The organism is Caulobacter sp. GW821-FHT10A06 (genome assembly GCF_059415805.1).
Map to the genome: position 1 here is coordinate 109,051 of NZ_JBWKNY010000004.1, position 108,353 is coordinate 217,403.

Genomic DNA, 108,353 nt, shown 5'->3' on the forward strand with positions numbered 1-108,353 from the left:
CTGCACCCAGGACGAAGCCCTGCGCGCCAAGTTCACCGGCACACCGGACAAGGTTATCAACCTCTTCACCTTCGTGGCTGAAGAGGTGCGCGAGATCCTGGCCGGCCTGGGCTTCAAGAGCCTGCAGGAAATCGTCGGCCGCACCGACCTGCTGGCGCAGGTGTCGCGCGGCGGCGAGCACCTGGACGACCTCGACCTGAACCCGCTGCTGGTCCGCGCCGATCCGGGCGCGAACAAGCCGTACAACACGGTCGTCGGCCGCAACGCGGTGCCCGACACGCTGGACGCCCAGATCGTCCGCGACGCGGCGCCGCTGCTGGAGCGTGGCGAGAAGATGCAGCTGACCTACACGGTCCGCAGCACCGCCCGCACCATCGGCACCCGCACGTCCAGCCACATCGTCCGCAAGTTCGGCATGAAGGGCCTGCCCTCGGGCCACCTGACCGTCCAGCTCAAGGGTTCGGCCGGCCAGAGCCTGGGCGCCTTCGCGGTCCAGGGCCTGCGTATCGAGCTGACCGGCGAGGCCAACGACTATGTCGGCAAGGGCTTGTCGGGCGCGACCATCGTGATCAAGCCGGCACGGGGCCTCGCGGCGCCCGAGACCAACGCCCTGCTCGGCAACACCGTGCTGTTCGGCGCCACCTCGGGCCGGCTGTTCGCGGCAGGCCAGGCGGGTGAGCGCTTCGCGGTCCGCAACTCGGGCGCCACCACGGTGGTCGAGGGCTGCGGCGCCAATGGCTGCGAGTACATGACCGGCGGCCAGGTGGTGATCCTGGGCCCGACGGGCGGCAACTTCGGCGCGGGCATGACCGGCGGCATGGCCTTCGTGCTCGACCAGCACGACCGCTTCGAGGACAATATCAACCCCGACAGCATCGTCGTGCAGCGCCTGGCCTCGCCCTATTGGGAAGGCGTGCTGCGCTCGCTGATCGCCGAGCACGCCCGCGAGACGGACTCGGTGTTCGCGGCCACCCTGCTGCGCGACTGGGACCGCGTGCGGGACCAGTTCTGGCAGGTCTGCCCGAAGGAAATGCTCACCCGCCTGGCCCAGCCGCTGGCGGCCGAGCAGGCGGTGCACGAACGGGCCTAGGCCGCGGCCTTCGCCTCCAGCAGCTTGAAGGTTGCACGGGCGCGCGCGACGGGGACCCCGTCCGCGCGCACCGTCGCCTCAGCAAAGCAGATCGACCGGCCCAGCTTGACGAAGTCCGTGTCGAACTCGAGCCATTGGCCGAGCTTGGCCTGGCCGAGATAGTCGAGCGTCAGGGACACGGTGACTAGACCGCCCGCCGCTTGCCGTGCGGCCGCCAAGTTCACGCCCAGCGACAGGCCCATGGCGTTGTCGGCCAAGGCCGCCAGGAAGCCGCCGTGCGGCATGCTCCGCGAATTGCAGTGCGCCTCGCGGATGCGCGTGCCCAGCACCAGCCGGTCCTCGGCCTTGCGGGCGTAGAGCGGCTCCCACGGGTCGGTGACCGGGCTCTTGCGGACATGCGGTTCGAAGCCTTCGGGGATCTCGTCCATCTTCGCCTCGCTTGAATTCAAACAATTGTTTTAATCTAACAGTGTTCACCCTCTTGCGCGAGAGGTCACGAACCTGCGCTATGAGGCGGCATGGCTCGGGATCGTCAGAAGCTGGACGCGGACAAGGTCGTCGAGACGCTCGACAGTCTGTACGCCCGCGTGGCCGCGCGGTTTCCGGCCTCGGGGCTGGCGGCGGTCTGCGGACGGCTGGCCGACACCGCCCACCGGACGGCCGAGCGCGCTCACCGGATCTCGCGGCCCTATCTGTTCCTGCGCCTGCTGGTGGCCCTGATCGTGCTGGCCGGCATCGGGCTGGAGGCCATGCTCGTCTGGCGGCTGGACTGGAGCGCGGTCGTCCGCGCCAAGGAGGGCTTCGGCCTGGCCCAGGGCCTGGAGTCGGCCGCGAACCTCGCCCTGCTCTCCGGCGCGGCCGCCTGGTTCCTGGCCTCGCTGGAGCGGCGCTGGAAGCAGCAGCGGGTCCAGAAGGCCCTGCACGAACTGCGCTCGTTCTGCCACGTCATCGACATGCACCAGCTGACCAAGGACCCGACCGTCCTGCTGGGCCCTAGGACCGCCGTTTCGCCCAAGCGCGAGATGACCAATTTCCAGCTCTCCCGCTACCTGGACTACTGCGCCGAGATGCTGGCCCTGACCGCCAAGCTGGCCGCGCTTTATGCCGGCGAGAGCGACGACCCGGTGATCGTCGCCGCCGTCAACGACATCGAGACCCTGGCCTCGGACCTGGGCCGCAAGATCTGGCAGAAGATCATGATCCTGGGCCAGTTGGACGAAGCGCGGGCGAGCTAAACACGAGCGGCTGCGTTCCATGTCCATGCGCGCCTTCGCCCACCTGCTCGACCGGCTGTCCCTGACCAGCTCGCGCAACGCCAAGCTGACCCTGATCGCCGACCACCTGCGCCAGACGCCGGACCCCGATCGCGGCTACGCTCTGGCGGCCCTGACCGGGGCGCTGTCGTTCAACGCCGCCAAGCCGGCCTTCATCCGCAAGGCGGTCGAGGCGCGGATGGACGCTCAGCTGTTCGCCTGGTCCTACGACTATGTCGGCGATCTCGCCGAGACCGTCGCCCTGGTCTGGCCGGCCAAGCCCGGCGCCAACCGGCCGCCGGAACTGTCCGAAGTGATCGAGGCCCTGCACTCGGTCTCGCGGACCGAGGTGCAGCGGCTGATCGAGGGCTGGCTGGACGCGCTGGACCCCGACGGCCGCTGGGCGCTGCTGAAGCTGATGACCGGCGGGCTGCGGGTCGGCGTGTCCTCGCGCCTGGCCAAGCAGGCCTGCGCCAATTTCGGCGGCGTCGAGATCGGCGAGATCGAGGAGGTCTGGCATGCGATGGAGCCGCCCTATGGCGATCTCTTCGCCTGGCTGGAGGGCCGCTCCGAACGCCCCTCGCCCGACGCGCCGGGCCGTTTCCGGCCGGTGATGCTGGCCCAGCCGATCGACGAAGCGGTCGACTTCGCCAAGCTGGATCCGGCCGCTTACGTGGCCGAATGGAAGTGGGACGGCATCCGCGTCCAGGCGGTGTCGGAGCGTGGCGAGCGGCGGCTCTATACCCGCACCGGCGACGACATCTCGGCGGCCTTCCCCGACGTGGTCGAGGCGTTGGACTTCGAGGGCGCGATCGACGGCGAGCTCTTGGTGCTGCGCGACGGCGCCCTGGCCCCGTTCGGCGACCTGCAGCAGCGGCTGAACCGCAAGACGGTCGACGGCAAGCAGTTGGCGAGCTTCCCGGCCGGCATCCGCGCCTATGACCTGATGATGGACGGCGAGGAGGACGTTCGCGGCCTGCCCTTCGTCGAGCGCCGCGCGCGGCTGGAGGCGTTCGTGGCGCGGCTGACGACGCCCCGCATCGACCTGTCGCCGTTGCAGCCCTTTACGACCTGGGAGGAGCTGGCCGCCCTGCGCCTGGACCCGCCCGAAGGCGACGCCCGTCTTTCCGAGGGTTTGATGCTGAAGCGCCGCGACAGCGTCTATGAACCCGGTCGCCCCAAGGGTCCGTGGTTCAAGTGGAAGCGCGACCCGCACCTGATCGACGCGGTGCTGATGTACGCCCAGCGCGGCCACGGCAAGCGGTCCAGCTTCTATTCCGACTACACCTTCGGCGTCTGGCGCGAGGATGAGGCGGGCGTTCGCCACCTGACTCCGGTCGGCAAGGCCTATTTCGGCTTCACCGACGAGGAGCTGAAACTGATCGACAAGTTCGTCCGCGACCACACGATCGAACGGTTCGGGCCGGTGCGCTCGGTACGCGCCGACCTGGAACACGGCCTGGTGTTCGAGGTCGCCTTCGAGGGCCTACAGCGCTCGACCCGCCACAAGTCCGGCGTGGCCATGCGCTTCCCGCGCATCAACCGCATCCGCTGGGACAAGCCCGCCCGCGAAGCGGACGAGCTTGCGACCCTGGAGGCGATGCTCGACTAGTGCGCGGCCGCCGGCGCCTGAGCCGACGCGCCGGTCTGGAACAGCTTGCCCTTCTCGGTGGCCAGCACCATCAGCAGGCCCGCCAGGCCAAAACCCGTGAAGCCGATGGTCAGCGGAATGGTGGTCCCGTCGTACATCTGGCCGATCAGGAACCCGAACAGCGCCCCGCCGATCGTGGTGATGAAGCCCTGGATCGAGGCGGCGGCCCCGGCCACGTGGCCCAGCGGCTCCATGGCGATGGCCCCGAAGTTGGACATCACCAGACCGAAGCAGAACATCATCCCGGCCTGCATCAGCGAGAAGCTCAGCAGGGTCTCGTGGCCGGTGATGGCGATCAGCGCGTGGACGGCGGCGAAGGCGATGAAGCCGATGAGCGCCCAGTGCGAGACCTTGCGCATGCCCAGCTTGTCGACGATCCGCGCGTTCAGCAGCGACGACACCGCCATCGTCCCGGCGATGCCCGCGAAGATCAGCGGGAAGATGTCGCCGGCGTGCAGCACCTCGGCGAAGACCTGTTGGGCCGAGTTCAGGAACCCGAACAGGCCGGCCAGCACCAGGGTCGCGGCCAGGGTGTAGCCCATGGCGATGCGGTCGGTCAGGGCGGTCTTGAAGGCCGAACTGACGCCCTTGACCGAGATCGGGATGCGGTCTTCCGGATGCTGGGTCTCGGGCAGCTTGATCGCCGCCCAGGCCATGACGACCAGGCCGAAGATCGACAGGATGCCGAAGATCCAGCGCCACGAGGCGACCATCATCACCGCCATGCCCAGCGACGGGGCGATGATCGGGGTGGCCAGGAAGACGATGAAGGCCAGCGACATCACCCGCGCCATCTGGCGGCCGGCATAGCAGTCGCGGACGATCGACACCGACAGCACCCGCGTTGAGGCCGCGCCCAGGCCGGTCAGGAACCGCGCGATCAGCAGGGTCTCGAACGAGGTCGAGAAGGCGCAGAGGGCGGCGAAGAGCGTGTACAGCGTCAGGCCAACCATCAGCACCGGCTTGCGGCCATAACGATCGGCCAGCGAGCCATAGGCCAGCTGGGCGACGCCGAAGCCGAGCAGATAGGCGGTGATCACCCACTGGCGGGCGTTGGGATCGTGCACGCCCAGCGCCTCGCCGATGTGCGGCAGGGCCGGCAGCATCGAGTCGATGGCGAGAGCGTTGGTCGCCATCATCGCCGCGATCAGGGCGACGAACTGGCCAAAGCCCATGCCGGGATGCGGCGACGGCTTGGTGTCGGACATGGGAGTTCTCGCGATCTGGACGCCCCAGACACGAGACGCGTACGCGGGCCATATAGGCGTCATGCGACAACCCGCCAACCTCAGGGTGATCGCTTCTGGGTCGGAAACGCCTATATAGCCGCCCCATGACCCATAGTACCCCGCCCGGCGCGTTGAGCCGGGGCCTGACCCTGGCGATGGCCGCCGCCACCGGCATCGCCGTCGCCAATATCTATTACAGCCAGCCGACCCTGGGCCTGATGCTGCGCGACATGCCTGGCGGCGCGACGGCCCTGATCCCGACCGCGACCCAGGCCGGCTATGCGGCGGGCCTCTTTTTGCTGGTGCCGCTGGGCGATCTGATCGAACGGCGCAAGCTGATCGCCTTCCAGTTCCTGGCCCTGTCGCTGGCGCTGATCGCCACCGCCCTGGCCCCGACGCCGGGCCTGATGATCATTAGCTCGCTGCTGCTGGGCGCCGCCGCGACCGTGGCCCAGCAGATCGTGCCGTTCGCCGCCCACCTGGCCTCGCCCGAGAAGCGCGGCGCGACGGTGGGGACAGTGATGGCCGGCCTGCTGTGCGGGATCCTCCTGAGCCGGACCCTGGCCGGCTTCGTCGCCGCCCACGCTGGCTGGCGCGCGATCTTCTGGCTGGCCGCGCCGGTGGCCCTGGCGGCCGGCGGCTGGATGTACGCCAAGCTGCCCCGCAGCCACCCGCAGGGCGGCCTGTCCTACGTCACCCTGATGATCTCGCTGGGTCGGCTGTGGAGTGAGTTCGGTTCGCTGCGCCTCGCCGTGGCGACCCAGGCCCTGCTGTTCGCGACCTTCACCTCGTTCTGGACGATCCTGGCCCTGCACCTGCAGAGCTACCACCTGGGCTCGGACATCGCCGGCCTGTTCGGGGTGATCGGCGCTGTGGGGATCCTGGCCGCGCCCCTGGCCGGCCGCATCGCCGACCAGCGCGGCCCGCGCCCGATCATCGCGGCCGGCGCGGCCCTAGCGCTCGTGTCGTGGCTGATCCTGGGCTTCTGGCCGGGCGTGCCGGGGCTGGTCGTCGGGGTGATCCTGCTGGACTTCGCGATCCAGAGCGTCCTCGTCTCCAACCAGCACATCGTCTACGCGCTGCGGCCCGAGGCGCGGGCCCGGCTGAACACCGTCTTCATGGGCGGCATGTTCGTGGGCGGCGCGGCTGGCTCGGCCGTCGCGGTGATGCTGTGGAAGTCGATGGGCTGGACCGGCGTCTGCGCGATGGGCGTGACGCTGACGGCCTCGGCGATGGCGTTGCAGGCGGTGAACCTGATCCGTCGCCGCCGTCTGGCAGCGGCCTAGCCGTTAAAGGCGCGGATCGCGTCGATGATCTTCTGCTGGTCGGCCTCGCCCAGATAGGGGTGCATCGGCAGGGCCAGCACGGTCTCGGCCTTGGCCTCGGTGACCGGCAGACCGCCTTCGCCGCGCGGGAAGTGCGCGTAGGGCGCCTGCACGTGCATCGGGACGGGATAGTAGACCGCCGTCGGGATGCCCTGCGTCTTCAGGTGCGCGGCCAGGCCGTCGCGGTTCTCGTGCTCGATCACGTACTGCGCCCAGACCGAGACGCCGCCGTCGATGACGCCCGGGGTCGACAGCACCGCGCCCTTCAGACCCTCGGCGTAGCGGTTGGCCACCACCTGACGCAGGTCGATCTCTTCCTGGAAGATGGCCAGCTTCTCGATCAGGATCGCCGCCTGGATGGTATCAAGGCGCGAGTTCATGCCGATGCGGGTATTCAGATATTTCGGGTCGTGGTCGAAGGTCTTGCCTTCCAGGTCCGGACCGACCGCCTTGCCGTGGACGCGGTAGCTGTCCATCAGGTCCCACAGCGTGGCGTCATTGGTCAGCACCGCCCCGCCGTCGCCGTAGCAGCCCAGCGGCTTGGCCGGGAAGAAGCTGGTGGTGGCCACATCGGCCCAGTGCAGCGGGTGGTGGCCGTTCAGCGTGCAGCCAAAACCCTGGGCGCTGTCGGAGATCAGCTTCAGGCCTTCGCGATCGCAGATGGCCTTGATGGCCGGATAGTCGGCGGGCTGGCCGAACAGGTCGACGGCGATCACCACCTTCGGGGTCAGGCGACCCTCGGCCTTCACGGCGGCGATGGCGGCGTCCAGCTTGGCGGGGTCGAGGTTGTAGGTTTCCGGCAGCACGTCGACGAACACCGGGGTCGCGTCGACCCACGGCACCACTTCCGGCGTCGCGGCGAAGGTGAAGGACGGGCAGAACACCGCGTCGCCCCGACCCACGCCCCAGGCCATCAGCGGCAGGGCGATGGCGTCGGTGCCGTTGGCGCAGGACAGGGCCAGCTTGGCCTGGCCGAATTCCGCCAGCTTGGCTTCGAACTCGCGGACCTGCGGACCCATGACATAGGCGCCGCTGTCCAGCACCTTGGCGATGGCGGCGTCGATCTTGTCGCGGATCCGGCGCTGTTGCGCGGCGAGGTCGATGAAAGGCATGCTCATGGCGCGGCCTTTATGCGCGGTTCATGACGATTTCGAGCCAATTGATGTAACCGACTGTTTCCCGCTTCAAGCGGAACCGTCAGCTCGCCTTGTCGTTGACCGATGAGCGCGGGGGCGCTTATCGAGACCTTTATGCAGACCAAACCCACCCTCGTACCGGCGGATGCGTCCCTGCCGTCGCTCGCCAATGTGAAGGCCGACGAGACCATGCTCGGACACTTCCTGGACTGGCTGGGCAAGCTGGCGGTGAACCTGGTGGTCGCCGCCCTGATCCTGATCCTGACGTTCTGGATCGCCGGCATGGCCGCGCGGTTCATGCGCCGGACGCTGAACCGTGTGCACCGGAACAATCCCGACCCGACCCTGGAGAGCTTCAGCGCCTCCCTGGCCCGCTACGCCATCGTCGCGGTCGGCCTGGTGGCGGTTCTGCAGCAGCTGGGCGTGCAGGCGACCTCGATCATCGCGGTGCTGGGCGCGGCCTCGCTGGCCATCGGCCTGGCCCTGCAAGGCGCCCTGTCGAACGTGGCGGCCGGCGTGATGATCCTGCTGTTTCGCCCCTACAAGGTCGGCGACGTCATCGAGACCTCGACCCGCAACGGCACCGTCAAGTCGCTGGACCTGTTGTTCACCGAGATCGCCACCCCCGACAACGTCAAGGTGATGATCCCCAACAGCAAGGTGTTCGGCGACGTGATCCTGAACTACTCGACCCACCGCACCCGGCGGGCCGACGTGCTGTTCAAGGTGCCGCTGAAGACCGACCTGGTTCTGGTGCTGAAGCGCCTGCGCGAACGGGCCGAAAGCGATCCGCGCATCCGCAAGGACCCGGCGGTGATGATCGAGGTCACCGACCTGTCGGAAGTCTATGCCCAGGCCGCCATCCGCGCCTGGACCTCGGCCGCCGACTTTGGCCCGGTGAAGACCGACCTGATGCTGGTGGCGCACCTGCTGGCCGAGGATCCGGTCCGCGAGGACCTGCCGCCCCCGCGCAAGTCAAAGGCGGTAGATCCCTCGCCCGCCATGCCGGGCGAGGGCGAACACCATCACCTGCTCAGCCTGATAAAGCCGCGTCGAGGTCGGAAATCAGGTCCCGCGTCGACTCGATCCCGACCGAAAGCCGAATAAGGCCGTCGGTGATGCCCAACGCCGCCCGCTGATCCGCCGGGATCGAGGCATGGGTCATGATCGCCGGATGCTCGATCAGGCTCTCGACCCCGCCCAGGCTTTCCGCGAGCGTGAACAGGCGCGTGCGCTCCAGCATCTTGCGGGCCGGGGCCAGGCCGCCCTTCACGTCGGCCGAGATGATGCCGCCGAAGCCGCCGGTCATCTGGCGCTTGGCCAGGTCGTGCTGCGGATGGCTTTCCAGGCCCGGATAGATCACCCGCTCGATGGCCGGGTGCTTCTCCAGCCAGCGCGCGATCTCGAGCGCGCTGTCGCAGGCCCGCTGCATACGCAGGGCTAGGGTCTTCACGCCGCGCAGGGCCAGAAAGCTGTCGAACGGGCCGAGCACGCTGCCGATGGCGTTCTGCAGGAACTTCATCTGGTCGGCCAAGGCGGCGTTGTCGCCAACCACCGCCACGCCCGCGACCACGTCGGAGTGGCCGTTCAGGTACTTGGTGGCCGAGTGCATGACGACGTCGAAGCCCAGCTCCAGCGGCCGCTGGATGTAGGGGCTGGCGAAGGTGTTGTCGGCGACGGTGATCAGGCCGTGCTTCTTGGCCAGGGCCGAGATGGCCGACAGATCCGCCAGGCGCAGCATCGGATTGGTGGGCGTCTCGACCCAGATCATCTTCGTCGCCGGCGTGATCGCCGCCTCGACCGCCGCCAGATCCGCCATGTCGACGAAGCTGAAGGTCAGGCCGGCCGAGCGCTTGCGCACCTTGTCGAACAGCCGGAACGAGCCGCCATAGAGGTCGTCGCTGGCGATCACGTGCGCGCCGCTATCCAGCGTCTCCAGGATCGTCGAGGCCGCCGCCAGGCCCGAGGCGAAGGCGAAGCCCGCCGTCCCGCTTTCCAGATCGGCGATGCAGCGCTCGAAAGCGAAGCGGGTCGGGTTGTGGCTGCGGCTGTACTCGAAGCCCTTGTGCTCGCCGGGGCTGGTCTGGGCGTAGGTCGAGGTCGCGTAGATCGGGACCATCACCGCTCCGGTCGTCGGGTCGGGATACTGTCCGCCGTGGATGGTCCGCGTGGCGAAGTCCAGGCGGTTCTTGCCGGGGATGTCGGTCATGCAGGTCCTCTAGGCGCTCAGGCGCAGGTGATTGATCAGGTCCACGCGGGTGATGACACCCAGAAATTCTTCACCCTCCACCACCAGGGCCACCTCGTCGCGATCGAAGACTTCCGGCAGGTCGTCGATGCTCTGGTGGGCCTGCAGGGTGTTGACCGCCTTGGTCATGGCCGCGCCGACCAGGGTCTTGAAGCGCGGGGCCTCGTCGCCCGCCTCGACCGCGGCCAAGAGGTCGCTCTCGTCAAGGATGCCGACCAGGCGGCCGCGATCAACGACCGGCAGCTGGCTGATGTCGGACGAGCGCATGCGGTTGTAGGCCGTCAGCAGGGTGTCCTCGGGGCCGATGGCGATCACCCCGCCCTCGGCGTAGCGCTTGGCGATCAGGTCGCGCAGGTCGCCGTGCAGCTCGCGACCGTCGAAGCCGTGGGCCGCCAGCCAGAAGTCGTTGAACATCTTGGTCAGGTATTTCGAACCCGTATCGCAGACGAGCGTGACGACCCGCTTGGGCTCGGTTTGCTCGCGGCAATATTTCAACGCCGCCGCCAGCAGGCAGCCCGAGGACGAGCCGGCCAGGATGCCTTCCTTCTTCAGCAGCAGGCGGGCGGTGTCGACGCTCTCGCGGTCGCTGATCGAATAGGCCTTAGACACCAGGTCCATCTGGGCGTTGTCGGGGATGAAGTCCTCGCCGATGCCTTCGACGATCCAGCTGCCCGCCTCGCCGAAGGTCCCGGTCTCGACATAGTCGCGCAGGATCGAGCCGACCGGATCGGCCAGCACCATCTGGGTCTTGGGCGAATTTGCCTTCATGTAGCGGCCGACACCCGTGAGCGTACCGCCCGAGCCGACGCCGACGACGATGGCGTCGATGTCGCCGTCCATCTGGACCAGGATCTCCGGACCCGTCGTGGTCTCGTGAGCGTGGGGATTGGCCGGGTTCTCGAACTGGTTGGCGTACAGCGCGCCGGGGATCGACTGGGCCAGGCTCTGGGCCATGTCCTGGTAGTATTCCGGATGGCCCTTGCCGACATCGCTGCGGGTCAGGCGCACGTCCACGCCCATGGCCCGCAGGTGCAGGATCTTTTCCCGCGCCATCTTGTCGGGGACGATCAGGATCAGCTTGTAGCCCTTCAGCGTCGCCACCTGGGCCAGGCCCAGGCCCGTATTGCCGGCCGTGGCCTCGATGATCGTGCCGCCGGGCTTCAGCCGGCCGTCGGCCTCGGCTGCCTCGATCATGGCGCGGGCGACGCGGTCCTTGATGGAGCCGCCGGGGTTCTGGTTTTCGAGCTTGAGAAAGAGGCGGCAGGGACCGGTGTCGAGGTTCTTGACCTCCATCATCGGCGTGCGGCCGATGAGGTCGAGGGCAGAGCCGGCAATCGAAGGAAGGCCGGATTTAGGGTCGTTCATGGCGTAGCTCCGCCAGAGGGTGAAACGATTTCCTCTAGGTAGGTACGCTTTGGGGAATATTGGAAGAGGTTAGGCCGCGCCCGTCATCACCGACCACTCGGCGGCGAACTTGCGGCTTAGGCAGACGTCCTCGAACACCACCTTGCGCAGCTGGCCCAGCAACTCGGGCGTGTCGTGGACAATAACGAACGGAAAACCGTTGGCCGACAGGAAACCGTGCAGGAATCGCGAAAAGCGATCGGCCTCTTCGGGGCCGGCGAGGCGAACCTCGGTCTCAGCGGTCATCGAAGCCATGAGCGTGGCCCTCTGTGAACGGACCAAGCCTTAACGCATGAACTCGCATTTGCGAACCAGCTTCGCCAATGCGAAATAAACTGTGATCACCTATTCGCGCCTCGGGCGAGCGATCGCCCGCCCGAGAACACGTAATGCCTACAGGATGGACTGGCCGGTCGAGGCCCAGTCCTTCAGGAACTGTTCCAGACCCTTGTCGGTCAGCGGGTGCTTGTAGAGTTCGGCGAACACCGCCGGCGGGATGGTGACGACGTCGGCGCCGATGATCGCGGCTTCCTTGACGTGGGCGGCGTTGCGCACCGAGGCGGCCAGGATTTCGGTCTCGTAGCCGTAGTTGTCGTAGATCGCGCGGATGTCGCGGATCAGGTCCATGCCGTCGAAGCCGTAGTCGTCCAGGCGGCCGATGAACGGCGAGATGTAGGTCGCGCCGGCCTTGGCGGCCAGCAGGGCCTGGGTCGGCGAGAAGCACAGGGTGACGTTGGTCTTGATCTCTTCGTCGGCGAAAGCGGCGCAGGCGATCAGGCCGTCGCGGGTCAGCGGGATCTTGACCACCACGTTCGGGGCGATCTTGGCCAGCTTCTGGCCCTCGGCGATCATGGCGTCGGCCGTGGTGGCGGCCACTTCGGCGCTGATCGGGCCGGGGACGATGTCGCAGATCTCGGCGATGACTTCGAGCATCGGACGGCCCGACTTGGCGATCAGGGTCGGGTTGGTGGTGACGCCGTCGATCAGGCCGGTGCTGGCCAGGTCGGCGATGACCTTGGTGTCGGTGCTGTCGAGGAAGATCTGCATGGTCGCTCGCGCTGGTTTGTTATGTCGGGAGTTGGCGTCGGTTTAGCCCGAGCGGCGGCGTCACGCCAGACTCGTCATACCAGTCTGTCGGCTGTCCGTTCCACGGCGACGCGCCAGGGCTCGGGGGTGAAACCGAACACGCGCTGCAGCTTGCGGGTGTCGAGCGGCGTGCGCGGCGGGCGTGGCGCGGGCTCGGCGAAGGCGGCCTGGGTAGTCGGCTCGATCCTCGCCTTGCTTTGCGGATCACGATCGATCGCCGCCTTGGCGAAGTCGAAGCGGCTAGTCTCGCCGGCATTGGCGAAGTGGAACAGGCCGAAGACCGGATCGCCGGCCGGCGCGGCGGCCCAGCGCGGGGCGGTCGCGACCAGGAAAGCGGCCAGAGCCTCGCCGTCGGTCGGCGTGCCGAACTGATCGGCCACCACCTTCAGCACCTCACGCTCGCGGGCCAGCTTCAGCATGAAGCTCACATAGTTGCGGCCGTAGCGGGAGAAGACCCACGAGATGCGCAGCACCACCGCCTTGGGATAGGCCAGCACCGCCCGCTCGCCGGCAAGCTTGGAGCGGCCATAGACATTGATCGGCTCGGCCAGATCGGTCTCGACATAGGGACGCTCGGTCAGGCCGTCGAACACCGCGTCGGTCGACAGATGCACGAACGGCAAGCCACGCTCGGCGCAGGCGACGGCCATGACGCCTGGCGCCGTGGCGTTGACCGCGAAGGCTTCATCGGGACGCGCCTCGGCGGGGTCGACATGGGTGAAAGCGGCGGTGTTGAGCACCACGTCGCAGTCGGCCGCCAGGATCACGGCGTGGATCGCCTCGGGGTTCTCCAGGTCGCAGTCAGCGCGGGACAGGGCGACGACTTCGATGCCGTCGCGTGCCGCAGCCTGGACCGCCGTGGCGACCTGACCAGTCTTGCCGAACTGCAGGATCCTCATTTCAGCGCGGGAACCCGATCGCCCAGCACCTGGCCGACAAAGGCTCGCAGGTTGCCACCCTTGAACAGGTAGCCCGGCATGCCTGCCCGGTTGCCAGCCTCGACGTCGATATGGCGGTCGCCGATGATCACCGCCTCCTCCGGCGTCAGGTTCCACTCGGCGAGACCGCGCAGGACCATGCCGGGATTGGGCTTGCGGTCGGGATGATCGGCGACGCGATAAGCTTCGACGATGGCCGCCTCGTGGAACGGCGAGTGGTAGAACGCGTCGATCCGCCCGCCCAGCTGCGCCAGTTGCTCCAGCATGGCGTCGTGGAAACGGTCCATCGCCGCCTCGTCGAAATAGCCTCGGCCGATGCCCGACTGGTTGGTGACCACCAGGACCTTCAGCCCCGCCTGGGTCATCGCCGCCACCGCTTCGCGCGCGCCGTCGATCCAGTTCAGCTTGGCCGGATCGGAGACATAGCCGTGATCGACGTTCAGCACGCCGTCCCGGTCCAGGAACACGGCCTTCAGGGGAGGAAGCGCGGCAGCGTCGGTCATGGCCTGAGCACTACCGCGAGTGCTCGCGAAATACCACGGCTCGCGTCTTGGCCTCGTCGCTTAAGCTCCCTAGAAATGCGGCCCATGACCAACGCCTTCGCCGACGCCGCCCGCCTGCGCGACCGCCTCAAGACCTGGGCGACCGAGGCGGCCTATCCGTTGTGGTGGGAAACCGGCGCCGACCACGTGAAGGGCGGCTTCTTCGAGAAGCTGGACCTGGAGGGCGTCCCCGTCGACGGCCCGCGCCGCGGCCGGGTGCTGCCGCGCCAGATCTTTTCCTACGCCATCGCCGGCGACCTGGGCTGGACGGGTCCGTGGCAAGCGGCGGTCGAGCACGGCCTGAGCTTCTACCTGGACCGCTACCGTCGCCCCGACGGCCTATTCCGTACTCTTGTGGGTCCCAACGGCGAGAGCCTGGACGAGACCGCCGACCTCTACGACCAGGCCTTCGCCATGTTCGCCCTGGCGGCGGTCGCCAAGGTGCTGCCGGCCCGCGCCGAGGAGGCCAAGGCCATCGCCACGGCCGTGCGTGAAAAGCTGATCGCCGAGCGCAAGCATCCCGTCGCCGGCTTCCATAACTTCAACCCGCCGACCGCGCCGCTGCAGTCCAACCCGCACATGCACCTGTTCGAGGCCATGCTGGCCTGGAACGAGATCGACGGCGACCCGGCCTGGCGCGCCCTGGCCGACGAGATCGCCGAACTCGCTCTGAGCAAGTTCATCCAGCCCGAAAGCGGCCAGCTGCGCGAGTTCTTCGACCTCGACTGGAACGCCGCGCCGGGTGTCGAGGGCCGGATCTGCGAGCCGGGTCACCAGTTCGAATGGGGCTGGCTGCTGCTGCGCTGGGGCAAGCTGGCCGGACGTCCGGACGCCACGACCGCCGCCCTACGCATGATCGACGCCGCCGAGACCCACGGCACGGACCTGGCGCGCGGCGTGGCGATCAACGCCCTGCTGGACGACTTGTCCATCCACGACAACGGCGCGCGCCTGTGGCCGCAGACCGAACGGATCAAGGCCGCCGTCCTGGCCGCCGAGATCACCGGCGACGCCAAGTACTGGGACATGGCCGCCGCTGGCGCCGAGGGCCTGATGACCTATCTGCGGACACCGGTCTCGGGCCTGTGGCGCGACAAGTACCAGCCCGACGAGACCTTCGTGGACGAGCCGGCCCCGGCCAGCTCGTTCTATCACATCGTGCTGTCGATCCTGGAGATGGACCGGGCGGTCAGCGCGGCTTCGTAAGCAGCAAGGTAGCGGCCCCGATCGCTCGGGCTCTCACCTCGCCTTCCAACGGGATGATCGCGCCGGCGGCATAGACGTCGCCGTCGATCTCCAGCACGCCTTCCAGCAGTTGCACGGTCGAGACCGGCAGGACCACGGTCTCACCAGCGGGGGCGCGACGCAGCTCGACGTCGAAACCGTCGGTGCTGACCAGGGTCTCGGACCCGCCAGGCGAGGCGCTCTTGCGCGAGGCGATCGAGCGGCCCTTGGCCTTCAGGCCATCGACCAGGACCTTCACCGCCTGGCTGTCCTTGCGGTGGCAGACCAGCACCGCGTCGGGCTCGGCGATGACCACGATATCGCTGACACCGATCACGCCCACATAAGGCCCGGTCGAGCGCACCAGCACGTTGGTGGCTTCGTGCAGATCGACGTCGCCGTCCCGAGCGTTGCCGTCGTCGTCGCGCGTCGAGGCTTCCCAGATCGCATCCCAGGCGCCCAGGTCCGACCAGGCGAACGACGCCGGCGCCACGGCGGCCTTGGTCGTCCGCTCCATCACCGCATAGTCCAGACTGATCTTGGCCGCGCCGGCGAAGGCCTCGCGATCCAGGCGGCCGATCCCGGCTTCCAACTCGAGCTTGGCGACGCAGGCCTTGGCGGCCTCGGCCACCGAAGGCTCGAACGCCTCGAATTCGCCCAGCAGCGTGCTGGCCTTGAAGGCGAAGTTGCCGCTGTTCCAGAGATAGCCTTCCAACAGGTAGCGCTCGGCGGTCTCGCGGTCGGGCTTCTCAACGAAGGCGGCGACCTCGCGCACCGAGCCGTCCAGCAGCGGCGCGCCGGGGCGGATATAGCCAAAGCCCGTCGCCGGCACGGTCGGCTGCACGCCGAAGGTGACGATCAGATCGTGCTCGGCGGCCTTGGCGGCGATGACGGCGGCGTCGCCGAACATCGCGGGGTCGGCGACGTGGTGATCGGCGGCCAGCATCAGCACCACGCCGTCGGCGTCCAGGGTCTGGACATAGGCGGCGGCGGCGGCCACGGCCGGAGCGCTGTCGCGGGCCTCGGGCTCGACCAGGATGGTGACCCAGGTCTCGATCTCGGCGGTCTGCTCGGCGACGAAGCCGACCATGGCCTCGCCGGTGACTACGACGATCTCGGCGACACCCGGTAGGTCGCGCACCCGCAGCACCGTCTCCTGGAAGCTGGAACGGTCGCCGACCAGCTTCAGGAACTGCTTGGGCTGGTCGCTGCGCGAGGCGGGCCACAGGCGCGTGCCCGAACCGCCGCAAAGGATAACCGGATAGATCGCGGCCAAGAGTAACCCCAGACTGACAAGCACCCCTGCTTGGGTCCGGGGATATAGCGAAGCGACCGCAAGGCGAAGGCCTTATTAGTTCGGAACGTTCGCCTTCAGCTCGGCCAGCCAGGTATCTGCGGTCGCGTCCGACGGCATCCGCCAGTCGCCGCGCGGCGACAGCGCCCCGCCCGACGAGATCTTGGGCCCGTTCGGCACGGCCGAGCGCTTGAACTGGTTGGCGAAGAAGCGCTTCAGGAACAATTCCAGCCACTTGCGGATCTCGGCCAGGTCATAGGCGCGACGGCCACTGTCGGGCAGGCCGACCGGCCAGCCGCCCTGCTCCGCGTCGTGCCAGGCGCTCCAGGCCAGGAAGGCGATCTTGGACGGCGCCATGCCGTAGCGGGTCATGTAGAAAAGATTGAAGTCCTGCAGGGCGTAGGGGCCGACGAAGCTCTCGGTGGCCTGGGTGACCTCGCCCGGCACCAGCTCCGGCGAGATCTCGGTGGCCAGGATGTCCTCCAGCAGCGCCGTGGTCGCCGCATCGACATCGCCCGAATGGGCCACGAAACGGATCAGGTGCTGGATCAGCGTCTTGGGCGCCCCGCAGTTGGGGTTGTAGTGGCTCATGTGGTCGCCGACGCCATAAGTGCACCAGCCCAGGGCCAGTTCCGACAGGTCGCCAGTGCCGACGACGAGCGCGGCGTTGTGGTTGGCCAGGCGGAACAGGTAGTCGGTGCGTAAGCCCGCCTGCACGTTCTCGAACGTCACGTCATAGACCGGCTCGCCGCGCCCGAACGGGTGGTCCAGGTCCTTCAGCATCTGGGTCGCGGCCGGACGGATGTCGAGCTCGGCGGCGGCAGCCCCGATGGCTCTCATGAGGGCCCAGGCATTGTCCTTGGTGCGATCCGAGGTGGCGAAGCCCGGCAGGGTGTAGGCCAGGATGTTGGTGCGCGGCAGGCCCAGCTGATCGACGGCCTTGGCCGCCACCAGCAACGCCTGGGTCGAGTCGAGGCCGCCCGAGATACCGATGACCAGCTTCTTCAGGCCCGAGGCCTCGAGCCGCCGCGCCAGGCCCTGGACCTGGATGTTGTAGGCCTCGTAGCAGTTCTCGCGCAGCTTGGCGGGATCCGAGGGCGTGAACGGAAAGCGCTCGATCGGGCGGTGCAGAGCCAGGTCGCCGGCCGGCGCCTCGAAAGCGAAAGGCACGACGCGGAACGGGACCTTGGCCGGGTTCAGCGCCATGGCGTCGCCGAAGCTGCCGACGCGCATGCGCTCCTGACGGATCCGCTCGACGTCGATGTCGGCATAGGTCCAGGCCGGCCCCGTCGAGAAGCGCGGGCTCTCGGCCAGCAGGGCGCCCATCTCGTGGATGTCGACATGGCCGTCCCAGGCCAGGTCCGTCGAGCTCTCGCCCGCCCCGGCGGCGGCGTAGACATAGGCGGCGACCATCCGCGAGGACTGGCTGGCGCACAGCATCCGGCGGGTCTCGGACTTGCCGATGGTGATGTTGCTGGCCGACAGGTTCAGCAGGATCTCGGCCCCGGCCAGGGCCTGGGCGGTGCTAGGCGGGGTGGGCGTCCAGACGTCCTCGCAGATCTCGACACCCACGGTGAACGGCGTCGGGGCGTCGGCCCTGAACAACACGTCGGTCCCGAACGGGACGCTTTGGCCGGCCAGGGTCAGGGTCTTGCCCGTAATCCCCGCGCCCGGCGTGAACCAGCGGCGCTCATAGAATTCGCGGTAGTTGGGCAGGAAGCTCTTGGGAACGACGCCCAGAACCTGGCCGCCCTGGATCGCCACCGCCGTATTGTAGAGCCGGCCGCCGTCACGCAGCGGCGCGCCGACCACGATCATCGGCGAGAGTCCCCTGCTGGCCTCGGCCAAAGTCGCGATCGCCGCTTCGACGGCGTCCAACAGCACTTCCTGCTGCAGCAGGTCGTCGATCGTGTAGCCGGTCAGGCCCAGTTCCGGGAACACGATCACCGCCACGCCAGCCTCATGCGCCTCGCGGGCCAGGGCCAGAACGCTTTTAGCGTTCACGGCCGGATCGGCCAGCTTCACCTTGGGAACGGCGGTGGCCACCCGGACGAAGCCATGGCGATAGGGCGAGAAGAACGACGGACTACCCAAGGAATCGGCCTTTCAGGGTTATGCTGAAATTGAGCATAAGTCTGTCTCCAGCTATAGCGCCTGCGGACGATGTTGCATAGCGGTCAAGAAGCGTGTCCGCGCGGGTTGACCCCCGGGGCCTCGCATGCGAGTGCGCCCCTCGCGCAGCCCTGCAAAACATAACAAAGACGGAAGCTCACATGCCCGTTTCGCCCATCAAGATGGCCGACGCGATCCGCGTCCTTTCCATGGACGCCGTGCACAAGGCCAAGTCCGGTCACCAAGGCATGCCGATGGGCATGGCCGACGTGGCGACCGTCCTGTGGGGCAAGTTCCTGAAGTTCGACGCCAGCCAGCCCAACTGGGCCGACCGCGACCGCTTCGTGCTGTCGGCCGGCCACGGCTCGATGCTGCTGTATTCCCTGCTTCACCTGACCGGCTTCAAGGCCGTGACGATGAAGGAGATCGAGAACTTCCGTCAGTGGGGGTCGCTGACCCCCGGCCACCCGGAAGTGCACCACACCCCTGGCGTCGAGACCACGACCGGCCCGCTGGGCCAGGGCCTGGCCACCGCCGTCGGCATGGCCATGGCCGAAGCCCACCTGGCTGGCCGCTTCGGCTCTGACCTCGTCGACCACCGCACCTGGGTGATCGCCGGCGACGGCTGCCTGATGGAAGGCGTCAGCCACGAAGCCATCAGCATCGCCGGTCGCCTGCGCCTGAAGAAGCTGACGGTGCTGTTCGACGACAACAACACCACCATCGACGGCGTCGCCACCATCGCCGAGACCGGCGACCAGGTCGCCCGCTTCAAGGCCGCCGGCTGGGCCGTGAAGGTCGTCGACGGCCACGACCACGGCAAGATCGCCGCCGCCCTGCGCTGGGCCACCAAGCAGGACCGCCCGACCATGATCGCGTGCAAGACGCTGATCTCGAAGGGCGCGGGTCCGAAAGAAGGCGACCCCCACAGCCACGGCTACACCCTGTTCGACAGCGAGATCGCCGCCTCGCGCGTCGCCATGGGCTGGGACGCCGAGCCCTTCACCGTGCCGGGCGACATCGCCACGGCCTGGAAGAGCGTCGGCCGTCGCGGCGCCAAGGTCCGCAAGGCCTGGGAGGCCAAGCTGGCCGCCTCGACCCACGCCAGCGACTTCAAGCGCGCCATGGTCGGCGAGCTTCCCGCGACCGCCTTCGAGGCCGTCGACGCCCACATCGCCAAGGCCCTGGAGACCAAGCCGGTCAACGCCACCCGCGTCCACTCGGGCTCGGCCCTGGACCAGCTGATCCCGGCCATCCCGGAAATGATCGGCGGCTCGGCCGACCTGACCGGCTCGAACAACACCCTGGTCAAGGGCATGGGCGCGTTCGACGCGCCGGAATATACCGGCCGCTACGTCCACTACGGCGTGCGCGAATTCGGCATGGCCGCGGCCATGAACGGCATGGCCCTGCACGGCGGCGTGATCCCCTATTCGGGCACCTTCCTGGCCTTCGCCGACTACAGCCGCGCGGCCATCCGCCTGGGCGCCCTGATGGAAGCCCGCGTCATCCACGTGATGACCCACGACTCCATCGGTCTGGGCGAAGACGGCCCGACCCACCAGCCGGTGGAACAGGTCGCGTCCTTGCGCGCCATCCCCAACCTGCTGGTCTTCCGTCCGGCCGACGCGGTGGAAGCCGCCGAGTGCTGGAAGGTCGCCCTGCAAAGCGCCCGCACCCCGTCGGTCATGACCCTGTCGCGCCAGAAGACCCCGCACGTGCGCACCGCCGGCGGTGATCTGTCGGCCAAGGGCGCCTACGAACTGCTCGCCGCCGAGGGTGGTGAAGCGGCCGTGACGATCTTCGCCTCGGGCACCGAGGTCGGCGTCGCCGTGGCCGCCCGCGACATCCTGCAGGCCAAGGGCAAGCCCACCCGCGTCGTCTCGACCCCCTGCTGGGAACTGTTCGACAAGCAGGACGCCGCCTACCAGGCTTCGGTCATCGGCCAAGCCCCGGTGCGCGTGGCGGTGGAAGCCGGCATCCGCATGGGCTGGGAGCGCTTCATCGGCGAGGACGGCAAGTTCGTCGGCATGAAGAGCTTTGGCGCCTCGGCCCCGTTCGAGCGCCTCTACAAGGAATTCGGCATCACCGCCGAAGCCGTCGCGGAAGCGGCCGGCGCCTAAGACACTGTGATGGCGTGGAGGTCTAGAACTCCACGCCCACCCGCAGGATCGCCACCAGGGCGTGGCCGACGCCGCCGTCGGCGCCCGGGTCCTTCACATATTGCAGGTCGGGCTGGATCGTCACCGGTCCGATCTTGTCCGAATAGGTCACCTCGATCGCGCTTTCGGCGCGTTGCAGGCGCTGGCCCGCGTCGAAGGCGTTGTCGCGGAACTTGCCCGACAGATAGGCTTGGTTGACCCCCATCGAGAAGGCGCTGTCGGGGCGGCTCTCGAAGACATGCTCCACCAGCACGCCGGCCTGCCAGCCGCCCTTAAAGGCGGTGGTGTCGCCGTCCGAGACGCCCAGGCGCGCGAAGGCCGTGGTCTTGCGCACCGCGTCATCGCCCTCGCCGGTCAGCTGGCGTTCCAGCAGGACATAGGCGCCCTGGGCGGTGGCGTGGACCGGATCGCCGGCGGGCGTGACGCTGCGGATGTCGTCCTGCTTGTCGCTGTAGCGCCAGGTCCCGACGGCCACCTTGCCACGCCCTTGCCAGCCGGCTTCGCCGATCACCAGCACGCCATTGTCGAACGAGGTGTGGACACCGCCGGGATCGCCCAGCACGCCGGCATTGGCGTTCAGCACGGCGGCTTGCGCATAGACGTGCTCATTGGGCGTCCAGCGCGCACGCACGGCCAGGGCCGTGGACGGGAAGATCGACGGGCCGTTCGGCCCGGTGGCCGCCAGCTCCGAACCGATGCCGAAGGCCGGGGCCAGCAGCATGCCGGCGCTGTCGTTGGAATAGAACTCGCTGTTGAGGTCATACAGGCCCGCGCGGATCGAACCCTTGTCGCCGAAACCCTGCTCGACCCAGGCCTCGAACAGGCGGGCGCGCTGGCGGCTGACCTCGATATTGTCGACGCCCTGCAGGGTGCCGGCGTCGTCATTGGGCATGGCGCCGCTATTGTTCAGGAACAGGGCGTGGGCGGTCGCGCCCTTCCAGCCGACGGCCTTGTCCAGGTCGAGATCGGCCGAGATCTGGAAATCGTCCAGCACCCGGCCGCGCTTGGCCAAGCCGCCGCTGACCGTGCCGGTCACGTCCGCCGTGTAGCTGCCGCCCAGCTTCAGGGCCGGTTCGGCATAGGCGTCGGCCGCCATCAGCGCCGCGGCGATGAAGAAGGATCCCGCCGCCAGGCGATAGGCGATCCGGTTGGTTTTCGTCTGGCGCATTCTAGCCCCCGCTGGCCCGACATTCGATCGGACGAGGGCGCAACCTCACCCGGGGCGAGGCGCCATCCGGTAAACCTTGGCTGTGGCGAGTCGTCGCAGACCGTGCGCCGAGACGGCGATTTCTGCCCCATGCGGCGAGATGACGCTGACGGACGCGGAAGGGGCATGAACGTGCACGGTCAAGCTCCCGTCCAGAGAAGCGTTCATTTGCACGTGTCGGGAAGGTCCTTGGTGGAGCCGAGGGGAATCGAACCCCTGACCTCCTCATTGCGAACGAGGCGCTCTACCATCTGAGCTACGGCCCCAAGGAGCGGCGGAGATACGGCCCTTGGGCGCGCACGTCAAGCGGGGTTCTCACCGCGCCTTGCCAGCAACCTCCAGGCGCGGCAAGAAGCTGTGGCATCAGACGGAAATCCCATGGCGCCCATCATCAATCTCGTCTTCTTCATCCTCAACGCGCTGCTGGACCTGCTGTGGTGGGCCATCATCATCTCGGCCGTGTTGAGCTGGCTGTTCGCGTTCGACGTGATCAACCGCCGCAACCAGTTCGTCTATAACGTCGCCTCTTTCCTGGATCGCGTCACCGACCCGATCCTGGCCCCTTTCCGCCGGATCATCCCGTCGATCGGCGGCGTCGATATCAGCCCGATCATCGTGCTGCTGCTGCTGCGCGGCTTGCAGATCTTCATCCTGCCGGCGCTTCAGAACACCCTGCTGAACGTTCTTGGCTGAGGTCCTGGCCGTCCGCCTGACGCCCCGTGGCGGCCGCGATGCGGTTGACGGCTGGGCCAGCGACGCGGACGGCCGCCCTTACTTGAAGGTCCGCGTGGCCAGCCCGCCGGTCGACGGCGCGGCCAACGCGGCCCTGCTGGCCTTCCTGGCCAAGAGCCTGAAGATCCCGCGCTCAGCCGTCCGTCTGGCGGCCGGCGACACGGCCCGGCTCAAGCGCCTGGAGCTGGATGGCGTCACCGCCGACGACCTGGCCAAGGCCTTCGGCGCACGTCCCTAAACTTGACCACAAAAGGCAAATCCTTGCTGAAGCCGGCGCGCTGCGCGCTGGCAAAGCACGATCATGCCCAAACCCGATGATGGTCCAACCCATTGACTAGGCGGCATTCTTTGACTTCCATCTAGGCCATCGCGGCTGGCCTGGCCGTGGTGGGGACCGGGGGGTCTCAGGGGGCGAAGGCGTGACCGAGACGACGATGCAGAAGGACGTGGCTCGCGCCGCCGCCTCACGGCGCGCGAACACCTATCTGCGCATCGGCGCCACCGTGGCCATCGCCGTGCTGCTGCAGGTCTATCTGCATCCGGCCTGGGGCTGGGTGTGGGCCGGCGTCTACACGCTGTGCTACGCCTTCGAGAACTGGGTGCGGGGTCCGACGGGGTCCGCGCCGACCTGGCGACGCCTGGCCGCCGTCGTCGCGCCGTTCGTCACCTCGGCGGCCTTCGGCGCCGTGTCGCTGGCGCTGTTCGCCTCGCACATCCGGTTCGCACCGACCCTGGGCGGCATGCTGCTGGCCGGCGCCCTGCTGAACGTGGTGGTCGTCAACGCCGGCAACCGCCTGGCCACCCTGATGGCCGCCGCCCCGCACGCCCTCTACCTGCTGATCGCACCGTTCGTGGCCAAGGCCGCCAATCCCGGGGCCAACCTGGCCGATGTGCTGTGGTTCGGCGCCATCCTGATGATCGTCTCGGTCACCGTCGCCAGCCGCACCCTCAGCGCCGCCCTGAAGGCCGAGGCCGACGCCAAGGCCGAGGCCGAGCGCCGCCGCCACGAGGCCGAGGAGGCCGTCGCCGCCAAGTCCGCCTTCGTGGCCATGATCAGCCACGAGCTGCGCACCCCGATCAGCGCCATCCTGGCCGGCGCGGCCCGCCTGCACAGCGAGGTTCCCGAGGCCGGCCAGAAGATCCACGCCCAGCTGATCGCCGACGCCGGGGGCCTGATGCGCACCCTGCTGAACGATCTGCTGGACCTCTCGCGCCTGGACGCGGGTCGGATGACGGTCGAGCAGTCGGCCTTCAACCTGCGCCAGGCCTTGTCGGACACCCTGCGCCTGTGGCGGCCCGAAATCGCCCGCAAGGGGCTGAAGCTGCGGATCAAGGGCGCGGCCAGCCTGCCCCGCTGGGTGGCCGGCGACGCCATGCGCCTGAAGCAGGTGCTGAACAACCTGCTCAGCAACGCCATCAAGTTCACCGAGCGCGGCGAGATCACGGTCGTCCTGCACGCCCAGCCCTCGCCCGACCAGGTCCTGCTGTCGATCGAGGTGATCGACACCGGTCCTGGCATTCCCGAGGCCGCCCTGCCGCGCCTGTTCACGCCGTTCGACCAGCTGAACGCCGCCATCGTGCGCCAGCATGGCGGCTCGGGCCTGGGCCTGGCGATCAGCCGCGAGCTGGCCCGGCTGATGGGCGGCGACCTGACCGCCGCCAGCGCACCCGGTCACGGCGCCCACTTCACCCTGACCACCGTCTTCGAGACCGCCGAAGCGCCGCGCGCCGAGGACGAGGGCCGCTCGATCACCGGCCTGCGGGTGCTGGTGGTCGACGACCACGTGGTCAACCGCCGAGCCATCGAGCTGGTGCTCCAGCCCTTCGGCGTCGACGCGACCCTGGCCGAGTCCGGCGAGGAGGCCCTGGAACTGCTGAACGCCGAGGTCTTCGACGCGGTGCTGATGGACGTCTACATGCCCGGCATGGATGGCCGCGAGGCCACCCGGATCCTGCGCGCTGGCGCGGGCCCCAACCGCGACACCCCGGTGATCGCCGTCACCGCCTCGGCTACGCCCAAGGACTGGGACGCCTGCATGGCCGCCGGCATGAATGGCCACGTGGCCAAGCCGATCGACCCTGTGGAGCTGTTCGGAGCCTTGGCTCAGGTGCTGGCGGTCGAGGTGTCCGCCTCGGCCGACGCGGCCTGATCCAGCACGGCCTTGAGGCGCGCCGCCAGGGCCGCCTCGTCCTTCATGTCGCATTCCCAGACGACCTCGACCCGCCAGCCGGCCGCCTTCAGCGCGGCTTGCGAGCGCGCGTCGCGGGCGACGTTGCGGGCCACCTTGGCCAGCCAGTAGTCGCGATTGTTCTTGGGCACCCGCGAGCCTCGCGCGCAGTCGTGACCATGCCAGAAGCAGCCATGGACGAAAAAGGCCAGCTTGCGGCCCGGCATGACCACGTCGGGATTGCCCGGCAGGTCCTTGCGATGCAGGCGATAGCGCGCGCCCAGGCTGGTCAGGATCCGGCGCAGGGCCTTCTCGGGCCTGGTGTCCTTGCTCTTCACGGCGGCCATGACGGCCGAGCGCTTGGCCTTGTCGTAGACGTCCGTCGTCACGGCTTGGTCTCCGGCGGGAAACGGCCCAGGCGCAGGGTCCCGGTCAGCAGCAGCACGCCCAGCTGCTTGAGGCCCGGCCAGCGCGACATTGGGGTGAAGAACCAATCCCTCATGCAAGGCCAGAACGCGCCATGCGCTTGAAAGAGCGGCGTCAGGGCCTTGGAGACCAGCTGATAGATGCCGGTGTGCCGCCGACGATCGCCCTGCCAGGCGCGGACGGCGACAGTGACCCCGCGATGGTCGCGGTCCAGGCGCGCGGCCAGCTCGACGGCGTCCACCAGGGCCAGGTTCGCCCCCTGCCCCAGTTGCGGACTGGTGCCGTGAGCGGCGTCGCCGATCAGCACGCAGGCGTCGCGGTTCCAGCGTCCCACCGAGACGTCGCGATAGAGGGCGCGGGAGAAACCCTCCCAGGCTTCGCGGCCCTCAAGCAGCGCGGCGGCCTCGGGCCACAGTGCCCCTAGCCGCTCGCGCCGCCAGGTTTCGAAGTCGCCGGCCAGGAAGGCGTCCAGGTCCTTGACCGGCACGGACCAGAAGAGGCTGACCTGATCTTGGCCGATGGGCAGGACGCCAGTCATCACCTCGGCGCGGTGATAGACCTGCCGCAAGGCGCCGGCGAAACGGCCCTCGGGATCGCTGGCGTTAGTCCAGACCGCGCCCCACGGATAGACCGGGGCTCGCGCGCCGGGCCGGATCGCCGTCCGCAGGGTCGAGGCCGAGCCGTCGCCGACAATGGCCAGTTCGAACGGGCCGAAACTGCGGCCTTGCTGATCGTGAAGGATAGGGTTCGCGGCGTTCTCGATCCGCACGACGCGGGCGTCGGTGACGACCTCGACCCCGGCCGGCGCTAGCTGCTCGTGCAGAGTGTCGAACAGCACCGCGCGATGGATGCCGACGCCGTGCGCGCCGGGCCGCCAGTCGCCGTAGTCCAGGTCCATGACCCGGCGGCCGCGCGTATCCTTGCCTTCCAGCCGGTCGACACGGGCGCCGGCCTCACGGATCGCTTCGTCGAGACCCAGGGCCCGCAAGGCCGCCAGACCCGTCGGCTGCAACAACAGCCCCGAGCCCAATGGACGCGGGGCCGCGAAGGCCTCCAGCAGGGTGACCCGATGCCCTCGGCGCGCCAGGGCCAGCGCGGCGGCCATGCCGCCGACGCCGCACCCGACGACGCCTACACGAAGGGGGCTCAGAGGCCCTCGAACAGCGCCGTGGACAGATAGCGCTCGGCGAAGCTGGGGATGATCACCACGATCAGCTTGCCGGCGTATTCGTCGCGCAGGGCCAGGTCGAAGGCGGCGGTCAGGGCCGCGCCCGAACTGATGCCGACCGGCAGGCCTTCGGTCGCCGCCGCGCGGCGGGCCATGGCGAAGCTGTCGTCATTGCTGACCTGGACGATGTCGTCGATCACCGAGCGATCGAGGATGCCCGGCACGAAACCGGCCCCGATGCCCTGGATCTTGTGCGGACCCGGCGCGCCGCCCGACAGCACCGGCGAAGCCTCGGGCTCGACGGCGACCATCTTCAGGGACGGCTTGCGGGCCTTCAGCACCTGGCCGACGCCGCTGATCGTGCCACCAGTGCCGACGCCCGAGACCACGGCGTCCACGGCGCCGGCCGTGTCGTTCCAGATCTCCTCGGCGGTCGAGACGCGGTGGATCAGCGGGTTGGCGCCGTTCTCGAACTGTTGCGGCATCACCGCGCCCGGCGTGGCGTCGATCAGTTCCTGGGCGCGCGAGACGGCGCCGCGCATGCCCTTCTCAGCCGGGGTCAGCTCCAGCTTGGCGCCCAGCAGCAGCAGCATCTTGCGGCGCTCGACCGACATGCTTTCGGGCATGACCAGGATCAGCTTGTAGCCCTTGGCGGCGGCCACGAAGGCCAGGGCGATGCCGGTATTGCCCGAGGTGGGCTCGATAATCGTCGCGCCGGGCTTCAGGATGCCCTGGGCTTCCAGCGACTCGATCATGGCCACGCCGATGCGGTCCTTGACCGAACCGATCGGGTTGAAGAATTCGAGTTTGGCGACGACCTCGCCCTTGGGCTTCAGCTCGGCCGTCAGGCGCGGCAGGCGGACGATCGGGGTGTCACCGATCGTGTCGATGATCGAGTCGTAGATCTTGCCGCGACCCGCGCGCTTGAAACGCGAAGCGTCGTAGAGGGAGGAAGCGTCGTCCATCAGAGCACCCTGGAGCCTTTAGGTTGCGGGAAGCGGGCGCACCCTAGACCCGCAAACCCCAGCTGTCAGGGGGTCATTCGGCGGCGAGGCTTGCAGTTTTGCTAATCAGCAGGGGCTCCAGCAGGGTTTGGGCCAGCCAGCGGACGGCCGGGACCGCCACGCCGTCGCCGATCACCTGCAGGCCGGCCGTCTGCGAACGCGGCAGCAGATAGCTGTCGGGCAGGCCCATCAGGCGCGCGCCCTCGCGCGGGGTGACCAGGCGCGAGCGGACTTGGCCGTTCTCGATGACCAGCAAGGTCTGACGCGAGGAGCCGCCGCGCGGGGTGCGCAGACATCCCGCTACGCCGTCGAAGCGCACCTCGGCCCGCTGGTCGCCGCCGCGCATCCGGCGGAACACGGCGCCGACCGCGCGCTCGCCCGACTTCACGCGACGCTCGACCGCCTCGCGGTGGCTGTCGGCCATCAGGGCCAGCAGGGCGTCGGTGCGCTCCTGTGGGTTCCAGGTCACGGCGGCGTCGGGCTCGAGCACGACGGAAAGGTCGGTGTTGCGGGCCGGCGGCGAGGGGACGCCCCACCAGATCCAGCGCTCTTTCAAGTCGTCGGGCAGGCGGGCGGCGGCCTCGCGCACGGCGCGGCTGTGGAAGCCGCTGGTCCCTTCCAGGTCGTCGGTCGGCAGGCGGGTGGCGACGACGAACACACGGGGGCGCGACTGCGGGACGAAGGCGCCGGCGTCGATCTCCAGCGCCCCGAAGCGGTAGCCCTCTTCCGAGAGCGCGCCGCACAGGGCGGTGAAGTCGTCGCCGTGGTGCGAGGTCAGCAAACCCACGACGTTCTCGATGACGATCACCGGCGGGGCGCGGCCCTCGGCCGACATCGCCTTCATCAGCGTCCAGAAGCCGAAGAAGGCCGACGACTTGCCGCCGGCCAGGCCCGCGCGGGCGCCGGCCAGGCTGAAGTCCTGGCAGGGGCTGGAGGCCCAGGCCAGGTCGGCGGTCGGGATCTCGTCCGCCTTGAGGGCGAAGACGTCGCCGGCGTGGAAGTGCTCCCCCGCGTCGGCGAAGTTGGCCCGATAGGTGTCGGCCTTCACCGCGTCGAAGTCGTTGGCGAACGCGCAGCTCCAGCCGTCGCCCAGACCGATCCGGGCCATGCCGCCGCCGGCGAAGAACTCAAGGAAGGAGGGAGAAGCGTTCCGATTCATCGCCGCTGAGTCTAGCCTCACCGGACCTGGAGGGGATAGTCAAAGACATGCGTACCGCCGCCCTGATCGCCGCCGCCCTGTTGATAACGGCCTGCGGACAGTCGCCCATGGGCTCGGCCGAGGAAGCCCCGCCGCCGGCCGATGCGCCGATCACCGTCGGCCCGGACTATTCCGGCGACTTCGACGCGGTCGGGACCGAGCCGTTCTGGAACGTGAAGGTGCGCGCCGACGGCATGACCCTGTCCCGCCCCGACCATGCCGACGTCGTCACCGGCAATTCCGGCGTGCGCATCGACGGCGAGCAGGGCGTGTTCGACACCACCGCCGGCGAGACCCGGCTCGTGCTGCGCCTGACGCCGGGCGAGTGCTCGGACGGCATGTCCGACCGCCGCTACGGCTACCTGGCCGAGGTCTGGATCGACGGCGAGACCCTGAAGGGCTGCGCCTCGAAGACCCAGGACCTGGCGGCCCAGCCCAAGCCCTAGTCGCCCTTGGGTCCCAGATAGTCCGCACCATACACCGCTTCGCGGAAGTCGTGGTGCAGGGTGCCGTCGAAGGGGTAGGTCTGGACGAAGAACACCGCCGTCAGATGGTTGACCGGATCGACCCAGAACAGCGTCGTCTCGCGGCCGTCCCAGAAGAATTCGCCGATCGCGCCGCGATTTTCAGCGGCCGTCTTCGGCGCGCTCTTGCGGACCGCGAAGTCGAGACCGAAGCCGACCGTGCCCTTGCTGGGCAGCCAGAGGCGCTGGGTGACGCGGGGGTCCAGGTGGTCGGTGGCCATCAGGCGCGCGGTCGAGGGTTTCAGGACCCGCACCCCGTCCAGCTCGCCCTCGTTCAGCAGCATGCGCGAGAAGCGGAGGTAGTCGTCGATCGGCGCGACGATGCCGGCCCCGCCCATGGTCAGGCGACGGCTGGGGTCGAAATTGAGCCGGCGGGTCTCGGCGTCGGCCTGGCGGGCCAGCTTGCCGTCGGGGCCCTTGTTGTAGGTGGCGGCCAGGCGAGCGAAGGCGGCCTCGGGCTGGGTCCAGGCCGCTTCCTTCATGCCCAGCGGCTCGAGGATGTGGGCCTTCACATAGGCTTCGAACGGCTGGCCGGTGAGTTTCTCGACCAGCAGGGCCTGGACGTCGACGGCGGCGCTGTAGCTCCACTGCTCGCCCGGATCGAACAGCAGCGGCGCCTTGGCGATGCGATGGCCGAACTCGGTCAGGTCGTTGGCCTGGTTCATCGGATCCAGCGCCGTGAACGCCGCATCGGCCGGGGTGGCCGTCCCGCCGTACGAGAAGCCGGCCGTGTGGCGCAGGATGTCGCGGATCAGGATCGGGCGGGCCGCCGGACGAGTCTGGCCCCGGGCGTCCATCACCTTCATGTCGGCGAAGTCGGGCAAGTAGCGCGACAGCGGGTCGTCCAGGCCAAACTTCCCCTGCTCCCACAGCTGCATCAAAGCCACGCCCGTGACCGGCTTGGTCATCGAGAAGATCTGCACCAGGGTGTCGCGGCGCATCGGCTTACCACCCTCGCGGTCGGCCATGCCGGCGGTCCCGAAATAGCGCTCCTGGCCATCCTTCCAGACCACCGCCGAGACGCCGACGGCGCGGCCGCTGTCAACCATGGCCTTCAGGGCCGCGTCGATGCGTTTCTTGTCGATCTTGACCGGGGCGGGGGCCGAGGCGGCGGGCGTCGCACGCGCCAAGGCGGGGGCGGCCGGCACGGCCAACAGCGTCGCCGCGACGGCGGCGAGGATGATCTTCTTGGACACGGGAGGCTCCCCAACGCTTTTCTTATGACAGCGTTGGACTGTCGCCGAGGCTGAGCTTTTTGGCCAGGGCGTCGAGGTCGTAGACGGCTACTTCAGGCCCAGGCGCTGGCCGTCGTAACGCTCGCGCAGCGGCGCCCACCAGGCCTGGTTATCGAGGTACCACTGGATGGTCTTGCGCAGGCCGGTGTCGAAGGTCTCCTGCGCCTTCCAGCCCAGCTCGGTCTCCAGCTTGGTGGCGTCGATGGCGTAGCGGGCGTCGTGGCCCGGACGGTCGGTGACGAAGGTGATCAGATCGCGGCGGCTCTGGCCGGCGATCGGGCGCAGCTCATCCAGCACGTCGCAGATCGCCTCAACGACCTGCAAGTTGGTGCGCTCGTTGCGGCCGCCGACATTGTAGCTCTCGCCCGGGACGCCCCGGGTGGCGATCAGGTGCAGGGCGCGGGCGTGGTCCTCGACATGCAGCCAGTCGCGGACATTGTCGCCCTTGCCGTAGACCGGCAGCGGCTTGCCCTCGAGGGCATTGAGCGTGACCAGCGGGATCAGCTTCTCGGGGAAGTGATACGGGCCGTAGTTGTTCGAGCAGTTCGAGACCACCACCGGCAGACCGTAGGTGTGATGCCAGGCGCGGGCCAGGTGGTCGGACGAGGCCTTTGACGCCGAATAGGGCGAGCGGGGGTCGTAGGGCGTGGTTTCGCTGAACAGGCCTTCGGCGCCCAGGCTGCCAAATACCTCGTCGGTCGAGATGTGGTGGAAGCGGAAGGCGTCCTTCTCGGCGCCTTCCAGCGTGCGCCAGTGCTCCAGCGCCGCCTGCAGCATCACGTACGTGCCGACGATGTTGGTCTGCACAAAGTCGCCAGGACCGGTGATCGAGCGGTCGACATGGCTCTCGGCGGCCAGATGCATGACCACGTTGGGGCGGAAGGCCTTGATCGTCGCCGAGACGACCGCCGCGTCGGCGACATCGCCCTGCACGAACTGGTAATCGGCCTTGCCGTCCAGCATCGCCAGGCTGGCCGGCGAGGCGGCATAGGTCAGCTTGTCGAAATTGAGGATTGCGACGTCGTTCTGGCCGGCCAGATGGCGGCACACGGCCGAGCCGATGAAGCCCGACCCGCCGGTCACCATCACGCGGAGATTCTGCTGCGACATGCGCGGGTTAGCCTCGGGCTGAAACAGAGCCGGGTCCGTATCCAGTTTTTAGTGTACGCGCAACTTAGTCGGTGAAGACCACCGTCTTGCGGCCGTTCAGCAGCACGCGATCTTCCAAGCGGTAACGCAGGGCGCGGGCCAGGACGCGGCGCTCGATGTCACGGCCCTTGCGGACCAGATCCTCGGGCGTGTCGCGGTGGCTGATGCGCTCGACGTCCTGCTCGATGATCGGACCCTCGTCCAGGTCGCCGGTCACGTAGTGGGCCGAGGCGCCGATCAGCTTCACGCCGCGCGCATGGGCCTGGTGATAGGGCTTGGCGCCCTTGAAGCCCGGCAGGAACGAGTGGTGGATGTTGATGCAGCGACCCTGCAGCTTGGCCGACAGACCGTCCGACAGCACCTGCATGTAGCGGGCGAGGACGACGATGTCGGTCTTGGTCTCCTGGATCAGCTTCCAGAGATCGGCTTCCTGCTCGAATTTGGTCTCCTTGGTCACCGGCATGTGGTGGAAGGGCAGGCCCGAGAGGTCGATGTGTTCGTAGGTTTCGGCGGGATGGTTGGAGACCACGCCGGCGATGTCCATCGGCAGTTCGCCGATCCGCCAGCGATAGACCAGGTCGGCCAGGCAGTGGTCGAACTTGCTGGCCAGCAGCAGCACGCGATAGCGCTCGGCGCGGTCGCGCAGGGACCACTTCATCTTCAGCGGCTCGGCCAGGGCGCCGAACTCGCCGCGCACCGCTGACCGGTCGGCGCCGTCGGCATCGAACACCACGCGCATGAAGAACTGACCGGTCTCCTGGTCGTCGAACTGCTGGGCGTCCAGGATGTTGCAGCCGCGCTCGTAGAGGAAGGCGGACACCTTGGCGACGATGCCGCGCTGGTCGGGGCAGGAGAGGGTCAGGATCATGGTCCGCTCCCTCTAGAGAACTGTATCGCCGAAGAAAAGCGGCTGAACGCGTCAGGCGAGGCCGATTTTCCTCTGGCGTACGGAGTTTTCCTAAACCTGCGGCACGGCCATGCCCCGCTGGACGGCCGGACGGGCCTCGACGGCCATCAGCCAGTTCTCGACCGCCGGAACGCCGGGATCGCGACCCGGCTCGGCCTTGGCCAGGGCGCCCAGCACGGCCTTGGTCCAGCTGTAGCTGGCGATGTCGGCGATGGAATAGTGCTCGCCGGCGATCCACGGATGGTCGTTGAGCCGCCGATCGAGCACGCCCATGAGGCGCGAGACCTCCTCGCCGAAACGGTCGATGGCGGCGGGAACCTTCTCCTCTGCGCGCAGAGCGAAATAGCCGTATTGGCCGGCCATCGGTCCCAGGCCGCCGACCTGCCAGAAGGTCCATTCCAGGGCCGCCCAGCGCTCGGGACCGCTCGGGGCCAGCAGCTTGCCGGTCTTTTCGGCCAGATAGACCAGGATCGCGCCGCTTTCGAACACCTTCTGCGGGCCGCCGGGGGCGTCGTGATCGACGATGGCGGGGATCTTGTTGTTGGGCGAGATGGCCAGGAACTTCGGGTCGAACTGCTCGTCCTTGCCGATGTTCACCGGGTTGACCCGATAGGGCAGGCCGACCTCCTCCAGCATGATCGAGGCCTTGCGGCCGTTCGGCGTGGTCCAGGTGTAGAGATCGATCACGAGGCATCTCCCTGCATTCCGGGGTCAACAACGCGCGGGCGGGTAGATGGCGCCGCGCGAACGGGTCTAGGCTCTGATCATGGTTTCCTCTTCCGAAGTCTTGTCTGATCGCGCGATCGACATCCTGGCCAAGCTGGTGGCGTTCGACACCACCTCGCGCCGGTCGAACCTGGAATTGATCCAGTGGGTCGAGCAGTACCTGGCTCACCTGGACGTCCCGAGCCGCCGGGTGCCGAACGCCGACGGGACCAAGTCGAACCTGATGGCCACCATCGGCCCGGCGGTCGAGGGCGGGGTGGTGCTCTCCGGCCATACCGACGTCGTGCCGGTCGACGGCCAGCCGTGGTCCAGCGATCCGTGGGTGCTGACCGAGCGCGACGGGCGGCTCTATGGGCGCGGGACCTGCGACATGAAGGGCTTCCTGGCCTTGGCGCTGGCCGCCGCGCCGGACCTGGCCCAGGCGACCCTGTCACGGCCGGTGCACCTGGCCTTCTCCTACGATGAGGAAGTCGGCTGCCTCGGCGCGCCCGACATGATCGCGGTGATCGCCACCGAGGTCCCCCGCCCCGCCCTCGTCGTGGTCGGCGAACCCACCGACATGGTCGCCGTGCGTGGCCACAAGGGCATCGCCACCTTCACGGTCACGGTCACCGGCCGCGAGGCCCATTCCAGCCTGACCCACCTGGGCGTCTCGGCCAACACCATGGCGATCAAGCTTATGGCGATGCTGGTCGAACTGTCGGAAAAGCTGGAGCGCGAGGCCGATCCGAACTCGCCGTTCATGCCAAAGGGCGCGACCCTGACCGTCGGCATGGTCCATGGCGGCACGGCCGGCAACATCCTGGCCCGTGAGTGCAAGTTCCTGTTCGATCTGCGCACGCCGGGCAAGATGGATCCGATGGCTCTGCTGGCCGATTTCTTCGCCGCCTGCGAGGCCATGGACGCCGAAATCAAGGCCAAGGCCCCCGAAGGCGGCGTCAAGGTCGAGCGTCGCTCGCTGACCCCGGCCTTCGCGCCCGAGGAAGACGGCGTCGCCGAGGCCTTCGCCCGCAAGCTGGCCGGCGACAACGGCCCGGCCCGCGTGGTGCCCTATGCCGCCGAGGCCGGGCAGTTCCAGGGCGCGGGCTTCTCGACCGTGATCTGCGGTCCCGGCTCGATCGACCAGGCCCACCAGCCCGACGAGTTTGTCGAGATCAGCCAGATGCAGCGCGGCGCGGCCTTCATGCGCCGGCTGATCGAGGACCTTTCCAGCGCCGGATGATGAAACGGCGGCCGATGAACGCCGTCGGATCGAACGACATCACCCGCAGGATCGCGCCCGGCGAGGCCTTGCGCTTGGCCTGGATCGTACGGCGGTCGGCCATGACCTGATCCAGGTCCTCGCGCTTCAGCGCCGCCTTGATGCCCCGGATCGCCGGTTCGACGTCGCCGCGCCGCCAGTGCAGCAGCAGCAGGCCCGACGTCACGGCCACGTGCAGCGGCAGGGTCACCGGGAACAGCCAGCCCGGCGTGTTCTTCAGGAAGGTCCAGACCCGGTTGCGCGAACCGTGGAAGATCGCGAAGTCCGATCGCACGCCGGTGCTGGCCGAGCCCACGTGGGCGACCTTGGCCTTCGGGAGAAGCAGGGTCGGATAGTCGTAGAGGCGCAGGCGGTAGCCCAGGTCGACGTCCTCGCAGTAGCAGAAATAACGCTCGTCGAAGCCGCCGACCTCCAGGAACAGGTCGCGGTCGATCAGCATGGCCGCGCCACAGGCCGAGAACACCTCACCCTCGGGTAGGACCGCCGGTTCCTTGCGGCCATACCCGCCTCGGAACGGTATGCCCGCGCTGGTGACATTGTCGCCGGCCCCGTCCAGCAGGCCCGGTCGATCGGCCGACAGCTGCAGGGAGGCGAAGCTCTTCACGGTCGGATGGCGCTCCACACCGGCCATCAGTTCGGCCAGCCACTCGGGCTCGGCATAGGCGTCGGGGTTCAGCAAAACCAGCCAGCGGCCCTTGGCGCGCCGGGCCGCGAAGTTATTGCCGGCCGCGAAGCCCAGGTTGGCCCCAGCCTCGACGAAATCGACCCACGGATGGGCCTTGGCCGCCGCCTGCGGCGCGCCGTCGGTTGAGGCGTTGTCGATCAGGATGGTCTCGAAGTCGCGGAAGGTCTGGGCGGCCAGCCGCTCCAGGCACGGCGCCAGGGTCGGGCCGCTCTGGTAGGAGACGATGATCACGCTCACCGACGGGCTCTTGTTTTCAGTCGTCTCAGCCGGCATCGGTGGCGAAATTCGTTTCTCTAGGTACGCGTCATGAAGATCACGCCGCTGGCGATCCCCGAAGTGCTGCTTATCACGCCCGCGCGCCATGGCGATGAGCGGGGGTGGTTTTCCGAGACCTTCCGCCAGGCGGCGCTGGAGGAGGCTGGATTTAAGGCCGCTTTCGTCCAGGACAACCACGTGCGCTCGACGACGCGCGGCATCCAGCGCGGCCTGCACTACCAAAAGCCGCCCCATGCCCAGGACAAGCTGCTGCGCTGCGTGGTCGGCGCAATCTTCGACGTGGCGGTCGACATCCGCAAAGGCTCGCCGACCTATGGCCAATGGGTCGGGGCCGAGCTGTCGGCCGAAAATCGCCAGCAGCTGCTGGTGCCCAAGGGCTTCGCCCACGGCTACGTCACCCTGACCGACGCCTGCGAAGTGCTCTACAAGGTCACCGACTACTACGCCCCGGCCGCCGAGGGCGCGGTGCGCTGGAGCGATCCGGCGGTCGGCATCGACTGGCCGATCCCGGTCGCCGAGATCACCGCCAACGACCGCGACAACGCCGCCCCGCTGCTGAGCGAGATCGAAACGCCCTTCGTCTACGAGGCCTGAGCATGAGCTTCACCGACTTCTTCTGGACCTCACACGAAGGCCTGCCGCTGCATGCGCGGGACTACACGCCCGTCGGCGATAGCCAGAAGCTGCCGGTGATCTGCATTCACGGCCTGACCCGCAACGCCCGCGACTTCGAGGACCTGGCGCCGCGCATCGCCGCCACGGGCCGTCGTGTCTTGGCCGTCGACGTGCGGGGCCGGGGCCTGTCGGCGCGGGATCCGAACCCGATGAACTACCATCCGGGGACCTATGCCGCCGACATCGTCTCGCTGCTGCAGGCGGCCGGGATCGAGAAGGCGGTATTTGTCGGCACCAGCATGGGCGGGCTGATCACCATGGTGCTGACCTCGATCCTGCCCCAGGCGATCGCGGCGGTCGTGCTCAACGATGTCGGCCCCGAGCTGTCGCCCGTCGGCCTGGCCCGCATCGCCGGCTATACCGGTATGGCCAGCCGGTTCGAGACCTGGGACGCGGCTGTCGCCTACGCCAAGGCGATCAACGAAGCGGCCTTCCCCGCCTACACGGCCGAGGACTGGGACGTCTTCGCCCGCCGCCTGTTCGACGAGCAGGACGGCGCGTACGTCCTGGCCTACGACCCGGACATCGCCGCGCCGATCAAGGCCGCCACGGAAGCCGCCGCCAAATCCCAGGCCGAAGGCGGCGCGGCCCTGGCGCCGCCGGACATGTATCCGCTGTTCCGGGCCCTGGCGAAGGACCGCCCGCTGCTGCTGGTGCGTGGCGGGATCTCCGACCTGATCGACCCCGCCATCGCCGAACGCATGAAGGCCGCCGCGCCCCACATGGCCTATGCCGAGGTCCCCGGCGTCGGCCATGCGCCGATGCTGACGGAGCCTGAGGCCTGGGCCGCGATAGAAAACCTGCTGGAGACCGCGCCCTAAAGGGGTGTGCCCGGACGGCTTGGCCGTGTTAGAGCCCCGGCAGTTCTCGTGCTGGAGCGCCTATGACCCTCGACCTCGCCGCCATCCAAGCCGCCGCCGGCCGCCTGAAGGGTCAGATCGAGCGCACGCCGTGCCGCCACTCCAAGACGCTGTCGAAGATCACCGGCGCCGAAGTCTGGGTGAAGTTCGAGAACCTGCAATTCACCGCCGCCTACAAGGAGCGCGGCGCGCTGAACAAGCTGATGCTGCTTTCGGAGGCCGAGAAGGCCAAGGGCGTCATTGCCGCCAGCGCCGGCAACCACGCCCAGGGCCTGGCCTATCACGGCGCCCGCCTGGGCGTGCCCGTGACCATCGTCATGCCCAAGACCACGCCGTTCGTGAAGGTGCAGCACACCCGCGACTTCGGGGCCAACGTGGTCATCGAGGGCGAGACCTATGACGACGCCAACGCCCATGCCCGCAAGCTGCGCGAAGAGCAGGGCCTGACCTTCGTCCACCCGTTCGACGACTACGACATCATGGCCGGCCAGGGCACGATCGCCCTGGAAATGCTGGAAGACGTGCCGGACCTGGAGGTCCTGCCCGTACCGATCGGCGGCGGCGGCCTGATCAGCGGCGTGGCCACGGCGGCCAAGGCCCTGAAGAACGACATCCACATCATCGGCTGCGAGCCGGCGATGTATCCGTCGTTCACGGCCAAGATGCGCGGCGTCGCGGCCCATTGCGGCGGCCAGACCATCGCCGAAGGCGTGGCGGTCAAGCAGGTCGGCGAGCTGACCTACAGCGTCGTCCGTCCGCTGATCGACGACGTGCTGCTGCTGGAAGAGCCCTATATCGAGCAGGCCGTGGCCCTGTACTGCAATGTCGAGAAGACCATCGCCGAAGGGGCCGGCGCGGCCTCGCTGGCGGCGCTGCTGGCCTATCCGGAACGCTTCCGGGGCAAGAAGTGTGGCCTGATCCTGTGCGGCGGCAATATCGACACCCGCCTCTTGGCCTCGGTGCTGACCCGCGAACTGGTCCGCGCCCAGCGCCTGGTGTCCCTGCGCATCATCGGCGACGACCGTCCGGGCCTGCTGTCGACCGTGGCCAGCGTGATCGGGACCATGGGCGCCAACATCATCGAAGTGAACCACAACCGCCTGGCCCTGGACGTGCCGGCCAAGGGCGCGGAGTTCGACATCACCATCGAGACCCGCGACGCCCAGCACACCCAGGATGTCATGAACGCCCTGCGCGACAAGGGTTACCCGCCGCGGGTGGTCTAGGCCCTACTGCTTCGGCTTGCCCGGCGCGATGCGGTTCACGTCCAGCAGCTCGATACGGAAGATCATCACGCTGTTGGCCGGGATCGGGCCCTTGTCCTGCGCGCCATAGCCCAGGGCCGGCGGCACGTAGAGGATCCACTCGTCGCCCGCCTTCATGCGTTGCAGGGCGATGACCCAGGCCGGCACCAGGCCGTCCAGCGGGAACACCGCCGGCACGCCGCGCTCGTAGCTGCTATCGAAGATCGTGCCGTCGATCAGCTTGCCTTCGTAGTGGACCTTGACCTCGTCGGCCTTGTTCGGGTGCAGGCCGCCCTGCGGGCCTTCGCGCACGACCTTGTATTGCAGGCCCTGCGGCAGGGTGACGACGCCCGGTTCCTTGGCGTTCTTGGCCATGAAGGCGTCGGCGATCGAGAGGTTCTCCTGGGCCTTCTTGCTGGGACCGCACGCGGCCAGGGTCAGGCCGGCGGCGGCCAGGGTGAGAAGCAGGGCGCGACGATGCATGAAGAACCTCGAACAATCAGGCCGTTCAGCTAGCACGAAGAGCCCGGGATTCCATCTCCGGATGAACACCGACGGGCTGATGCATACTTTTCACGGAACAGTGGTGGCTTTCGTCGACAAGCTTTTCTAGAAACAGCGTCCCAATATTCAGACGAGCTGCTCATGAAACCCGTCCGTAAAGCCGTCCTTCCCGTCGCCGGTCTGGGCACCCGCGTGCTGCCGGGCACCAAGACGACCCCGAAGGAGCTGCTGAACGTCGTCGATCGGCCGATCCTGTCGTACATCGTCGAAGAAGGCCGCAAGGCCGGCATCGAGCACTTCGTCTTCGTCACCGGTCGCAGCAAGGGCGCGATCGAGGACTATTTCGACCACCAGGTCGAGCTGGAAGCCCAGCTGGAAGCCAAGGGCAAGCTCGATATCCTCAAGCAACTGCGCGACGAGCTGCCCAAGCCGGGCGAGATGAGCTTCGTGCGCCAGATGGCCCCGCTGGGCCTGGGCCACGCGGTGTGGTGCGCCCGCGACATCATCGGCGACGAGCCGTTCGCGGTCATGCTGCCCGACGTCATCGTCGACGCTGATCCCTCGGCGCTGGGCCAACTGATCGAGGTCTATGACAAGGTCGGCGGCGGCAATGTCATCGGCGTCGAGGAAGTGCCCGCCAGCGAGACCCACAAGTACGGCATCGTCGCCCCGGGCGAAGTGAACGGCCGCCTGGCCACCATGACCGGCATGGTCGAGAAGCCCGCCCAGGGTACGGCCCCCTCGAACTGGTCGATCGCCGGCCGCTATATCCTGCAACCCGAGATCTTCGACCTGCTGGCCGAGCAGGAAAAGGGCGCGGGCAACGAGATCCAGCTGACGGACTCGATGGCCAAGCTGATGAAGGTCCAGGACTTCCACGCCTATGTCTATGAAGGCGTCACCCACGACTGCGGCGACAAGATCGGCCTGCTGAAGGCCAATGTCGCCCTGGCCCTGAAGCGCGCCGACCTGGGCGCCGCGGCCCGCGTGGCCGTGGAAGCGGCTCTGAAGGCCTAACTAGGCCCACTCGGCCAGAACTTCGGGATCGTCCTCGGCGCGCTTCAGCGCCGAGGCGTCTCCGAGCAGTCGCCGCGCGGCCCAGACCGCCGCGCCGCGCACCACCGGCGCGGGGTCGGCGAGCAACGGCTCGACCACCGCCATCAGGCTCGCATCGCCGCTGTTGCCGATCGCGTAGAGCACGTTGCGGACAAAGCGATCCCGGCCAATGCGCTTGATCGGGTTCTTCGAGAACAACGCCCGAAATTCGGTGTCGTCCAGCACCGCCAGCTCGGCCAGAGACGGCTGCTTCAGCGCCTCGCGGGCCTGGAGTTTGGCTTCGCTGGAGAGCGACGCGAACTTGTTCCACGGGCAGATCGCCAGGCAGTCGTCACAGCCATAGATCCGGTTGCCCATCGGCTCGCGAAACTCCGCCGGGATCGGGCCGGCCAGCTCGATGGTCAGGTAAGAGATGCACCGCCGCGCATCCAGCTGGCGCGGGGCCGGGAAGGCGTTAGTCGGGCAGATGTCGAGACAGGCGCTGCATCGGCCGCAGTGGTCGACCTCGGCCTCGTCCGGCGGCAGGTCCAGCGTCGTCAGCACGCTGCCCAGGAACAGCCATGAGCCGAACTGGCGCGAGACCAGGTTGGTGTGCTTGCCCTGCCAGCCCAGGCCCGCGCGCTGGGCCAGCGGCTTTTCCATCAGCGGCGCGGTGTCGACGAAGACCTTCACGTCCTTGCCGAACCGGCGATGCATCCAGCCGGCCAGCACCTTCAGGCGCTTCTTGATGACGTCGTGATAGTCGTCGCCCTGGGCGTAGACCGAGATGGCCGCATCACTCGTAGATTTGAGCTGCTCCAGCGGATCGATGTCGGGGCCGTAGTTGACCCCCAGCACCACCGCCGACTTGGCCTCGGTCCACATGGCCGTGGGGTGCGAGCGCCGCTCCAGCGTCTCTTCCATCCAGCCCATGTCGCCGTGACGCTCGGCCTCGACAAAGGCCTTCAGCCACTCGCCGTTCGGCCAGGCCGCCGCCGCATCGGCGAAGCCACAGGTCGAGAACCCCAGGCTCAGGGCCTCGGCGCGGATCTCGTCCTTGATCGCTTCGGAAGAGAGGTCAGAAATCGAGGTCGTCATAATGCGCGGCCGGCGCGAGGCCGGGCCAGCGGTCGGCCAGGATCGGACGGAAGGCCGGCCTCGACTTCAGCTTCATGTACCAGGTCTTGGCCGCCTGGAAGTCCTTCCACGGCACGTCGCCGAAATAGTCGATCACCGACAGATGGGCGGCGGCGGCGAAGTCGGCCAGGCTCATGCGGCGACCGGCCAGCCAGTCGCGGGTCTGCAGCAGGCCATCGATGTAGCCCAGGTGATGGCGCAGCGCCTCGCGGCCCTGGCGCAAGGCGGCCAGGTCCGGCGCGCCCATCCGCAGCAGGCGCTTCTCCATCTTCTCGTGCAGGAGGAAGCCGTTGACCTCGTTGTCGAACTTGCGGTCGAACCACTGCAGCAGGCGGCGGGCCTCGGCCCGTTCGCCGGCGTCGCGGCCCAGCAGCGCCGGCTCGCTTTCGGTCTCTTCGATGTGCTCGAGAATGGCCCGCGTCTCGCAGACCACCAGGTTGCGCTGGTTGCGGGTCTCGACCAGCACCGGCGGCAGGCCCGACGGGTTCAGCGAGGTGAACTCGGGCGGCATCTCCCAGTAACGAACCTGGATCTCGACGAACGGCAGCCGCTTCTCGCCCAGCGCCAGACGCACTTGTCGCGAGGCGGGGTCCAGGGGGAAGTGGTGGAGGGTGCGTTCGACGCTCATGCCCAGGTGCGCTCAGGCTGCATCGAAAGAGCGATGCGCCGCTTTGCTTAACAAGAGGTTGCCGAACGGGGTTTACCCAAGAAAAGCAGGCCTTTGTGCGGCGCTTTGACTCAAGTTAGCTGTTCATTCTCGCAATCAGGTTGGTGGTGCTCTGGCCCTGCTTGAGTTCGGCCAACACGACCTTGCCGCCATAGCCGAGCACGACATCCGAGCCGACGACGGTCTCGACCGTGTAGTCGGCGCCCTTGACCAGCACGTCGGGGCGGAAGGCCTTGATCAGCTCCAGCGGGGTGTCCTCGCCGAACAGCACCACGAGGTCGACCGACGACAGCGAGGCCAGCACCGTGGCGCGCCCCGTCTCCTTCTGCACCGGCCGGGTCGGGCCCTTCAGCTTGGAGACCGAGGCGTCGGTGTTGAGGCCGACGATCAGCCGGTCGCAGGCGGCCTTGGCCTGGCTGAGCAGCGAGACGTGGCCGGGGTGCAGAAGGTCGAAGCAGCCGTTGGTGAAGCCGACCTTCAGGCCCCGCGCCCGCCAGCCCTCGACGATCTGCCGCGCCTGGTCGCGGTCGGCGATCTTGATCTCACCGGGCTCGCCCAGGGCCGAGGCGGCGACGGCGGTCAGCTCCGCGGCGGTGACGACGTCCGTGCCCAGCTTGGCGACCACCAGGCCGCCGGCCAGGTTGGCCAGGTGCGCGGCGTCGGGGAGGCTCGCGCCGGCCGCCACGGCCAGGGCCAGGGTCGCGGCCACGGTGTCGCCGGCGCCGGAGACGTCGAACACCTCGATGGCGGTGGCCGGCAGATGCACCGGAGCCTCGCCGCGCACGGAGAGCGTCATACCCGCGCCGCCGCGGGTGATCAGGGCCGCTTCCAGCCCCGGCGCCATGGCCAGGATCGCCGCGCCGGCGTCTTCGGAAGCCTCGTCGGAATTGTCGGTGATGCCCGTGGCCTCGGCGGCCTCCTTGCGGTTGGGCTTGATCAGGGTCGCGCCGTCATAGCGGGCGAAGTCGCGGCTCTTGGGGTCGACGATCACCGGCTTGCCGGCGGCGCGGGCCGCGTCGATCGCCCCGCGCACGACCTCGGCGGTCAGCACGCCCTTGGCATAGTCGGACAGCACCACGACGTCGGCGGCGGCCAGGCGGGCCTTGAAGGCGGCCAGCAGGGTGGCAGCGTCGCCAGGACCGCGGTCCTCGCGGTCGACGCGCAGCATCTGGTGCGAGCCGGAGATGTAGCGAACCTTCTCAGTCGTACGGCGCTTGGGATCGGCGACCAGCTCGGCCTCCAGACCGGGCTCGGCGTCGATCATGCCGCGCAGGGCCGCGCCGGCGTCGTCCTGGCCGACCAGGCCGATCAGCACTGCCTTGGCGCCCAGCGCGGCGACATTGCGCGCGACATTGCCCGCCCCACCCAGCATGGCGGTTTCCTTCTCGACCGCGATCACCGGCACCGGCGCCTCGGGCGAGATGCGGTCAACCGCGCCATAAATGAAGCGGTCCAGCATCACGTCGCCAAGGACCAGCACGGTCTTGCCGGAAAAGGCGCGGGGGAGATGGGAGAGAGCGTCGTTCATGCGGTTCCGTACTCTCACACGCTCGGAGAACTCAACCCTCGACGGGTTGGGCGAAGAGGCCGCCGTGCGGCTCGGCCTTACCGCGCGGATCCGGGTGGATCAGGATATCGGCCGCCGGGAAGGCCTCCAGCAGGCGGTTCTCGGCCTCGACCATGATGGTGTGGGCGTCGGCCAGGGAGATGTCGGCGGCCAGATCGGCGTGCATCTGCATGTGGACATAGGGTCCCGAAGCGCGGGTGCGCAGCTGGTGGACGCCCAGGATGCGCGGGTCGGCGGTGGCCAGGGCCAGGATCCTGGCGCGGTCCTCCTCGGGCAGTTCGGTGTCCATCAACTGGCCCGAGGCCTCGCGGAACACGCCGATCGCGCCCCAGATCAGCCACAGCGCCACGACCAGGCCCGCCGCCGCATCGACCCACGACAGGCCCAGCCACGAGGCCGCCGCGACGCCCACCAGGGCCACGGCGTTCGAGCCCAGGTCGGCGGCGTAGTGGGCGCGATCGCCGGCGATGGCGATCGAGCCGCTGGCCTTCAGCACGCGCGTCTGGGCGGTGATCAAACCCAGGGTCAGGACGATCGAGATGATCATCACGATCACCCCGGCCAGGCCGTGTTCGACCGGACGCGGATGGAGGAAGGCGTTGAAGGCCTCGCGCCCGATCAGCGCGCCAGATGCGAAGACCAGGCCGCCCTGCACCAGGCTGGAGAAGGCCTCGGCCTTGCCATGGCCGAAGCGGTGCTCGGCATCCGGCGGGGCGGCGGCGTAGCGGACCGCGAACAGGGTGACCAGCGAGGCCACCAGGTCCAGCGCCGAGTCCGACAACGAGGCCAGGATCGCCACGCTGTCGCTGGCCCGCCAGGCGATCGCCTTGACGATGATCAGGACGGTCGCCGTCGCCACGGACAGCAGGGCGACATTGCGGGTGGCCTTGGGATCGGCGGCGGCGGACAGGGACATGAGCCCTATCTACCGCAACCGATGCGGAAACCTAAGCCGCCGCACGCACCTCTGGCCCGACATAGACCGACTGCGGCCGGATCAGCCGTCCGCCGGCCAGTTGCTCGCGGGCGTGGGCCAGCCACCCGGACACGCGCCCCATGGCGAACACGCAGGTGAAGCTGGCCGGCGGCAGGCCCAGGGCCTCGAGCAACAGCGCCGTGTAGAACTCGACATTGGTGTCCAGTGGTCGGTCAGGCTTGTGCTCGCGCAGGATCTCCAGCGCCGCCTGCTCGACGGCCTCGGCGAAGGCGACGCGGCCGGGCAGGCTGGGCGAGGCGTCGGCCAGCTTGCGCACGGCCGCTTTCAGGGCGTCGGCGCGGGGGTCGCGGACCCGGTAGATGCGGTGGCCGAACCCCATCAGCCGATCGCCGCGCGCCAGGGCCTTCTCCAGCCAGGGGCGAGCGTTCTCCGGCGTGCCGATCTCGTCCAGCATCTCGATCACCGGGCCTGGCGCACCGCCGTGCAGCGGACCCTTCAGCGCCGACAGCCCGGCCAGCACCGCCGAGGTCAGGCCCGCGCGGGTGGAAGCCACCACGCGGGCGGCGAAGGTCGAGGCGTTGAGGCCGTGGTCGCAGACCGTGACCAGATAGGCGTCCAGCGCGGCGGCCTCGGCGTCGGTGGCGGGCGCGCCGCGCGTCATGCGCAGGATGTCGGCGGCGTGCGACAGGGCTGGATCGGGCGCGACCGGGCTCTCGCCCTTGGCCACGCGCAGCACGGCGGGCGTGAAGACTGCCGGGGCGGCGATCAGCAGCAGCGCGGTCTTCAGGTCGTCGCCGTCGGGCAGGCGGGCCAGCAGGGCGCGCATGGACTCGACCGGATCGCGACGGGCCAGGCCCTCGTCCAGGGCGGCGACCTCGGCGAAGGCGCGGACGCGGGCCTCGCCCAGGGCCGGCGCCAGGTCGGACGGCGCATCCTCGAAGAAGCCGTCGAACAGCAAGTGCGCGGCCTCCTCGTAGCGGGTGCGGCCCGACAGATCCTCGACGGCGTAACCCCGGATCACCAGGCGGCCCTTGGCCCCGTCGACATCGGACAGAACGGTGCGGGCGGCGATGACGCCCTCAAGACCATCAGACATGTGCGGTCTCCTTTCGTGTCGATGAAAAGCGCCCGCGAGACTTGATCGTCAATCTTGATCAATATAATCAATCTATATGGCGGATTGGCTGGACGCGGATCAGGTTCTGGAGCGGCTGGGGATCCGGCCGCAGACCCTCTACGCCTATGTCAGTCGGGGCCGGATCGAGGCCGCCGCCCATCCTCACGACCCGCGCCGGAGCCTCTATCGCGCCTCGGACGTCGCCGCCCTGGCGCAGAAGAAGGCGCGCGGCCGCCGCGCCGCCGACGTCGCCGCCGAAGCCATCGCCTGGGGCGAACCCGTTCTGCCCTCGGCGATCACCACCGTCGCTGGAGGCCGCCTCTGGTACCGAGGCCGCGACGCCGTCGAACTGGCAGAGCAGGGCCTGACGCTGGAGAATGTCGGCCGGCTGCTGCGCGGCGGCCATGGCGCGGCGCTGAAGTCGTCGCGTCGGCCCGAGCCGCCAGTCGCCGACAGTGCGCGAGGTCGGCTGTTCCTCACCCTCGCCGCCCGCGCCGGTCGCGAACCGCCCGCTCGAGGCCGTGCGCCCCTCGCGCTCGCCATGGAAGCCGCCGACCTGCTGGAAGCCGTGGTCGACGCCGCCACCGGCCAGACCGGCGAAGGATCAGCCCACGCCCGCTTCGCCGCCGCCTGGGGCCTAGACGCGGCCGGCGCCGATCTGGTCCGCCGCACCCTGGTGCTGCTGGCCGACCACGAGCTGAACGCCTCGACCTTCGCGGCGCGGGTGGCAGCCTCAACGGGAGCGTCGCTGTCGGCCGCCTGTCTGGCGGGACTCTCGGCGCTGTCGGGACCCCTGCACGGCGGCATGGCCGCGCGGGTCGAGGCCTTCGTCGAGGAAGCCGAACGCCGCGACGCCAACCATGCGGTGACGGCGCGGCTGGCCCGAGGCGCGTCGATGCCCGGCTTCGACCATCCGCTCTATCCTGACGGCGATCCTCGTGCGGCGGCGCTGCTGGCGGCCTTCGAGGCCCCGCCCCTGCTGGCCGATCTGCGCACCGTGACCGAAGCCGCCACCGGCCTCGCGCCCAATATCGATTTCGCCCTGGTGACCCTGGCGCGCACCCTGAAACTGCCGCCGGACGCGCCGTTCATCCTGTTCGCGACGGCGAGGAGCGCTGGCTGGGCGGCGCACGCGATCGAGCAACTGCAAACGGGGCGGCTGATCCGCCCCAGAGCGCGATACGTCGGCGTCGCGCCGGAAGGCTACTCGCCCTCTTCCTCGTCGTAGCCGACCAGCCGCAGCGCCCGCGCCGGCAAGCCTTCTAGCTCACACCAGCGTTCGAGCGCCTCTTCGCGACCGTGGGTAATCCAGACCTCGCCCGGCCGTAGCTCGCTCAAGGTCGACGTCAGCTCGTCCCAGTCGGCATGGTCGGAGAGGATCAGCGGCAGCTCCACGCCCCGCTGCCTCGCGCGCGCCCGCACCCGCATCCAGCCCGAGGCGAAGCAGTCCACCGGGTCCGGAAACCGCCGCGACCAGCGGTCGGCCACGGCGCTAGGCGGCGCGATGATGATCTGGCCCGCGAAGGCGTCCTTCGGGCCCGTCGACGTCGCCGGCGCCAGCGGGCCGAGCTCGACGCCGTGCGCCTCGTACAAGGCGTTCAGCTTCTCCAGCGCCCCATGCACGAAGATCGGCTTGTCCCAGCCACCCTCGCGCAGCAGCTTGATCACCCGCTGCGCCTTGCCCAGGGCATAGGCGCCGACGATGTGGCAGCGCTCGGGAAACTGCTCGACCGAGGCCAGCAGGCTCCTGATCTCGCCCGCATCATCGGGATGGCGGAAGACCGGCAGGCCGAAGGTCGCCTCGGTGATGAAGACGTCGCACGGGACGGGCTCGAACCGGGCGCAGGTCGGATCGCGGCGGCGCTTGTAGTCGCCGGACACCACCATGGTCAGGCCCTTCCAGCGCACTACCGCCTGGGCCGAGCCCAGCACGTGGCCGGCCGGGACCAGGGTCACCTCGACGCCGTTGTGGGTGATGGTCTCGCCGTAGGGGACCGCCTGGCGGCGCTCAGTGAAGTCATCGCCGTAGCGGGTCGCCATGATCGCCAGGGTCTCGGGCGTGGCGGCCACCGTCCCATGGCCGGCGCGGGCGTGGTCGGCGTGGCCATGGGTGATCACCGCCCGGTCCACGGGGCGGACAGGGTCGATATAGAAGTCTCCCGGCGGGCAGTAGAGGCCGCCTGGTCGGGGACAGAGAAGGTCTTCGGGCTTGATCACGGCTGGATATGACAACGCGGAAGACGCTAAGCCTATCCTCATGAGCGACAACGAACAGAGCCGCATGATCGCCACGGCGATGAACGAGGGCAGCCCCCAGGCCAAGGCCTTGGGCTTCACGACCCTGGAGATCGGCGACAGCGTCGCGATCCTGAAGGTGCCTTACCGGCCCGAGATCATCGGCGATCCCGAGACCGGGGTCATCGCCGGCGGGGTGGTCACCACCCTGCTGGATCATGCCAGCGGCCAGGCCGTGCACGCCTCGATGGAGACCTGGACCTCGATCGCCACCCTCGACCTGCGCATCGACTATATGCGCGCGGCCGAGCCGGGCCTGGACGTGCTGGCCCGCGCCCACTGCTACAAGCTGACCCGCTCGATCGCCTTCGTCCGCGCCGTGGCTTACGACCGCGATCCGGAGGATCCCGTGGCCACAGCCCAGGCGACCTTCATGCTGGATAGCAGCGCCGGCAAGAAACCCGGCGCCAACCTCAAGCCGCCGCGCGAGACGCGGGCCAAGACCGGGAGCACCGGCCAATGAGCGACGCCGACACCCGCCTGATCTCGATGCTGGACTCGATCCCCTACGCCCGCTTCCTGGGCATCAAGGCCGAGCTGGCCGGGGACGAGATGACCGCCATCCTGCCCTTCGCCCAGCACATCGTCGGCAATCCGATGCTGCCCGCCATCCACGGCGGCGTGTTGGGGGCCTTCATGGAGATGACGGCCCTGGCCCAACTGTCGGTGGCCGCGCCGATGAAGCGCCAGCCGCGCACTATCGACGTCTCGATCGAGTATCTGCGCTCGGGCCGGCCACTGACCACCTATGCCCGCGCCAGCATCAAGAAGCTGGGCCGCCGGATCGCCAACGTCCATGTCGAGGCCTGGCAGGAGACACGTTCCGCCCCCATCGCGACGATGCGGGGGTTGTTTCTCGTCGCGCCCAGTGAGGATTAACGCTCCGGGGCCGGAATAATCGTCTCAAAGGATAAAGTTTCCCAGGAAACTAAATTCAGCGACGACATTAATCCTCTGTAATGCCGATTAGGTGCGACAAAGTTTCTTAAATCGGCGTCATGAAGCATGAGTAACGTGCATTAACCGGAGTCGACGCCTATATCCCTGATCACCGGACGCCAACGGGCGCCGGACAACAAAAACAGGGATCAAGACCATGACCATGAAGACCAACGCCGTCGCCGGCCTCGCCTCGCTCGTTCTCGCGGTTCTGCCGCTCGTCGTTATCGCCGGTTCGCTCGTCACGAGCTTCTAAGTGATCGCCGCGTAAACTCCGTCGGGCCGCTCATCCGAGCCGCCTCGACGGAGATGGCCACAGAACTACCGAGAATACAGAGACTTGGCTGTCCGATGCAGGATGGCGTGGCGAGCAGCCAAGCGGTCGATATCCGCGTCGTAGCCGCCACCGATGACCCCGACCACGGGGATCTCAAGAGAAAGACAAGCGCCCAGGACATAGGCCTCTCGTCGCGCCAGACCGTCATCGGTCAGCGACAGACGGCCCAGCTTGTCGTCCGCGTGCGGATCCACTCCCGCATTGAAGAAGACGATGTCAGGCCGGACGCTGCTAAACAGCGCCGGCAGGATCGCTTCCAGCTTTTCCAGATAAGCCGCATCACCGGTCCCGTCGGCTAGCTCGACGTCCAGATCGCTGACCGCCTTGCGATGCGGGAAGTTCTTCTCGGCATGCATCGACAGCGTGAAGACGCTGGAATCGTCCTCGAAGATCCGCGCCGTGCCGTCGCCCTGATGGACGTCCAGATCGACGACCAGGGCCTGCCCGATAAGCCCCTCCGCCAGCAGCCGACGCGCCGCCACCGCCACATCGTTGAACACGCAGAACCCCGCGCCGCTTTCCGCCGAGGCGTGATGGCTGCCGCCCGCCGTATTGCAGGCGACGCCATGCTCCAGCGCCAGCCGCGCCGCCAACAGGGTGCCGCCGGTGGCCGCCCTCGCCCGGGTCGCGACACTGTCGGTATTGGGCATGCCAATGCGCCGGACCACGTCGGCGGGCAAAGAGAGCTCGATCACGCCCCGGACATAGTCTTCCGTATGCGCCAGCCGCAGGGTCTCGACATCAATGAATTCAGGCCTGTGAAAGCCGTCCGAACCCGGAACGCCTTCGGCCTCCAGCACGCTGGCCAGGCGCGAGAACTTGTCCATCGGAAAGCGATGCCCCGCCGGCATCTCGGCGCGGAAGGCGGGGTGATGGATCACGGGCGGGCTGCGGCGCATCGTCCCACGATGGGGACCCGGTTCGCCTGACGCAAGGTGACGTCTTGCGATGCAGCAAAACGAGGCTTATCGCACTGCGCCATGCAGACGACCGAGACCCTGTCCGACATCCTCGACCTCGAACCGATCGAGGTGAACCTGTTCCGAGGCGTCAGCCCGAACGACGGCTTCCCGCGCATCTTCGGCGGGCTGGTGATCGCCCAAGCCCTGCTGGCGGCCTACAAGACCGTGCCGGACCGGGTCTGCCACTCGCTGCACGCCTATTTCATCCGGCCCGGCGACGTGAACGCCCCCGTGCTCTACGAGGTCGAGCGGGCCCGCGACGGCGGCACCTTCACCACCCGTCGGGTGGCCGCCATTCAGCATGGCGAGCAGATCTTCAACCTGGCCGCCTCGTTCCAGACGCCGGAAGACGGCTTCGAGCACCAGTTCGAGCGGCCCGACGCACCTGATCCCGACAGCCTGCCGACCGAGGCCGAGTTCCTCAAAAGCCTGGGCGACCAGATCCATCCCAAGATCATCGCCCTGGCCGAGCGTCCGCGCCCCGTCGACACCCGCTGGGTCGACATGCAAAACCCGATGGCCCCGGTGAAGAAGTCCGGCACCAAGCAGGTGTGGATGCGCGCCAAGGCCCCGCTGGGCGATGACATCCGCATGCAGCAGGCCGCCCTGGCCTATGCGTCGGACATGGCCTTCATGGAAAGCGCTCTGCGGCCGCACGGCCTGATCTGGACCACGCCTGGCCTGCAGGCCGCCAGCCTGGACCACGCCATGTGGTTCCACCATCCGTTCGACTTCAACGACTGGACCCTGTTCGCCCAGGACAGCCCCAGCGCCTCGCAGGGTCGCGGCCTGGTGCGCGGTCAGATGTACGGCAAGGACGGCCGACTGGTGGCCTCGGTGGCGCAGGAATGCCTGATGCGGGTGCGGAAGTAGTCTAAAGCTTCTGGTCCGCCGTCAGCGTCGTCGCCGGATCGGCGATGGCGTCGGCGCGCTCCTTTTCCGACTTCGGGGTCGAGACCAGCGGCTTGGCGACGGCCAGCGCGCGGCGGTAGGCCTCGGTCAGGGCCGCGTCGGTCTCGACGTCGGGCTTCACACCCACGCCGTCCCAGCCCTTGCCGGTCAGCGGATGCTCGGTCCAGCCGTTGGGCACGAAGGCGACGAGGCCAAAGCCCAGGCCCGGTGTCGGGCGGTTGGCCGGATTGCCGCCGCCGCGGGTCTTGGTCCCGATCAGCATGCCGCGCTTATTGGCCTGGATGTCGTAGGCGAAGGCCTCGGCGGCCGAGAAGGTGCGGTTGGCGGTCAGCACGAACACCGGCTTGTCGGCATAGAGCGGCCCCGAGGCCGGGACGGTGACCTGGCGCTGCTCGACCGTCTCGCCGCCGTTCGGCTGGCGCCAGTGGATACGGGTCATGACCAGCGGCGTCTTCGACAGATGCCCCAGCAGACGGGCGTCGGACGCTCCGCCGCCGCCGGTGTTCTCGCGCAGGTCGATGATCAGGGCGTCGGTATGCTGCAGCAGGCCCATGGCGGCGTCGATCAGGTCGGCGCCGGCCTGCGTCTGCTCGAAGTAGCGTAGCTTCAGATAGCCGATATTGGCCGGCAGCCGCCGGGCCGCCATCAGGCCGTAGGCCAGGCGCTGGTCGATCAGGGCCTGGTCGGCGTCGCTGACGCTGGCGACGCCGGCGTTGGCCGTCGTCACCGAGACCTTCAGGTGCTGGTCGCCCGAGGTCTTCAAGGTGATGGCGCTGAGCGCCTCGGCCAGGGCCTGGCGGTCGTGGATCTTGCTCAGCTGGCCGCGCTGGGCCTTCAGCGCCACGCGCACCGCTTGAGCCTTGGCGGTGTCGAAATAGTCGCCCATCTGGCCGACCAGCGTGTCGACCACCTGGCCGGCCTGCTTGGCGGTCAGTTCCTCGGCGGCGAAGGCCGGCGAGGCCAGGCACAGGGCCAGGGCGGCGGTGGTGAGCAGGCGGCGCATGCGAGATCCCCTTCGAAGTCGCGGGCAGATCGCATCGGGCCGGCGCGGACGCCAGTTAAGCTTGCGTCATGACCTGTTTGTCATCGACGAGCCCGATCTGCGCGACGCCGGCGGCGACCAGGCCGCGCAGCAACGAGGCGGCCTGCATGCCGACGGTCAGCTCACCCGCCAAGGCCATGCGCAGCGCCTCGGCGGCGGAGACCCAGACCGTCTCCAACCGCTCGTGCGGATCGTCCTTGGGCTCGGCCACCTTCACCACGTCGCGGGCCAGGATGATGTGGATGCGATTGGTGTGCGTGCCGGCATTGGGCCGGGTTTCGCCCAGCAGGGTCAGGGCCCCCGCGCAGCCGGCCTCTTCCAGCAATTCGCGCCGCGCGGCCTCGACCGGATCGGTCTCGCCCTCGTCCATGCCGCCGGCCGGCAGCTCGGTGGAGATGTCGCCCAGCGCGTGGCGGTATTGCTTGATCAGCAGGACATTGTTGTCGGCGTCCAGGGCGACCAGCTCGACCCAGTCGCGATATTCCAGGACGTAGTAGGGCGCGACCACCGCGCCCTCTTCGGTTACGCAGTCGTCGGCGCGCAGGTGGATCCAGCGGTCCTGGTGAACGATGCGCGAGGCGGTGATCCGCCATTTTCCGTCCGACATCGTTGAACGCTCCTACGCGGAAATCAGTCCCGGTCGCCCAGCTCTTCGTCTTCGTCCGAGCCTTGGTCCTCTGGACCTTCGTGCTCGCCCACCAGGGCGGGCGGATCGGCCAGGATCAGACGTTCGCCGATCTTGACCTCGGGCACAGCCGATCGCGTGAACGGCAGGTACCAGGTCGGGCCGCCCAGGTCGGGGGTGATCTCGAGAATGTCGCCGGCGCCGAAATTCTGGACGCTCTTCACGCGGCCCAAGAGAACGTCGGTGGCGATGTGGCGAACCGACAGGCCCACCAGGTCGGTCAGATAGAACTCGTCCTCGTCCGGCTCGGGCAGGGCCGAGCGGGGGACGTACAGGCGCAGGCCGCGCAGCGCGTCGGCGGCTTCCTTGCTGTCGACGCCGGGACACCGGCAGACGACGCCGTCCTTGGCCTTGCGCGCCGAGGCGATGGTCAGGGCGACCGAGCCGTCCTGGCGCTTCAGCGTCTTGAAGGCCGCGATGCTCATCGGCTCTTCGGTATAGGTCGTGATCCGCACCTCGCCGCGCACGCCGAAGCTGCCGGCCACGCGGCCGACCATGATCATCGGGTCATCGGGAGAGTTGGCCATGGTCTGGACAGAGTCGCGCCGCCGACCCGGAAAGGATCGACGGCGCTGGAACCCTGATTAGCCTTCCGAGGCTTCTTCGGCCGGAGCTTCAGCGGCCGGAGCCTCTTCAGCAGCGGCTTCAGCGGCCGGGGCTTCTTCAGCCGGAGCTTCTTCGACGGCCGGAGCAGCAGCGGCGGCGGCGGCTTCAGCAGCGGCGACCTTGGCGGCTTCAGCGACTTCGGCGGCAGCGGCCTTGGCGTCGGCTTCGGCTTGCTTGCGGTCTTCTTCGCGCTGGGCGCGCTCGGCGGTGCGTTCCTTGGCCTTCTTGCCCGGCTCGCCCTTTTGCGGGTTGTTGCCGTGGGTCCAGGCGACCAGGCCTTGGGCGGCCAGGAAGCGCGCGACGCGGTCGGTCGGCTGGGCGCCCTTCTTGAGCCACTCTTGGATCGACTCGACCTTCAGGGTGACGCGGTTGGCGTCGTCCTTCTTGAGGAGCGGGTTGTAGGTGCCGACCTTCTCGATGAAGCGGCCATCGCGCGGCGAGTGGCTGTCAGCGATGACGATCGAGTAGTACGGACGCTTCTTGGCGCCGCCACGGGCGAGACGGATCTTCAGCATTTGAGGTAGTCCTTAGGGTCTAAAGTTCTATTTCTTGAACGGGTTGAAGCCGGGCAGGCCCAGGCCGGAGAGAGGGTTGGGCTTGGCGTCGCCGCCACTCCCGAGGCCCGGCAGACCGGGCAGCCCCGGGACGCCGCCAAGGCCTCCCGCTGCGTTGGGATCGGGCTGGGGCATCTTTCCCCCGCCCATGTTCTTCATGCGGGCCATGTCGCCGCCGCCCATCATGGACGCCATGCGGGCCAGGCCCTTGCCGCCGTCCTTGGACATGGCCTTGAACATGTCGGCCATCTGGCGGTGCTGCTTGAGCAGGCGGTTGATCTCGGCGACGTCGACGCCCGAACCAGCGGCGATGCGACGCTTGCGCGAGGCGGCCAGGATGTCGGGCTTCTTGCGCTCTTCCTTGGTCATCGAGCTGATGATCGCCTGCTGGCGACGGAAGATGCTGTCGTCGATCCCGCTCTCGGAGATCTGCTTCTTGACCTTCTGGACACCGGGCAGCAGGCCCATGATGCCTTCCATGCCGCCCATCTTCTGCATCTGACGCAGTTGGGCGGCCAAGTCGTCCAGGTCGAACTTGCCCTTGGCCAGCTTCTTGGCCATGCGCTCGGCTTCGGCATGGTCGAGGTCGGCCGCGGCCTTCTCGACCAGCGCGACGACGTCGCCCTGGCCCAGGATCCGGCCGGCGACGCGGCGGGCGTCGAACACGTCCAGCTGGTCGATCTTTTCGCCGGCGCCCAGGAACTTGATCGGCAGGCCGGTGACGTGGCGCATCGACAGCGCAGCGCCGCCCCGGCCGTCGCCGTCGGCGCGGGTCAGGATCAGGCCGGTCAGCGGCAGGCGCTCGTGGAACGCCTTGGCCGTGCGCACGGCGTCCTGACCGGTCAGGCTGTCGGCGACCAGGATGGTTTCGGACGGCGTGGCGATGCGGGCGATTTCCGCCGCTTCGCTCATCATCGCCTCGTCCAGCGTGGTGCGGCCGGCGGTGTCGAGGATCAGGACGTCGTAGCCGCCCAGCTTGGCGGCGGTCAGGGCGCGCTTGGCGATGTCGGGCGCGCTCTGGCCGGCGACGATCGGCAGGCTTTCGACCTCGACCTGCTTGGCCAGGGTCGCCAGCTGCTCCATGGCGGCCGGGCGACGGGTGTCGAGCGAGGCGACCAGCACCTTCTTGCGCTCGGTCTTGGACAGGCGCAGGGCCAGCTTGCCGGTGGTGGTGGTCTTGCCCGAGCCCTGCAGGCCGGCCATCAGGATCACCGACGGCGGGTTCAGCGCCAGGTTCAGGCCGGTCGGGACTTCGCCACCCAGCATGTCGACCAGGCCGTCATAGACGATCTTGACCACTTGATCGGCCGGCTTGACCGAACGGATGACCGCTTCACCGCCGGCCAGTTCCTTGGCCTTGCTGATGAAGTCCTTGACGACCGGCAGGGCGACGTCGGCCTCGAGCAGGGCGACGCGAACTTCGCGCAGCGCCTCGTCGATGTCCTTTTCGGACAGCACGCCGCGACCGCCGAGGCGATCGAAGACGCCTGAAAGTCGCTCTGTAAGGCCGTCGAACATGCGAAACTCGCGTTAAACCAGGACCAAACGCAATCAGCCCCCATGGACGATCACGTCGATGGGGGTCCTCGCCGTCCTCGTCCGGATGGATCCTGCGCTAACAGGCCGGGGTCGTGACGGTGGAGGCGCTGCTGATAAAGCGCCGGAAGCCGGGGCTTATGCACAGAAAAGGCGGAAGAGTCAAAGGCGGGCCGCATGGACCCGCCTTGGTTTGGATCAGGCCGTGCCCAGGAAGTCGCGCTTGCCGACCTCGACGCCGTTGTGGCGCAGGATCGCGTAGGCGGTGGTGATGTGGAAGAAGAAGTTCGGCATCGCCTGGCCCTGCAGATAGTCCAGGCCGTTGAAGGTCTTGGTCTCGCCGCGGCGGACCAGCTGGACGTCACGGGCCTCGCCGCCGTCGAAGGCTGCCACGTCCAGGCCTTCCACGAAGGCGATGGCGCGGTCGATGCGGGCGATCAGGTCCTCGAACGAGGTCTCGACGTCATCCCAGGCCGGCACTTCGGCCTGGGCCAGGCGCGCGGCGCCGCCCTTGGCGAAGTCGGTGGCGATCTGAACCTGGCGGATCAGCGGGAACATGTCGGGGTACAGGCGCGCCTTCAGCAGGGCGTCGGGGTCCCACTTCTTGGCCTCGACCAGGGCGGCGGCCTTGGTCAGCACGCCCTTCAGACCCTTCAGGCCCTGGATGAACACGGGCACGCTGGCCTGGCGGATCGAGATCGACATGGGAAGCTCCGGGAAGACGATGCGCCTAGATAGAGCCGCCCGGTGACAACCGGAAGCGGAACGGTTGGCGCAAGCTGTGGGTTTTACAGCCTCAGAATTCCAACCGATGAGGTTCCCCATGAAAGTCAGCGACGCCATGACCAGCCAGGTCTCGGTCGCCCGTCCTACCGACAGCATCCGCAAGGTCGCCGAGACCATGGCCAAGGTCGACAGCGGCGTGGTGCCGATCGTCGAGAACGGCAAGGTGCTGGGCCTGGTCACCGACCGCGACATCGTCCTGCGCGTGGTCGCCGAAGGCCGCAGCTTCGACAGCCCGGTCTCGGAAGCCATGTCCGACGGTGAAGTGCTGAGCGTGAAGGAAGACGACATCCTGGCCGACGCCACCGCCAAGATGGCCAATAACCAGGTCCGCCGCCTGGTCGTGCTCAACGACGCCGGCAACCTGACCGGCATCCTCTCGCTGGGCGACGTCGCCAAGGACTACGGCGCCAAGCAGGTCGGCAAGACCCTGGAAGAGATCTCGCAGGAACCCGGCGACGCGGCGCACTAGGCGCTTTTCGACCAGGCAAAGAAAAAGGGCGGCCCCGCGAGGAGCCGCCCTTCGTCGTTCTTGGGATCGAAAGTCGCTTAGACCAGCGAGCTGTCGATGGCCTTGCAGGCTTCCATCAGGCCCTGGACCGACGCAACCGAGGCGGCGAACATCGCCTTCTCGGCTTCGTTGGTTTCGAACTCGACGATCTTCTCGGCGCCGCCGGCGCCGATGACGACCGGCACGCCGACATACAGGCCGTCCAGGCCGTACTGGCCGGTCAGGAAGGTGGCGCACGGCAGGACGCGCTTCTTGTCCTTCAGGTACGAGGTCGCCATGGCGATCGCGCTTTCGGCCGGCGCGTAGAAGGCCGAGCCGGTCTTCAGCAGGGCGACGATCTCGCCACCGCCCTTGCGGGTGCGCTCGACGATGGCGTCCAGCTTCTCTTGGGTCAGCCAGCCTTGCTTGACCAGTTCCGGCAGCGGCAGGCCGCCGACGGTCGAGTGACGGACCATCGGGACCATGTCGTCGCCGTGACCGCCCAGGGTCCAGGCGTGGATGTCTTCGACCGAGACGCCGGTGGCTTCGGCCAGGAAGTAGGCGAAGCGGGCCGAGTCCAGGACGCCGGCCATGCCGATGACCTTTTCCTTCGGCAGGCCCGAGAACTGCTGCAGGGCCCAGACCATCGCGTCGAGCGGGTTGGTGATGCAGATGACGAAGGCGTTCGGGGCGTGGGCCTTAATGCCTTCGCCCACGGCCTTCATGACCTTCAGGTTGATGCCCAGCAGGTCGTCGCGGCTCATGCCCGGCTTGCGCGGCACGCCGGCGGTCACGATGCAGACGTCGGCGCCGGCGATGTCGGCGTAGTCGTTGGCGCCCTTCAGGGCCACGTCCTTGCCGAACACGGCCGAGGCTTCGGCGATATCGAGCGCCTTACCCTGCGGGGTGCCTTCGGCGATGTCGAACAGGATCACGTCGCCCAGCTCTTCGCGAGCGGCGATGTGGGCCAGGGTGCCGCCGATCATGCCGGCGCCGATAAGGGCGATCTTCGCGCGAGCCATGGGGTCTCCATCAAGGCTGTGGACAGTGGAATGTCGCGGCGCGGTCTAGACCCGGAACGGTCCAGTCTCAAGCCCTCTTTCCGGTTTCGCTGCACTGCGACAAAGATGGCTGAACACCGATAAGGAGCACCGGGCATGAGCAAGACCGATCCGGGCCATTTCTTCGAGGACTTCCGCTTAAGCCAGCGGCTGGTCCACGCCACGCCCCGGACGGTCACGGCGGGCGATGTCGCGCTGTACACGGCGCTTTATGGACCCCGCTTTTCGCTGTTCTCGTCCGATGAATTCGCCAAGAGCTGTGGCCTTTCCGCCGCGCCGGTCGATCCGCTGATCGCCTTCCATGTGGTGTTCGGCAAGACGGTGCCGGACATCAGCCTGAACGCGGTGGCCAATCTGGGTTATGCCGAGGGCCGCTTCCTGGCTCCGGTGTTTCCGGGCGACACCCTGAGCGCCGTCTCCGACGTGATCGGGCTGAAGGAGAACTCCAACGGCAAGACCGGCGTCGTCTATGTGCGGACGACCGGGACGAACCAGCGCGGCGAGGCGGTGCTGTCTTACGTGCGCTGGGTGATGGTGCGGAAACGCGATCCGGACGCGAAGATCGTCGAGCAGGCGGTTCCAAACCTGTCGGCGGCGGTGGCTCCGGCCGATCTCACGGTTCCCGAGGGCCTGGATTTCAGCGGTTACGATTTCGCGCTGGCCGGCGCGCCGCACGCCTTCGAGGACTATGCGATCGGCGAGAAGATCGACCATGTCGACGGCATGGCGGTGGAAGAGGCCGAGCACCAGATGGCCACGCGGCTGTGGCAGAACACGGCCAAGGTCCATTTCAACCAGTTCGAGCGGAGCAAGGACCCGTCCGGCAAGCGCCTCGTTTATGGCGGCGTGGTGATCTCGATCGCCAAGGCGCTGTCGTTCAACGGATTGCAGAACGCCGGCCTGATCCTGGCGATCAACGGTGGCCGGCACGTGGCCCCGTTCTTCGCCGGCGGCACGGTGTTCGCCTGGAGCGAGGTGCTGGACAAGGCCGACCTGGGCGACGTCGGGGCCCTGCGGCTGCGGCTGGTCGCGACCAAGGACCGGCCGTGCGCGGACTTCCCGGACAAGGATGGCGAAGGGGTCTACGATCCGGCCGTCATTCTCGACTTCGACTATTGGGCGGCGGTTCCTAAGCGTGGCTGATTTCCAACTCGATCCGGCCTTCGTCGCCACGTCGCACAAGGTCGCTGACCTGCCGCTGTGCGAGGTGCGCCTGCAGGACGACAGCCGCTATCCGTGGCTGGTGTTGATCCCGCGCCAGCCGGACTTGCGGGAAATCGAGGAGCTGGATACCGCGCATCGAATCCAGCTGATGGAAGAGATCGTCCTGGCCGGGACCGCTGTTCGGGCTATTGGCGCCGCCTTGGGCCTTTCGATCGACAAGCTGAATGTCGGAGCCTTGGGCAATGTCACCGCCCAGCTGCACGTCCACGTCGTGGGTCGCCGCAAGGACGATCCGGCCTGGCCCGGTCCCGTCTGGGGCCACAGCCCGGCCAGCGCCTATTCGACCGAGGCCCTGGCCGCGCCGATCGCGGCGGCGCGCAAGGCCGTGAAGGCCTAGCGCCGCTTCTTGCTCGAGCTCTTCTTCGCCGTCGCCTTGCCGCGCTTGGCGGCAGTCGCCTTGACCTTGCCGCCCTTGCCCTTCTTGACGGCCGAGCCCTTGCCGCTCTTCTTGGCCGCCGCCGCGCACTTGGCCTTGGCCGCCTTCAGCGCCTTGCCTTTCTTGCCCTTGGTCGAGCAGGCGGGGGCGGCGGGCGCGGGGCGGCTGACGGCGGCGCGCTGGGCGACGGGCCAGACATAGGGGCCGCGCCGATCGGTCTCGTAGCCGGGCGGGGCCTGCGGGAGAATGTGCTCGGCGGTCACCGCCACGGCCTGGCCGTTCTCGGCCAACTCGCCGGTCCAGCGCTCATAGCCCGACGGCCGCAGGGTCAGGACCGTAGACTGGCCGCCCTTGGGGCTGAAGCGCACGACGACGGTGTCGCCCTCGCGGCGCAGGTCTTCCACGAGGCCCGTCGAGCCGACGCTGCCGGGGCGCCGCAGGTCGCGCCACGCGCCTTCCAGCTCGCCATAACCGCCGGCCTTGTCGACGATCTGCAGGGCGTAGATCTGGCCGCCGCCGGCGCCGGTGATATTCCAGCCGCCGTCCAGCGGACCTTGCAGACTCTGGGCCGCCGCCACCGAGCCCTTGACCCGCATCTCGTAGACCTGGGCGCGGGTCGGGCCGCCATCCGGCGCGACCGCCGCTTCCGGCGGCGGGATCGGCAGGATCACGCCACGATGCTTGGGCGCGGGTTTGCTGGCCGTCTCGGCCTCTTCCTCGTCGGTGGTCTGGCTGCTCTGTGAGATCAGGTCGGCCAGCGGATCGATGGCCTGCGGGACCTCGGCCGCCGGCGGCGCGGTGCTGACCGGCGCATCACTGATCGGCGGCGCCGAGACCTGCGGAACAGGCGCGGGCGCTGCCGGGGTCTGCGCCAGCGCGGGGCTGGCGACCATGACGACGGAGAGAACGATAGCCCGCATCAGAAACCTTCAACTGCCCCCTAGGCGGAAGCCGACCTCGCCGCGATAGCCTCCGCCACCGCGACCAGGCGCTCGGCCTGCGCCAGATGCAGACGTTCGGCCATCTTGCCGTCCACCCGCAAGGCGCCTTTGCCAGAATTTTCGGGCGCGTTGAAGGCGGCGATCACCGCGCGGCTCCAGGCCAGGTCCTCCGGCGAGGGCGAGAACACCCGGTTGCAGATCTCCAGATGCTTGGGATGGATGAGAGTCTTGCCGTCGAAACCGAAGTCGACGCCCTGCACGCAGACCGCCTCCAGCGCGTCCAGGTCCTCGATGTCGTTGTGCACGCCGTCCAGGATGGTCAGGCCATGAGCGCGCGCGGCGGCCACCGACAGGGTCAGCAGCGGCAGGAACGGCGCGCGGTCCGGCGTCTGGCGGGCTCGCATCTCCTTGGCGAAGTCGTTGACGCCCATCACCCAGGTCGACAGCCGCGTGCCGTGGACCGCGCCGGCGATCTCCCACAGGTGGAATGCGGCCTTGGCGGTCTCGATCATGGTCCAGAGGCGCGTGTGCGGCGGCGCGCCGTTCAGGTGTTGGTCGTAGAGGCGCACGTCGGCCGCGTCGTCGACCTTGGGGACTAGCACCGCGTCCGCCCCCGCCTCGGCGGCCGCCCGCAGGTCCTCATGCCCCCAGGGGGTGTCCAGGCCGTTGACCCGGATCACCACCTCGCGCGCTCCGAAGCCGCCGGCCCTGACCGCCGCCACGGCCGCCTCGCGCGCCGCCGGTTTGGTCTCGGGCGCGACGGCGTCCTCCAGGTCCAGGATAATCACGTCGGCGTCCAGCGTGCGCGCCTTCTCGACCGCCTTGGCGTTGGAGGCGGGCATGTAGAGAGCGCTGCGGCGCGGACGAATAGCGGTGTCAGACATGCGAGAACTCCCTTGGCCCTTCGACCCTAAGCATCGCCGCGCCGCGGCAAAAGCCTTCCCTTAGGCGCATGCGAGCGTAGGATCGCCGACATGAGCACCCGTTACGACAAGAGCGCCCGGAACGTCCTGGGCGGCGAGCTGGCCGCCTGTTCGATGGACCCGGTCACCGGCTTCTATCGCAACGGCTGCTGTGAGACGGGTCCGCACGACCTGGGTTTGCACACCGTCTGCGCGGTGATGACCGACGATTTCTTGGCTTTCTCCAAGGCGCAGGGCAACGACCTTTCCACGCCGCGCCCCGAACTGGCCTTCCAGGGCCTGAAGGCCGGCGACCGCTGGTGCCTGTGCGCCGGTCGCTGGAAAGAGGCCCTCGACGCTGGCATGGCGCCCCAGGTGGTGCTGGAAGCCACCCACGAGGAGATGCTGGCCATCGTCACCCTGGGGGTGCTGAAGGATCACGCGGTGGCGTAGAGGCCGGCGCTCCATCTTGTCGCAACCTCCGAAATATACGACAAATGGAAAACGCCAAAAGGGCGAGTTCCGGGAGGTCGAGTGATGGACAAGCGTCTTGTCGCGTTCAGCCTGTTGTTGTCCCTGGTCGCCGGAAGCGCGGTCGCTGACGGGCAGCACTTCGCCACCGCACCGACCCAGAAGGCGGCCAAGCGCCTGGCCACCGAGCAGGCGAAGGCGACGGCCAAGGATCTGGCCCAGTGCTACCACCCCGCGCGTCAGGTCGATGACTGTCAGGCCGTCGAGGGTGGCTTCCGCTGCCGGGCCGAGACCTCGGCCAAGTACAGCAGCTGCAAGCGCGCCGGTTGGGTGAACGAATATACTGCTGAGCCTTTGAGCCGCCTGCGCTACATCGGCTGGCGCAATCCCGCCGCCGAGTTCTGGCCCCTAGACACCTATCGCGGTCCGGTCCCGGCGCCCGCCTACGGCCTGTACCTGCCGCACGACGCGGGGCCGTCCCCGCCGCCGGCCTTCCCGAACTAGACGCTCACCAGCGGATATTCCTGTTCCAGCCGATAGGCCGAGCCTTCGCTGGTCTGCCAGCTGGAATAGAGGCCGAAGCGGTCGACGCGGAAGCTGGGCGAGCGCAGCAGGTTGTTGGCCTGGATCCAGGCGCCGACCTCGGGCACGGCGGCGCGCTTCAGATAGGCCAGGGTGACGTGCGGCGTGTAGAGCCGGCCTTCGGGCTTGAGCTCGGCCGCGCGGGCGGCGCTTTCATTGGCTTTTTGCAGGCGGCGCAGCGGCGCGTTGTCCTCGACCCCCGCCCAGACGGCGTGGATATCGGGGCCTTCGCCGAAATGGCCGACGCCGGCCAAGGCCAGGTCGAAGGCCGGCGCCTCGATCTGGGCCAGGGCCTCGTCCAGGTCGGCGGCGACCGGCTCCTGCACGTCGCCGATGAAGCGCAGGGTGATGTGGAACGCCTCCAGCGGCCGCCAGCGCGCGCCCTCGATCCCGTACTGGCGCGGGAGCAGGCCCTGGCCGATGTCGGGCGGAACGGCGATGGCGGTGAAGAGGCGGATCATCGCGGTCTGACGCCTACGGGCAGGGGTTGGGGTGCTGGGCGTGGATGGCGTTGACCGCCGTCTCCAGCTCGTCGGTCCAGGCCAGGTCGAAGGCGTCGATGGCGGTCGTCAGCTGGTCCATCGAGGTCGCGCCGATGATGGTGGCGGTCACGAACGGGCGGGTGTCGCAGAACTTCAGCGCCAGCTGGGCCGGGTCGATGCCCTTGGCCTTGGCCAGGTCGACATAGGCGCGGAACGCCTCCTGCGAGCCCGGGCCTTCATAACGCTGCATGCGGTTGTAGAGCGCCTTGCGCGAGCCGGCCGGCAGGGCGCCGTCCAGGTACTTGCCGGTCAGCTGGCCCTGGGCCAGCGGCGAATAGGCCAGCAGGCCGACCTGTTCGCGCATGGCGATCTCGGCCAGGCCGTATTCGAAGGTGCGGTTGGCCAGGTGATAGGCGTTCTGGATCGAGGCGATGCGCGGCAGGCCCTTGGTCTCGCTCTCGGCCAGGAACTTCATCACGCCCCAGGGGAACTCGTTGGAGACGCCCAGGTGGCGGATCGAGCCCTTCTTCACATGCTTGTCCAGCGCCTCGAGAATGTCGCCGAAGGCCTCGAAGTTCTGGTCGTAGTCCTTGTAGGCCTGGCCGCCGAACACCCGCACCTGCCGGTCGGGCCAGTGCAGCTGGTAGAGGTCCAGATAGTCGGTCTTCAGGCGGCGCAGCGAGCCCTCGACGGCCTCGTCGATCTGGGCCTTGGTCTGGCGGGTCACCGAGCCATCCTTGCGCATCCACGGCAGGCCGCCGAAGGCCGCGCCCTGGCCGGCGACCTTGGAGGCCAGCACGATCTCGTGACGCTTGCCGGTCTTCTCCAGCCAGGAGCCGATATATTGCTCGGTCCGGCCTTGCGTCTCGGCATTGGGCGGGCTGGCGTACATCTCGGCCGTGTCCCAGAAATTGACCCCGCGACCCAGCGCGTAGTCCATCTGCTGGTGGGCCTGCGCTTCACTATTCTGCGAGCCCCAAGTCATGGTGCCCAGGCAACAGCGCGAGACGGACACGTCCGTGCGGCCCAGCTTGACGTATTCCATCGGCGACGCGCCCCTGTTTTGCCTTGTGTGGGGAGCTTTCTAAGGGCGTCTGCCGTTGTCCCGCAAGGCGCGGCGCCGATCAGCTGTACTCCCGAATGCATACCATGAACGCATCGCGGAGGGGGATTGCGCCACGGGCCGGGACACCCGATATTCAGGATCGCGTCCACCGTGGACGCTCTAGCTCAAGGGCTTAATTCGATGAACGACTTCAACCGCGACTACGCGCGCTCGATCCCGGCGGATCGCGCCGACATGTCGGTTGACGCCGGCCTGCGTAGTTTCATGCTCGGCGTCTACAACAAGGTGGCGCTGGGTCTCCTGCTGTCGGCAGGCCTGGCCTTCCTGACCAGCGCCTATCAACCGGTCGCCAGCCTGCTGTACGTGCTGACCCCGGACGGCCGCCTTGCCGGCTTTACCCTGGCCGGCACGATCATCCGCTTCGCCCCGCTGGCGATGATGCTGGTCGCCATGTTCGCCATGAAGAACCCGACCGCCCGTTCGTCGGGCGCGCTGTACTGGGCGCTGGTGGCGTCGATGGGCGCGGGCCTGGGCGTGTGGCTGCTGGCCTATACCGGCGCCTCGGTGGCCTCGACCTTCCTGATCACCGCCATCGCCTTCGGCGGCCTCAGCCTGTTCGGCTACACGACCAAGAAGGACCTGACCGGCTTCGGCAGCTTCCTGATCATGGGCGTGATCGGCCTGATGATCGCCTCGCTGGCCCAGATGTTCCTGCACCTGCCGGGCCTGTCGTTCATCATCAGCCTGCTGGGCGTGTTCATCTTCGCGGGCCTGATCGCCTACGACACCCAGCGCCTGAAGATGACCTACTACGCCCTGGGCGGCGACCAGCAGTCGATGGCCGTGGCCACCAACTATGGCGCGCTGAGCCTGTATCTGAACTTCATCAACCTCTTCCAATTCCTGCTCAGCATCCTGGGCACGCGTCGCTAAGACGAGCGGAAGGGTCGAAAGATCGAGCCCCGGCGGGAAACCGCCGGGGCTTTTTCTTTGGCCCGTTCGCACCCACATGGATGGGGATGGAGACGACGATGATCCGAGCCTTCGCCCTGACAGTCGCGATGATGGTCGCCACCGGCGCGCATGCCGAGACGATCCCGGCCTATCCGCCGATGAAGACGCCGAACCTCTCCACGCCCCTGAACCTGAAGCCCGTTGGCCCGGTGGAGCTGCGCTACGCCCAGGCCCCTGCTCCTCTGCCCCGAGGTGTCGCTCGGACAGCGATCGAACGGCGCGAAGGTGCGGTCTCGGGCGGGGTGGGCGTGCTGTGTGGCATCCAGCCCAGCGCGGACACCAGCGGCATCGGCACGGCGCGCGGCTACGACAATGACGGCCGCTTCGTCGGCGCCAAGCTGGGCTTTTCGTTCTAGTCGACGACCGAGAACTTGCCCTTCTCGAACACCCGCAGCACCAGCGGCAGCTCGTGGCCGCGCTTGAGGATCTGGCCGCCTTGGCCGAACACCGCCCAGGCGCCCTGCTTGCGGGCCAGGGATGGATGTTTCTCGACGCGGTACAGCGGGGCCTCGGCGGCGTGGCGGAAGATCGAAAACACCGCCCGGTCCGAAAGTCCCGCGATCCCGTAGTCGCGCCACTCGCCCGCCGCGACCATCCGGCCGTACAGGCGCATCAGCTGATCCAGCTCGCGGCGCTCGAAAAAGACGACGCCGCCGACGGGTGCGGTGGGATGGGAATCCAGGGCCATCCCGTGAATCTAAGCCCAAATCGGCCGAATGGAACAGTCCCGCCCGCCTTCCAGACGATCCGTGTCGCGACGGTCACGCCGGACGAAAATGACACCACATGGTCACGGTGCGCCGCGATATGACCTTATTTCGGTCCATCGCCCGCCTGTTTGCGGGTCGATAACAACATCGTCGGCTGATCGGACACCCCACGGTCTCGGATCCTGAACAGCCCCCCCAGCCCCCCAGATCGCGGGCCGGTCAGCCGACAAACTCTATATCCCCTCCCCCAATTAGCCCGCGCGGTTCTCCCCCCACCGCGCGGGCTTTTTGCATTCGCAAATCCGAAAAACTCCCGCCGCAAAACGACCTTGGTTCGGCCCAGACCTCGCCCGAACCGGCCGCGATAAAGAGAGCGTCGACGAAGAGCGGACCGGGTTCCTGTCCAGCCCCCCAGCCCGCCCGGTCACGAGACGCTTCTCGCCGACATGCAAAAGGAACCCGCGTGGCCCGTCCCCTCCGGTCACGCGGGTTTTTTGTTGTCTGAAATCCAGGGAGCTTAGCGCTCGGTCTTGGTCGTCTCGAGGACGCCCAGGATGCGGCCGCCCTTGGCGCCCTGCACCAGGATCACCGTCTCCAGGTCGGAGTCGGCGCCGATCGCGGTCGGCAGGCGATAGAGCTTGGGCCGACCCGTCCAGACGCCCAGCTTGACCAGCTCGCGCACCACATTGCGGTGGACCAGGGTCTGGCCCTTGTTGTCGCCGCGCTTGACGGCGATGTCCTGCTCGCGCGGGTCGTAGCGCACCAGCCAGACCTCACCGCCGCCGCGCGGGGCGGGGCCCGAGCCGACCGCGACGCGGGTCTTGCCGATGAACTCGATGTCGGGCGCATTCAGTGGGGTGCGCTTGGCCGTCTTGACCAGATCCTGCACCGCCTCAGCCTTGGCGCCCGAGGCCTGGACGCGGCCGGCGATCACCACCTGGGGCGTAGGCACGTCGCGCAGGGCGAACTTCTTGGCGTAGGCGCGCTGACGCTCGGCGAAGACCGGCTTGGCGAAGGTGTCCTTCCAGCCGAGATAGTCCCAGTAGTCGACCGAATAGGTCAGGGCCAGGACGCCGTCGTCCTTGGCCAGGTCGGCCGCAACCTGATTGGCCTTGCCGCAGGACGAGCAGCCCTGGGCCGTGAACAGCTCGACCACCACCGGCGCCTTTTGGGCCCACGCGGCGGGAACGAGAACGCCGGACAGGGCCAGGGCGAGCAGGGGGAGGACGGCCTTACGCATTGCGGGTCACTTAAGCCAAGAACGCCCCGGATAGCCGTTCACGAGGCCGTGAATAGCACCGGTCCATGGGGAGAAAACGTTGTCACCGCCCCCTCCAACGAAAAACGGCCGGCCCCTAAGGGAGCCGGCCGCCTTTTTCAGGTCTGAACCCGCCGCTTAGCTGGCCGACTTGGCCAGGTTGCGCAGCACGTAGTTCAGGACGCCGCCGTTCTTGAAGTACTCGAGCTCGGTCGGCGTATCGATGCGGCAACGCACCGGGAAGCGGGCGATGCGGCCATCGGTCGGGCGGTAGAGCTCGACGATCAGCTGCTTGCGCGGGGCCAGGTCGGTGAGGCCGCGGATCGAGACGATCTCCTCGCCGGTCAGCTCCAGCTTTTGCCAGCCGTCCTGCACGAACTGCAGCGGCAGCACGCCCATGCCGACCAGGTTCGAGCGGTGGATACGCTCGAAGCTTTCGCAGATCACCGCGCGGACGCCCAGGAGCTTGGTGCCCTTGGCGGCCCAGTCACGCGACGAGCCGGTGCCGTATTCCTTGCCGCCGAACACGACCGCCGGACGGCCTTCGGCCTGGTACTTCATGGCCGCGTCGTAGATCGACATCACTTCGCCGGTCGGGAAGTGCTTGGTCACGCCGCCTTCGATGTCGGGCGTGATCTTGTTGCGGATGCGGATGTTGGCGAACGTGCCGCGCATCATCACCTGGTGGTTGCCGCGACGCGCGCCGTAGCCGTTGAAGTCCACCGGCTCAACGCCCTGGTCGATCAGGTACTGACCAGCCGGGCTGGACGTCTTGATCGAACCGGCCGGGCTGATGTGGTCGGTGGTGATCGAGTCGCCGAACACGGCCAGGACGCGGGCTTCCACGATGTCGGTCACCGGAGCCGGCGTCATCGACATGTTGGGGAAGTACGGCGGGTTCTGGACGTAGGTCGAGTCCCCTTCCCAGGCGTAGGTCTGGCCGCCGGTCACCTTGATGCCCTGCCAGTTCTTGTCGCCCTTGAAGACGTCGCCGTAACGGGTGGCGAACATCTTCTCGTTGATGGCCTTGCGCTGCAGGGCGGCGATGTCTTCGTTCGAAGGCCAGATGTCCTTCAGGAAGACGTCGTTGCCCTTCTTGTCCTGACCGATCGGCTGGGTGGCCAGGTCGATCTTCAGCGAGCCGGCCAGGGCGTAGGCCACCACCAGCGGCGGCGAGGCCAGGTAGTTGGCGCGCACGTCCGGGTTCACGCGGCCTTCGAAGTTGCGGTTGCCCGACAGGACCGAGCACGCCACCAGGTCGGCGTCGTTGATGGTCTTGCTGATGGCTTCCGGCAGCGGACCCGAGTTGCCGATGCAGGTGGTGCAGCCGTAGCCGACCAGGTTGAAGCCCAGGGCGTCGAGGTGCTTGGTCAGGCCGGCCTTGGCCAGGTAGTCGGTGACCACCTGCGAACCGGGCGCCAGCGAGGTCTTCACCCACGGCTTGGTCTTCAGGCCCTTGGCGACCGCGTTCTTGGCCAGCAGGCCGGCGGCGATCAGGACCGAGGGGTTGGAGGTGTTGGTGCACGAGGTGATGGCGGCGATGACCACGTCGCCGTGGCCGACGTCGAAGTTTTCACCTTCCACCGGGGCGCGCAGGTCGGGCTGTTCGGCCTTGCCGAACTCACCGGTCAGCGACTCGGCGAACTTGACCGAGGCGTCGGCCAGCAGGACGCGGTCCTGCGGGCGCTTGGGACCAGCCAGCGACGGCTGAACCGACGACAGGTCCAGTTCCAGGGTGTCGGTGAAGGTCGGCTCGGCGACGCCGGGCTCCCACCACAGACCTTGTTCCTTGGCGTAGGCTTCGACCAGGGCGACGCGCTCGGCCGAACGGCCGGTGCCCTTCAGGAAGGCCACGGTGGCGGCCGAGATCGGGAAGAAGCCGCAGGTGGCGCCGTATTCCGGAGCCATGTTGGCGATCGTCGCCTGGTCTTCCAGGGTCAGGTTGGCCAGGGCGTCGCCGTAGAATTCGACGAACTTGCCGACCACGCCCTTCTTGCGCAGCATCTGGGTGACGGTCAGCACCAGGTCGGTCGCGGTCGCGCCTTCCGGCATGGCGCCGGTCAGCTTGAAGCCGATGACTTCCGGGATCAGCATCGGGATCGGCTGGCCCAGCATGGCCGCTTCAGCCTCGATGCCGCCGACGCCCCAGCCCAGAACGGCCAGGCCGTTGACCATGGTGGTGTGGCTGTCGGTGCCGACGACGGTGTCGGGATAGGCGACTTCGGCGCCGTCGACTTCGTTGGTCCAGACGGTCTGGGCCAGGTATTCCAGGTTCACCTGGTGGCAGATGCCGGTGCCGGGCGGGACAACGCGGAAGTTGTTGAACGCCGACGAGCCCCAACGCAGGAAGCGATAGCGCTCGATGTTGCGCTCGTACTCGCGCTTGACGTTGTCGTCATAGGCTTTCGGGTTGCCGAAGTTGTCGACCATCACCGAGTGGTCGATGACCAGGTCGACCGGGTTCAGCGGGTTGATCTTGGCCGGGTTGGCGCCCAGGGCGACCATGGCGTCGCGCATCGCGGCCAGGTCGACGACGGCGGGAACGCCCGTGAAGTCCTGCATCAGCACGCGCGCGGGGCGGAAGCTGATTTCGTGCTCGACCGCGCCCTTGTTCTGCAGCCAGGCGGCGACGGCCTTCAGGTCGTCTTCGTTGACCGAGACGCCGTCTTCGTTACGCAGCAGGTTTTCCAGCAGCACCTTCATCGAGACCGGCAGCGAGGCCGTTCCGGCAAGACCGGCTTCCTCGGCGGCGCGAAGGCTGTAATAGACGTAAGACTTGTTGCCGACCTTGATTTCCCGGCGGGCTTTCAGGCTGTCTACAGACGCCATTCTAAGGATCCTTCTCTGTCCACGGCCGCCCGAAAACCTCTCCCGGGATCACGCGCTAATCGGAAGGGACGCACAGGTTCCGCCTCCGCGCCGCGTACCACCCTGAACGACTGGAGGGGGGCGACCGGCCGCTTCTTAGCGCCACCTCTGCCCAACGTCCATGTCGCGCGCGGGGTCTTGGCATGTTGAGAGTTGTTCTCATTAAGGATCTGGCGATTTCGCGTGGCGAGCGAAGGCTGTTTTCGGGCCTGAACTTGACCTTGGGCGCCGGTGAGGCGGCGGCGCTGGTCGGCCGTAACGGCGCGGGCAAGACCAGCCTGCTTCGATCCGTCGCGGGGCTGCTGCGTCCCGCCGAGGGCGCGATCGCCTTCGAGGGCGAGGCCGGATCGATCGAGGCCGAGACCGCGCGGGCCGAGCACCTGCACTTGCTAGGACACCAGGACGGGCTGAAATCCAGCCGCACGGCCTGGGAGGAGCTGCGGTTCCAGACGCTGTGGACTGGCGGAACCGAGGAGTCCGCGCGGGCCGCCGCCGACCGTTTCGACCTCAACCGCCTGCTGGATCTGGAGGTCCGCCGCCTGTCGGCCGGCCAGCGTCGGCGCCTGGCCCTGGCGCGGCTGGCGGCCAGTCCTCGGTGGTTGTGGCTGCTGGACGAGCCGATGGCGCCGCTGGACGCGGCCCAGCGCACGGCGTTCGGGGCGGTGATGGCCGAGCACCTGGCGGGTGGCGGCATGATCCTGGCCTCGGTGCACGATCCGCTGCCCATTCCCGCCCGGTCAGTGGAGGTCGGCGCATGAAGGCGTTCGGCGTCCTCCTGCGGCGGGAGCTGGCCCTGGCCTGGGGCCGAGGCGGCGGGCCGCTGCTGGCCCTCACCTTCTATGCCTGCGTCGTCGTGCTGCTGCCGATGGCCTCGGGCCGCGCGCCCGAGCGGCTGGCGGCGATCGCGCCGGGCATCGCCTGGCTGGCCCTGGCCCTGGCGGCGCTGCTGTCCCTCGAGCGCCTGTTCGAGCGCGACTACGAGGATGGAACCCTGGATCTGCTGGCCCTGGGTCCCGCGCCGCTGGAGGCCGTCGCCGTCGCCAAGTGCCTGGCCCAGTGGCTGGCCACCGGCGCGCCCCTGGCCCTGGCGGCTCCGGTCGCGGCGTTGATGCTGGGCGCGGAGGTGAAGGTCATGCCGCTCTTGGTACTTTGCGCCCTGGCTGGAGGCCTGGCCTTCGCGTTCCTGGGCGGGCTGGGCGCGAGCCTAGCGCTGGGCAGCAAGCGCGGCGGCCTGCTGGTGGCGGTGATCGTCCTGCCGCTGTTCGCCCCGCCGGTGATCTTCGGGGCCGGGGCGCTGGACGGGTATTCGGCGGGGCTGCCGTGGACCGGCGGGCTGCTGCTGCTGTTGGCCTATTGCGTGGCGGCGTTGGCGTTGTCGCCGGTGGCGATGGGCGCGGCGTGCCGGAACGCGCTGGATTAGCGGGCCCGCAAACCTCGTCCTTCGACAAGCTCAGGATGAGGTTTTCTACTGAAACGCCATAAAAGTAGCCCTCATCCTGAGCCTGTCGAAGGACGAGGGCGGCCCCTCAGGCCGTCGGCGCCACCGTCGCCTGCACATCCCCGATCGCCGCCTTCTTCTCCCCCAGCACCACCAGCAAACTCCCGCCGATGATCAGCGCGCCGCCGGCGAACAGCGCCGCCGTCAGGTGATCGCCGAACAGCAGCACGCCGCAGGCCGCGCCGATCAGGGGCTCGATATTGATGAACACCCCGGCGCTGGCCGCCCCGACGCGCGCGGCGCCGTACTGCCAGGCGGCGGTGGCCAGCAAGGTCGCCAGCACGCCCTGGGCCACGATCGCGGCCCAGACGGGGGCAGTCAGATCCAGCTTCGGCGGACCGTGCATGAAGAACGCGATCGGCAGCACCGTCGCGGCCGCCACGATGATCGACACCGCCGGAATGGCCATGGCGTTCGGGGCCTTCGGCGCGCGACGCAGGGTCAGCAGCCAGGCCAGGAACAGGAACAGCGCCCCGATCGACAGGGCCACGCCGTAGGGCGAGCTGGCCCCGTCGGGCTTGCCGGCGATGCAGGCCGCGCCCAGGGTCGCCGCCGCCACCCCGGCCCACGACATGCGCGAGACCTTCTCGCCCAACACCTTGGCGCTGACGGCGATCAGGGCCGGCATCGCGCCGACCAGCAGGGCCGCCACCGTCACCGACACGTGGGCTAGGCCCTCGAACTGGACCATGAAGGCCACGCCGTAGAGCACGCCGGCCAACAGCACGACCGGCGACTTGAACAGGGCCCGCACCTCGGGAGCGCGCAAGGCGAACGGCGCGGCGGCCAGGGCGGCCACCGCGAAGCGCAGCAGCACCATGTGGCTGGAGTCCGTCTGGGTCAGGATCAGCTTGCCGGTCGGGAAGCCCAGACCCCAGCAGAGGCCCGCCATGGCCAGGGCGACGAAAGCGAGCGACTTCATGGCGGTCTCCACGGCGTAAGCGAGCGGGCAGGCGCGCACGGCGGCTCGCGCGCGCTGTCTAGAGGATGACGATCCCGGATGTGGCAGCTGACATAACGCGCGGCAGCTTGAGCGCAAGGCGCGTGTCTCAGCCGCCCGCCAATCATGTAACATTGTTCATGAATCCGGACATTTTCGCGCCATATCGCGATGGCCAAGCTCTCGCCCATCAACACCCCCATCAACACCAGAGGGAGCTCACAACCCATGCGTAATCTGCTTGTTCGCCTGGCGCTCGCGGGCGCCGCCGTCACCGTGCTGACCGCCGGCGGCGCCTCGGCCCAGATCCCTGCGCCGCCGCCCCCGCCGGCTCCGCCCGCGCCCCCGGCCCCGCCGCTGCCGCCCCTGGACGCCCTGATGGCCATGGGTCCGGACATGGCCATGATGGGTCCCCACTTCCGCGCCCCGGATCCGGAGAAGCGCGCCCAGCGCCTGCGCGACGTCCTGCAGCTGCGTCCTGACCAGGACCGCGCCCTGAAGGCCTATGTCGAAGCCACCGCGCCCAAGCCCTTCGTGATCAAGAAGGAAGCGGCCAAGGACGGCGCTGAGCCCGCCCCGCCGACCACGCTGGAGCGCCTGGACCACATGACCAAGGCCGCCGACGCCATGAAGGCTCGCGCCGAAGCCACCCGCGCCTTCTACCTGGCCCTGACCCCCAGCCAGCAGAAGACCTTCGACGTGCTGGGCATGGACGGCCGCGACGGCGGCGGTTTCCACGTCCACCGCCTCGACACGCGCGGCCCGCAGGTCTTCAAGAACGGCGACCGCAAGGTCATTATTCAACGCAAGGTCGGCTGACCCCGATCGAGCGTGAAGGCGCGGCGTGCCTGCACACGTCGCGTCTTCTCCGCCTCAGTAGCCATACGGCCATTGCCCGCGCCGACGCGCCGCTCTAGAGCGTGGACATGGACGCGCGCCACACGTTCGATTTCCTGACCAATCCCGAGCGGTTCATGGCCTTCTCGCGATGGGCCGCGCCGCTATTGGGCGCGCTGTCCGCGATCGCCGCCATCGCCGGCCTGGTCATGACCTTCCTCGTTCCCGAGGACTATCAGCAGGGCGACACGGTGCGGATGATGTTCATCCACATCCCGGCCGCCTCGCTGTCGATCTTCATCTATGTCTGCTTAGGGGTCGCCAGCTTCCTGGCGCTGGTCTTCCGGCAAGCCCTGGCCGATCTCGCCGCCCAGGCCTGCGCCCCGATCGGCGCGGTCTATACGCTGCTGGCCCTGATCACTGGCTCGCTGTGGGGCAAGCCGATGTGGGGCACCTGGTGGGTGTGGGACGCCCGCCTGACCTCGGTGCTGGTGCTGCTGCTGTTCTATCTGGGCTACATGGCCCTGCGCGGATCGCTGGAAGACGAGCAGAAGGCCGCCCGCGCCGCTGCCATCCTCGCTTTGGTCGGCCTGATCAACCTGCCGATCGTCAAGTTCTCGGTCGACTGGTGGAACACCCTGCACCAGGGCTCCTCGACCTTCATGGCCAAGAAGGGCGACGGCCTGCCGGCGATCTATGCCTGGCCGGCGGTGCTGATGGGCCTGGCCTATCTGGGCGGTTTCGGAGCGCTGTGGCTGGTGCGTATCCGGGCGCTCGTCTGGCGGCGCAAGGCCCGCAGCCTGTCGCTGAAACTGGCCGAGACCGCCCGATGAGCTTCGACTTCGACGCCGGCAAGTACGCCGCCTATCTGTGGCCGGCCTTCGCCATCTCGGCGGTGGCCTTCGCCTGGCTGATCGCCGACAGCGTGGCCGGCGCCCGCCGCTGGAAGCAGCAGGCCGAACGCCTGCAGGCCGAGCTGGACGCGTTGAAATCGTGAAGCGCTGGCTGGCCTTTACGCCCCTGGCGGTGCTGATCGCCCTGGCGGTCCTGTTCGCGGGCTATGCCCTCAAGCGAGACCCGCACGTCCAGCCGCACGCCCTGGTCGGCAAGGCCATGCCGGCCCCGCTGCTGCCCGAGCTGGCCAGCGGCCGCAACGCGCCGATCCGCCAACCGAGCGACGGCCCCATTCTCGTGAACTTCTTCGCCTCGTGGTGCGCCCCCTGCGAGGTCGAGCACCCGCAGCTGATGGCCTTGAAGGCCCAGGGCGTGAAGGTGGTCGGCATCGCCTACAAGGACGCGCCGGCCAATACCCAGGCCTTCCTGGGCCGCCTGGGCGACCCCTTTGCCGAGCGCCTGGTCGACCGTGACGGCCGCGCCGGCTTCGAGTTCGGCGTCACCGGCGTGCCCGAGACCTATCTGGTCGGCTCCGACGGCATGATCATCGCCAAGCACACCGGCCCGCTGACGCCCGACGCGGCCGAAGAGCTGCTGAAGAAGGCCCGCTAGCCCTTCACCGAGACGCAGGTCTTGGGCCCCGCGGTCAGGCGCTCCAGGCCAGCGATCATGGCCAGCGCCTCATCCTTCGTGACCGGACGCAGGGCGCCGCGCCCCTCGGCGACCTGGTAGTCGCAATCCAGCAGCTTGAAGGGCGGCTTCTCGTCGGTCGTGTGGCGCTCGACCACCATCCGGCCAGCCGACGTCCAGACCGAGCTCACGTCCGTCACCAGCACCTGGCGTTCCGGCGAACGGACCCAGGTCTCGCCCTTGCTCCCGACCGAGATCTGGTAGCCGTTCGGCAGAACCTGCTTGCCCGGCATCATCGAGCCGACCATGGCGGCGATGAACAGCCCGACCGCGATCAGGACGATCAGGAAGATGATCTTCTGGCGGTTCACGGGCTCTCCGGGGAACTAGGTGCGCTCACTGGTCGCGGACCTATCCTGTTAACTCCGCGTTGACCATACTCGCCGAAGTTCTGTTAACCATGTTACAGTCCGCGTCATGAGCAACGTCCGTCCCGCCGGTTGGCCGTCCGTCCCGTCGAAGCCCGCGTCCGCACCCGCCTCGGGTCCGGCCGCTTCGACGCGCGCGGCGTTCTTCCAGCAGGCCCTGGGCGACGCGGCGCCCACTCGTCCGGCCGCCGCGCCCTCGACGGTGCAGATGCAGACCATGGCTCAGCCCCAGCAGCGCCCCGCGCCGGCCAAGCCGTTCGTGCAGCCGGAAACCCAGCCGCAGAAGATCCTGCGCCCGGGCTCGCTGCTGAATATTGTGGTCTAAAAACCCCGAGGTTTAGGCCGCCTTTTTCGCGGCCTTGTCCTTTTTGGGCTTCTTGTCCTTTTTCGGCTTCTCGGCCTTCGGCGCCTTCAGCTTCTTGGCCTTGGGCTCGGTTTCGGCCGGGTGCAGTTCGGCGCCCGCCATGTCGGAGAGCAGGTCCAGGAAGCCTTCGCGCTTGCCGGGCTTCAGCAGGGCCAGGATGCGGGCGTCGGCCATGCCGACCATCGGGCGGATGGTCTCCAGCGCTTCGCGGCCGGCCTCGGTCAGGCGGACACTGTTTGCGCGGGCGTCTTCGCTGGAGCGCTGACGCTCCAGGTGGCCCTTGGTGATCATGCGGGCGACCATGTCGGCCAGGGTCGAGCGGTCGATGCCGGTGGCGCGGACCAGGGCCGTCTGGGTGACGCCCTCGTTCTCGGCCACGGCGGCCAGCACGGCGAACTGGCGCTGGGTGACCCCGGCCTCGCCGCACTCTTCGGCATAGATGTCGAGCGCCAGTTGCAGGACCCGGTGCAGCAGGTGGCTGGGCGAGCGCTCCAGGAGACCCCCGACCGTCTTCTCGCCCTTGCTCTTGGCCATGCTCGCGTCCCCAAAATCCGCACGGCCTGCCTCGGCCGACGGAAGAACGCTACCATCCTAACACGTCGATTTGACGACAACGGTCCGTGGACGGCGGATACCTAGAAGCCGGCGTCCGGGGGCTCTACGGCCGTCGGCTCGTCGCCCTTGGCCATGTGCTTCATCATGAAGGGCACCTGGGTGGCGACGAACACCAGCGCCAGGGGCAACAGACCGATACGGAACTTCACCCAGGTGTCGGTGCCTTGGGTATTGCGGACGATCTCGTTCAGCAGGGCGACCACCGCGAAATAGCCGCCATAACGCAGGGTCAGGGTCCGCCAGGCTGCGTCGGGCAAGTGCAGGGCCTCGCCCATGATCAGCTTCAGCGGCTGGCGACCCGTCAGCACACCGCCGAACAGGAAGGCGGCCAGGGCCAGGTTGATCACCGTCACCTTGACCTTCACGAACACGTCGCTGTGGAAGATAAGACCCAGCGTGCCGAAGATCAGCGCCATGCCGCCGAAGAATAGCGGCAGCAAGGCCAGGCGGCGCTCGACCGCATAGCCGATGGCCAGGGCCGCGGCCGAGGCGGCCACCAGCACCCACGTCGCCTTCTGGAAGTCCTTGGTGATGAAATAGGCCGCGCCGAACGCCAGGGCCGCGCCGTAGTCGACGACCGTCCGAACCCAGCCGTTGTTCTTCTTGGGGGCCCCTTGGGGTGTTTCGGCGGACGCTTCGCTCACGGATCAGTCCTTCAGGCCGACGAGGGAGCGCGAGAAGGCGCGGGCGTCGAATGGTTGCAAGTCCTCGACGCCTTCGCCCACGCCGATCAGCTTGATCGGGCTGTCGGAGGCGCGCGCCACCGGCACCAGCACCCCGCCGCGCGCGGTGCCGTCCAGCTTGGTCATGACAATCCCGGACACGCCGACCTGGTTGCCGAAGATCTTCTCCTGGGCCAGGGCGTTGCGGCCGACCGTGGCGTCCAAAACGAGCAGGGTCTCGTGCGGATAGTCCGGATCGACCTTCTTCACGACACGGATGACTTTCAGCAGCTCGTCCATCAGGCCCTGCTTGTTCTGCAGGCGGCCGGCGGTGTCGATCAGCACGACGTCATAGTGCTCGGCCTTGGCGCGCTCGACAGCCTCATAGGCCAGGGCGGCGGCGTCCGAACCGGTGGGCTTGGACATGAAGTCGGCCCCGGCCCGGTCGGCCCAGACCTTCAGCTGCTCGACGGCGGCGGCGCGGAAGGTGTCGCCGGCGGCGATGAGGACGCGGGCGCCCTTCTCGGTCAGGTCGGCGGCGATCTTGCCCAGGGTCGTGGTCTTGCCCGAGCCGTTGACGCCGATGAACAGCACCACATAGGGGCGCGGACCGTTCAGGGGATCGAAGTCGCCCTGGCGGTCGGACAGTTCGGCGGCGATCAGCTCGGCCAGGGCTTCCTTGACCTCGTCATCAGTCGACGACTTGCCAAAGCGCGCCTTGCCGAAGGCCTCGGTGATGCGGGCGGCGATCTGCGGACCAAGATCGGCCTCGATCAGCATCTCTTCCAGCGCGTCCAGCTGTTCCTGGTCCAGGGGCTTCTTGGTGAAGACCCCGGTGACCTGGTCGGTCATCTGCTGGGAGGACCGGGTCAGGCCTGACGTGAGGCGCTGGAACCAGCCTTTTTTCTGCTCGGGCTTATCGCTCATCCGCGCTCCTTTAGGGGAACGGGCGAAAGTGTAAATCGGATATTACCGCCACATGGTTCACGAGGTCGGGTGCGCCGTGCCATGTACGGGCATGGACGTGCACCTAGACCCCCTCGGGACCGCGCTTTTCTGGCTCGACTACGCCGCCGCGGCCGTTTTCGGGGCAACCGGCGCCCTCGCGGCGGCTCGGCGCAAGCACGACATCATCACCTTCGGATTCTTCGCCGCCATCACCGGCGTGGGTGGCGGCACCCTGCGCGACCTCCTGATCGGGGCGCCGGTGTTCTGGGTGCAGCGGCCGGGTTACATCCTGGCGTGCCTGGCGGCGGCCACGGTGGTCTGGCTGCTGGGCAAGCGCGGCTGGCGGTTCCGGGCGCTGCTGTGGCTGGACGCCCTGGGCATGGCCGCCTACGCGGTCGTCGGCACGGCCAAGGCGCTGAGCCTGGGGGTGCATCCGTTCAGCGCCGTGGTGATGGGGGTTCTGACCACCGCCTTCGGCGGCGTGATCCGGGATGTGCTGGCCGAGGAGCCGAACCTGCTGCTGCGGCGGGAGATCTACATCACCGCGGCGCTGCTGGGGGCTGGGGTGTTCGCGGTGTTGCAGCTGCTGGGGGCGCCGTTTTGGCCGGCGGGGATCGCGGGGTTCAGCGCGGCATTCGGGCTGCGGGCTTGCGCGATCAAGTTCGGGTGGTCGCTGCCGGGGTTTCATGGCGAGGACGAGACAGCCGGCAGGGAATAGATCCTCCCCCTAGCGGGGGAGGCGGCCGAAGGCCGGAGGGGGAAGTGCTGCCGAGCCTGCCTCTTCCCCCTCCGTCGGCTTCGCCGACACCTCCCCCGCCAGGGGGAGGATCTTAGGTATCGCGATCCGGATGCTGCCTCGAAACCACCGCCACAGCCGACCCGCCCACCGGCGGCCGCACCGGCATCTCCGCCAGATGCTCCATCCACGCCGGCCGGCTCTCCACCGCCAGCTGAACCCCCGGCTCCACCGCCGACGGATCATCAAAGGCAAACACCGCCAGGTCGATCTTCTCGTCGCTATATTCGTAGGTCAGCGGCGTCCCGCACGCCGCGCAGAACCCGCGCTTCACCACGTCCGAGCTCTGGAACACCGACCGCTGGCCCCGCGTCCAGGTCAAATCAGCTATGTTCACCGTCACCAGCGCGCCGAACGGTCCGCCGAAGGCCTTCTGGCACATGCGGCACCAGCAGAGCGACGAACGTCCAACCTCGCCCTCCGCCCGGAACCGCACCGCGCCGCACTGGCAGCCGCCGCTCAACGTCATCGCCTATCCCTTCGGCGTCAGCCGGAACGTCACCTTGTAGCCGTCGTGGTCCGACAGCACCGGCTCGCTGGCCCCGTCGAAGGTGGCCTCGACCGCGGTCGGGATCACCTCGACCGCGTCGCCGTTCAGGAAGCCGATCAGGTCCTGGGTGTTCAGCCAAGGCGCGTCGCCGTCATATGAGATCTGGGTGTCGCAGGCGCCCGGCCGCTCGTGGCACCAGCGGCTGACCACCATGAACGGATATTCGGTCATCACGTAGTCGAAGCGCCCCGCCGAATGGCGGACGTTGAAGTCGCCGCCGACGATCAGCGGCGCGCCGGGCGTGCGCGCGACCTGCAGGAACCGGCCCAGTTCCTCGGCCTGCAGGTGGTGGGCGGCGTTGGAGCGATTGCTGGGCACCTTCGAGGCGCCGTGCGAATTCAGGTGGGTGTCGACGATCTCGACCGGGGTCGGCAGGCCGGGAACCTGCACCGCCACCAGCATCACGCTCTTGTTGGCCAGGCAGTCGAAGCCCGCGCAGTAACGGTAGGCGTGCGACTTCACCCATTCGATCGGGTGATTGCTCAGCACCCACAGGCCGCTGGAGCCCCACTTGCCCAGACCCTCGCCCTTGCCGCGATACTTCACGCGGCGATAGTCCGGCTTGTCGCCCTTCAGATAGTCGGTATCCCGCTGGCCCTTGCGCGGACCGCGCGCGACGTAGGGATAACCGCTCAGGTCGACCAGGTCCCAGACCTCGTCGCGAAAGCCTTCCTGGATCAGGACGACGTCGGGCTCAGTCCCCTCGGACCGCATAGCGGCCAGCTCGTGACCGATCTTCTGGATCGCCTTGCCGCGACCGTGCCGGACCGGCCAGGGCAAGCCCTCGACATTGTAGGTCATGACGCTGAGGGACACGGGCTTTGACCCAACAGGTGCGGGTTCCGCCGCCCGCGCCGGAACGGCGGTCAGCAGGGCCAGGGCCAGCAGGGTCCAGACCGGTCGAATCAGGCGACGCGCTCCGCTAAGACATGAGCGCCATCGTGGCCGGTAATTGTGAAGGCTACGATCTCGCCCAGCGGCGCAGCGCCCTCGAAGCGGATCTCGGTGAAGTCGTCGGCGCGGGCGACGCCCTCGCGCTCGACCAGGCCCGGCAGGGTGCGGCCGACCTGGCGTTGCAGGTGACGCTCCAGCCCTCGCTGGCCGGCTTCGCGCAGGCGGCGGGCGCGATCCTTGATCACCGGCCCCTTTACCGGTGGCATCCGCGCGGCGGGCGTGCCGGGGCGAGCGCTGTAGGGGAAGACGTGCAGGAAGGCCAGGCCCGCCTCCTCGACCAGCTTCAGCGTGTTCTCGAACGCCTCTTCGGTCTCGGTCGGGAAGCCGGCGATCAGGTCGGCGCCGAAGGCGGTGTCGGGGCGCACGCGACGCACCTCGGCCACCAGCTTCAAGGCGTCCTCACGGCTGTGGCGGCGCTTCATGCGCTTGAGGATCATGTTGTCGCCGGCCTGCAGGGACAGGTGCAGGTACGGCATCAGCCGGACTTCCGTCTCCAACAGCTTGAAGAGGTCCGGATCGATCTCGGCCGCGTCGATCGACGACAGGCGCAGGCGCGGCAGGTCCGGGACCATGCGCAGGATGCGGCCGACCAGCTGGCCCAACGTGGGCGTACCCGGCAGGTCCGTACCCCAAGAGGTGACGTCGACGCCGGTCAGCACGACCTCGCGATAGCCCTCGGCGGCCAGCTTGCGGACCTGTTCGACGACCTCGCCGGCCGGGGCCGAGCGCGAGTTCCCGCGACCGTAGGGAATGATGCAGAAGGTGCAGCGGTGATCGCAGCCGTTCTGGACCTCGACATAGGCCCGGGCGCGGTCCTTCAGGCCATCGATCAGGTGACCCGCGGTCTCCTTGATCGACATGATGTCGTTGACCCGCACACGGGTGGAGGTGTCCATCAGCGCGCCCGGCGCGGCCTTTTCGGCGTTGCCCAGCACGAGGTCGACCTCGGGCATGGCGGCGAAGGCGGCCGGATCGACCTGGGCGGCGCAGCCGGTGACGATGATCCGCGCGCCCGGACGCTCGCGGCGGGCCTTGCGGATCGCCTGGCGCGCCTGGCGCACGGCCTCGTTGGTCACCGCGCAGGTGTTGAACACCACCGCGTCCGACAGGCCGTCGGCGGCGGCGCGGGCCCGCATGGCCTCGCTCTCATAGGCGTTCAGGCGGCAGCCGAAGGTGACGACGTCGACGCCGTCCGGACCCGACATCGTGGTCGCCGGACCGCCCTCCTCGCCGACTTCGGGCTTGGGCTTCGGGGCCGCCTTGATGACGGTGTAGGTGGTCACTTGCCGACACCAGAAACCAAGTATTGGGCGAAGGCGTCCTTCCAGTCCTTGTGCCAGCGCGACAGGGCCGGGCGGTTCTCGATGATGTCGCCCAGGGCCCAGGCCATGCGCTTCTCGTCGAGCGCGCGCGGCACGTCGTTGTCGGGACACAGGATGTAGAAGTCGCCGGCCTCGATACGCGCCAGCATGAAATGCACGACCTGCTCGCCGGTCCAAGCGGCGGCGGGCTTGTCGCCCGGACCGCGCTTGGTCATGCCGGTGAAGGTATAGCCGGGGATCAGCAGGTGCGCCGTGACCTGGCAGCCCTCGGTCTCGCGCAGGGTGTGCGCCAGGCCCTCGGTCAGCGACTTCACCGCCGACTTGGAGACGTTGTAGGCCGTGTCGCCCGGCGGCTGGGTGATGCCCTGCTTGGAGCCGGTGTTGATGATCAGGCCCGGACGGCCCGAGGCGGCCATGTCCTCGCCGAACACCTGGACGCCGTTGATCACGCCCCACAGGTTGACGTCGAGAATGCGCTTCCAGGCGTCGTCGCCGGCGAAGGCGTCGCCGCCGCCCCCGACCCCGGCATTGTTCATCAGCACGTCGACGCAGCCATAGGCCTCGAACGCGGCGGCCTTCAGGGCTTCCACGGCGGCGCGGTCGGCGATGTCGGTCGGGACAGCCAGGGCGCCGATCGCTTCGGCTTCCTGCTTCAGCTTGCGGCCGGTGATGTCGGCCATGACGACGTTGAGGCCCAGCTCGCGGAACGTCTTGGCGGCGGCCAGGCCGATGCCGTCGGCGGCGCCGGTGATGACGGCCGTGTTGCCGGCGGCTAGCGCAGGATGGAGGCTCATGCGGCCTCCGGAAGCTTGCCCGCGAAGTCCATGCTGACCGGACCGGTCATGATCACGTGGCCGTCAGCCTCGCGCCATTCGATGACCAGCGAGCCGGTCTCGAACTCGACCTTGGCCTTGCGGTCGGTCAGGCCGCGACGCACGGCGGCGACCTGGGCGGCGCAGGCGCCAGTGCCGCAGGCGGCGGTCAGGCCCGCGCCGCGTTCCCAGACCTTCAGCTGGATGTGGTCGCGGCTGGCGATGTGGGCGAAGCCGACATTGACGCCTTCCGGGAACAGCGGGTGGTGCTCGACCAGACTGCCGGTCTTGGTGGCGAAGTCGTCAGTCACCGGGGCGTCGACGAAGAACACCACGTGCGGATTGCCCATCGAGACGCAGACCGGCGTGTGGACCAGCGGCGCGTCGATCGGACCGACCTGCAGCTCGACCCGCTCGGTGTTCATTTCTTCCGACAGCGGAATCTGCGTCCAGTCCAGGCCAGGCTGGCCCATGTCGACGGTGACCAGCTTTTCGCCGGCCGCGACGCCGGACAGGCGACCGGCCACGGTGTCGAAGGCCACCGCCTCCTTGCCCGAGGACTGCATCAGCAGCCACGCCACGCAGCGGGTGCCGTTGCCGCAGGCGCCGGTCTCCTCACCGTCCGAATTCCAGAAGCGCACATAGGCCGACGCGCCTTCCGAGCGCGGCGGGTCGATGGCGATGACCTGGTCGCAGCCCACCCCGCCGTCTCCCCGTTTGGCGATCTTGCGGATCTCCTCGGGAGTCGGTTCGAAGCTCTGGGTCTGGGTCTCGATGACGACGAAGTCGTTGCCGAGCCCGTTCATCTTCAGGAAGGTGCGGCTCATGACGCGGCTATATAGTGGAAAGCGGCGCGAAATGCACCGCAGCGAGGCGACGCAGTAGGATGACGACCACGGATGTTCGCGAGCAGCTGGCGCAGGCGATGCGCGAGCGGCTGCTGATGCGTTTCCACCGACGCTTCGAGGACGGCTGGGTGCGGGGCTATGTGGTCGGGATCGGACCCGGATTCCTGATGCTGTGCGAGGTCAGCGATCACCTGCGCTTCAACGGCTTCGGCTGCTACAGCCTGGCCGAGATCAAGAACCTGCAGCCCGCGCCCTATCCCGAATTCGTCGAGGCCGCGCTCGAGAAACTGGGCCAGGTCCAGCCCGAGACCCCGGCCGTGGCCCTCAACAGCATCGACGACATCGTGACCACCGCCGGCAACCTGTTCCCGGTCATCACGGCCTATAGCGAGGCGCAGGTCCATATCGGCGCGGTGGTCAGCCTGGACGGCGGAGTGGTCTGGATGCGCGACATCGGCCCCGATGCGGCCTGGGATCCGCAACCCACCGCCCGGCGGCTGGACGACCTGACGCGGATCGACTTCGGCGGCGCCTACGAGACGGCCCTGGCCCTGGTCGGCGGGCCGCCGCCCGCGCCGGTCGAGACTCCGGTGCTGCGCCTGGTCGCCGACAATGGCTGAGGAACTCCGCATCCGCGCTCGCCTGAGGGCGCTCTATCACGGGGCCTCGCCGACGGCGGTGGCGTTCCGTTACGCGATCATCCTGATTGATCTCGCGATCATCGCCTTCTTCATCGCCGCGCCGCTGATGCATCGGCACGGCCTGACCTTCTACCTGATCGACTATGGTGTGGCGGCGTTCTTGGGGGCGGATCTCGTCGCGCGGGCCGTGGCGCATGGCGACATCAAGTCGTGGCTGAAGAAGCCGATCGTCTGGCTGGACCTCTTCGTGCTGGCCACCCTGCTATTCCCGGCCTGGCTGTTCAATTTCGGCTTCCTGCGGGTGCTGCGCCTGTGGACACTGATCCACAGCGAGTTCTTCTGGCGCACGGTCGGGCGGCGTTATGACGACACGCGGGTCGAAGACATCACCCGCGCGGCCAGCTCGCTGCTGACCTTCATCTTCGTGGTCACGGGCTTCGTCTATACGAGCTTCGTGGGTCGCCATGACGGTATCGGCGGCTATGTCGACGCCCTCTATTTCACCGTCACCAGCCTCACGACGACCGGCTATGGCGACGTCACCCTGCCGGGCGTGTGGGGCAAGCTGCTGTCGATGGCGGTGATGCTGGGCGGGGTGTCGCTGTTCATCGGCCTGATCCAGTCGATCCTGCGGCCGCACAAGGTGATCTATCAGTGCCACGACTGCGGCCTGCGCCGGCATGATCCGGACGCGGTCCACTGCAAGGCGTGCGGCGTCCTGCTGAACATTCCCGATGATGGGGTCTGATCTTCTCAGCTAAGCTCTAGCGTGTGGAAGATTTTCGGCTACCGTCCTCGCCTTCGCCGCCCCTATCGCGGCGCCAGCCGGATGCCTAGATGCGTAAGCTCCTCCTCGCCCTCCTCGCCTCCACGAGTCTGATGACCCTGACCCCCGCGATCGCCGCCGACACAAAACCGGCCGAAGCCCGCACCCCGCTGAACGAACTGGGCAAGGACGATCCCTACATCTGGATGGAGGAGATCGAGGGGACCCGCGCCCTGGACTGGGCCAAGGCCCAGAACGCCAGGACCCTGCCGATCCTGCAGGGCGACACGCGCTACGCCGCGCTGCACGACGCCGCCCTGACGATCGTCAACGCCAAGGATCGCATCCCCGGCGTGACCTTCCTGGACGACAACAACCTGCGCAACTACTGGCAGGACGCCGACCACGTGCGCGGCGTCTGGCGTCGCACCACCCTCAACAGCTATCGCACCGCCCAGCCGGTATGGGAGACCATCCTGGACATGGACGCCCTGGCCAAGGCCGAGGGCAAGAACTGGGTCTATAAGGGCTCCGACTGCCTGGCGCCCGAGGCCCGCTACTGCCTGCTGTCGCTGTCGAACGGCGGCAAGGACGCCGTGGTGGTGCGCGAGTACGACACCCAGACCAAATCCTTCGTCGCCGGCGGCTTCGAGCTGCCCGAGGGCAAGCACCGCTTCGACTGGATCGACAAGGATACCCTGATCGTCGCCACCGACTGGACGCCCGGCGAGGTGACGACCTCGGGCTATCCCTATGTGGTCAAGCTGGTCAAACGCGGTCAGCCCCTGTCGGCGGCCAAGGAGATCTATCGCGGCGCCAAGGACGACGGCGGTTATGGCGTCAGCCCGGCCGTGCTGCGCGACCATGACGGCGTGGTGCAGGCGGTGTTCGTGCTGCGTCCGCTCGACACCTTCAACGCCGAGACCCACCTGGTCGTCGGCGACAAGACGGTCAAGCTGCCCTTCCCGCTGAAGTCGTCCATCCAAGCCCTCGTCCAGGGCCAGCTGGTGTTCAGCGTCGAGCAGGACTGGGCCGCCCAGAACCTGAAGACCGGCGACCTGGCCGCCTTCGACCTGACCGCCCTGAAGGCCGATGCCGACAAGGCCAAGGCGACGCTGATCCTGCGGCCGACCGCGCGCGAGGCGGTGCAGAACGTCAACGCCACCCGCGACCGGCTGGTCGTGGCCGTGACCGAGAACGTCAAGGGCGCGGCCTACGCTTATGACGTCAAGAACGGCGCCTGGACCCGCAAGAAGCTCGATTTGCCGGCCAACGCGACCGTCACCCTGGGCTCGACCTCGGACAAGGACGACCGCTTCTTCGTCAGCGTGACCGGCTACCTGACCCCGACGACGTACTGGCTGGCCGACGCGGCCACCGGCAAGCTGGACCAGGTCAAGGCCGCCCCGGCCAAGTTCGACGCCTCGACCCACGTGGTCGAGCAGTTCGAGGCCACCTCGTCGGACGGGGTGAAGGTCCCCTACTTCGTCGTGCGGCCCAAGGGCCAGAAGCCCGACGGCTCGGCCCCGACCCTGCTGTACGCCTACGGTGGCTTCCAGGTGTCGATGACGCCCAGCTATTCGGGCGTGATGGGCAAGCTGTGGCTGGAGCGCGGCGGCACCTATGTGGTGGCCAACATCCGCGGCGGCGGCGAGTTCGGCCCGTCGTGGCACGAGGCCGCGCTGAAAGAGAACCGCCAGAAGGCCTATGACGACTTCTTCGCCGTCTCGCAGGACCTGATCACCCGCAAGATCACCTCGCCGCGTCGCCTGGGGATCATGGGCGGCAGCAACGGCGGCCTGCTGATGGGCGTGGCCCTGACCCAGCGGCCGGAGCTCTACAACGCCATCGTCGTGCAGGTGCCGCTGTTCGACATGATCCGCTACAGCCAGATCGGGGCCGGCTCGTCGTGGATGGGCGAATATGGCGATCCCCAGATCCCGTCCGAGCGGGCGGTGATCGCCAAGTACGATCCCTATTCCAACCTCAAGGCCGGGAAGAAGTACCCCGAGGTGTTCATCGAGACCTCGACCAAGGACGACCGCGTCCACCCCGCCCACGCCCGCAAGGCCGCCGCGCGGCTGGAAGAGCTGGGTTACCCGGTTCTGTACTACGAGAACGTCGACGGCGGTCACGCGGCCAGCGCCAACCTGGCCGAAACCGCCCGCCGCCAGGCGCTGGAGTTCATCTACCTGACGCGCAAGCTGATGGACTGACCCCTTCAGATAACGGCGTCTCGTCAACCCTAAGGAAAGTTATCGGCGTCAGGATGCGCCGCGACTCATCCTCCCGTCGGGACGCCGTTCCTTGCCTATCGAAGTCGTCAAAGCCCTGGATCTCATGCCTGCCGACATCGCACGGTGGGTCGAGCTGCAGCGTGGCCAGACGCGACTGGACTCGCCATTCCTCTCGCCCCAGTGGGTCCTGGCCGTGGCCAAGGCCCAAGGTGACAAGGGTTCGGAAGTGAGGGTCGCCATCGAGCGCGGCCCCGACGGCCAGGCCCTGGCCTTCCTGCCGGCGCGCGTTCGGCAAGAGGTGGCCATGCCGGTCGGCGCACCGATGTGCGACTATCAGGCCCTGGTCTCGGCGCCGGGCGCGGCCATGGATCCGCGCGACCTGCTGACCGCCCTGGGCGCGGTGCGCATCGACTTCTGCCACATGATGGCCGACGACGAGACCCTGGGCCGCCATGCGCGCGGCCGGGCCGACAGCTGGGTCGTCGAGATGCCCGACGGCTACGAGGCCTATGCCGCCGAGCGCAAAGCCGCCAACATCGGCGTGCTCAAGGACATCGACAAGAAACGCCGCAAGGCCGAGCGCGAGGTGGGCCCCTGCCGCTTCACCGCCATGTCCGACAGCCGCGCGGCCTTCGACCAACTGATCGCCTGGAAGCGCGTGCAGCTGCTGCTGACCCACCAGACCGACCTCTTCAAGGCCCCGTGGGTCAACAAGCTGCTCGACGACCTGTTCGCCATGCGCGACGAAGCGTTCGGCGGCGGACTCTACACCCTGCATCTGGGCGAGCGCCTGGCCGCCGTGCACCTGCACCTGCGCGGCGAGCACACGATCCACGGCTGGCTGATCGCTCACAATCCAGACCTGGAACGTTATTCGCCGGGCCTGATGCTGTTCCAGGACATCCTGAAGAGCATGGACGGCACGGGCTATACGCGCCTGGACCTGGGCACCGGCGACTACCGCTTCAAGCGCGAGCTTTCCAACGCCCGCCAGACCGTGGTGTTCGGCTTCCTGGGCTCGCCCTCGGTCCCGACCCTGGTGCGCCACGCCGTTTATGGCGTGCGCAGCCTGGCCGAGTCCCTGCCGCTGGGCCGCATCTCCGAGATCCCCGGCAAGGCCATGCGCCGCATCGACCTGCTGCGCGGCCTGCACTAAGCGCCCGGCCGCAAGGTCACCTCGTGATGAACGAAAAGCTCGAGCCCACACCCACCCGGCTTGAACGGCTAGGCGCGACGGCAGCGCTTTGCCTGGCGCTCGCGACGGGTCTGGCCGCCCTGGCTCTATTCGTTTGGTGGCTCTACGAGGCCGCCATCCGTCACGCCGTCCGCGGACATCGCGGCGCGTGGGTGGAACTCGCCGACAGCCCCGGCCAGTTCTGGCTCCATGTTGGCTTGATCGCCTTCTGGGCCAGCCTTCTGCTGATCTGCATGACGTGGGTGATCCAGCGCCTGTCGGACAAGGACCGCCGAGCGGCGGCCGTGACACGGATCATTGGAACCTGGCGGCCGAAACGCTGAGAGGGCGTGCTCAATGCACCGCATTGATCCGCATGGCGCGCGGATCCACCGCCCCCGCCGCCCAGGCGCGGGTCCAGCCGTATTGCAGTTCGCCTTCCCGGAACGCGAAGCGGTCCAGGTGCTTGGCGACCACGTCTTCAAGGCGGGCCAGGCCCTCCAGGTCGGCGGCCTCGACGGTGATGTCGAGACCATCCGGATGGGCCGTCATCCGGCAGTTGCCGGCCGGCAGCGGGAAGAAGGCCGAGGTCTCGTCATAGGTGACCTCGAACTTGTGGCTCCAGTGCTTGGCCAGCTGGATCATGTAGCGCGCCGCCTTTTCGGTGGCGACGCGGGCGTGGCTTTCCATGGCCGTCCCTCTTTCTAGATGGCTTCGATCGCCTGGGCGGCGTCGTCCAGGACCTTGGCGACCGCGGCGATCTGCTCGGGGGTGAGCTGGCCGTGGAGCTTCAGGCGCAGCGCCGTCTTGACGTTCTCGCGGGCCCGCAGGATCTGCGGCGAGAAGGCCGCGCTGGCCTGGGCGGCCTCGGCCATGCGCTCGAACAGCGAGCGGACCGGAGCGTCGTTGCTGGCCAGGAAGGCCTCGCCCTCGGGCGTGATCGTGTAGAGCTTCTTGCCGCCGCCGGCGTCGCTGGCGGTGACATAGCCCAGCTCTTCCAGCAGGGTCAGGGTCGGATAGACCACACCCGGGCTGGGGCTGTAGGCGCCGCCGGCCGCCGTCTCGATGGCCTTGATCAGTTCGTAGCCGTGGCTGGGCTTCTCGGCGATCAATTTGAGCACCACGAAGCGCAGGTCGCCGTGGTCGAAGAACCGGCCCATGCGGCCGCCCCGGCCACGCGGACCGCCACGGTGATCGCCGTGAAAGCCGAACGGATGCCGGCCGTGATGCTCGTCGCCATGGCCCCAGCGGCCGCGATGATGATGATGGTGTCGTCCAAACATGTGTGTTTTAGATCCTATTCCGTTATATCGAAATGATAGATATATCGGATTGGTCGACCGTCAAGAGCTATTTTCGATATATCTGATTATGTCGCGTTGCTGCTGACGCGTTTCGACGTCACTAGCGTGCAAGACAAAAGCGCCTTAAGGCCGCCACCCCCTTGGGTTGGGTAGCCCGGAAGCGCGACTTCCGTGCAACACGACAGAAGCGTGACTGGAAATAGTCGGTTTCAATCTTGATACGGAAAGCGGCGTGAATACATGCCGCGTAACAGAAGCAGGAGCAGCAGGTTGCGCGAACTGGACCAAAGCCCGCGTTTGACGAACCACGGAGGGCGTTTCATCGCCGCCGGGGCGATCGCGGCCGCCGGTCTGCTGGCGCTCGCGCCGGCCGCCCGCGCCGAGGACCAGATCCCCACCGTGCCCGCTTCGGCCGCCAGTGCGGACTCGACCACCGCAGCCGCCGTCTACGATCCGATCGAAGGCTTCAACCGCGGCTCGTTCAAGCTTGGCATGGGCCTGGACAAGGCCATCTTCTCGCCGATCGCCCATGGCTACATCGCCGTCACGCCCAAGGTCGTGCGCACCGGCGTCAGCAACGCGGTCTATAATCTGGGCGAGCCCAACACGATCATGAACCACGTGCTGCAGGGCAAGCCCAAGCGCGCCATGCGGTCGACCACCCGCTTCATCGTCAATTCGACGGTCGGCGTGCTGGGCCTGTTCGACGTGGCCGCCAAGATGCACCTGCCGCCGCGCGGCGCCGACTTCGGCCAGACGTTCGGCGTCTGGGGCGCGGGACCCGGCGCCTATCTCTACGTGCCCGGCATGGGCCCGCTGAACGTCCGCGACGGCGTCGGCCGCGCCCTGGATTTCGTCACCGACCCGGTCTCGCTGTATGTCGGCGGCCTCAGCACCGACTTTGGCAAGGCCCGCACGGGCGTCACCATCGTCGACCTGCGCGCCGATACCGATCCGGCCTTCCATGCGCTGGAAGACGCCGCCGATCCTTATGTCACCACCCGCTCGGCCTACAGCCAGTATCGCGACGCCATTGTCCGCGAAGCCACTGGCAAAGCCGAGGACCTGCCCGATTTCGATGCGCCGCCCCCCTCCCCCCAAACGGCGGCGCCCAAACCATGACCCTTCCCGGTAGTCACATGAAAAACACCCTCACCACCCGGCGCGGCGCCAACGCCGCGCTTTTGGCTTTCTTCGGGGCCGCCAGCTTCGCCGCAGCCAGCCCGGCCCTGGCTCAGAACGCCCGTGACCCGGGCGCCGAGGCCTTTGTCCAGACCAAGGCCCAGCGCGTCATCACCGTCCTGGCCAACAAGGGCATGAGCGACGCGCAGAAGAAGCAGGTCTTCCACCAGGCGGTGGACGAGCTGGCCGACGTGCCGCGCATCACCAACTTCGTGCTGGGCAAGTACGCCCGCACGATCTCGCCGGACCAGCGCGCCCGCTTCACGCCGGTGTTCCGCACCTACGCCGAGAACGTCTACCAGTCGCGCATCGACGACTATCGCGGCGAGCAGCTGAAGGTGACCGGCTCGGTCGTCCGCAAGCCCGGCGACGTGATCGTCAACACCACGATCTCGGGCGGCCAGATCAGCTCGCCGCTGCCGGTCTCGTGGCGCGTGCTGGGCTCGGGCCAGAACTGGAAGGTCGTCGACGTCCAGTTCAAGGGCATCTGGCTGGCCATCACCCAGCAGCAGGACTTCGTGTCGACCATCGACAATGCCGGCGGCAACATCGATGTTCTGATCAATCAACTCCAGAAGAGCGGCTCGGGCTCTTCCGGCGGCAAGCGCTAAGCGCGGTCGGGGCTAACGTAAGGGGATATGGCTTTGCGCGAACAATGGGCCGAGACGGCCATGGGCGTCGTCGTCCTCGCCCTGGCGGCGGGTTTCTTGACCTATTCGCTGAGCGTGGGCGGCGTCCACATGAAGCGTGGCGACTATGAGATCAGCGCCAAGTTCGGTGAGGCCGGTTCGCTGGCGCCCGGCGCGGCGGTGGCCGTGGCCGGCGTCAAGGTCGGCACGGTCTCGGAGATCACGCTGGAGCCGAAGACCTACCTGGCCGTCGCCAAGCTGAGCATCGACCCGACCGTCAAGCTGCCGGCCGACTCGACCGCCAAGATCACCAGCGACGGCATCCTGGGCGGCGCCCACATCTCGATCGCCCCGGGCGCCTCGCTGGAGGACCTGAAGCCGGGCGGCCAGATCGAGAACACCCAAGGCGCGGTCGACCTGTTCGGCCTGATCGGCTCGGTGATCCGTCCGCAAGGCGGTGGTGACGCGGCCGCTCCGGCGGCCCCTGCCCCGGCGACGCAACCGGCCGAGAGCTACTGATGACCGCGGCCGAGGCGGCCCGGAAGGTCGCCAGACACCCGATCCAGGCGCTGGGCCGGTCGGCCCTGTCCGCCGTCCGCATGGTCGGCGGCGTGGGCGTCTTCGCCGTGCGTGGAACCGCCGCCGCCCTCAGCCCGCCGTGGTTCCTGGGCCAGCTGTGGCGCCAGTTCGTGGCGATCGGCTTCTTCTCGCTGCCGGTGGTGGGCCTGACCGCCATCTTCACCGGCGCGGCCCTGGCCTTGAACATCTACACCGGCGGCGGGCGCTTCAACGCCGAGCAGGTGATGCCGCAGATCGTGGCCCTGGGCATCACGCGCGAGCTCGGCCCCGTGCTGGCCGCCCTGATGCTGGCCGGCCGGGTCTCGGCCGCCATCGCCGCCGAGATCGGGGCCATGCGCGCGACCGAGCAGATCGACGCCATGCGCACCCTGTCGACCGATCCGTTCCGCTACCTGGTCGGCCCGCGCCTGCTGGCCGGCGTGCTGATGCTGCCCCTGCTAACCGCCGTGGCCGACACCATCGGCGTCTCAGGCGGCTGGCTGGTCGCCACGCGCGTCCTGGACTTCAGCTCGGCCGTCTACATCCGCAACACCATCGACTTCCTGCAGGGCTGGGACATCCTGTCGGGCCTGATCAAGGCGGCGGTGTTCGGCTTCATCGTGGCGCTGATGGGCTGCTATCACGGCTACAACGCCAAGGGCGGCGCGCGGGGCGTCGGCCGGGCCACCACCCATGCGGTGGTCTCCTCGGCCATCCTGATCTTCGCCTCCGACTATCTCCTGACCACCTTCTTCACCCACGCGGCCAAATGACCGACGCGATTCCCAAGCTCGCCTGGAAGGGCGTGACCAAGCGCTTCGAGGACCGCACGGTCCTGGACGGCCTGGACCTGTCGGTCGCGCCGGGCAAGTCGCTGGTGATCATCGGCGGCTCGGGCCAGGGCAAGTCGGTGACCATCAAGACGGCTCTCGGCCTGATGCGCCCGGACGCCGGCAAGATCGAGCTGGATGGCAAGAATACCGTCGGCCTGTCGGAAAGCGCCCGCCGCAAGCTGTTCTCGCGCGTGGGCGTGCTGTTCCAGGGCGCGGCCCTGTTCGACAGCCTGACCATCTGGGAAAACGTCGCCTTCCGCCTGATCAACGCCGACGGCGTGCCGCGCAAGGAAGCCAAGGACCGCGCCATCGAGGCCCTGGAGCAGGTGCGCCTGGCCCCGGCCGTCGCCGACCGCTTCCCGTCCGAACTGTCGGGCGGCATGCAGAAGCGCGCCGGCCTGGCCCGCGCCGTCGTCGCCCAGCCCGAGATCCTGTTCTTCGACGAGCCGACCACGGGCCTGGACCCGATCACGGCGGCGGCGATCAACGAGCTGATCTCCAACCAGGTGCGTCGCCTGGGCTCGACCGCCGTGTCGATCACCCATGACCTGGCCTCGGCCCAGACGATCGGCGACGAGATCGCCATGCTGCACGACGGCAAGATCATCTGGCGCGGTCCGGCCGCCGAGCTGCGCACCACCGACAACCCCTATGTCACCCAGTTCGTCCGAGGCCGCGCCGAGGGTCCGATCTCGCATGCGGTCTAGGGCGGCCAGCGCTCTTTTCCTCATGGCGGGCCTGCTTTTCGGAGCGGGCGCACAGGCTCAATCGTTCGTGCGTGGCGACTGCCAGGGCCACCTGGCCCCGGTCGCGCCGCGCTACGACACCGCCAACCACGCGCTCTGGTACAAGCGGTTCTGGACGGGCGGCTGCGATCCGCAGATCCCGCGCTGCATCCCGGGCCAGCCCAACTGGAACAATATGGTCACCACCCTGCTGAGCCGCGGCCCGGCGGCCCAGCGCCCGGCGGTCTTGGCCAAGGCCTGCCGCGTCGGCGAGCTGATCGGCGTGGAGTGGTCGCGCAGCAAGACGATCCGCAAGATCGACCTGGGTGATCTGCGCGCCTTCAACCACATGCTGGAACACGAAGACGACGTCCTGAGGGGCCTGGACAAGGTCGACCAGGCCGCCCGCGCCAAGCTGGCCGGGCGCTAAGCCGCCACCTGCAGGGTTTCGGCCAGAAGTTTACCCTCAACGCCCCGGCTCGACCCCGCACGCCAGGCCACGACGATCTCGCGGCTGGGATGGGCGGTGGCCAGCGGGCGAATGGTGAGGGCGGTCTTCTCCGTCAGGCCCGCCTGCACCGCCATGGCCGGCAGGAACGACACGCCCAGGCCCGAGCCGATCATCTGCACCAGGGTCGGCAGCGAGGTGGCCGCGAAGGTTTCCTCGTCGCCCACGCCCTTGGGCGGCTCCAGACCGCAGGCGGCCAGGGCGTGGTCGCGCAGACAGTGGCCGTCTTCCAGCAGGATCAGGTCGTCACCGCGCAGGGTGTCGGGGTCGACCCGGGTCGAGGCCGCCATCGGATGGTTGGCCGGCGCGGCGGCCAGCAGCTCGTCATCCTCGACATGGGCCCAGTCCAGGCCGGACATGTCGTAGGGCAGGGCGATCAGGGCCGCGTCCAGCGCGCCGGTCTTCAGCGCCGTGATCAGGCGGTTGGTGAGGTCTTCCCGCAGGAACAGCTTCAGCTTGGGGAAGCGGTCGCGCAGCACGGGCAGGGCGCGGGGCAGCAGGTAGGGCGCCACCGTCGGGATCACCCCAAGGCGGAAGCGGCCCGCCAGCGGCTGGCCGGCGCCGCGCGCGGCCTGCACCAGGTCCTCGGTGCGAGCGAGGATGTCCTCGGCCCGGCGCACGGCCTCCTGGCCGGCGGCGGTCAGGATCACGCCCGAGCGGGCCCGGTCGACCACCGGCGCGCCCAGGATCTTCTCCAGCTCCTGGATCCCGGCCGACAGGGTGGGCTGGGTGACATAGGCGCTCTCGGCGGCGCGACTGAACGAGCCGTGCTCCGACAGGAGCTTCAGATATTGCAGCTGGCGAAGGGTCGGGAGAAGCATGAAGGCTATATAGGTCGCTTCTATCGAACTTCCAAAAACTATCGATTGGATAAGTTCGAGGCCGAGGCGTATCCCCATCTCACGGTGATGTTCCGGCGTGTCTCCCCCACCCGGCGTCGAAACATCCCCGCCGATCCCGGTTCGCGCCAACCCTCCCCAGCCCAGCTGGCGCGGACCGGGACTAACCCCTTCAGCAGTGATAATCGACGTCTCCCAACTCGGAGCGTCCCCCCATGTCGATCGCGTCGATCGAGGTCCTGCGCGCCCAGCTGCCCGCCTACGCCCACGCCATGGCCCGCAACCTGGAAGTCCTGGCCGACGAGACCGTCTTGGACGAGACGGCCAAGTGGAGCTGCTTCGTCGCCAGCGCCTGCGCGGTCGGCGAGCCCGAGACCCTGAAGGCCGTCACCGCCGCCGCGCGCGAGGCGGGCCTGACGCCGGAAGCCTTCGAGGAGGCAAGGACGGCGGCGGCGACCATGGCCATGACCAATGTCTATTTCCGCGCCGTCCACCTGATGACCGCACCGGAATACGAGCACCTGCCCTCGCGCCTGCGCTTCAGCCGTGATCATTCGACGGCCTACGAGCTCTGCTGCATGGCGGTGTCGGCGATCAACGGCTGCGGCGCATGCCTCGACAGCCACGAAGCGGAGCTGCGCCGACGGGGCGTGGAGCCCGTCCAGATCCAGGCCGCCTTGCGAATCGGCGCCGTGGTGAACGCCGTCGCCCGGGTCCTGGCGGCCGAAACTGTGGATCATCCCCCATTTTCGGGCGTTTGAAGGGGGTCCGCGACGCCCGGTCGCGGTGTCCGCCCCTCGACATTCATCTTGTCCGTAAACTAAGTTGTTAACCTCTGGGTAAGAGATTCGCGGTTTCCGCAAGCGCGACGTTCAGGTCGCGGCGGGCTCGCACGGGGCGAAGGTGGGCTAGATGAGACTGCTGTCGAAGAATTCGCGCGAGAACAAGAACGGCAAGCCGATCGTTCTGGGTGAGGACACCCGGACCGAGACCGTGCAGCACCAGATCGAATCCACCCAGGCCATCGGCCAACGCTACGAGACCATCCACGGTGGCCTCGACAGCATCGGCCGGGTCATGGAGCACCTGAAGGCCATCGAGCCGCTGATCGCCGAGATCCGCGGCCCCGTCGGCCAGGAGTTCGAAGCCCGTCGCGCTGAGCACGCCGAGCTGATCGCCCTGCGCGCCAACTACGACCAGGCCCAGCGCGTGGTCGCCCAGATTCAGGCCGAGGAGCGCGACGTCAGCGCCCGCCTGTCCGCCGCCGAGACCGCGCTTGGCGAATCCGACGCTCGCCGCCAGACCCAGGACGCGGCGCTGGAAGACAACGCCCTCGAGATCGACCGCCTGCGCAACGCCCTGCTGCAGTCGGATCTGAAGGTCTCCAGCCTTGACGCCAGCCTGCGTGACGCCACCGCCCGCATCGAGCACCTGGTGCAGGACGTCGACGGCCTGCGCACCCAGGCCCAGGACATCGATACCCGTCGCGGCGACGCCGAGGCCGCCCTGGCCCGCGCCAACCAGGACAACGCCCTGCTGGGCGAAGAATCCGCGACCCTGAAGAAGCGCGTCGACCAGGCCGGCCTGGATGTAGCCCGCCTGTCGCGCATCGAGACCGACCTCGAGGCCCAGATCGCCGCCGAACGTGCGCGCGTCCAGGCGATCGAGAACGCCCTGCACGCTCACCAGACCGACAGCGGCCGCACCATCCGTGGTCTGGAAAGCCAGGTCGAGGCCTCGCGCGCCGAGATCTCGGCCCTGCAGACCCGTCTGGAGACCGCCACCGGTCGCGCCGACAAGCTGGAAGAGATGAACGGCCAGATCTCGGCCCGTCTGGCCGAATCCTCGGCGCATCAGAAGGCCGTCGAGCGCCGCGCCGGCGACCTCAACGTCGCCCTGGAACGCGCCCTGGATCGCATCCGCACGCTGGAGGAAGACTCGGACGGCCTGCGTCAGCGCCACGCCGGCGTCGACACCGCCCGCGCCACCGCGATCGAGCGCGCCGACCAGCTGGCCAAGGGCGCCATCGCCCAGGACAAGGCCATGAAGCGCGCCGAGGAGCGGGCCCAGCAACTGCGGGCGCGCCTGGACAGCATGCAGGAAGCCCAAGACCAGATCCGTCGCGAACACGAGGAGAAGGTCGCCGAGCTGCAGGCCACGATCGAACGCCTCACCTCGGAGGCCGCTCTGGCCGAAGGCGCCCTGGAAGCGGCCCGCCGCGACCGCTCGCGCCTGCAGATGGCCCTGCTGGGCGCCTCGGACGAAGGCGTCGCCGAAAGCGCCTGATCCGTCTCACCGACCTGAACGTAAAGACGCCCGCGAGCTTTCGGTTCGCGGGCGTTCTTGCGTCTAGGGGTCCGGCTTGACCGCCACGAACAGATCCTGGCCGCCGGCATATTGCCGGGGCGGCAGCCAGCCGCCGTGGATGACGCCGGCGGGCAGGTCGAACCCAGCCGCGCGCACCGCCGCCTCGAGCGCTTCCTGCGGATGGGCGATAGCCCGCTCGGGCGAGCGCGGATCCACGACCATGGCTCCGGCCTGCCAGGACTTGAACGCCAGCGCCGATTGGCCCGCCTGAATCGCCGTCACGCGATCGGGCGTCAGGGCGAAGGCGGTGAACATGAACCGGCCGCCCGGCTTGAGGACCCGCCAGGTCTCTTCCAGATAGTGACGGATCGACTCCAGCCGCATGTGGCTGAAGACTGACATGGCCATGGCGATGTCCGTCGTGCCCGTCGCCGCCGGAAACCGCAGCGCCGTCTCGGCGATGGCGCCGGACGCCCGGTACTCGCAGTTGCGGACATCCACGTGGACGAAGCCAAAGTCCGATCGGTGGAACCGCCGCCGGCAGGTCCGGATCGCCGCGCGCGACACGTCGAAGCCGATATAGCCCGCCTCTGGCTCCAGATAGCTCAGCAGGGGGGCGGCCACCCGACCCGTGCCGCAGCCGATGTCCAGAACCCGCATGGCGGGGGTCAGCCCCGCATGGTCGATCAGGAAGCCGAGGGTTTCCTGCCCCGCACGCTCGAAATCGCCGCCGCCGACATTGTGCAGAGCCTGCCACGGCTCTCGCCAACGGGACGGATCCCGGATCCGGCCGGGCAGGCCGACGACATCGAGATAGGCGCCCGACGCCGCGCGACGCACCGCGGGCGGCAACAGGCTGGCCACGCTCTTCAACATCGTACGCTTACCCAGGATTGAGCGACCACCAAGAGCGATCTATCTCAGCCTGAGCGCGGCCAGCAACCCACCTTTACATTGCGCGAAGAAAGGCCGGGCTAGCGGGTCTCCACTGCCCGTTTCAGGCCCTGGACCTGCTGCCCCAGCACCCCGTCCACCGGTCCGGCGATCTTGTCGATGCCGCCTCGGAAGTAGCCGCCAACGTCGTAGGTGACCGTCACGGTCGTTTGCCCATCCTTCTCGGCCAGCAGGAAGGTCAGCGCCCCGGTCGCGCCGGAGCTCTGCATCGGCCCCAGAGCGCCGGACAGCACGAGCTTCTGGCCTGGCGCGGCATAGATCGTGGTCGCATGGAGCACCGAGCCGCCATTGGGCAGGCGTTCGCAGAAACAGCCGCCCGAGGCCGCGCCCAACGACAGGTTGGCGGCCGAGCCCGACCAGGTGTGCGCCGAGGCCCACCATTTCGACGGCGTCACCAGGGTGGCCCAGACCGTGCTGGCCGGAGCGGCGACCACGACCTCGTGCTTGACATGGAAGCCGGTCGGGCCGGCGTCGGTCACCTCGGCCCGCGCCGCGCCGGCGGCGGCCAGCAGCGCCAGGGCGGCGATCATCTTGGTCTTCATGGCGTTCTCCCCAGCCTTGTCCGAAGGTGAGGGCAGGGGAGGCGAAGCGTCAATGACGCCTATTGGGCTACTCGACCGGCGAACTGACCGTCGCGCCGCCCGCCTTCAGCCGGTCCAGCACGCCGTTAGCCGGGAGCAGGAAGCCCAGATCCACCACCGCCACGGTGACACCGGGACGCTTGAGGGCCTCGGTCATGGCGTCGGCGGTCTGGGCCACGCCCTTGTCCAGCAAGGCCGCGCCGCCGGGCGCGCGCAGCAGGCAGCGCTGGGCGGCGCTTTCGCGATAGCGGGCGCGCACCGAGGCTAGATCGCCCTCGGCCCAGTCGCGGCCGATGGTGGTGGAATGGGCGCCGTCATAGGCGATCTCGTCCAGGGCCACCTTCAGGCAATAGAGCTGGTCGTCGGGCGAGAGCTTGGAAGCGATCGTCGTCACCGCGCTCATCCGGTACTGGCCGACGGCCTTGACCTTCAGCTTGCGGGCCTTGGCCATGCGCTCGATCGTGCTGATCGGCTTGGCTTCGGACAGACCTGCCGCCTGGCGGAAGTCCGACAGCAGCAGGAACCCCGCCACGGCCGGCTTCCAGTTCTTGTAGTCGCCGGCGCTCTTGCGAGCCTGGTTGCGGGACTCGACGAAGCGCGCCTTCAGGTCCGGCGGCAGCTGGTCTTCGAGATTCTTGCCCATCGGCTGGCGCAGGCCGCCGCCGAACTTGAGGATGAAACCGGCGATCTGGGTGACGCCGACCGAGGCCTGGGGCGGGACCAGAACGAGGTCGGACTTGGCCAAGGCCTTCTCAAGACGCGGGCTTGACCATTTGAGAGAGTGGGGCAGGGGCTGGGCCGAGCCCAGGACGTACAGCTTGGCGCCGTCCTTCTCGACCAGCCAGACAGCCGGGCCGGGCGGCTTGGCCACCACGGTCAGCTCGGCGACCACCGCGCTCTCGTCCGGCGCCGGGGCGGCGCCCAGATCGACCGTCGGCGGGGGTGGGGTGGTTTGACCGGCAAGCAGCAGGGACAGGGCCAAAGCGGCGGACGCGACCATCAAAACTCCTTCAGCCCCCTGAAGTCATCTAGTCCTTCTCCCCTTGTGGGAGAAGGTGTCAGCGGAGCTGACGGATGAGGGGTCGCGCCGGACGCGCCGAGAAACCCCTCACCCGACCACCTTCGGTGGCCACCCTCTCCCACAAGGGGAGAGGGGACATTCATCAAGCCCCCGGCGGAACCGGGAAGCCGCGCTTGCGCATCAGGGCGCCGATCTTGACGTCACGGCCGCGGAAGGCGCGGAACTGGTCGACGGGATCGACGGTGTTGCCCTTCGACATGATGTCGTCGTGCAGGCGCTTGGCGACGGCCTTGTCGTAGAAGCCGCCGGGGGCTTCGGCGAAGGCCTCGGCCGCGTCCGCGGTCAGGGTGTCGGACCACAGGTAGCTGTAGTAGCCGGCCGAATAGCCGTCGCCCGAGAACACGTGACCGAACTGCGGCGTGCGGTGCCGCATGACGATCTCCTTGGGCATGTTCAGCTTGGCGAGCTCTTCACGCTCGAACTTGTCCGGATCGATGTCGACGTCGCCGGCCAGGTGCAGCTTCATGTCGATCAGCGCCGAGGCCAGGTACTCGGTGGTGCCAAAGCCTTCGCCGAACTTGCCGGCCGCCTCGATCTTGTCGACCAGGGCCTGCGGGATCGGCTTGCCGGTCTGATAGTGCAGGGCGAACTGGTTCAGCACTTCCTTGGTCGGCAGCCAGTGCTCGTTCAGCTGGCTGGGGAACTCGACATAGTCGCGGGCCACGTTGGTGCCCGACACCGACGGATAGGTGGCGTTGGCGTTCAGGCCGTGGATGGCGTGGCCGAACTCGTGGAACAGGGTGGTGGCGTCGTCCCACGAGATCAGCAGGGGCTCGCCGGGCTTGCCCTTGATGAAGTTGGAGTTGTTCGAGACGATCGTGGTGATCTCGCCCTTGAACCGCTCTTGCGTGCGGTAGGCGTTCATCCAGGCGCCCGAGCGCTTGCCGGGACGGGCATAGGGGTCGAAGTACCACAGGCCCACGTGCTTGCCGGCGCGGGTCACCTCATAGACGGTAATGTCCTCGTGATAGACGGGGATGCCTTCCAGCTTCTTGAACTGGAAGCCGTACAGCTGGCCCGAGGCCCAGAACATGCCCTCGCGCAGCTTGTCCAGCTGCAGGTAGGGCTTCACCTCGTTCATATCGAGGGCGTACTTCGCCAGGCGGACCTTCTCGGCATAGAAGCGGTAGTCCCACGGCTCCAGCTTGAAGCCGCCGTTCTCCTTGTCGATGATCGCCTGCATGTCGGCCACGTCGATGGCGACCTGGGCGATGGCCGGCTGCCAGACGGCTTCCATCAGCGCCATGGCGTTTTCGGGCGTCTTGGCCATGGCGTTCTCGAGGCGCCAGTGGGCGTGGGTCTTGTAGTCCAGCAGCTTGGCGCGCTCGACGCGCAGCTTCAGGATCTTGGAGATGATCAGGTTGTTGTCGGTCGCGCCGCCGTTGTCGCCGCGGTTGACGAAGGCGCGCCAGACCTTCTCACGGGCGCCGCGCACGGGGCTCTCGGTCAGGAACGGGTCGACGCTGGAGCGGGTGTTCACGATCACGAACTTGCCCGGCAGCTTGCGGGCCGTGGCGTTCGAGGCGGCGGCGGCCTTCAGGCCCTCGGGCAGACCGGCCAGGTCGGCGTCGCTGAGCTCGATCCAGGTGTTCTCGTCGGCCAGCAGGTTCTGGCTGAACTTGGTGTACAGGCTGGCCAGCTCGGTGTTGATCGCCCCGACCCGGGTCTTGGCGGCGGGCGAGAGCTTGGCGCCCGAGCGCACGAAGTTGGTGTAGTAGATCCACAGCACGCGCTGCTGTTCCGGCGTCAGCTTGGCCTTGGCCGGCGAATTGTAGACCGCCTCGATGCGGGCGAAGAGCGCGGCGTTCTGGTTGATCTTGTCGCTGTGGGCCGACAGGGCCGGATCCATGACCTCTTCCACGGCCTGGAATTCCGGGGTGCTCATGTTCGAGCCCCAGATGCCGTAGAACGTGCCGATATCGCCCAGCGACCGGCCGGAATCTTCCAGGGCGGCGATGGTGTTCTCGAAGGTCGGCGCGGCCTTGTTGGCCGTGATGGCGTCGATCTCGGCCAGGTTCTTGGCCATGGCCGCTTCCAGGGCCGGCTTGAAGTCGGCGACCTTGACCTTGTCGAAGGCCGGTACGCCGCCGTATGGGCCCGTCCATTTCTGGAGAAGCGGATTGGTAGCCTGGGCCATGGCGAAGCTCGGATTGAGGGCTGCGGCCGCGCCAGTTGCGGCGGCCGAAGCTAGAAACGTACGACGTTGCACGGAGTGTCTCCGGTGGAGGTTTGGACCGACCCTAGGGCAACCCCCTGATCACGTCACATGACAGGACCGTAACCTTTGTCATCACGTGGACGACACCCATTTTGGCGGCTACAGCTTTGGTCATGATCGGCGTCTTCGACTCCGGCGTGGGCGGCCTCTCGGTCCACCGCGCCCTCGTGCAGCGTCTGCCGCAGGCGGACTTCACTTATCTGGCCGACCAGGCCAACGCGCCCTATGGCGTGCGCACCGGCGAGGAGATCGTCGCGCTGACCAAGGCCGGCTGCATCCGCCTGTTCGATCGGGGCGCCAGCCTGGTCGTCCTGGCCTGCAACACCGCCTCGGCCATCGCCCTGCGCCGCCTGCAGCAGACCTGGCTGCCCGGCTACCGCAAGGAGATCGGCCGGCCGGTCAACATCCTGGGCATCATCGTGCCGACCATCGAAAAGGCCACCGGCCTGCCGTGGGAGCACGAGGCCGAGCGGCGCGGCGAGAAAGTCCAGGCGCTGGACATCCTGGGCGTCTTCGCCACCCAGGCCACGGTGCGCTCGCGCGTCTACGAGATCGAGATCGACAAGCGCAAGCAGGACCTGGCGGTGTTCTCCGAGGCCTGCCCCGAGCTGGTGCCGCTGATCGAGGGCGACGCCAGCGCCGTCGACCTGGCCAAGGCCGTCGAAGGCCACGTCCAGGCCTTGAAGACCCGCATCGGTCGTTTCCCCGACCGCGTGGTGCTGGGCTGCACCCACTACGAGATCATCGCCGACATCTTCCGCGCCGCCTTGCCAGCGGGAACGCCGCTGATCCAGCAGCCCGAAGCCACGGCCGACGCGCTGGAGCTCTATCTGGAGCGTCATCCGGAATACGCGACAGGCACGGGCGGCGGGCGCGTGTTCCTCACCACTGGGACGCCGGGACCGCAGAACGGCCTGGTGCAAGGGTTCTGGGGCGGGCCGGTCAGCTTCGATCCCGCCTGATCCGCGACATTCTGAATCATTTCCTGACAAACGCCGTAAACGCCTCTTAACGCTCTTCGGGCACAACATCTCGGTTCGCTCCGTTTCGGCGGGGCCCGAGATACGAAGTTGAGTTCGGAGACTTTCATGGCGCGAGCCGCGCGGCGATCCACGACGGAGCTCCTGTGGGATGCGTTCCGTTACGGCTGGGTCCAGCCCTGGACGGCCCGGTTCCGGGGCGGGGTCGTCACCGTGATCGGGGCGGTCCTGCTGCTGGCCATCGCCACCTACAACGCCACCGATCCCAGCTTTAACGCCGCCACCGGCGAGCCGGCGCGCAATGCGCTGGGCGGCCTCGGCGCGATGATCTCCGACCTGCTTATGCAATCTCTCGGCCTGTCGGCCTGGGGCGTCGCCCTGCTGATGCTGGTGTTCGGCGTCACCCGCGTGGCTCAGGCCGACCCGGACGCCGAGCGCAAGGACCTGCGCCAGCGCGCGGTCGTCGGCGCCCTGGGCCTGCTGGCCTTGTCGGCCGTGCTCGCCGCTCCCCCGCCGCCGGCGATCTGGCAGCTGGAGAAGGGCCTGGGCGGTTTCTGGGGTGACGCGCTGCTGCACGGGGTGGCCGGCATTCTGGGCTTCGCCCACATTCCCGGCGCGACCATCATCTCGGCCATCCTGTTCGCGATTGCCGCCATCGTCGCTCTGGGTTTCGCCATCGGCGTGCGCGAGGTCGATCCCGACGCCATCCACACCGCCGTCAGCAACGCCCTGCAGCCGCGCGTCCGCGCCGAGCCGGAACCCGCGCCGGCCCCGGTCGCCAAGCCGGCCCGCGTCCGAAAGGAAAAGGCCGAAGCCGCGCCCAAGCGTGAGCGCCCCGGCCGCCTGCCGCCGATCGATGATGACGACGACGCGATCGTCGCCGCGCCGACCGCCATCAGCTCGCCCGAGCGCGCCTACACCCCGCCGCCGCCCCAGGACGACGAGGACGAGTTCGAGGACATGCTCGACGCGCGTCCGATGGCTATCGCCAAGCCCAAGACCGCGCCCAAGGAATCCGGCCGCGAAGCCCGTGAACAGCAGAAGGCCTTCGACTTCGAGGAAGACGCCGGCTTCCAGCTGCCGGAACTGGCCATGCTGGCCAAGGCCAAGCCGCGCTCGTCGGAAGTCGACGCCGGCTCGCTGCGCCAGAACGCCCGCCTGCTGGAAAGCGTGCTGGCCGAGTTCGGCGTCAAGGGCCAGATCGACCAGATCCGTCCCGGCCCCGTGGTCACGATGTACGAGCTGGTGCCGGCTCCGGGCGTGAAGACCGCCCGCGTCGTGGCCCTGGCCGACGACATCGCCCGCTCGATGAGCGTGATCTCGTGCCGCGTGGCGGTGGCCCAGGGCCGCAACGCCATCGGCATCGAAATGCCGAACTCCAAGCGCGAGACGGTCTATCTGCGCGACCTGCTGAGCAGCGCCGACTATGAGAAGGCCAGCCAGATCCTGCCCATGGCGCTGGGCGAGACCATCGGCGGCGAGCCCTATATCGCCGACCTGGCCAAGATGCCTCACCTGCTGATCGCCGGTACGACCGGTTCGGGTAAGTCGGTCGGCGTGAACGCGATGATCCTGTCGATCCTGTACAAGCTGCCGCCCGAGAAGTGCCGCTTCATCATGGTCGATCCCAAGATGCTGGAACTGTCGGTCTATGACGGCATCCCGCACCTCCTGGCGCCCGTCGTGACCGATCCCAAGAAGGCCGTCGTGGCCCTGAAGTGGACCGTTCGCGAGATGGAAGACCGCTATCGCCGCATGTCCAAGATCGGCGTGCGCAACATCGGCGGCTATAACGAGAAGGCCAACGAGGCTGCCGCCAAGGGCGAACACTTCGAGCGCACCGTGCAGACGGGCTTCGACGACGCCGGCCGTCCGATCTACGAGACCGAACAGATCCGTCCCGAGGCCATGCCCTATCTGGTCGTGGTCATCGACGAGGTCGCCGACCTGATGATGGTGGCCGGCAAGGACATCGAAGGCGCCGTGCAGCGCCTGGCCCAGATGGCCCGCGCCGCCGGCATCCACCTGATCATGGCCACCCAGCGCCCGTCGGTCGACGTCATCACCGGCACCATCAAGGCCAACTTCCCGACCCGGATCAGCTTCCAGGTCACCAGCAAGATCGACGCCCGCACCATCCTGGGCGAGCAGGGCGCCGAGCAGCTGCTGGGCCAGGGTGATATGCTCTACATGGCCGGCGGCGGCCGCATCACTCGCCTGCACGGCCCGTTCGTCAGCGACGGCGAGGTCGAGGCCGTGGCCAAGTTCCTGCGCGACCAGGGCATCCCGCAGTACCTGGAGGAAGTCACCGCCGGCGGCGACGAGGAGCAGGAAGAGGCCGTCGAAGGCGCGTTCTCGGGCGAGGGCGGGGCCAACGACCTCTACGACCACGCCGTGGCTGTGGTCACCCGCGACCGCAAGGCCTCGACCAGCTACATCCAGCGCCGCCTGCAGATCGGCTACAACCGCGCCGCCTCGCTGATGGAGCGGATGGAGAAGGAAGGCGTCGTCGGCGCCGCCAACCACGCCGGCAAGCGCGAGATCCTGGCCCCTCCGCCTCCGCCGATGTAGGAAACCTTGGCTGTTTGGGCGCGTTCCTGACGCTCTAGCAAATGGGCCCAACCTGAACGGCGCTTCATCGGAGCGCCGGAAAATGGCCTCGCGGCGGCCTTCGCGGCGGCCAAGGTTGGCGCTAAGGAGTCCGAATGACCAATCGCCGTTTCCTTCTCGCGGCCGGCCTGGCCGCCGCCATCGCTTCCCCGGCTTTCGCCCAGCAGGCCAAGCCCGTGCCCGCAAAGCTGACCGTCGAGCAGCAGGCCATGCTGGACAAGGCCACCGCCTATATCCAGGGCCTGTCGTCGGCCAAGGGCCGCTTCGTGCAGACCGACGCGCGCGGCACCCAGACGCAAGGCACGCTCTATATGCAGCGTCCGGGCAAGGCGCGGTTCGCCTATGACCCGCCGGCTGGCCTGCTGGTCGTCAGCAACGGCAACAACGTCAACATCTTCGACAGCCGGCTGAAGACCTTCCAGAGCTATCCGCTCAGCAAGACGCCCCTGAACCTATTGCTGGCCCGCGAGGTCCGCCTGGATCGCGGCGTGATCATCACCGACATCCGCCCGCTGGCCGACGGCTTCACGATCGTAGCCCAGGACGCCCGCCGCCAGGCGCTGGGCCGGATCTCGATCGACTTCTCCAACGCGCCGGTGGCGCTGATGGGCTGGACGGTCACCGACATCAAGGGCGGCACGATCCGCGTGCGGCTCAGCGACTTCGCCGAGACCGGCGAGTTGGACCCGGCGCTGTTCGTCCTGACCGACCCGCGCCGCAAGGTCGGCAAGCCGTAGTTAGTCGTGAATGTGACATTACCACAACAGGCAAGAATCAACCCGCTTCGGGGTTGACTAAAAGTTTTGACGTGGCATATTTAACACGCATGGCGATGAGCGACCGACCCGCTCTTCGCGAACCGTGCCGGATCCTATCCCCTCCCGGCGGCGGCATGAGAGACTAGACTTTCGTCCCCGGGCGCTACGAGCGCCCGGGGCGTTTTTCTTTTAAGTGACCGGCCGCTGGCCGGGGGCTCGTCCTGACAGGCTGGCGTTTCCTGTTCCGGAGCTTTAGAGCGAGGCCATGCGCCTCCGTATCGCCACCTGGAACGTCAATTCCGTCCGCCTCCGCGCCGAGCAGGCCGCCCGTTTCGTCGACGAGCAGGCTCCCGATGTCCTGTGCATGCAGGAGATCAAGTGCCAGGAGGGCGAGTTTCCGCGCGAGGCCTTCGAGGCCATGGGCCTGAAGCATCTGAAGATCGCCGGCCAGAAGGGCTGGCACGGGGTAGCCATCGCCTCGCGCCTGCCGTTCGAGGATGTCCCGACCCTGATGAACTGCCGCGAAGGCCATGCCCGCTGCGTGGCGGTCAAGGTGGCCGGGGTCGACATCCAGAACTTCTACATCCCGGCCGGCGGCGACACGCCCGACCGGATCGGCAATCCGAAGTTCGACCACAAGCTGGATTTCTACGAGACCCTGACCGCCGCCCTGAAGAAGCGCGACCCCAAGGCGCCGCTGATCGTCACCGGCGACCTGAACATCGCGCCCGGCGAGAACGACGTCTGGAGCCACCGCCAGATGCTGAAGGTGGTCAGCCACACGCCGGCCGAACTCGAGGCCTTCGACGCCATGATGAAGTCGATGGATCTTCTGGACCTGCCGCGCCTGGCGACGCCCGAGCCCGAGAAGCTTTTCAGCTGGTGGAGCTATCGCGCCGCCGACTTCCGCAAGTCCAACCGTGGCCTGCGCCTGGACCACATTCTCGCGAGCCCCGGCCTGCGCGACGCGGCGATCGTGGACGGCAAGGTGTCCTCGCGCGTCCACGATACGGTCCGGGAGTGGGAGCGCCCCAGCGACCACGCGCCGGTGACGGCGGACCTGAAGGTCTAGAAGTAGCCGGCGCTTTCGATATCCGCGAGCAGCCCCGGCTCCGTCGGCGTCCAGCCCAGGGTCTCGCGCGTCCAGACGCTGGACGTCGCCGCGTCCATGCCGGCGAACATCGCGAACCAGCCGAAGTGTTCGGCAGGACGGCTTTCGACCGGTAGGCCGAGGCCTCGGCCGATCGCGGCGGCGATCTCCTTGAACGGCACGCCCTCTTCGGCCACCGCGTGGTAACGCTCGCCGCCGACGCCGCGCTCGATGGCCAGGCGATAGACCTTGGCCGCGTCCAGGCGGTGCACGCCCGACCAGCGGTTCTCGCCGGCGTCGAGATAGGCCGAGACGCCGGTGCGGCGGGCGATGTCGATCAGCATCGGCACGAAGCCGTGGTCGCCGGCGCCATGGGTCGACGGCGCCAGGCGCACGGTCGAAGCCTTGACGCCCTTGGCGATCAGGCCGGCGGCCGTGGCTTCCGACAGACGCGGATAACCGTCGACGCCCTCGGCCGGAATGTCGGTCTCCAGGGCCAGCCGTCCCGGCGCCAGGCGAGCGGTGCCTGAAGTGACCAACAGCGGCTTACCGACCGAGCCTGTGCCCAGCGCCTCGATCGCTTGGCGGTCGAGCTGGCAGTTCTCGGCGAAGCGCGAGAAGTCGTGGTTGAAGGCGGTGTGGATCACACCGTCGGCGTCCGAAGCGGCACGGGTCAGGATCTCGTTGTCCTCAAGCACGCCGCGCACCACCTCGGCGCCGACTGCCTCGAGCGCCGCCGCGCCGGCGTCCGAGCGAGCCAGACCGACGACCTGGTGACCATGAGCCAGTAGTTCGGGGACGACGGCTGAGCCAACGAAGCCGGTAGCGCCGGTGACAAAAATACGCATGGAAGAAGCCTTTCGGGATTTCACGTGGAACATCCTGCGGGCTAGGATCATCCTGTTAAAGTCGTGAACTTATACGGGTATAAGGCCTAACAGGATGAACGCGCCGATCTCGACCGAGAACCCGCTGGGTTCGTTCCTGCGCGATCGCCGGAGCAAGCTGGACGCCGCCGCGCTCGGCTTCTCGAATACGCGTCGCCGCACGCCAGGCCTGCGCCGCGAGGAAGTTGCCCAGCGCGCCCACATCAGCGCCACCTGGTACACTTGGCTGGAACAGGGCCGGGGCGGAGCGGCCTCAGCCGACGTGCTGGACCGCATCGCCCGCGCCCTGATGCTGACCGAGGTCGAGCGCGAGCACCTGTTCCTGCTGGGCCTGGGCCGCGCCCCGGACGTCCGCTACCGCGAGACCCAGGGCGTCACCCCGCGCCTGCAACGGGTGCTGGACGCCCTGTCGCCCAGCCCGGCCCTGATCAAGACCCCGACCTGGGACGTCGTCGCCTGGAACCGCGCCGCGACCCTGGTGCTGGCCGACTATGGCGAGCTGCCGGTCGAGGAGCGCAACATCCTGCGGCGAATCTTCTGCGATCCGCGCGCACGGGCGATGAACGCCGACTGGGACAGCGTCGCCCGCTTCGTGGTCGCCGCCTTCCGCGCCGACGTCGCACGGGTCGGAGCGGGGAACGAGGCAGGCGTCCAGGCCCTGATCGCCGAACTGACCGCCCGCAGCCCCGACTTCGCGACGATGTGGGCCGACAACGACGTCCGCCACTACGGCGAGGGCGTCAAACGCCTGCGCCACCCGGTGCTGGGCGCGGTGGCGTTCGAATATTCGGCGTTCAGCGTCGATGGCCGGCCGGACCTGGCGATGATCGTCTACAACCCGGCGACAGCGGAGGACCTGGAGCAGGTGCGGTCGCTAGTGGAGAAAGGCTGACGCCGCCATGCAGGCGACCGAGACGATCACGATCGCCGCCAAGCCCCGTCGCGCCTGGCGGTGAGCGATGTTCAGGGTCCAGCCCATCATCGGGTTCATCTTCGGAACGATGAGACGTGGATCATGGGGATCGTTGTAGAGGCCCCAGCTGTACTTGTTCCGCATGGCGACAAGATCCTTGGATCAGGAAGTCTAGCGCCGTTTTTCAATCGAAAGAAGAGCGCGGGAAACCTCAGCCCTCGGCCGCGACGACGCCCTGGGTGATCCACAATGCCTTGTCCTTGAGGTTCTTGCGGATCCAG

General features: G+C 68.2%; 117 protein-coding genes, 1 tRNA gene and 1 pseudogene (2 of these 119 only partly in view). 55 read left to right on the top strand and 64 right to left on the bottom strand.

The window, feature by feature from the left end; genetic code table 11:
• A protein-coding gene (gene gltB / locus AC07NF_RS11905; protein ID WP_494626091.1) for a glutamate synthase large subunit crosses the window boundary here: on the top strand, positions 1–1,090 show its final stretch. Its footprint begins 3,434 nt before the window's first position; the window shows 1,090 of its 4,524 coding nt (coding positions 3,435–4,524); its start codon lies beyond the left edge, outside the window; it ends in the stop codon at positions 1,088–1,090.
• On the opposite strand, the gene AC07NF_RS11910 is transcribed toward gltB, so the two are convergent.
• Entirely contained in the window at positions 1,087–1,518 is a 432-nt protein-coding gene (locus tag AC07NF_RS11910) for a PaaI family thioesterase (RefSeq protein ID WP_494626093.1), read from the bottom strand. The two genes, gltB and AC07NF_RS11910, sit on opposite strands and share 4 nt — an antisense overlap.
• Before the next feature lie 90 nt (positions 1,519–1,608).
• Here AC07NF_RS11910 and AC07NF_RS11915 point away from each other — a divergent pair, with 90 nt between their 5' ends.
• Positions 1,609–2,325 (top strand): hypothetical protein, encoded by a 717-nt coding sequence (locus AC07NF_RS11915; RefSeq protein WP_494626095.1) that lies wholly within the window; start codon positions 1,609–1,611, stop codon positions 2,323–2,325.
• Between the two features lie 19 nt (positions 2,326–2,344).
• The gene (locus AC07NF_RS11920; protein ID WP_494626097.1) at positions 2,345–3,955 is read left to right on the top strand and encodes a cisplatin damage response ATP-dependent DNA ligase; all 1,611 of its coding nucleotides are present in this window, start codon (positions 2,345–2,347) and stop codon (positions 3,953–3,955) included.
• On the opposite strand, the gene AC07NF_RS11925 is transcribed toward AC07NF_RS11920, so the two are convergent.
• On the bottom strand, positions 3,952–5,202 hold the full coding sequence (locus AC07NF_RS11925; RefSeq protein WP_494626099.1) for a multidrug effflux MFS transporter: 1,251 nt from the start codon (positions 5,200–5,202) through the stop codon (positions 3,952–3,954). The two genes, AC07NF_RS11920 and AC07NF_RS11925, sit on opposite strands and share 4 nt — an antisense overlap.
• A 125-nt stretch (positions 5,203–5,327) precedes the next feature.
• Here AC07NF_RS11925 and AC07NF_RS11930 point away from each other — a divergent pair, with 125 nt between their 5' ends.
• Positions 5,328–6,509 (top strand): MFS transporter, encoded by a 1,182-nt coding sequence (locus AC07NF_RS11930; RefSeq protein WP_494626101.1) that lies wholly within the window; start codon positions 5,328–5,330, stop codon positions 6,507–6,509.
• Here the strand turns inward: AC07NF_RS11930 and AC07NF_RS11935 are convergent.
• Positions 6,506–7,666, bottom strand: coding sequence for a DegT/DnrJ/EryC1/StrS family aminotransferase (locus AC07NF_RS11935; protein WP_494626103.1), 1,161 nt, complete (start codon positions 7,664–7,666; stop codon positions 6,506–6,508). The two genes, AC07NF_RS11930 and AC07NF_RS11935, sit on opposite strands and share 4 nt — an antisense overlap.
• A 132-nt stretch (positions 7,667–7,798) precedes the next feature.
• On the opposite strand from AC07NF_RS11935, the gene AC07NF_RS11940 reads away from it, so the two are divergent.
• On the top strand, positions 7,799–8,791 hold the full coding sequence (locus AC07NF_RS11940) for a mechanosensitive ion channel family protein (protein ID WP_494626105.1): 993 nt from the start codon (positions 7,799–7,801) through the stop codon (positions 8,789–8,791).
• Here the strand turns inward: AC07NF_RS11940 and AC07NF_RS11945 are convergent.
• The 6 genes from AC07NF_RS11945 to AC07NF_RS11970 form a co-directional block, all read right to left on the bottom strand.
• Positions 8,718–9,893: a trans-sulfuration enzyme family protein gene (locus tag AC07NF_RS11945; RefSeq protein ID WP_494626107.1), complete on the bottom strand. Its 1,176-nt coding sequence runs from the start codon at positions 9,891–9,893 to the stop codon at positions 8,718–8,720. The two genes, AC07NF_RS11940 and AC07NF_RS11945, sit on opposite strands and share 74 nt — an antisense overlap.
• A gap of 9 nt (positions 9,894–9,902) precedes the next feature.
• Complete coding sequence (locus AC07NF_RS11950) at positions 9,903–11,297, bottom strand: pyridoxal-phosphate dependent enzyme (protein WP_494626109.1); 1,395 nt, start codon at positions 11,295–11,297, stop codon at positions 9,903–9,905.
• 69 nt (positions 11,298–11,366) lie between these two features.
• Positions 11,367–11,591 carry a hypothetical protein gene (locus AC07NF_RS11955; protein ID WP_494626111.1) on the bottom strand — a complete coding sequence of 75 codons (225 nt, stop codon included), beginning with the start codon at positions 11,589–11,591 and terminating at the stop codon, positions 11,367–11,369.
• A 138-nt stretch (positions 11,592–11,729) separates the two neighbouring features.
• Positions 11,730–12,383 carry a fructose-6-phosphate aldolase gene (fsa, locus tag AC07NF_RS11960; RefSeq protein ID WP_492816370.1) on the bottom strand — a complete coding sequence of 218 codons (654 nt, stop codon included), beginning with the start codon at positions 12,381–12,383 and terminating at the stop codon, positions 11,730–11,732.
• A 74-nt stretch (positions 12,384–12,457) separates the two neighbouring features.
• A complete protein-coding gene (rfbD, locus tag AC07NF_RS11965; protein WP_494626113.1) occupies positions 12,458–13,321 on the bottom strand; it encodes a dTDP-4-dehydrorhamnose reductase in 864 nt (287 codons plus the stop codon).
• On the bottom strand, positions 13,318–13,863 hold the full coding sequence (locus AC07NF_RS11970; protein ID WP_494626115.1) for a D-glycero-alpha-D-manno-heptose-1,7-bisphosphate 7-phosphatase: 546 nt from the start codon (positions 13,861–13,863) through the stop codon (positions 13,318–13,320). Before AC07NF_RS11970 ends, rfbD begins: the two co-directional genes overlap by 4 nt.
• 84 nt (positions 13,864–13,947) lie before the next feature.
• Between AC07NF_RS11970 and AC07NF_RS11975 the strand changes: the two genes are divergently transcribed.
• Positions 13,948–15,108, top strand: a complete 1,161-nt coding sequence (locus tag AC07NF_RS11975) for an AGE family epimerase/isomerase (protein WP_494626117.1) — start codon at positions 13,948–13,950, stop codon at positions 15,106–15,108.
• On the opposite strand, the gene AC07NF_RS11980 is transcribed toward AC07NF_RS11975, so the two are convergent.
• Entirely contained in the window at positions 15,092–16,402 is a 1,311-nt protein-coding gene (locus AC07NF_RS11980; RefSeq protein ID WP_494626119.1) for a mannose-1-phosphate guanylyltransferase/mannose-6-phosphate isomerase, read from the bottom strand. The two genes, AC07NF_RS11975 and AC07NF_RS11980, sit on opposite strands and share 17 nt — an antisense overlap.
• Positions 16,403–16,477: 75 nt before the next feature.
• Positions 16,478–18,514, bottom strand: coding sequence for an NAD(+) synthase (locus tag AC07NF_RS11985; RefSeq protein WP_494626121.1), 2,037 nt, complete (start codon positions 18,512–18,514; stop codon positions 16,478–16,480).
• A gap of 179 nt (positions 18,515–18,693) precedes the next feature.
• Here AC07NF_RS11985 and tkt point away from each other — a divergent pair, with 179 nt between their 5' ends.
• Complete coding sequence (tkt, locus tag AC07NF_RS11990; RefSeq protein ID WP_494626123.1) at positions 18,694–20,655, top strand: transketolase; 1,962 nt, start codon at positions 18,694–18,696, stop codon at positions 20,653–20,655.
• A 22-nt stretch (positions 20,656–20,677) separates the two neighbouring features.
• On the opposite strand, the gene AC07NF_RS11995 is transcribed toward tkt, so the two are convergent.
• Positions 20,678–21,862: a carbohydrate porin gene (locus AC07NF_RS11995; RefSeq protein WP_494626125.1), complete on the bottom strand. Its 1,185-nt coding sequence runs from the start codon at positions 21,860–21,862 to the stop codon at positions 20,678–20,680.
• Positions 21,863–22,091: 229 nt separating this feature from the next.
• Positions 22,092–22,167: transfer RNA gene (locus AC07NF_RS12000), tRNA-Ala, on the bottom strand.
• Positions 22,168–22,279: 112 nt separating this feature from the next.
• On the opposite strand from AC07NF_RS12000, the gene AC07NF_RS12005 reads away from it, so the two are divergent.
• The 3 genes from AC07NF_RS12005 to AC07NF_RS12015 all read left to right on the top strand — a co-directional run bounded on the left by AC07NF_RS12005 (position 22,280) and on the right by AC07NF_RS12015 (position 24,783).
• The gene (locus AC07NF_RS12005) at positions 22,280–22,594 is read left to right on the top strand and encodes a YggT family protein (protein ID WP_492816355.1); all 315 of its coding nucleotides are present in this window, start codon (positions 22,280–22,282) and stop codon (positions 22,592–22,594) included.
• Positions 22,587–22,871 carry a DUF167 family protein gene (locus AC07NF_RS12010; protein WP_492816353.1) on the top strand — a complete coding sequence of 95 codons (285 nt, stop codon included), beginning with the start codon at positions 22,587–22,589 and terminating at the stop codon, positions 22,869–22,871. Before AC07NF_RS12005 ends, AC07NF_RS12010 begins: the two co-directional genes overlap by 8 nt.
• A 196-nt stretch (positions 22,872–23,067) precedes the next feature.
• Positions 23,068–24,783, top strand: coding sequence for an ATP-binding protein (locus tag AC07NF_RS12015; RefSeq protein ID WP_494627556.1), 1,716 nt, complete (start codon positions 23,068–23,070; stop codon positions 24,781–24,783).
• On the opposite strand, the gene AC07NF_RS12020 is transcribed toward AC07NF_RS12015, so the two are convergent.
• The 4 genes from AC07NF_RS12020 to AC07NF_RS12035 all read right to left on the bottom strand — a co-directional run bounded on the left by AC07NF_RS12020 (position 24,738) and on the right by AC07NF_RS12035 (position 28,558).
• Positions 24,738–25,190, bottom strand: a complete 453-nt coding sequence (locus AC07NF_RS12020; RefSeq protein WP_494626128.1) for a very short patch repair endonuclease — start codon at positions 25,188–25,190, stop codon at positions 24,738–24,740. The genes AC07NF_RS12015 and AC07NF_RS12020 overlap by 46 nt on opposite strands.
• A complete protein-coding gene (locus tag AC07NF_RS12025) occupies positions 25,187–26,455 on the bottom strand; it encodes an FAD-dependent oxidoreductase (RefSeq protein ID WP_494627558.1) in 1,269 nt (422 codons plus the stop codon). Before AC07NF_RS12025 ends, AC07NF_RS12020 begins: the two co-directional genes overlap by 4 nt.
• Positions 26,374–27,360 (bottom strand): cysteine synthase A, encoded by a 987-nt coding sequence (cysK, locus tag AC07NF_RS12030; RefSeq protein ID WP_494626130.1) that lies wholly within the window; start codon positions 27,358–27,360, stop codon positions 26,374–26,376. Before cysK ends, AC07NF_RS12025 begins: the two co-directional genes overlap by 82 nt.
• Before the next feature lie 73 nt (positions 27,361–27,433).
• Entirely contained in the window at positions 27,434–28,558 is a 1,125-nt protein-coding gene (locus AC07NF_RS12035; protein ID WP_494626132.1) for a DNA cytosine methyltransferase, read from the bottom strand.
• 47 nt (positions 28,559–28,605) lie between these two features.
• Here AC07NF_RS12035 and AC07NF_RS12040 point away from each other — a divergent pair, with 47 nt between their 5' ends.
• A complete protein-coding gene (locus AC07NF_RS12040; RefSeq protein ID WP_494626134.1) occupies positions 28,606–29,043 on the top strand; it encodes a COG3650 family protein in 438 nt (145 codons plus the stop codon).
• Here AC07NF_RS12040 and AC07NF_RS12045 read toward each other — a convergent pair.
• From AC07NF_RS12045 to AC07NF_RS12060, 4 genes are all read right to left on the bottom strand, one after another.
• Positions 29,040–30,317: a serine hydrolase domain-containing protein gene (locus AC07NF_RS12045; protein ID WP_494626136.1), complete on the bottom strand. Its 1,278-nt coding sequence runs from the start codon at positions 30,315–30,317 to the stop codon at positions 29,040–29,042. The two genes, AC07NF_RS12040 and AC07NF_RS12045, sit on opposite strands and share 4 nt — an antisense overlap.
• Before the next feature lie 87 nt (positions 30,318–30,404).
• Positions 30,405–31,466, bottom strand: a complete 1,062-nt coding sequence (gene rfbB, locus AC07NF_RS12050; RefSeq protein WP_494626138.1) for a dTDP-glucose 4,6-dehydratase — start codon at positions 31,464–31,466, stop codon at positions 30,405–30,407.
• Positions 31,467–31,530: 64 nt separating this feature from the next.
• Positions 31,531–32,373 (bottom strand): formyltetrahydrofolate deformylase, encoded by an 843-nt coding sequence (purU, locus tag AC07NF_RS12055; RefSeq protein ID WP_494626140.1) that lies wholly within the window; start codon positions 32,371–32,373, stop codon positions 31,531–31,533.
• A gap of 90 nt (positions 32,374–32,463) precedes the next feature.
• A complete protein-coding gene (locus AC07NF_RS12060) occupies positions 32,464–33,099 on the bottom strand; it encodes a glutathione S-transferase N-terminal domain-containing protein (protein ID WP_494626142.1) in 636 nt (211 codons plus the stop codon).
• A gap of 79 nt (positions 33,100–33,178) precedes the next feature.
• Here AC07NF_RS12060 and argE point away from each other — a divergent pair, with 79 nt between their 5' ends.
• Positions 33,179–34,360, top strand: coding sequence for an acetylornithine deacetylase (argE, locus tag AC07NF_RS12065; RefSeq protein WP_494626144.1), 1,182 nt, complete (start codon positions 33,179–33,181; stop codon positions 34,358–34,360).
• Here the strand turns inward: argE and AC07NF_RS12070 are convergent.
• Positions 34,320–35,357, bottom strand: coding sequence for a glycosyltransferase family 2 protein (locus AC07NF_RS12070; RefSeq protein ID WP_494626146.1), 1,038 nt, complete (start codon positions 35,355–35,357; stop codon positions 34,320–34,322). The genes argE and AC07NF_RS12070 overlap by 41 nt on opposite strands.
• Before the next feature lie 33 nt (positions 35,358–35,390).
• On the opposite strand from AC07NF_RS12070, the gene rfbC reads away from it, so the two are divergent.
• The 3 genes from rfbC to AC07NF_RS12085 all read left to right on the top strand — a co-directional run bounded on the left by rfbC (position 35,391) and on the right by AC07NF_RS12085 (position 38,121).
• Positions 35,391–35,954 (top strand): dTDP-4-dehydrorhamnose 3,5-epimerase, encoded by a 564-nt coding sequence (gene rfbC, locus AC07NF_RS12075; protein ID WP_494626149.1) that lies wholly within the window; start codon positions 35,391–35,393, stop codon positions 35,952–35,954.
• Between the two features lie 2 nt (positions 35,955–35,956).
• Complete coding sequence (locus tag AC07NF_RS12080) at positions 35,957–36,856, top strand: alpha/beta fold hydrolase (RefSeq protein WP_494626151.1); 900 nt, start codon at positions 35,957–35,959, stop codon at positions 36,854–36,856.
• Between the two features lie 62 nt (positions 36,857–36,918).
• Positions 36,919–38,121, top strand: a complete 1,203-nt coding sequence (locus AC07NF_RS12085) for a threonine ammonia-lyase (protein ID WP_492816329.1) — start codon at positions 36,919–36,921, stop codon at positions 38,119–38,121.
• A 3-nt stretch (positions 38,122–38,124) separates the two neighbouring features.
• Here the strand turns inward: AC07NF_RS12085 and bamJ are convergent, their stop codons facing one another.
• Complete coding sequence (bamJ, locus tag AC07NF_RS12090) at positions 38,125–38,622, bottom strand: BamJ family beta-barrel-assembly machinery protein (protein WP_494626153.1); 498 nt, start codon at positions 38,620–38,622, stop codon at positions 38,125–38,127.
• A gap of 162 nt (positions 38,623–38,784) precedes the next feature.
• On the opposite strand from bamJ, the gene AC07NF_RS12095 reads away from it, so the two are divergent.
• A complete protein-coding gene (locus AC07NF_RS12095; protein ID WP_494626155.1) occupies positions 38,785–39,660 on the top strand; it encodes a UTP--glucose-1-phosphate uridylyltransferase in 876 nt (291 codons plus the stop codon).
• On the opposite strand, the gene queG is transcribed toward AC07NF_RS12095, so the two are convergent.
• The 5 genes from queG to AC07NF_RS12120 form a co-directional block, all read right to left on the bottom strand.
• Positions 39,661–40,776, bottom strand: a complete 1,116-nt coding sequence (gene queG, locus AC07NF_RS12100) for a tRNA epoxyqueuosine(34) reductase QueG (protein WP_494626157.1) — start codon at positions 40,774–40,776, stop codon at positions 39,661–39,663.
• Positions 40,757–41,443 carry an FtsZ-binding protein FzlA gene (gene fzlA, locus AC07NF_RS12105; RefSeq protein ID WP_492816321.1) on the bottom strand — a complete coding sequence of 229 codons (687 nt, stop codon included), beginning with the start codon at positions 41,441–41,443 and terminating at the stop codon, positions 40,757–40,759. The genes queG and fzlA overlap by 20 nt, the downstream gene beginning before the upstream one ends.
• Positions 41,444–41,558: 115 nt before the next feature.
• Positions 41,559–43,010 carry a D-glycero-beta-D-manno-heptose-7-phosphate kinase gene (rfaE1, locus tag AC07NF_RS12110; RefSeq protein ID WP_494626160.1) on the bottom strand — a complete coding sequence of 484 codons (1,452 nt, stop codon included), beginning with the start codon at positions 43,008–43,010 and terminating at the stop codon, positions 41,559–41,561.
• A 31-nt stretch (positions 43,011–43,041) separates the two neighbouring features.
• Positions 43,042–43,965 carry a cation diffusion facilitator family transporter gene (locus AC07NF_RS12115; protein WP_494626162.1) on the bottom strand — a complete coding sequence of 308 codons (924 nt, stop codon included), beginning with the start codon at positions 43,963–43,965 and terminating at the stop codon, positions 43,042–43,044.
• A gap of 31 nt (positions 43,966–43,996) precedes the next feature.
• On the bottom strand, positions 43,997–45,082 hold the full coding sequence (locus tag AC07NF_RS12120; RefSeq protein ID WP_494626164.1) for a citrate synthase/methylcitrate synthase: 1,086 nt from the start codon (positions 45,080–45,082) through the stop codon (positions 43,997–43,999).
• A gap of 76 nt (positions 45,083–45,158) precedes the next feature.
• Here AC07NF_RS12120 and AC07NF_RS12125 point away from each other — a divergent pair, with 76 nt between their 5' ends.
• Positions 45,159–46,331, top strand: coding sequence for a citrate/2-methylcitrate synthase (locus AC07NF_RS12125; protein WP_494626166.1), 1,173 nt, complete (start codon positions 45,159–45,161; stop codon positions 46,329–46,331).
• Here the strand turns inward: AC07NF_RS12125 and AC07NF_RS12130 are convergent.
• Positions 46,307–47,335, bottom strand: coding sequence for a ligase-associated DNA damage response exonuclease (locus tag AC07NF_RS12130; RefSeq protein WP_494626168.1), 1,029 nt, complete (start codon positions 47,333–47,335; stop codon positions 46,307–46,309). The genes AC07NF_RS12125 and AC07NF_RS12130 overlap by 25 nt on opposite strands.
• A 25-nt stretch (positions 47,336–47,360) precedes the next feature.
• On the opposite strand from AC07NF_RS12130, the gene AC07NF_RS12135 reads away from it, so the two are divergent.
• The 3 genes from AC07NF_RS12135 (at position 47,361) to AC07NF_RS12145 (ending at position 48,593) form a co-directional block, all read left to right on the top strand.
• Positions 47,361–47,861, top strand: a complete 501-nt coding sequence (locus AC07NF_RS12135) for a PaaI family thioesterase (protein ID WP_492816309.1) — start codon at positions 47,361–47,363, stop codon at positions 47,859–47,861.
• On the top strand, positions 47,858–48,277 hold the full coding sequence (locus AC07NF_RS12140; RefSeq protein WP_454718472.1) for a PaaI family thioesterase: 420 nt from the start codon (positions 47,858–47,860) through the stop codon (positions 48,275–48,277). The genes AC07NF_RS12135 and AC07NF_RS12140 overlap by 4 nt, the downstream gene beginning before the upstream one ends.
• A 217-nt stretch (positions 48,278–48,494) precedes the next feature.
• Complete coding sequence (locus tag AC07NF_RS12145; RefSeq protein ID WP_295110033.1) at positions 48,495–48,593, top strand: hypothetical protein; 99 nt, start codon at positions 48,495–48,497, stop codon at positions 48,591–48,593.
• A 65-nt stretch (positions 48,594–48,658) separates the two neighbouring features.
• Here the strand turns inward: AC07NF_RS12145 and AC07NF_RS12150 are convergent, their stop codons facing one another.
• Positions 48,659–49,573 (bottom strand): histone deacetylase family protein, encoded by a 915-nt coding sequence (locus AC07NF_RS12150; protein ID WP_494626171.1) that lies wholly within the window; start codon positions 49,571–49,573, stop codon positions 48,659–48,661.
• An 81-nt stretch (positions 49,574–49,654) separates the two neighbouring features.
• Here AC07NF_RS12150 and AC07NF_RS12155 point away from each other — a divergent pair, with 81 nt between their 5' ends.
• Positions 49,655–50,509, top strand: a complete 855-nt coding sequence (locus tag AC07NF_RS12155) for an acyl-CoA thioesterase (RefSeq protein ID WP_494626173.1) — start codon at positions 49,655–49,657, stop codon at positions 50,507–50,509.
• A 1-nt stretch (position 50,510) separates the two neighbouring features.
• Here AC07NF_RS12155 and AC07NF_RS12160 read toward each other — a convergent pair whose 3' ends face one another.
• The 6 genes from AC07NF_RS12160 to AC07NF_RS12185 form a co-directional block, all read right to left on the bottom strand.
• Positions 50,511–51,551: a S41 family peptidase gene (locus tag AC07NF_RS12160; RefSeq protein WP_494626175.1), complete on the bottom strand. Its 1,041-nt coding sequence runs from the start codon at positions 51,549–51,551 to the stop codon at positions 50,511–50,513.
• A gap of 55 nt (positions 51,552–51,606) precedes the next feature.
• Positions 51,607–52,197: an NUDIX hydrolase gene (locus AC07NF_RS12165; protein WP_494626177.1), complete on the bottom strand. Its 591-nt coding sequence runs from the start codon at positions 52,195–52,197 to the stop codon at positions 51,607–51,609.
• A gap of 23 nt (positions 52,198–52,220) precedes the next feature.
• Positions 52,221–52,802 carry a ribosome maturation factor RimM gene (gene rimM, locus AC07NF_RS12170; protein WP_494626179.1) on the bottom strand — a complete coding sequence of 194 codons (582 nt, stop codon included), beginning with the start codon at positions 52,800–52,802 and terminating at the stop codon, positions 52,221–52,223.
• Between the two features lie 57 nt (positions 52,803–52,859).
• A complete protein-coding gene (gene rpsP / locus AC07NF_RS12175) occupies positions 52,860–53,396 on the bottom strand; it encodes a 30S ribosomal protein S16 (protein WP_494626181.1) in 537 nt (178 codons plus the stop codon).
• 27 nt (positions 53,397–53,423) lie between these two features.
• On the bottom strand, positions 53,424–54,953 hold the full coding sequence (gene ffh / locus AC07NF_RS12180; RefSeq protein WP_492816293.1) for a signal recognition particle protein: 1,530 nt from the start codon (positions 54,951–54,953) through the stop codon (positions 53,424–53,426).
• Between the two features lie 216 nt (positions 54,954–55,169).
• Positions 55,170–55,676 carry a DUF1993 domain-containing protein gene (locus tag AC07NF_RS12185; RefSeq protein ID WP_494626183.1) on the bottom strand — a complete coding sequence of 169 codons (507 nt, stop codon included), beginning with the start codon at positions 55,674–55,676 and terminating at the stop codon, positions 55,170–55,172.
• Between the two features lie 118 nt (positions 55,677–55,794).
• On the opposite strand from AC07NF_RS12185, the gene AC07NF_RS12190 reads away from it, so the two are divergent.
• Positions 55,795–56,226 (top strand): CBS domain-containing protein, encoded by a 432-nt coding sequence (locus AC07NF_RS12190; protein ID WP_492816289.1) that lies wholly within the window; start codon positions 55,795–55,797, stop codon positions 56,224–56,226.
• A 77-nt stretch (positions 56,227–56,303) separates the two neighbouring features.
• On the opposite strand, the gene mdh is transcribed toward AC07NF_RS12190, so the two are convergent.
• Positions 56,304–57,266: a malate dehydrogenase gene (gene mdh / locus AC07NF_RS12195; protein WP_492816287.1), complete on the bottom strand. Its 963-nt coding sequence runs from the start codon at positions 57,264–57,266 to the stop codon at positions 56,304–56,306.
• Positions 57,267–57,401: 135 nt separating this feature from the next.
• Between mdh and AC07NF_RS12200 the strand changes: the two genes are divergently transcribed.
• Positions 57,402–58,448 (top strand): MaoC family dehydratase, encoded by a 1,047-nt coding sequence (locus AC07NF_RS12200; protein ID WP_494626186.1) that lies wholly within the window; start codon positions 57,402–57,404, stop codon positions 58,446–58,448.
• Entirely contained in the window at positions 58,441–58,866 is a 426-nt protein-coding gene (locus AC07NF_RS12205; RefSeq protein WP_494626188.1) for an HIT domain-containing protein, read from the top strand. Before AC07NF_RS12200 ends, AC07NF_RS12205 begins: the two co-directional genes overlap by 8 nt.
• On the opposite strand, the gene AC07NF_RS12210 is transcribed toward AC07NF_RS12205, so the two are convergent.
• Positions 58,863–59,825, bottom strand: a complete 963-nt coding sequence (locus AC07NF_RS12210; protein ID WP_494626190.1) for a hypothetical protein — start codon at positions 59,823–59,825, stop codon at positions 58,863–58,865. The genes AC07NF_RS12205 and AC07NF_RS12210 overlap by 4 nt on opposite strands.
• 20 nt (positions 59,826–59,845) lie before the next feature.
• Entirely contained in the window at positions 59,846–60,730 is an 885-nt protein-coding gene (locus tag AC07NF_RS12215) for an HpcH/HpaI aldolase/citrate lyase family protein (RefSeq protein ID WP_494626192.1), read from the bottom strand.
• 90 nt (positions 60,731–60,820) lie between these two features.
• Between AC07NF_RS12215 and AC07NF_RS12220 the strand changes: the two genes are divergently transcribed.
• Both AC07NF_RS12220 and AC07NF_RS12225 read left to right on the top strand, forming a co-directional pair.
• Positions 60,821–61,201, top strand: coding sequence for a DUF2237 family protein (locus AC07NF_RS12220; protein WP_492816277.1), 381 nt, complete (start codon positions 60,821–60,823; stop codon positions 61,199–61,201).
• Positions 61,202–61,285: 84 nt separating this feature from the next.
• Positions 61,286–61,723: a hypothetical protein gene (locus AC07NF_RS12225; RefSeq protein ID WP_494626194.1), complete on the top strand. Its 438-nt coding sequence runs from the start codon at positions 61,286–61,288 to the stop codon at positions 61,721–61,723.
• On the opposite strand, the gene thpR is transcribed toward AC07NF_RS12225, so the two are convergent.
• Complete coding sequence (gene thpR, locus AC07NF_RS12230) at positions 61,720–62,262, bottom strand: RNA 2',3'-cyclic phosphodiesterase (protein ID WP_494626196.1); 543 nt, start codon at positions 62,260–62,262, stop codon at positions 61,720–61,722. The two genes, AC07NF_RS12225 and thpR, sit on opposite strands and share 4 nt — an antisense overlap.
• A 13-nt stretch (positions 62,263–62,275) precedes the next feature.
• A complete protein-coding gene (locus AC07NF_RS12235; protein WP_492816271.1) occupies positions 62,276–63,328 on the bottom strand; it encodes an aldo/keto reductase in 1,053 nt (350 codons plus the stop codon).
• Between the two features lie 201 nt (positions 63,329–63,529).
• Between AC07NF_RS12235 and AC07NF_RS12240 the strand changes: the two genes are divergently transcribed.
• Both AC07NF_RS12240 and AC07NF_RS12245 read left to right on the top strand, forming a co-directional pair.
• Entirely contained in the window at positions 63,530–64,282 is a 753-nt protein-coding gene (locus AC07NF_RS12240; protein ID WP_492816269.1) for a Bax inhibitor-1/YccA family protein, read from the top strand.
• 98 nt (positions 64,283–64,380) lie between these two features.
• Positions 64,381–64,719, top strand: coding sequence for a hypothetical protein (locus tag AC07NF_RS12245; RefSeq protein WP_494626199.1), 339 nt, complete (start codon positions 64,381–64,383; stop codon positions 64,717–64,719).
• Here the strand turns inward: AC07NF_RS12245 and AC07NF_RS12250 are convergent.
• The 3 genes from AC07NF_RS12250 to acnA all read right to left on the bottom strand — a co-directional run bounded on the left by AC07NF_RS12250 (position 64,716) and on the right by acnA (position 69,160).
• Entirely contained in the window at positions 64,716–65,051 is a 336-nt protein-coding gene (locus tag AC07NF_RS12250; RefSeq protein ID WP_492816265.1) for a DUF2794 domain-containing protein, read from the bottom strand. The genes AC07NF_RS12245 and AC07NF_RS12250 overlap by 4 nt on opposite strands.
• 539 nt (positions 65,052–65,590) lie before the next feature.
• Positions 65,591–66,313, bottom strand: a complete 723-nt coding sequence (locus AC07NF_RS12255; RefSeq protein WP_494626202.1) for a DUF1223 domain-containing protein — start codon at positions 66,311–66,313, stop codon at positions 65,591–65,593.
• A gap of 156 nt (positions 66,314–66,469) precedes the next feature.
• Positions 66,470–69,160: an aconitate hydratase AcnA gene (gene acnA / locus AC07NF_RS12260; protein WP_494626204.1), complete on the bottom strand. Its 2,691-nt coding sequence runs from the start codon at positions 69,158–69,160 to the stop codon at positions 66,470–66,472.
• 182 nt (positions 69,161–69,342) lie between these two features.
• Between acnA and ccmA the strand changes: the two genes are divergently transcribed.
• Positions 69,343–69,957, top strand: a complete 615-nt coding sequence (ccmA, locus tag AC07NF_RS12265; protein ID WP_494626206.1) for a heme ABC exporter ATP-binding protein CcmA — start codon at positions 69,343–69,345, stop codon at positions 69,955–69,957.
• On the top strand, positions 69,954–70,619 hold the full coding sequence (ccmB, locus tag AC07NF_RS12270) for a heme exporter protein CcmB (protein WP_494626208.1): 666 nt from the start codon (positions 69,954–69,956) through the stop codon (positions 70,617–70,619). Before ccmA ends, ccmB begins: the two co-directional genes overlap by 4 nt.
• A gap of 106 nt (positions 70,620–70,725) precedes the next feature.
• Here ccmB and AC07NF_RS12275 read toward each other — a convergent pair whose 3' ends face one another.
• Positions 70,726–71,619, bottom strand: a complete 894-nt coding sequence (locus tag AC07NF_RS12275) for a DMT family transporter (protein ID WP_494626210.1) — start codon at positions 71,617–71,619, stop codon at positions 70,726–70,728.
• A gap of 246 nt (positions 71,620–71,865) precedes the next feature.
• Here AC07NF_RS12275 and AC07NF_RS12280 point away from each other — a divergent pair, with 246 nt between their 5' ends.
• The 4 genes from AC07NF_RS12280 to AC07NF_RS12295 all read left to right on the top strand — a co-directional run bounded on the left by AC07NF_RS12280 (position 71,866) and on the right by AC07NF_RS12295 (position 73,980).
• Positions 71,866–72,456, top strand: coding sequence for a Spy/CpxP family protein refolding chaperone (locus AC07NF_RS12280; RefSeq protein ID WP_494626212.1), 591 nt, complete (start codon positions 71,866–71,868; stop codon positions 72,454–72,456).
• Between the two features lie 107 nt (positions 72,457–72,563).
• On the top strand, positions 72,564–73,307 hold the full coding sequence (gene ccmC, locus AC07NF_RS12285; RefSeq protein WP_494626214.1) for a heme ABC transporter permease CcmC: 744 nt from the start codon (positions 72,564–72,566) through the stop codon (positions 73,305–73,307).
• Positions 73,304–73,471 carry a heme exporter protein CcmD gene (gene ccmD, locus AC07NF_RS12290; RefSeq protein ID WP_494626216.1) on the top strand — a complete coding sequence of 56 codons (168 nt, stop codon included), beginning with the start codon at positions 73,304–73,306 and terminating at the stop codon, positions 73,469–73,471. The genes ccmC and ccmD overlap by 4 nt, the downstream gene beginning before the upstream one ends.
• Positions 73,468–73,980 carry a DsbE family thiol:disulfide interchange protein gene (locus tag AC07NF_RS12295; RefSeq protein WP_494626218.1) on the top strand — a complete coding sequence of 171 codons (513 nt, stop codon included), beginning with the start codon at positions 73,468–73,470 and terminating at the stop codon, positions 73,978–73,980. Before ccmD ends, AC07NF_RS12295 begins: the two co-directional genes overlap by 4 nt.
• Here AC07NF_RS12295 and AC07NF_RS12300 read toward each other — a convergent pair.
• The gene (locus AC07NF_RS12300; protein ID WP_494626220.1) at positions 73,977–74,369 is read right to left on the bottom strand and encodes a hypothetical protein; all 393 of its coding nucleotides are present in this window, start codon (positions 74,367–74,369) and stop codon (positions 73,977–73,979) included. The two genes, AC07NF_RS12295 and AC07NF_RS12300, sit on opposite strands and share 4 nt — an antisense overlap.
• 106 nt (positions 74,370–74,475) lie before the next feature.
• Here AC07NF_RS12300 and AC07NF_RS12305 point away from each other — a divergent pair, with 106 nt between their 5' ends.
• Positions 74,476–74,751: a hypothetical protein gene (locus AC07NF_RS12305; protein ID WP_494626222.1), complete on the top strand. Its 276-nt coding sequence runs from the start codon at positions 74,476–74,478 to the stop codon at positions 74,749–74,751.
• Positions 74,752–74,763: 12 nt separating this feature from the next.
• Here the strand turns inward: AC07NF_RS12305 and AC07NF_RS12310 are convergent, their stop codons facing one another.
• The 3 genes from AC07NF_RS12310 to ftsY form a co-directional block, all read right to left on the bottom strand.
• Positions 74,764–75,324: a MarR family winged helix-turn-helix transcriptional regulator gene (locus AC07NF_RS12310; protein ID WP_492816239.1), complete on the bottom strand. Its 561-nt coding sequence runs from the start codon at positions 75,322–75,324 to the stop codon at positions 74,764–74,766.
• 101 nt (positions 75,325–75,425) lie between these two features.
• Complete coding sequence (locus tag AC07NF_RS12315) at positions 75,426–76,049, bottom strand: inner membrane-spanning protein YciB (RefSeq protein ID WP_494626224.1); 624 nt, start codon at positions 76,047–76,049, stop codon at positions 75,426–75,428.
• Positions 76,050–76,052: 3 nt separating this feature from the next.
• Positions 76,053–76,994, bottom strand: coding sequence for a signal recognition particle-docking protein FtsY (ftsY, locus tag AC07NF_RS12320; protein ID WP_454718510.1), 942 nt, complete (start codon positions 76,992–76,994; stop codon positions 76,053–76,055).
• A gap of 91 nt (positions 76,995–77,085) precedes the next feature.
• Here ftsY and AC07NF_RS12325 point away from each other — a divergent pair, with 91 nt between their 5' ends.
• Both AC07NF_RS12325 and AC07NF_RS12330 read left to right on the top strand, forming a co-directional pair.
• Positions 77,086–77,733 (top strand): trimeric intracellular cation channel family protein, encoded by a 648-nt coding sequence (locus tag AC07NF_RS12325; protein ID WP_494627560.1) that lies wholly within the window; start codon positions 77,086–77,088, stop codon positions 77,731–77,733.
• Positions 77,730–77,845, top strand: a pseudogene (locus tag AC07NF_RS12330) (hypothetical protein); the annotation flags it as partial. The gene AC07NF_RS12325 and the pseudogene AC07NF_RS12330, both read left to right, overlap by 4 nt.
• Here the strand turns inward: AC07NF_RS12330 and AC07NF_RS12335 are convergent.
• From AC07NF_RS12335 to dapF, 5 genes are all read right to left on the bottom strand, one after another.
• Positions 77,846–78,280: a GFA family protein gene (locus AC07NF_RS12335; protein ID WP_494626226.1), complete on the bottom strand. Its 435-nt coding sequence runs from the start codon at positions 78,278–78,280 to the stop codon at positions 77,846–77,848.
• A gap of 3 nt (positions 78,281–78,283) precedes the next feature.
• Positions 78,284–79,177 carry an endonuclease/exonuclease/phosphatase family protein gene (locus tag AC07NF_RS12340; protein WP_494626228.1) on the bottom strand — a complete coding sequence of 298 codons (894 nt, stop codon included), beginning with the start codon at positions 79,175–79,177 and terminating at the stop codon, positions 78,284–78,286.
• A gap of 89 nt (positions 79,178–79,266) precedes the next feature.
• Positions 79,267–80,598, bottom strand: coding sequence for a tRNA (N(6)-L-threonylcarbamoyladenosine(37)-C(2))-methylthiotransferase MtaB (gene mtaB, locus AC07NF_RS12345; protein WP_492816227.1), 1,332 nt, complete (start codon positions 80,596–80,598; stop codon positions 79,267–79,269).
• Positions 80,595–81,431 carry an SDR family NAD(P)-dependent oxidoreductase gene (locus AC07NF_RS12350; RefSeq protein WP_494626230.1) on the bottom strand — a complete coding sequence of 279 codons (837 nt, stop codon included), beginning with the start codon at positions 81,429–81,431 and terminating at the stop codon, positions 80,595–80,597. Before AC07NF_RS12350 ends, mtaB begins: the two co-directional genes overlap by 4 nt.
• Entirely contained in the window at positions 81,428–82,276 is an 849-nt protein-coding gene (gene dapF / locus AC07NF_RS12355) for a diaminopimelate epimerase (RefSeq protein WP_494626232.1), read from the bottom strand. Before dapF ends, AC07NF_RS12350 begins: the two co-directional genes overlap by 4 nt.
• A 59-nt stretch (positions 82,277–82,335) precedes the next feature.
• On the opposite strand from dapF, the gene AC07NF_RS12360 reads away from it, so the two are divergent.
• The 5 genes from AC07NF_RS12360 (at position 82,336) to AC07NF_RS12380 (ending at position 87,459) form a co-directional block, all read left to right on the top strand.
• Entirely contained in the window at positions 82,336–82,917 is a 582-nt protein-coding gene (locus AC07NF_RS12360) for a hypothetical protein (protein ID WP_494626234.1), read from the top strand.
• On the top strand, positions 82,910–83,686 hold the full coding sequence (locus tag AC07NF_RS12365) for a potassium channel family protein (RefSeq protein WP_494626237.1): 777 nt from the start codon (positions 82,910–82,912) through the stop codon (positions 83,684–83,686). Before AC07NF_RS12360 ends, AC07NF_RS12365 begins: the two co-directional genes overlap by 8 nt.
• An 89-nt stretch (positions 83,687–83,775) precedes the next feature.
• Positions 83,776–85,920: a prolyl oligopeptidase family serine peptidase gene (locus AC07NF_RS12370; RefSeq protein WP_494626239.1), complete on the top strand. Its 2,145-nt coding sequence runs from the start codon at positions 83,776–83,778 to the stop codon at positions 85,918–85,920.
• Between the two features lie 91 nt (positions 85,921–86,011).
• A complete protein-coding gene (locus AC07NF_RS12375; protein ID WP_494626241.1) occupies positions 86,012–87,097 on the top strand; it encodes a GNAT family N-acetyltransferase in 1,086 nt (361 codons plus the stop codon).
• Between the two features lie 26 nt (positions 87,098–87,123).
• The gene (locus AC07NF_RS12380; protein ID WP_492816213.1) at positions 87,124–87,459 is read left to right on the top strand and encodes a hypothetical protein; all 336 of its coding nucleotides are present in this window, start codon (positions 87,124–87,126) and stop codon (positions 87,457–87,459) included.
• Positions 87,460–87,469: 10 nt separating this feature from the next.
• On the opposite strand, the gene AC07NF_RS12385 is transcribed toward AC07NF_RS12380, so the two are convergent.
• Together AC07NF_RS12385 and AC07NF_RS12390 are read right to left on the bottom strand one after the other, a co-directional pair.
• A complete protein-coding gene (locus AC07NF_RS12385; protein ID WP_494626243.1) occupies positions 87,470–87,805 on the bottom strand; it encodes a DUF2218 domain-containing protein in 336 nt (111 codons plus the stop codon).
• A gap of 14 nt (positions 87,806–87,819) precedes the next feature.
• Positions 87,820–88,398 carry a PadR family transcriptional regulator gene (locus AC07NF_RS12390; RefSeq protein ID WP_494626245.1) on the bottom strand — a complete coding sequence of 193 codons (579 nt, stop codon included), beginning with the start codon at positions 88,396–88,398 and terminating at the stop codon, positions 87,820–87,822.
• A gap of 261 nt (positions 88,399–88,659) precedes the next feature.
• Between AC07NF_RS12390 and AC07NF_RS12395 the strand changes: the two genes are divergently transcribed.
• From AC07NF_RS12395 to AC07NF_RS12420, 6 genes are read left to right on the top strand one after another with little or no spacing between them, the layout of a single operon-like run.
• Positions 88,660–89,541, top strand: coding sequence for an MlaA family lipoprotein (locus AC07NF_RS12395; RefSeq protein WP_492816207.1), 882 nt, complete (start codon positions 88,660–88,662; stop codon positions 89,539–89,541).
• Complete coding sequence (locus tag AC07NF_RS12400; protein WP_492816205.1) at positions 89,538–90,212, top strand: MlaC/ttg2D family ABC transporter substrate-binding protein; 675 nt, start codon at positions 89,538–89,540, stop codon at positions 90,210–90,212. Before AC07NF_RS12395 ends, AC07NF_RS12400 begins: the two co-directional genes overlap by 4 nt.
• A 27-nt stretch (positions 90,213–90,239) precedes the next feature.
• Positions 90,240–90,749, top strand: coding sequence for an outer membrane lipid asymmetry maintenance protein MlaD (gene mlaD, locus AC07NF_RS12405; RefSeq protein ID WP_492816203.1), 510 nt, complete (start codon positions 90,240–90,242; stop codon positions 90,747–90,749).
• Entirely contained in the window at positions 90,749–91,561 is an 813-nt protein-coding gene (locus AC07NF_RS12410; protein ID WP_494626249.1) for an MlaE family ABC transporter permease, read from the top strand. Before mlaD ends, AC07NF_RS12410 begins: the two co-directional genes overlap by 1 nt.
• The gene (locus AC07NF_RS12415) at positions 91,558–92,328 is read left to right on the top strand and encodes an ABC transporter ATP-binding protein (protein WP_494626251.1); all 771 of its coding nucleotides are present in this window, start codon (positions 91,558–91,560) and stop codon (positions 92,326–92,328) included. Before AC07NF_RS12410 ends, AC07NF_RS12415 begins: the two co-directional genes overlap by 4 nt.
• A gap of 22 nt (positions 92,329–92,350) precedes the next feature.
• Positions 92,351–92,776, top strand: a complete 426-nt coding sequence (locus AC07NF_RS12420) for a hypothetical protein (protein ID WP_494626253.1) — start codon at positions 92,351–92,353, stop codon at positions 92,774–92,776.
• Here the strand turns inward: AC07NF_RS12420 and AC07NF_RS12425 are convergent.
• The gene (locus tag AC07NF_RS12425) at positions 92,773–93,675 is read right to left on the bottom strand and encodes a hydrogen peroxide-inducible genes activator (protein ID WP_492816195.1); all 903 of its coding nucleotides are present in this window, start codon (positions 93,673–93,675) and stop codon (positions 92,773–92,775) included. The genes AC07NF_RS12420 and AC07NF_RS12425 overlap by 4 nt on opposite strands.
• Before the next feature lie 233 nt (positions 93,676–93,908).
• On the opposite strand from AC07NF_RS12425, the gene ahpD reads away from it, so the two are divergent.
• Together ahpD and creS are read left to right on the top strand one after the other, a co-directional pair.
• Complete coding sequence (gene ahpD / locus AC07NF_RS12430; RefSeq protein ID WP_494626255.1) at positions 93,909–94,454, top strand: alkylhydroperoxidase, AhpD family; 546 nt, start codon at positions 93,909–93,911, stop codon at positions 94,452–94,454.
• 151 nt (positions 94,455–94,605) lie between these two features.
• Positions 94,606–95,979: a crescentin gene (creS, locus tag AC07NF_RS12435; RefSeq protein WP_492816191.1), complete on the top strand. Its 1,374-nt coding sequence runs from the start codon at positions 94,606–94,608 to the stop codon at positions 95,977–95,979.
• A 63-nt stretch (positions 95,980–96,042) separates the two neighbouring features.
• Here creS and AC07NF_RS12440 read toward each other — a convergent pair whose 3' ends face one another.
• From AC07NF_RS12440 to AC07NF_RS12455, 4 genes are all read right to left on the bottom strand, one after another.
• Complete coding sequence (locus AC07NF_RS12440; RefSeq protein WP_494626258.1) at positions 96,043–96,876, bottom strand: class I SAM-dependent methyltransferase; 834 nt, start codon at positions 96,874–96,876, stop codon at positions 96,043–96,045.
• A 98-nt stretch (positions 96,877–96,974) separates the two neighbouring features.
• Entirely contained in the window at positions 96,975–97,496 is a 522-nt protein-coding gene (locus AC07NF_RS12445; protein ID WP_494626260.1) for an SRPBCC family protein, read from the bottom strand.
• A gap of 67 nt (positions 97,497–97,563) precedes the next feature.
• Positions 97,564–98,538, bottom strand: a complete 975-nt coding sequence (locus tag AC07NF_RS12450; RefSeq protein WP_494626262.1) for a TraB/GumN family protein — start codon at positions 98,536–98,538, stop codon at positions 97,564–97,566.
• A 160-nt stretch (positions 98,539–98,698) separates the two neighbouring features.
• Positions 98,699–100,825 carry a M3 family metallopeptidase gene (locus AC07NF_RS12455; protein WP_494626264.1) on the bottom strand — a complete coding sequence of 709 codons (2,127 nt, stop codon included), beginning with the start codon at positions 100,823–100,825 and terminating at the stop codon, positions 98,699–98,701.
• A 122-nt stretch (positions 100,826–100,947) separates the two neighbouring features.
• On the opposite strand from AC07NF_RS12455, the gene AC07NF_RS12460 reads away from it, so the two are divergent.
• The 4 genes from AC07NF_RS12460 (at position 100,948) to AC07NF_RS12475 (ending at position 106,254) form a co-directional block, all read left to right on the top strand.
• Positions 100,948–101,796 (top strand): glutamate racemase, encoded by an 849-nt coding sequence (locus AC07NF_RS12460; protein WP_494626266.1) that lies wholly within the window; start codon positions 100,948–100,950, stop codon positions 101,794–101,796.
• Positions 101,797–101,904: 108 nt separating this feature from the next.
• Positions 101,905–104,385, top strand: coding sequence for an FtsK/SpoIIIE family DNA translocase (locus tag AC07NF_RS12465; RefSeq protein WP_494626268.1), 2,481 nt, complete (start codon positions 101,905–101,907; stop codon positions 104,383–104,385).
• A gap of 134 nt (positions 104,386–104,519) precedes the next feature.
• On the top strand, positions 104,520–105,161 hold the full coding sequence (locus AC07NF_RS12470; protein ID WP_492816178.1) for an outer-membrane lipoprotein carrier protein LolA: 642 nt from the start codon (positions 104,520–104,522) through the stop codon (positions 105,159–105,161).
• 286 nt (positions 105,162–105,447) lie between these two features.
• Positions 105,448–106,254 (top strand): exodeoxyribonuclease III, encoded by an 807-nt coding sequence (locus AC07NF_RS12475; protein ID WP_494626270.1) that lies wholly within the window; start codon positions 105,448–105,450, stop codon positions 106,252–106,254.
• On the opposite strand, the gene AC07NF_RS12480 is transcribed toward AC07NF_RS12475, so the two are convergent.
• A complete protein-coding gene (locus tag AC07NF_RS12480; RefSeq protein WP_494626272.1) occupies positions 106,251–107,120 on the bottom strand; it encodes an SDR family oxidoreductase in 870 nt (289 codons plus the stop codon). The genes AC07NF_RS12475 and AC07NF_RS12480 overlap by 4 nt on opposite strands.
• 94 nt (positions 107,121–107,214) lie before the next feature.
• Here AC07NF_RS12480 and AC07NF_RS12485 point away from each other — a divergent pair, with 94 nt between their 5' ends.
• On the top strand, positions 107,215–108,051 hold the full coding sequence (locus AC07NF_RS12485; RefSeq protein WP_494626274.1) for a helix-turn-helix transcriptional regulator: 837 nt from the start codon (positions 107,215–107,217) through the stop codon (positions 108,049–108,051).
• Here the strand turns inward: AC07NF_RS12485 and AC07NF_RS12490 are convergent.
• Both AC07NF_RS12490 and dnaQ read right to left on the bottom strand, forming a co-directional pair.
• Positions 108,034–108,216: a hypothetical protein gene (locus AC07NF_RS12490; RefSeq protein ID WP_494626276.1), complete on the bottom strand. Its 183-nt coding sequence runs from the start codon at positions 108,214–108,216 to the stop codon at positions 108,034–108,036. The genes AC07NF_RS12485 and AC07NF_RS12490 overlap by 18 nt on opposite strands.
• 67 nt (positions 108,217–108,283) lie before the next feature.
• Positions 108,284–108,353, bottom strand: partial view of a DNA polymerase III subunit epsilon gene (gene dnaQ, locus AC07NF_RS12495; RefSeq protein WP_494626278.1) — the 3' portion only. Its footprint extends 641 nt past the window's final position; 70 of the gene's 711 nt are visible here — the last part of the coding sequence; its start codon lies beyond the right edge, outside the window; the stop codon is at positions 108,284–108,286.

Bases quoted from the DNA above. Each gene is read 5' to 3' on its own strand.
- AC07NF_RS12210 (WP_494626190.1), bottom strand. From the start codon at position 59,825: ATGCGGGCTATCGTTCTCTCCGTCGTCATGGTCGCCAGCCCCGCGCTG.
- AC07NF_RS12035 (WP_494626132.1), bottom strand. From the start codon at position 28,558: ATGAATCGGAACGCTTCTCCCTCCTTCCTTGAGTTCTTCGCCGGCGGC.
- AC07NF_RS12395 (WP_492816207.1), top strand. From the start codon at position 88,660: ATGCCGCGTAACAGAAGCAGGAGCAGCAGGTTGCGCGAACTGGACCAA.
- AC07NF_RS12420 (WP_494626253.1), top strand. From the start codon at position 92,351: ATGGCGGGCCTGCTTTTCGGAGCGGGCGCACAGGCTCAATCGTTCGTG.
- AC07NF_RS12245 (WP_494626199.1), top strand. From the start codon at position 64,381: ATGATCCGAGCCTTCGCCCTGACAGTCGCGATGATGGTCGCCACCGGC.
- AC07NF_RS12155 (WP_494626173.1), top strand. From the start codon at position 49,655: ATGCAGACGACCGAGACCCTGTCCGACATCCTCGACCTCGAACCGATC.
- rimM (WP_494626179.1), bottom strand. From the start codon at position 52,802: ATGGCCAACTCTCCCGATGACCCGATGATCATGGTCGGCCGCGTGGCC.
- AC07NF_RS12250 (WP_492816265.1), bottom strand. From the start codon at position 65,051: ATGGCCCTGGATTCCCATCCCACCGCACCCGTCGGCGGCGTCGTCTTT.
- AC07NF_RS12240 (WP_492816269.1), top strand. From the start codon at position 63,530: ATGAACGACTTCAACCGCGACTACGCGCGCTCGATCCCGGCGGATCGC.
- AC07NF_RS12235 (WP_492816271.1), bottom strand. From the start codon at position 63,328: ATGGAATACGTCAAGCTGGGCCGCACGGACGTGTCCGTCTCGCGCTGT.
- cysK (WP_494626130.1), bottom strand. From the start codon at position 27,360: ATGGACGACGCTTCCTCCCTCTACGACGCTTCGCGTTTCAAGCGCGCG.
- AC07NF_RS12410 (WP_494626249.1), top strand. From the start codon at position 90,749: ATGACCGCGGCCGAGGCGGCCCGGAAGGTCGCCAGACACCCGATCCAG.
- AC07NF_RS11940 (WP_494626105.1), top strand. From the start codon at position 7,799: ATGCAGACCAAACCCACCCTCGTACCGGCGGATGCGTCCCTGCCGTCG.
- AC07NF_RS11930 (WP_494626101.1), top strand. From the start codon at position 5,328: ATGACCCATAGTACCCCGCCCGGCGCGTTGAGCCGGGGCCTGACCCTG.
- acnA (WP_494626204.1), bottom strand. From the start codon at position 69,160: ATGGCGTCTGTAGACAGCCTGAAAGCCCGCCGGGAAATCAAGGTCGGC.
- AC07NF_RS11920 (WP_494626097.1), top strand. From the start codon at position 2,345: ATGTCCATGCGCGCCTTCGCCCACCTGCTCGACCGGCTGTCCCTGACC.
- AC07NF_RS12005 (WP_492816355.1), top strand. From the start codon at position 22,280: ATGGCGCCCATCATCAATCTCGTCTTCTTCATCCTCAACGCGCTGCTG.
- AC07NF_RS11945 (WP_494626107.1), bottom strand. From the start codon at position 9,893: ATGACCGACATCCCCGGCAAGAACCGCCTGGACTTCGCCACGCGGACC.
- AC07NF_RS12390 (WP_494626245.1), bottom strand. From the start codon at position 88,398: ATGTTTGGACGACACCATCATCATCATCGCGGCCGCTGGGGCCATGGC.
- AC07NF_RS12280 (WP_494626212.1), top strand. From the start codon at position 71,866: ATGCGTAATCTGCTTGTTCGCCTGGCGCTCGCGGGCGCCGCCGTCACC.
- AC07NF_RS12370 (WP_494626239.1), top strand. From the start codon at position 83,776: ATGCGTAAGCTCCTCCTCGCCCTCCTCGCCTCCACGAGTCTGATGACC.
- mdh (WP_492816287.1), bottom strand. From the start codon at position 57,266: ATGGCTCGCGCGAAGATCGCCCTTATCGGCGCCGGCATGATCGGCGGC.
- ftsY (WP_454718510.1), bottom strand. From the start codon at position 76,994: ATGAGCGATAAGCCCGAGCAGAAAAAAGGCTGGTTCCAGCGCCTCACG.
- AC07NF_RS12400 (WP_492816205.1), top strand. From the start codon at position 89,538: ATGACCCTTCCCGGTAGTCACATGAAAAACACCCTCACCACCCGGCGC.
- AC07NF_RS11935 (WP_494626103.1), bottom strand. From the start codon at position 7,666: ATGAGCATGCCTTTCATCGACCTCGCCGCGCAACAGCGCCGGATCCGC.
- AC07NF_RS12015 (WP_494627556.1), top strand. From the start codon at position 23,068: ATGCAGAAGGACGTGGCTCGCGCCGCCGCCTCACGGCGCGCGAACACC.
- AC07NF_RS12225 (WP_494626194.1), top strand. From the start codon at position 61,286: ATGGACAAGCGTCTTGTCGCGTTCAGCCTGTTGTTGTCCCTGGTCGCC.
- AC07NF_RS12480 (WP_494626272.1), bottom strand. From the start codon at position 107,120: ATGCGTATTTTTGTCACCGGCGCTACCGGCTTCGTTGGCTCAGCCGTC.
- rfbB (WP_494626138.1), bottom strand. From the start codon at position 31,466: ATGTCGCAGCAGAATCTCCGCGTGATGGTGACCGGCGGGTCGGGCTTC.
- AC07NF_RS11975 (WP_494626117.1), top strand. From the start codon at position 13,948: ATGACCAACGCCTTCGCCGACGCCGCCCGCCTGCGCGACCGCCTCAAG.
- AC07NF_RS12070 (WP_494626146.1), bottom strand. From the start codon at position 35,357: ATGCCGGCTGAGACGACTGAAAACAAGAGCCCGTCGGTGAGCGTGATC.
- AC07NF_RS12350 (WP_494626230.1), bottom strand. From the start codon at position 81,431: ATGAGCCTCCATCCTGCGCTAGCCGCCGGCAACACGGCCGTCATCACC.
- AC07NF_RS12365 (WP_494626237.1), top strand. From the start codon at position 82,910: ATGGCTGAGGAACTCCGCATCCGCGCTCGCCTGAGGGCGCTCTATCAC.
- AC07NF_RS12125 (WP_494626166.1), top strand. From the start codon at position 45,159: ATGGCGGATTGGCTGGACGCGGATCAGGTTCTGGAGCGGCTGGGGATC.
- AC07NF_RS12460 (WP_494626266.1), top strand. From the start codon at position 100,948: ATGATCGGCGTCTTCGACTCCGGCGTGGGCGGCCTCTCGGTCCACCGC.
- AC07NF_RS11955 (WP_494626111.1), bottom strand. From the start codon at position 11,591: ATGGCTTCGATGACCGCTGAGACCGAGGTTCGCCTCGCCGGCCCCGAA.
- AC07NF_RS12140 (WP_454718472.1), top strand. From the start codon at position 47,858: ATGAGCGACGCCGACACCCGCCTGATCTCGATGCTGGACTCGATCCCC.
- AC07NF_RS12380 (WP_492816213.1), top strand. From the start codon at position 87,124: ATGAACGAAAAGCTCGAGCCCACACCCACCCGGCTTGAACGGCTAGGC.
- purU (WP_494626140.1), bottom strand. From the start codon at position 32,373: ATGATCCTGACCCTCTCCTGCCCCGACCAGCGCGGCATCGTCGCCAAG.
- fzlA (WP_492816321.1), bottom strand. From the start codon at position 41,443: ATGAGCGTCGAACGCACCCTCCACCACTTCCCCCTGGACCCCGCCTCG.
- AC07NF_RS12185 (WP_494626183.1), bottom strand. From the start codon at position 55,676: ATGTCGATCTCGATCCGCCAGGCCAGCGTGCCCGTGTTCATCCAGGGC.
- AC07NF_RS11995 (WP_494626125.1), bottom strand. From the start codon at position 21,862: ATGCGCCAGACGAAAACCAACCGGATCGCCTATCGCCTGGCGGCGGGA.
- AC07NF_RS11950 (WP_494626109.1), bottom strand. From the start codon at position 11,297: ATGAACGACCCTAAATCCGGCCTTCCTTCGATTGCCGGCTCTGCCCTC.
- rpsP (WP_494626181.1), bottom strand. From the start codon at position 53,396: ATGCTGAAGATCCGTCTCGCCCGTGGCGGCGCCAAGAAGCGTCCGTAC.
- AC07NF_RS12080 (WP_494626151.1), top strand. From the start codon at position 35,957: ATGAGCTTCACCGACTTCTTCTGGACCTCACACGAAGGCCTGCCGCTG.
- AC07NF_RS12190 (WP_492816289.1), top strand. From the start codon at position 55,795: ATGAAAGTCAGCGACGCCATGACCAGCCAGGTCTCGGTCGCCCGTCCT.
- AC07NF_RS12425 (WP_492816195.1), bottom strand. From the start codon at position 93,675: ATGCTTCTCCCGACCCTTCGCCAGCTGCAATATCTGAAGCTCCTGTCG.
- AC07NF_RS12145 (WP_295110033.1), top strand. From the start codon at position 48,495: ATGACCATGAAGACCAACGCCGTCGCCGGCCTCGCCTCGCTCGTTCTC.
- AC07NF_RS12165 (WP_494626177.1), bottom strand. From the start codon at position 52,197: ATGTCGGACGGAAAATGGCGGATCACCGCCTCGCGCATCGTTCACCAG.
- ccmB (WP_494626208.1), top strand. From the start codon at position 69,954: ATGAAGGCGTTCGGCGTCCTCCTGCGGCGGGAGCTGGCCCTGGCCTGG.
- AC07NF_RS12445 (WP_494626260.1), bottom strand. From the start codon at position 97,496: ATGAAGACCAAGATGATCGCCGCCCTGGCGCTGCTGGCCGCCGCCGGC.
- AC07NF_RS12200 (WP_494626186.1), top strand. From the start codon at position 57,402: ATGAGCAAGACCGATCCGGGCCATTTCTTCGAGGACTTCCGCTTAAGC.
- tkt (WP_494626123.1), top strand. From the start codon at position 18,694: ATGCCCGTTTCGCCCATCAAGATGGCCGACGCGATCCGCGTCCTTTCC.
- AC07NF_RS12215 (WP_494626192.1), bottom strand. From the start codon at position 60,730: ATGTCTGACACCGCTATTCGTCCGCGCCGCAGCGCTCTCTACATGCCC.
- rfbD (WP_494626113.1), bottom strand. From the start codon at position 13,321: ATGAGGATCCTGCAGTTCGGCAAGACTGGTCAGGTCGCCACGGCGGTC.
- ccmD (WP_494626216.1), top strand. From the start codon at position 73,304: ATGAGCTTCGACTTCGACGCCGGCAAGTACGCCGCCTATCTGTGGCCG.
- AC07NF_RS12115 (WP_494626162.1), bottom strand. From the start codon at position 43,965: ATGTCCCTGTCCGCCGCCGCCGATCCCAAGGCCACCCGCAATGTCGCC.
- creS (WP_492816191.1), top strand. From the start codon at position 94,606: ATGAGACTGCTGTCGAAGAATTCGCGCGAGAACAAGAACGGCAAGCCG.
- AC07NF_RS12040 (WP_494626134.1), top strand. From the start codon at position 28,606: ATGCGTACCGCCGCCCTGATCGCCGCCGCCCTGTTGATAACGGCCTGC.
- thpR (WP_494626196.1), bottom strand. From the start codon at position 62,262: ATGATCCGCCTCTTCACCGCCATCGCCGTTCCGCCCGACATCGGCCAG.
- AC07NF_RS11915 (WP_494626095.1), top strand. From the start codon at position 1,609: ATGGCTCGGGATCGTCAGAAGCTGGACGCGGACAAGGTCGTCGAGACG.
- AC07NF_RS12490 (WP_494626276.1), bottom strand. From the start codon at position 108,216: ATGCGGAACAAGTACAGCTGGGGCCTCTACAACGATCCCCATGATCCA.
- AC07NF_RS12325 (WP_494627560.1), top strand. From the start codon at position 77,086: ATGGACGTGCACCTAGACCCCCTCGGGACCGCGCTTTTCTGGCTCGAC.
- AC07NF_RS12310 (WP_492816239.1), bottom strand. From the start codon at position 75,324: ATGGCCAAGAGCAAGGGCGAGAAGACGGTCGGGGGTCTCCTGGAGCGC.
- dapF (WP_494626232.1), bottom strand. From the start codon at position 82,276: ATGAGCCGCACCTTCCTGAAGATGAACGGGCTCGGCAACGACTTCGTC.
- AC07NF_RS12085 (WP_492816329.1), top strand. From the start codon at position 36,919: ATGACCCTCGACCTCGCCGCCATCCAAGCCGCCGCCGGCCGCCTGAAG.
- ccmA (WP_494626206.1), top strand. From the start codon at position 69,343: ATGTTGAGAGTTGTTCTCATTAAGGATCTGGCGATTTCGCGTGGCGAG.
- AC07NF_RS12255 (WP_494626202.1), bottom strand. From the start codon at position 66,313: ATGCGTAAGGCCGTCCTCCCCCTGCTCGCCCTGGCCCTGTCCGGCGTT.
- queG (WP_494626157.1), bottom strand. From the start codon at position 40,776: ATGACGACCTCGATTTCTGACCTCTCTTCCGAAGCGATCAAGGACGAG.
- AC07NF_RS12150 (WP_494626171.1), bottom strand. From the start codon at position 49,573: ATGCGCCGCAGCCCGCCCGTGATCCATCACCCCGCCTTCCGCGCCGAG.
- argE (WP_494626144.1), top strand. From the start codon at position 33,179: ATGGTTTCCTCTTCCGAAGTCTTGTCTGATCGCGCGATCGACATCCTG.
- ahpD (WP_494626255.1), top strand. From the start codon at position 93,909: ATGTCGATCGCGTCGATCGAGGTCCTGCGCGCCCAGCTGCCCGCCTAC.
- AC07NF_RS11970 (WP_494626115.1), bottom strand. From the start codon at position 13,863: ATGACCGACGCTGCCGCGCTTCCTCCCCTGAAGGCCGTGTTCCTGGAC.
- AC07NF_RS12485 (WP_494626274.1), top strand. From the start codon at position 107,215: ATGAACGCGCCGATCTCGACCGAGAACCCGCTGGGTTCGTTCCTGCGC.
- AC07NF_RS11910 (WP_494626093.1), bottom strand. From the start codon at position 1,518: ATGGACGAGATCCCCGAAGGCTTCGAACCGCATGTCCGCAAGAGCCCG.
- AC07NF_RS12305 (WP_494626222.1), top strand. From the start codon at position 74,476: ATGAGCAACGTCCGTCCCGCCGGTTGGCCGTCCGTCCCGTCGAAGCCC.
- AC07NF_RS12440 (WP_494626258.1), bottom strand. From the start codon at position 96,876: ATGTTGAAGAGCGTGGCCAGCCTGTTGCCGCCCGCGGTGCGTCGCGCG.
- AC07NF_RS12415 (WP_494626251.1), top strand. From the start codon at position 91,558: ATGACCGACGCGATTCCCAAGCTCGCCTGGAAGGGCGTGACCAAGCGC.
- AC07NF_RS12220 (WP_492816277.1), top strand. From the start codon at position 60,821: ATGAGCACCCGTTACGACAAGAGCGCCCGGAACGTCCTGGGCGGCGAG.
- AC07NF_RS12120 (WP_494626164.1), bottom strand. From the start codon at position 45,082: ATGTCTGATGGTCTTGAGGGCGTCATCGCCGCCCGCACCGTTCTGTCC.
- AC07NF_RS12360 (WP_494626234.1), top strand. From the start codon at position 82,336: ATGACGACCACGGATGTTCGCGAGCAGCTGGCGCAGGCGATGCGCGAG.
- AC07NF_RS12385 (WP_494626243.1), bottom strand. From the start codon at position 87,805: ATGGAAAGCCACGCCCGCGTCGCCACCGAAAAGGCGGCGCGCTACATG.
- AC07NF_RS12095 (WP_494626155.1), top strand. From the start codon at position 38,785: ATGAAACCCGTCCGTAAAGCCGTCCTTCCCGTCGCCGGTCTGGGCACC.
- fsa (WP_492816370.1), bottom strand. From the start codon at position 12,383: ATGCAGATCTTCCTCGACAGCACCGACACCAAGGTCATCGCCGACCTG.
- AC07NF_RS12475 (WP_494626270.1), top strand. From the start codon at position 105,448: ATGCGCCTCCGTATCGCCACCTGGAACGTCAATTCCGTCCGCCTCCGC.
- rfaE1 (WP_494626160.1), bottom strand. From the start codon at position 43,010: ATGAACGACGCTCTCTCCCATCTCCCCCGCGCCTTTTCCGGCAAGACC.
- AC07NF_RS12470 (WP_492816178.1), top strand. From the start codon at position 104,520: ATGACCAATCGCCGTTTCCTTCTCGCGGCCGGCCTGGCCGCCGCCATC.
- AC07NF_RS11925 (WP_494626099.1), bottom strand. From the start codon at position 5,202: ATGTCCGACACCAAGCCGTCGCCGCATCCCGGCATGGGCTTTGGCCAG.
- ffh (WP_492816293.1), bottom strand. From the start codon at position 54,953: ATGTTCGACGGCCTTACAGAGCGACTTTCAGGCGTCTTCGATCGCCTC.
- ccmC (WP_494626214.1), top strand. From the start codon at position 72,564: ATGGACGCGCGCCACACGTTCGATTTCCTGACCAATCCCGAGCGGTTC.
- rfbC (WP_494626149.1), top strand. From the start codon at position 35,391: ATGAAGATCACGCCGCTGGCGATCCCCGAAGTGCTGCTTATCACGCCC.
- AC07NF_RS12160 (WP_494626175.1), bottom strand. From the start codon at position 51,551: ATGCGCCGCCTGCTCACCACCGCCGCCCTGGCCCTGTGCCTGGCCTCG.
- bamJ (WP_494626153.1), bottom strand. From the start codon at position 38,622: ATGCATCGTCGCGCCCTGCTTCTCACCCTGGCCGCCGCCGGCCTGACC.
- AC07NF_RS12275 (WP_494626210.1), bottom strand. From the start codon at position 71,619: ATGAAGTCGCTCGCTTTCGTCGCCCTGGCCATGGCGGGCCTCTGCTGG.
- AC07NF_RS12135 (WP_492816309.1), top strand. From the start codon at position 47,361: ATGAGCGACAACGAACAGAGCCGCATGATCGCCACGGCGATGAACGAG.
- mlaD (WP_492816203.1), top strand. From the start codon at position 90,240: ATGGCTTTGCGCGAACAATGGGCCGAGACGGCCATGGGCGTCGTCGTC.
- AC07NF_RS12335 (WP_494626226.1), bottom strand. From the start codon at position 78,280: ATGACGTTGAGCGGCGGCTGCCAGTGCGGCGCGGTGCGGTTCCGGGCG.